93 protein-coding genes, 3 tRNA genes, 1 pseudogene and 1 riboswitch are annotated in these 99,013 nt (G+C 74.7%); of the genes and pseudogenes, 40 read left to right on the forward strand and 57 right to left on the reverse strand.

The window, feature by feature from the left end; genetic code table 11:
* Window positions 1-98 precede the first annotated feature (98 nt).
* Together ABT299_RS23300 and ABT299_RS23305 are read right to left on the reverse strand one after the other, a co-directional pair.
* Complete coding sequence (locus ABT299_RS23300; RefSeq protein ID WP_500251970.1) at window positions 99-2,990, reverse strand: helix-turn-helix transcriptional regulator; 2,892 nt, start codon at window positions 2,988-2,990, stop codon at window positions 99-101.
* Entirely contained in the window at window positions 2,987-3,625 is a 639-nt protein-coding gene (locus tag ABT299_RS23305; RefSeq protein ID WP_500251971.1) for an FMN-binding negative transcriptional regulator, read from the reverse strand. The genes ABT299_RS23300 and ABT299_RS23305 overlap by 4 nt, the downstream gene beginning before the upstream one ends.
* Window positions 3,626-3,676: 51 nt before the next feature.
* Here ABT299_RS23305 and ligD point away from each other — a divergent pair, with 51 nt between their 5' ends.
* From ligD to ABT299_RS23325, 4 genes are all read left to right on the forward strand, one after another.
* Window positions 3,677-4,633 (forward strand): non-homologous end-joining DNA ligase, encoded by a 957-nt coding sequence (ligD, locus tag ABT299_RS23310; protein ID WP_500251972.1) that lies wholly within the window; start codon window positions 3,677-3,679, stop codon window positions 4,631-4,633.
* A gap of 113 nt (window positions 4,634-4,746) precedes the next feature.
* Window positions 4,747-6,117, forward strand: coding sequence for a cytochrome ubiquinol oxidase subunit I (locus tag ABT299_RS23315; protein WP_500251973.1), 1,371 nt, complete (start codon window positions 4,747-4,749; stop codon window positions 6,115-6,117).
* A gap of 3 nt (window positions 6,118-6,120) precedes the next feature.
* Window positions 6,121-7,131, forward strand: coding sequence for a cytochrome d ubiquinol oxidase subunit II (locus tag ABT299_RS23320; protein WP_500251974.1), 1,011 nt, complete (start codon window positions 6,121-6,123; stop codon window positions 7,129-7,131).
* Window positions 7,132-7,205: 74 nt separating this feature from the next.
* Window positions 7,206-7,880: an esterase/lipase family protein gene (locus ABT299_RS23325; RefSeq protein ID WP_190868430.1), complete on the forward strand. Its 675-nt coding sequence runs from the start codon at window positions 7,206-7,208 to the stop codon at window positions 7,878-7,880.
* Between the two features lie 117 nt (window positions 7,881-7,997).
* Here the strand turns inward: ABT299_RS23325 and ABT299_RS23330 are convergent, their stop codons facing one another.
* The 10 genes from ABT299_RS23330 to ABT299_RS23375 form a co-directional block, all read right to left on the reverse strand.
* Window positions 7,998-8,852, reverse strand: coding sequence for a geranyl diphosphate 2-C-methyltransferase (locus ABT299_RS23330; RefSeq protein WP_500251975.1), 855 nt, complete (start codon window positions 8,850-8,852; stop codon window positions 7,998-8,000).
* A 46-nt stretch (window positions 8,853-8,898) separates the two neighbouring features.
* Entirely contained in the window at window positions 8,899-10,362 is a 1,464-nt protein-coding gene (locus ABT299_RS23335) for a family 2 encapsulin nanocompartment cargo protein terpene cyclase (protein WP_500251976.1), read from the reverse strand.
* Window positions 10,363-10,547: 185 nt separating this feature from the next.
* A complete protein-coding gene (locus tag ABT299_RS23340; RefSeq protein WP_500251977.1) occupies window positions 10,548-11,438 on the reverse strand; it encodes a TauD/TfdA dioxygenase family protein in 891 nt (296 codons plus the stop codon).
* Window positions 11,439-11,452: 14 nt separating this feature from the next.
* Window positions 11,453-12,289, reverse strand: coding sequence for an ABC transporter permease (locus ABT299_RS23345; RefSeq protein ID WP_190868427.1), 837 nt, complete (start codon window positions 12,287-12,289; stop codon window positions 11,453-11,455).
* Complete coding sequence (locus tag ABT299_RS23350; protein WP_190868426.1) at window positions 12,286-13,092, reverse strand: ABC transporter ATP-binding protein; 807 nt, start codon at window positions 13,090-13,092, stop codon at window positions 12,286-12,288. Before ABT299_RS23350 ends, ABT299_RS23345 begins: the two co-directional genes overlap by 4 nt.
* Window positions 13,089-14,132, reverse strand: a complete 1,044-nt coding sequence (locus tag ABT299_RS23355) for an ABC transporter substrate-binding protein (protein WP_500251978.1) — start codon at window positions 14,130-14,132, stop codon at window positions 13,089-13,091. The genes ABT299_RS23350 and ABT299_RS23355 overlap by 4 nt, the downstream gene beginning before the upstream one ends.
* 108 nt (window positions 14,133-14,240) lie before the next feature.
* Window positions 14,241-14,318, reverse strand: a complete 78-nt coding sequence (locus tag ABT299_RS23360; protein WP_372442534.1) for a putative leader peptide — start codon at window positions 14,316-14,318, stop codon at window positions 14,241-14,243.
* Between the two features lie 122 nt (window positions 14,319-14,440).
* A complete protein-coding gene (locus ABT299_RS23365) occupies window positions 14,441-14,725 on the reverse strand; it encodes a DUF6295 family protein (RefSeq protein ID WP_190868424.1) in 285 nt (94 codons plus the stop codon).
* 14 nt (window positions 14,726-14,739) lie between these two features.
* Window positions 14,740-15,483, reverse strand: coding sequence for a dienelactone hydrolase family protein (locus tag ABT299_RS23370; RefSeq protein ID WP_500251979.1), 744 nt, complete (start codon window positions 15,481-15,483; stop codon window positions 14,740-14,742).
* A gap of 155 nt (window positions 15,484-15,638) precedes the next feature.
* The gene (locus tag ABT299_RS23375; RefSeq protein ID WP_190868422.1) at window positions 15,639-16,475 is read right to left on the reverse strand and encodes an undecaprenyl-diphosphate phosphatase; all 837 of its coding nucleotides are present in this window, start codon (window positions 16,473-16,475) and stop codon (window positions 15,639-15,641) included.
* 276 nt (window positions 16,476-16,751) lie between these two features.
* Between ABT299_RS23375 and ABT299_RS23380 the strand changes: the two genes are divergently transcribed.
* The 3 genes from ABT299_RS23380 (at window position 16,752) to ABT299_RS23390 (ending at window position 20,598) form a co-directional block, all read left to right on the forward strand.
* Window positions 16,752-19,265 carry a DUF4118 domain-containing protein gene (locus ABT299_RS23380; RefSeq protein WP_500251980.1) on the forward strand — a complete coding sequence of 838 codons (2,514 nt, stop codon included), beginning with the start codon at window positions 16,752-16,754 and terminating at the stop codon, window positions 19,263-19,265.
* Window positions 19,262-19,939, forward strand: a complete 678-nt coding sequence (locus ABT299_RS23385; RefSeq protein ID WP_387027127.1) for a response regulator — start codon at window positions 19,262-19,264, stop codon at window positions 19,937-19,939. The genes ABT299_RS23380 and ABT299_RS23385 overlap by 4 nt, the downstream gene beginning before the upstream one ends.
* 113 nt (window positions 19,940-20,052) lie before the next feature.
* Window positions 20,053-20,598, forward strand: a complete 546-nt coding sequence (locus tag ABT299_RS23390) for an HU family DNA-binding protein (protein WP_500251981.1) — start codon at window positions 20,053-20,055, stop codon at window positions 20,596-20,598.
* Between the two features lie 11 nt (window positions 20,599-20,609).
* On the opposite strand, the gene ABT299_RS23395 is transcribed toward ABT299_RS23390, so the two are convergent.
* A complete protein-coding gene (locus ABT299_RS23395; protein WP_500251982.1) occupies window positions 20,610-21,125 on the reverse strand; it encodes a cupin domain-containing protein in 516 nt (171 codons plus the stop codon).
* A gap of 129 nt (window positions 21,126-21,254) precedes the next feature.
* Between ABT299_RS23395 and ABT299_RS23400 the strand changes: the two genes are divergently transcribed.
* From ABT299_RS23400 to ABT299_RS23415, 4 genes are all read left to right on the forward strand, one after another.
* Window positions 21,255-21,758 carry a SigE family RNA polymerase sigma factor gene (locus ABT299_RS23400; RefSeq protein ID WP_190868417.1) on the forward strand — a complete coding sequence of 168 codons (504 nt, stop codon included), beginning with the start codon at window positions 21,255-21,257 and terminating at the stop codon, window positions 21,756-21,758.
* 1 nt (window position 21,759) lies between these two features.
* Window positions 21,760-22,794 (forward strand): hypothetical protein, encoded by a 1,035-nt coding sequence (locus ABT299_RS23405; RefSeq protein WP_500251983.1) that lies wholly within the window; start codon window positions 21,760-21,762, stop codon window positions 22,792-22,794.
* A 155-nt stretch (window positions 22,795-22,949) separates the two neighbouring features.
* Window positions 22,950-24,440, forward strand: coding sequence for an alkaline phosphatase family protein (locus tag ABT299_RS23410; RefSeq protein ID WP_500251984.1), 1,491 nt, complete (start codon window positions 22,950-22,952; stop codon window positions 24,438-24,440).
* A gap of 28 nt (window positions 24,441-24,468) precedes the next feature.
* On the forward strand, window positions 24,469-25,698 hold the full coding sequence (locus ABT299_RS23415) for a YncE family protein (protein WP_500251985.1): 1,230 nt from the start codon (window positions 24,469-24,471) through the stop codon (window positions 25,696-25,698).
* A 19-nt stretch (window positions 25,699-25,717) separates the two neighbouring features.
* Here the strand turns inward: ABT299_RS23415 and nhaA are convergent, their stop codons facing one another.
* The 12 genes from nhaA to ABT299_RS23475 form a co-directional block, all read right to left on the reverse strand.
* Window positions 25,718-27,607: a Na+/H+ antiporter NhaA gene (nhaA, locus tag ABT299_RS23420; protein ID WP_500251986.1), complete on the reverse strand. Its 1,890-nt coding sequence runs from the start codon at window positions 27,605-27,607 to the stop codon at window positions 25,718-25,720.
* A gap of 173 nt (window positions 27,608-27,780) precedes the next feature.
* Window positions 27,781-28,377 carry an Rv1733c family protein gene (locus tag ABT299_RS23425; protein ID WP_500251987.1) on the reverse strand — a complete coding sequence of 199 codons (597 nt, stop codon included), beginning with the start codon at window positions 28,375-28,377 and terminating at the stop codon, window positions 27,781-27,783.
* A 27-nt stretch (window positions 28,378-28,404) separates the two neighbouring features.
* A complete protein-coding gene (locus ABT299_RS23430) occupies window positions 28,405-29,034 on the reverse strand; it encodes a CBS domain-containing protein (protein ID WP_206700286.1) in 630 nt (209 codons plus the stop codon).
* Between the two features lie 72 nt (window positions 29,035-29,106).
* Window positions 29,107-30,729 carry an ArnT family glycosyltransferase gene (locus ABT299_RS23435; protein ID WP_500251988.1) on the reverse strand — a complete coding sequence of 541 codons (1,623 nt, stop codon included), beginning with the start codon at window positions 30,727-30,729 and terminating at the stop codon, window positions 29,107-29,109.
* Window positions 30,730-30,760: 31 nt separating this feature from the next.
* Complete coding sequence (locus ABT299_RS23440) at window positions 30,761-32,542, reverse strand: alkaline phosphatase family protein (RefSeq protein ID WP_500251989.1); 1,782 nt, start codon at window positions 32,540-32,542, stop codon at window positions 30,761-30,763.
* A 215-nt stretch (window positions 32,543-32,757) separates the two neighbouring features.
* Window positions 32,758-33,906, reverse strand: a complete 1,149-nt coding sequence (locus ABT299_RS23445; protein WP_151545285.1) for an NDMA-dependent alcohol dehydrogenase — start codon at window positions 33,904-33,906, stop codon at window positions 32,758-32,760.
* 203 nt (window positions 33,907-34,109) lie between these two features.
* Window positions 34,110-34,748 (reverse strand): DsbA family oxidoreductase, encoded by a 639-nt coding sequence (locus ABT299_RS23450; protein WP_500251990.1) that lies wholly within the window; start codon window positions 34,746-34,748, stop codon window positions 34,110-34,112.
* Between the two features lie 63 nt (window positions 34,749-34,811).
* A complete protein-coding gene (locus tag ABT299_RS23455) occupies window positions 34,812-35,876 on the reverse strand; it encodes an alcohol dehydrogenase catalytic domain-containing protein (RefSeq protein ID WP_500251991.1) in 1,065 nt (354 codons plus the stop codon).
* The gene (phnE, locus tag ABT299_RS23460) at window positions 35,873-36,706 is read right to left on the reverse strand and encodes a phosphonate ABC transporter, permease protein PhnE (RefSeq protein WP_500251992.1); all 834 of its coding nucleotides are present in this window, start codon (window positions 36,704-36,706) and stop codon (window positions 35,873-35,875) included. Before phnE ends, ABT299_RS23455 begins: the two co-directional genes overlap by 4 nt.
* Complete coding sequence (locus ABT299_RS23465; protein ID WP_500251993.1) at window positions 36,703-37,464, reverse strand: phosphonate ABC transporter ATP-binding protein; 762 nt, start codon at window positions 37,462-37,464, stop codon at window positions 36,703-36,705. Before ABT299_RS23465 ends, phnE begins: the two co-directional genes overlap by 4 nt.
* A 4-nt stretch (window positions 37,465-37,468) precedes the next feature.
* Window positions 37,469-38,377 carry a phosphate/phosphite/phosphonate ABC transporter substrate-binding protein gene (locus tag ABT299_RS23470; RefSeq protein WP_500251994.1) on the reverse strand — a complete coding sequence of 303 codons (909 nt, stop codon included), beginning with the start codon at window positions 38,375-38,377 and terminating at the stop codon, window positions 37,469-37,471.
* A 26-nt stretch (window positions 38,378-38,403) separates the two neighbouring features.
* Window positions 38,404-39,522 (reverse strand): TIGR03364 family FAD-dependent oxidoreductase, encoded by a 1,119-nt coding sequence (locus tag ABT299_RS23475; protein ID WP_500251995.1) that lies wholly within the window; start codon window positions 39,520-39,522, stop codon window positions 38,404-38,406.
* A gap of 144 nt (window positions 39,523-39,666) precedes the next feature.
* Between ABT299_RS23475 and ABT299_RS23480 the strand changes: the two genes are divergently transcribed.
* Entirely contained in the window at window positions 39,667-40,428 is a 762-nt protein-coding gene (locus tag ABT299_RS23480; RefSeq protein WP_433152366.1) for a GntR family transcriptional regulator, read from the forward strand.
* Window positions 40,425-41,108, forward strand: coding sequence for a phosphonatase-like hydrolase (locus tag ABT299_RS23485; RefSeq protein WP_500251996.1), 684 nt, complete (start codon window positions 40,425-40,427; stop codon window positions 41,106-41,108). Before ABT299_RS23480 ends, ABT299_RS23485 begins: the two co-directional genes overlap by 4 nt.
* A gap of 24 nt (window positions 41,109-41,132) precedes the next feature.
* Here the strand turns inward: ABT299_RS23485 and ABT299_RS23490 are convergent, their stop codons facing one another.
* Window positions 41,133-41,450, reverse strand: coding sequence for an SMR family transporter (locus ABT299_RS23490; protein WP_190866408.1), 318 nt, complete (start codon window positions 41,448-41,450; stop codon window positions 41,133-41,135).
* Window positions 41,451-41,589: 139 nt separating this feature from the next.
* Here ABT299_RS23490 and ABT299_RS23495 point away from each other — a divergent pair, with 139 nt between their 5' ends.
* Window positions 41,590-43,347 (forward strand): serine/threonine-protein kinase, encoded by a 1,758-nt coding sequence (locus ABT299_RS23495; protein WP_500251997.1) that lies wholly within the window; start codon window positions 41,590-41,592, stop codon window positions 43,345-43,347.
* Between the two features lie 100 nt (window positions 43,348-43,447).
* Here the strand turns inward: ABT299_RS23495 and ABT299_RS23500 are convergent.
* From ABT299_RS23500 to ABT299_RS23520, 5 genes are all read right to left on the reverse strand, one after another.
* Window positions 43,448-43,519, reverse strand: a tRNA-Val gene (locus ABT299_RS23500).
* A 27-nt stretch (window positions 43,520-43,546) separates the two neighbouring features.
* Window positions 43,547-43,617 (reverse strand) — tRNA-Cys (locus tag ABT299_RS23505).
* A 26-nt stretch (window positions 43,618-43,643) separates the two neighbouring features.
* Window positions 43,644-43,716, reverse strand: a tRNA-Gly gene (locus tag ABT299_RS23510).
* Between the two features lie 40 nt (window positions 43,717-43,756).
* On the reverse strand, window positions 43,757-44,767 hold the full coding sequence (locus ABT299_RS23515; protein WP_500251998.1) for a CHAP domain-containing protein: 1,011 nt from the start codon (window positions 44,765-44,767) through the stop codon (window positions 43,757-43,759).
* Between the two features lie 184 nt (window positions 44,768-44,951).
* Window positions 44,952-45,755 (reverse strand): universal stress protein, encoded by an 804-nt coding sequence (locus ABT299_RS23520; RefSeq protein ID WP_190866414.1) that lies wholly within the window; start codon window positions 45,753-45,755, stop codon window positions 44,952-44,954.
* A gap of 102 nt (window positions 45,756-45,857) precedes the next feature.
* On the opposite strand from ABT299_RS23520, the gene ABT299_RS23525 reads away from it, so the two are divergent.
* The gene (locus ABT299_RS23525) at window positions 45,858-46,424 is read left to right on the forward strand and encodes a YceI family protein (protein ID WP_190866416.1); all 567 of its coding nucleotides are present in this window, start codon (window positions 45,858-45,860) and stop codon (window positions 46,422-46,424) included.
* Window positions 46,425-46,438: 14 nt separating this feature from the next.
* Here ABT299_RS23525 and ABT299_RS23530 read toward each other — a convergent pair whose 3' ends face one another.
* From ABT299_RS23530 to ABT299_RS23545, 4 genes are all read right to left on the reverse strand, one after another.
* Complete coding sequence (locus ABT299_RS23530; RefSeq protein WP_190866418.1) at window positions 46,439-47,347, reverse strand: DMT family transporter; 909 nt, start codon at window positions 47,345-47,347, stop codon at window positions 46,439-46,441.
* A gap of 172 nt (window positions 47,348-47,519) precedes the next feature.
* Window positions 47,520-48,740, reverse strand: a complete 1,221-nt coding sequence (locus ABT299_RS23535; RefSeq protein WP_500251999.1) for a M20 metallopeptidase family protein — start codon at window positions 48,738-48,740, stop codon at window positions 47,520-47,522.
* 85 nt (window positions 48,741-48,825) lie between these two features.
* The gene (locus tag ABT299_RS23540; protein ID WP_500252000.1) at window positions 48,826-49,560 is read right to left on the reverse strand and encodes a hypothetical protein; all 735 of its coding nucleotides are present in this window, start codon (window positions 49,558-49,560) and stop codon (window positions 48,826-48,828) included.
* Between the two features lie 16 nt (window positions 49,561-49,576).
* Window positions 49,577-50,347 (reverse strand): maleylpyruvate isomerase family mycothiol-dependent enzyme, encoded by a 771-nt coding sequence (locus ABT299_RS23545; protein ID WP_500252001.1) that lies wholly within the window; start codon window positions 50,345-50,347, stop codon window positions 49,577-49,579.
* A 64-nt stretch (window positions 50,348-50,411) separates the two neighbouring features.
* On the opposite strand from ABT299_RS23545, the gene ABT299_RS23550 reads away from it, so the two are divergent.
* The 6 genes from ABT299_RS23550 (at window position 50,412) to ABT299_RS23575 (ending at window position 56,106) form a co-directional block, all read left to right on the forward strand.
* Window positions 50,412-51,335, forward strand: a complete 924-nt coding sequence (locus ABT299_RS23550; protein WP_500252002.1) for a MerR family transcriptional regulator — start codon at window positions 50,412-50,414, stop codon at window positions 51,333-51,335.
* Window positions 51,336-51,416: 81 nt separating this feature from the next.
* Complete coding sequence (locus tag ABT299_RS23555; protein WP_500252003.1) at window positions 51,417-52,511, forward strand: LLM class flavin-dependent oxidoreductase; 1,095 nt, start codon at window positions 51,417-51,419, stop codon at window positions 52,509-52,511.
* Window positions 52,508-53,101 carry a CE1759 family FMN reductase gene (locus ABT299_RS23560; protein ID WP_500252004.1) on the forward strand — a complete coding sequence of 198 codons (594 nt, stop codon included), beginning with the start codon at window positions 52,508-52,510 and terminating at the stop codon, window positions 53,099-53,101. The genes ABT299_RS23555 and ABT299_RS23560 overlap by 4 nt, the downstream gene beginning before the upstream one ends.
* A 71-nt stretch (window positions 53,102-53,172) precedes the next feature.
* Window positions 53,173-53,514 carry a metalloregulator ArsR/SmtB family transcription factor gene (locus ABT299_RS23565; RefSeq protein WP_190866430.1) on the forward strand — a complete coding sequence of 114 codons (342 nt, stop codon included), beginning with the start codon at window positions 53,173-53,175 and terminating at the stop codon, window positions 53,512-53,514.
* On the forward strand, window positions 53,511-54,143 hold the full coding sequence (locus tag ABT299_RS23570) for an SRPBCC family protein (protein WP_500252005.1): 633 nt from the start codon (window positions 53,511-53,513) through the stop codon (window positions 54,141-54,143). The genes ABT299_RS23565 and ABT299_RS23570 overlap by 4 nt, the downstream gene beginning before the upstream one ends.
* Window positions 54,144-54,153: 10 nt before the next feature.
* Window positions 54,154-56,106 (forward strand): hypothetical protein, encoded by a 1,953-nt coding sequence (locus ABT299_RS23575; protein WP_500252006.1) that lies wholly within the window; start codon window positions 54,154-54,156, stop codon window positions 56,104-56,106.
* Between the two features lie 49 nt (window positions 56,107-56,155).
* Here the strand turns inward: ABT299_RS23575 and cobN are convergent, their stop codons facing one another.
* Window positions 56,156-59,716 (reverse strand): cobaltochelatase subunit CobN, encoded by a 3,561-nt coding sequence (gene cobN, locus ABT299_RS23580; RefSeq protein ID WP_500252007.1) that lies wholly within the window; start codon window positions 59,714-59,716, stop codon window positions 56,156-56,158.
* A 96-nt stretch (window positions 59,717-59,812) separates the two neighbouring features.
* Window positions 59,813-59,983, reverse strand: a riboswitch (cobalamin riboswitch).
* Window positions 59,984-60,037: 54 nt separating this feature from the next.
* Between cobN and ABT299_RS23585 the strand changes: the two genes are divergently transcribed.
* The 4 genes from ABT299_RS23585 (at window position 60,038) to cobJ (ending at window position 64,452) form a co-directional block, all read left to right on the forward strand.
* The gene (locus tag ABT299_RS23585; RefSeq protein ID WP_500252008.1) at window positions 60,038-61,123 is read left to right on the forward strand and encodes a WD40 repeat domain-containing protein; all 1,086 of its coding nucleotides are present in this window, start codon (window positions 60,038-60,040) and stop codon (window positions 61,121-61,123) included.
* Between the two features lie 61 nt (window positions 61,124-61,184).
* Complete coding sequence (locus tag ABT299_RS23590; RefSeq protein WP_387027072.1) at window positions 61,185-62,333, forward strand: ferredoxin-like domain-containing protein; 1,149 nt, start codon at window positions 61,185-61,187, stop codon at window positions 62,331-62,333.
* Entirely contained in the window at window positions 62,330-62,950 is a 621-nt protein-coding gene (locus ABT299_RS23595; RefSeq protein ID WP_190866442.1) for a precorrin-8X methylmutase, read from the forward strand. The genes ABT299_RS23590 and ABT299_RS23595 overlap by 4 nt, the downstream gene beginning before the upstream one ends.
* On the forward strand, window positions 62,950-64,452 hold the full coding sequence (cobJ, locus tag ABT299_RS23600) for a precorrin-3B C(17)-methyltransferase (RefSeq protein WP_433249094.1): 1,503 nt from the start codon (window positions 62,950-62,952) through the stop codon (window positions 64,450-64,452). The genes ABT299_RS23595 and cobJ overlap by 1 nt, the downstream gene beginning before the upstream one ends.
* Here cobJ and ABT299_RS23605 read toward each other — a convergent pair.
* Window positions 64,440-65,228 (reverse strand): cobalt-precorrin-6A reductase, encoded by a 789-nt coding sequence (locus ABT299_RS23605; RefSeq protein ID WP_500252009.1) that lies wholly within the window; start codon window positions 65,226-65,228, stop codon window positions 64,440-64,442. The genes cobJ and ABT299_RS23605 overlap by 13 nt on opposite strands.
* Window positions 65,229-65,245: 17 nt before the next feature.
* On the opposite strand from ABT299_RS23605, the gene ABT299_RS23610 reads away from it, so the two are divergent.
* Window positions 65,246-66,283: a cobalt-precorrin-5B (C(1))-methyltransferase gene (locus ABT299_RS23610; protein WP_500252010.1), complete on the forward strand. Its 1,038-nt coding sequence runs from the start codon at window positions 65,246-65,248 to the stop codon at window positions 66,281-66,283.
* A gap of 38 nt (window positions 66,284-66,321) precedes the next feature.
* Here the strand turns inward: ABT299_RS23610 and cobM are convergent, their stop codons facing one another.
* The 4 genes from cobM to ABT299_RS23630 all read right to left on the reverse strand — a co-directional run bounded on the left by cobM (window position 66,322) and on the right by ABT299_RS23630 (window position 69,492).
* Window positions 66,322-67,062, reverse strand: coding sequence for a precorrin-4 C(11)-methyltransferase (gene cobM / locus ABT299_RS23615; protein WP_190866446.1), 741 nt, complete (start codon window positions 67,060-67,062; stop codon window positions 66,322-66,324).
* Complete coding sequence (cbiE, locus tag ABT299_RS23620) at window positions 67,059-68,315, reverse strand: precorrin-6y C5,15-methyltransferase (decarboxylating) subunit CbiE (protein ID WP_500252011.1); 1,257 nt, start codon at window positions 68,313-68,315, stop codon at window positions 67,059-67,061. The genes cobM and cbiE overlap by 4 nt, the downstream gene beginning before the upstream one ends.
* A complete protein-coding gene (locus ABT299_RS23625) occupies window positions 68,308-68,718 on the reverse strand; it encodes a pyridoxamine 5'-phosphate oxidase family protein (RefSeq protein WP_190866451.1) in 411 nt (136 codons plus the stop codon). The genes cbiE and ABT299_RS23625 overlap by 8 nt, the downstream gene beginning before the upstream one ends.
* A gap of 66 nt (window positions 68,719-68,784) precedes the next feature.
* Window positions 68,785-69,492: an SIR2 family NAD-dependent protein deacylase gene (locus ABT299_RS23630; RefSeq protein ID WP_500252012.1), complete on the reverse strand. Its 708-nt coding sequence runs from the start codon at window positions 69,490-69,492 to the stop codon at window positions 68,785-68,787.
* Between the two features lie 114 nt (window positions 69,493-69,606).
* Here ABT299_RS23630 and ABT299_RS23635 point away from each other — a divergent pair, with 114 nt between their 5' ends.
* Window positions 69,607-71,319, forward strand: a complete 1,713-nt coding sequence (locus ABT299_RS23635; protein WP_500252013.1) for an MFS transporter — start codon at window positions 69,607-69,609, stop codon at window positions 71,317-71,319.
* A 125-nt stretch (window positions 71,320-71,444) separates the two neighbouring features.
* On the opposite strand, the gene ABT299_RS23640 is transcribed toward ABT299_RS23635, so the two are convergent.
* Together ABT299_RS23640 and ABT299_RS23645 are read right to left on the reverse strand one after the other, a co-directional pair.
* A complete protein-coding gene (locus ABT299_RS23640) occupies window positions 71,445-72,428 on the reverse strand; it encodes a hypothetical protein (RefSeq protein WP_500252014.1) in 984 nt (327 codons plus the stop codon).
* A gap of 190 nt (window positions 72,429-72,618) precedes the next feature.
* A complete protein-coding gene (locus tag ABT299_RS23645; protein ID WP_387027058.1) occupies window positions 72,619-73,719 on the reverse strand; it encodes a DUF2637 domain-containing protein in 1,101 nt (366 codons plus the stop codon).
* A gap of 307 nt (window positions 73,720-74,026) precedes the next feature.
* Here ABT299_RS23645 and ABT299_RS23650 point away from each other — a divergent pair, with 307 nt between their 5' ends.
* The 6 genes and pseudogenes from ABT299_RS23650 to ABT299_RS23675 all read left to right on the forward strand — a co-directional run bounded on the left by ABT299_RS23650 (window position 74,027) and on the right by ABT299_RS23675 (window position 78,356).
* Window positions 74,027-74,530, forward strand: a complete 504-nt coding sequence (locus tag ABT299_RS23650; protein WP_500252015.1) for a helix-turn-helix domain-containing protein — start codon at window positions 74,027-74,029, stop codon at window positions 74,528-74,530.
* Between the two features lie 152 nt (window positions 74,531-74,682).
* Window positions 74,683-75,987: an erythromycin esterase family protein gene (locus tag ABT299_RS23655; protein ID WP_387027056.1), complete on the forward strand. Its 1,305-nt coding sequence runs from the start codon at window positions 74,683-74,685 to the stop codon at window positions 75,985-75,987.
* A 72-nt stretch (window positions 75,988-76,059) separates the two neighbouring features.
* Window positions 76,060-76,845 carry a DUF427 domain-containing protein gene (locus ABT299_RS23660; RefSeq protein ID WP_190867106.1) on the forward strand — a complete coding sequence of 262 codons (786 nt, stop codon included), beginning with the start codon at window positions 76,060-76,062 and terminating at the stop codon, window positions 76,843-76,845.
* Between the two features lie 26 nt (window positions 76,846-76,871).
* Window positions 76,872-77,150 (forward strand): annotated as a pseudogene (locus ABT299_RS23665) (PfkB family carbohydrate kinase); the annotation flags it as partial.
* Between the two features lie 62 nt (window positions 77,151-77,212).
* Window positions 77,213-77,515 carry a PfkB family carbohydrate kinase gene (locus ABT299_RS23670; RefSeq protein ID WP_500252016.1) on the forward strand — a complete coding sequence of 101 codons (303 nt, stop codon included), beginning with the start codon at window positions 77,213-77,215 and terminating at the stop codon, window positions 77,513-77,515.
* A 115-nt stretch (window positions 77,516-77,630) separates the two neighbouring features.
* Window positions 77,631-78,356, forward strand: coding sequence for a Crp/Fnr family transcriptional regulator (locus tag ABT299_RS23675; protein ID WP_500252017.1), 726 nt, complete (start codon window positions 77,631-77,633; stop codon window positions 78,354-78,356).
* Here the strand turns inward: ABT299_RS23675 and ABT299_RS23680 are convergent.
* Window positions 78,353-78,769, reverse strand: coding sequence for a DUF3291 domain-containing protein (locus tag ABT299_RS23680; RefSeq protein WP_190867110.1), 417 nt, complete (start codon window positions 78,767-78,769; stop codon window positions 78,353-78,355). The two genes, ABT299_RS23675 and ABT299_RS23680, sit on opposite strands and share 4 nt — an antisense overlap.
* 90 nt (window positions 78,770-78,859) lie before the next feature.
* Between ABT299_RS23680 and ABT299_RS23685 the strand changes: the two genes are divergently transcribed.
* Window positions 78,860-79,438, forward strand: a complete 579-nt coding sequence (locus tag ABT299_RS23685; RefSeq protein WP_190867112.1) for a TetR/AcrR family transcriptional regulator — start codon at window positions 78,860-78,862, stop codon at window positions 79,436-79,438.
* Here the strand turns inward: ABT299_RS23685 and ABT299_RS23690 are convergent.
* The 4 genes from ABT299_RS23690 to ABT299_RS23705 form a co-directional block, all read right to left on the reverse strand.
* Window positions 79,435-80,943: an MFS transporter gene (locus ABT299_RS23690; protein WP_500252018.1), complete on the reverse strand. Its 1,509-nt coding sequence runs from the start codon at window positions 80,941-80,943 to the stop codon at window positions 79,435-79,437. The genes ABT299_RS23685 and ABT299_RS23690 overlap by 4 nt on opposite strands.
* A gap of 37 nt (window positions 80,944-80,980) precedes the next feature.
* Window positions 80,981-82,021, reverse strand: a complete 1,041-nt coding sequence (locus ABT299_RS23695; RefSeq protein WP_500252019.1) for a sigma-70 family RNA polymerase sigma factor — start codon at window positions 82,019-82,021, stop codon at window positions 80,981-80,983.
* Window positions 82,022-82,099: 78 nt separating this feature from the next.
* Window positions 82,100-83,776, reverse strand: coding sequence for a cytochrome bc1 complex cytochrome b subunit (qcrB, locus tag ABT299_RS23700; RefSeq protein WP_500252020.1), 1,677 nt, complete (start codon window positions 83,774-83,776; stop codon window positions 82,100-82,102).
* 120 nt (window positions 83,777-83,896) lie between these two features.
* Complete coding sequence (locus ABT299_RS23705; protein ID WP_387027049.1) at window positions 83,897-84,535, reverse strand: hypothetical protein; 639 nt, start codon at window positions 84,533-84,535, stop codon at window positions 83,897-83,899.
* A gap of 303 nt (window positions 84,536-84,838) precedes the next feature.
* Between ABT299_RS23705 and ABT299_RS23710 the strand changes: the two genes are divergently transcribed.
* Window positions 84,839-85,582, forward strand: a complete 744-nt coding sequence (locus ABT299_RS23710; RefSeq protein ID WP_190867120.1) for a DUF4261 domain-containing protein — start codon at window positions 84,839-84,841, stop codon at window positions 85,580-85,582.
* Window positions 85,583-85,646: 64 nt separating this feature from the next.
* Here ABT299_RS23710 and ABT299_RS23715 read toward each other — a convergent pair whose 3' ends face one another.
* Window positions 85,647-86,915, reverse strand: a complete 1,269-nt coding sequence (locus tag ABT299_RS23715; RefSeq protein ID WP_500252021.1) for a hypothetical protein — start codon at window positions 86,913-86,915, stop codon at window positions 85,647-85,649.
* 170 nt (window positions 86,916-87,085) lie between these two features.
* Between ABT299_RS23715 and ABT299_RS23720 the strand changes: the two genes are divergently transcribed.
* Both ABT299_RS23720 and ABT299_RS23725 read left to right on the forward strand, forming a co-directional pair.
* Window positions 87,086-87,844 carry a TetR/AcrR family transcriptional regulator gene (locus tag ABT299_RS23720; RefSeq protein ID WP_387027047.1) on the forward strand — a complete coding sequence of 253 codons (759 nt, stop codon included), beginning with the start codon at window positions 87,086-87,088 and terminating at the stop codon, window positions 87,842-87,844.
* A 29-nt stretch (window positions 87,845-87,873) separates the two neighbouring features.
* Window positions 87,874-88,737 carry an NAD(+)/NADH kinase gene (locus tag ABT299_RS23725; RefSeq protein ID WP_190867126.1) on the forward strand — a complete coding sequence of 288 codons (864 nt, stop codon included), beginning with the start codon at window positions 87,874-87,876 and terminating at the stop codon, window positions 88,735-88,737.
* A gap of 38 nt (window positions 88,738-88,775) precedes the next feature.
* On the opposite strand, the gene ABT299_RS23730 is transcribed toward ABT299_RS23725, so the two are convergent.
* The 4 genes from ABT299_RS23730 to ABT299_RS23745 are packed head-to-tail and all read right to left on the reverse strand — an operon-like array spanning window position 88,776 to window position 91,683.
* Entirely contained in the window at window positions 88,776-89,384 is a 609-nt protein-coding gene (locus tag ABT299_RS23730; protein WP_387027046.1) for a response regulator transcription factor, read from the reverse strand.
* On the reverse strand, window positions 89,381-90,529 hold the full coding sequence (locus tag ABT299_RS23735; RefSeq protein ID WP_500252022.1) for a sensor histidine kinase: 1,149 nt from the start codon (window positions 90,527-90,529) through the stop codon (window positions 89,381-89,383). Before ABT299_RS23735 ends, ABT299_RS23730 begins: the two co-directional genes overlap by 4 nt.
* A gap of 39 nt (window positions 90,530-90,568) precedes the next feature.
* Complete coding sequence (locus ABT299_RS23740) at window positions 90,569-91,000, reverse strand: hypothetical protein (protein WP_500252023.1); 432 nt, start codon at window positions 90,998-91,000, stop codon at window positions 90,569-90,571.
* Between the two features lie 50 nt (window positions 91,001-91,050).
* Complete coding sequence (locus tag ABT299_RS23745) at window positions 91,051-91,683, reverse strand: TetR family transcriptional regulator (RefSeq protein WP_190867134.1); 633 nt, start codon at window positions 91,681-91,683, stop codon at window positions 91,051-91,053.
* Between the two features lie 272 nt (window positions 91,684-91,955).
* On the opposite strand from ABT299_RS23745, the gene ABT299_RS23750 reads away from it, so the two are divergent.
* Together ABT299_RS23750 and ABT299_RS23755 are read left to right on the forward strand one after the other, a co-directional pair.
* The gene (locus tag ABT299_RS23750; protein ID WP_387027043.1) at window positions 91,956-92,975 is read left to right on the forward strand and encodes an enoyl-CoA hydratase/isomerase family protein; all 1,020 of its coding nucleotides are present in this window, start codon (window positions 91,956-91,958) and stop codon (window positions 92,973-92,975) included.
* A gap of 45 nt (window positions 92,976-93,020) precedes the next feature.
* Entirely contained in the window at window positions 93,021-93,851 is an 831-nt protein-coding gene (locus tag ABT299_RS23755) for an acyl-CoA thioesterase (RefSeq protein ID WP_347257088.1), read from the forward strand.
* An 84-nt stretch (window positions 93,852-93,935) separates the two neighbouring features.
* On the opposite strand, the gene ABT299_RS23760 is transcribed toward ABT299_RS23755, so the two are convergent.
* From ABT299_RS23760 to ABT299_RS23770, 3 genes are all read right to left on the reverse strand, one after another.
* Window positions 93,936-95,501 carry an alpha-amylase gene (locus ABT299_RS23760; protein WP_500252024.1) on the reverse strand — a complete coding sequence of 522 codons (1,566 nt, stop codon included), beginning with the start codon at window positions 95,499-95,501 and terminating at the stop codon, window positions 93,936-93,938.
* Between the two features lie 145 nt (window positions 95,502-95,646).
* On the reverse strand, window positions 95,647-96,690 hold the full coding sequence (gene nrfD / locus ABT299_RS23765) for an NrfD/PsrC family molybdoenzyme membrane anchor subunit (protein WP_500252025.1): 1,044 nt from the start codon (window positions 96,688-96,690) through the stop codon (window positions 95,647-95,649).
* The gene (locus ABT299_RS23770; protein WP_206700325.1) at window positions 96,687-97,466 is read right to left on the reverse strand and encodes a 4Fe-4S dicluster domain-containing protein; all 780 of its coding nucleotides are present in this window, start codon (window positions 97,464-97,466) and stop codon (window positions 96,687-96,689) included. Before ABT299_RS23770 ends, nrfD begins: the two co-directional genes overlap by 4 nt.
* A 250-nt stretch (window positions 97,467-97,716) precedes the next feature.
* Here ABT299_RS23770 and ABT299_RS23775 point away from each other — a divergent pair, with 250 nt between their 5' ends.
* A complete protein-coding gene (locus ABT299_RS23775; protein WP_387027040.1) occupies window positions 97,717-98,163 on the forward strand; it encodes a PaaI family thioesterase in 447 nt (148 codons plus the stop codon).
* Window positions 98,164-98,201: 38 nt separating this feature from the next.
* On the opposite strand, the gene ABT299_RS23780 is transcribed toward ABT299_RS23775, so the two are convergent.
* Window positions 98,202-99,013, reverse strand: an 812-nt coding sequence (locus ABT299_RS23780; RefSeq protein WP_500252026.1) for a PaaX family transcriptional regulator, incomplete at its 5' end; no start/stop codon positions are given.

Here is a 99,013-nt window from a genome sequence, read left to right on the forward strand (position 1 = left end):
CGCGCCCCCGACCGCCCCACCCCCCGACCGCACGCCCGACCCCCCGCCCGCGCCCCCCCGGCGGCCGGCCGCGCCGCCCGGCCGCGCCGCCCGGCCGGCTAGTCGAACAGCCGGAGCCGGTGGGCGGCCGCGGCGGCCTCGCCGCGGCCGGCGACGCCGAGCTTGCCGAGGATGTGGGACACGTGCACGCTGGCGGTCTTCACCGAGATGAACAGCGCCTCGGCGATCTCCCGGTTGCTGCGCCCGGCGGCGACGAGCCGCAGTACCTCCGTCTCGCGCGGGGTGAGGCCGAGCCGGGGGGAGCGCCGGTCGCCGCCGAGCGGGGCCCCGGCGCGGCGCGCGAGGTCGGCGGCGCGCTCCCGCAGCGGACCGGCGCGCAGGCCGCCCGCCAGCTCGGCGGCCCGCCGCAGCGCCGAGCCCGCGCGGTCCCGGTCCCCGGCCGCGAGCGCGGCCTCCCCGGCCCTGACCAGCGCGCACGCCGTCCCGTACGGCTGGTGCAGCGCGTCCCACGCCGCGGCCGCCGCGTCCCACGCCGCCTGGTCCAGGACGCCCTCGGCGCGCGCGGCCTCCGCCTCGAACGTCAGCCGGTGCGCCTCCTGCACCGGCCCGTGGACGCGCAGCCCCTCCACGCGGGACCGCACCTTCGCCAGCGCGCCCGTGTCGCCCAGCTCCGCGCAGGCGGCGGCCGCGACCACCAGCCCCGGCAGCGCGTACCGGGACTCGTCGGGCAGGCCGACGTCGGTGAGGATCGGGTCGAGCGCGTCCAGGGCCTCGGCCGGGCGGTCCCGCGCGAGCGCGATCAGCGCGCTCAGCCGGGCCACCGGGAACAGGTTCTGCGCGCGGCGCGCCGCGCCCCGCGCGATCAGCCCGGGCGGCTCCGCCGCGTGCCGCTCGGCGGCGGCGAGGTCGCCCCGGGCCAGCTCGACCGCCCCCGCCAGGTGGTGCAGCCCCGCCCGGATGACGCCCGCCGACGTCCGCGGGAGCGTCCGCCCGATCACGTCGAGCGCCTCGTCCCAGCGGCCGAGCGACACCAGCGGCTCCGCCACGTTGATGGACAGGAACGCGCCGGCCGACCGGGCCAGCCCGTACTCCTCCGCCCGGGCGACGCCCGCGGCGGCCACCTCGGCGGCCTCCGCGTGCCGCCCGTACATCTCCAGCACGTCGGAGTGGTTGGTGAACGCGCGCAGCAGCGGCTCGAACGCGCGGACCTGCGACGCCCGCGCCGCGACCCGCCCGATCCGGGCGAAGAACGCCTCGGGGTCGTCCTGGTCGAACAGGTCGAGCCAGGCCAGGTTCAGCTCGACCGACAGCTCGGACTCGGTGTCCCCGACCGCCCGCGCGACCTCCAGCGCCTCGCGCGCCGCGTCCAGGGCCTCCGCGCGGGTGCCGTGCAGGCCGATGATCTTCGTGGCGAGCGTCGCGAGCACCCGCGCCCGCTCGGCCGACGGCGGGTCGGCCGGCACCAGCCGGGCCGCCTCCCGCAGGTCCGCGGGCGCCTTGTCGCTGCCCGCCCGCAGCCGCAGCATGCCGCGCAGCTCGTACAGCCGCGCCTCCCGCATCGGGTCGCCGGCCGCCTCGCCCGCGCGCAGCGCCTCGGTCGCCAGCCGGATCCCGACGTCCGGCTCGCCCGCGAGGTCGGCCAGCGTGACGGCCTCCTCCATCACCTGGACGTGCGGGACGCCGACGCGCTCCGCCGCGTCCGGCACCCGGTCCCACAGCCCGAGCACCCGCGACGCCATCCGCAGCGCCTCCGCGTAGGCGAGCGCCCGCCGGGTCTCCCCGACGGCCCGCCACGCCGCGGTCAGCGCCCGGACGACGTCGTGCGCCGCGTGCCAGTGGTGGGCCAGCGTCACCGCCCGCGCCCGGTCCGGCATCAGCTCCGGGTGCTCCTCCAGCACCCGCGCGTACCGGACGTGCAGCCGCGTCCGCTCGCCGGGCAGCAGGTCGTCGTGCACCGCCTCGCGGATCAGCGCGTGCCGGAACGCGTAGCCGTCGCCGTCCACCACCAGCGTGTTGGCCGCCACGGCGGGCCGCAGCCCGCGGGTCAGCTCCCGCTCGTCCAGCCCGGCGACCGCCGCGAGCAGCTCGTGCTCGATCCGCGCGCCGCCGCCCGCCGCCACCCGCAGGATCTCCTGGGTGTCCTCCGGCAGCCGCTGGACGGCGCCGAGCAGCAGGTCGCGCAGCGACTCCGGCAGGTCCCGGCCGGCGCCCGACCCGACCAGCGCCTCGACGAACAGCGGGTTGCCCTCGCTGCGCTCGAACACGTCTGCGAGCGTGCCGGCCGGCGGGCCCGCGCCGAGGATGCCGCGCACCAGCTCGCCGACCTCGTCCCGGCCGAGCCGCCCGACCTCGACGCGGGCGACGTGCTCGACGCGCTCCAGCTCGATGAGGACCGGGCGCAGCGGATGCGCGCGGTGCAGCTCGTCGGTCCGGTACGTGACGACGATCAGCAGCGCGTCCCCGGCGCCCAGGTTGCGGACGAGGAACGTCAGCAGGTCGCGGGTCGAGGCGTCCGCCCAGTGCGCGTCCTCGACGACCAGCACCACCGGCCCGGACGCCGCGAGCCGCTCCAGCAGCGTCAGCACCAGCTCGAACAGCCGGGCCCGGGACTCGCCGGTGAACGCGCCCGCGTCGGCGTCGCCGAAGTCGGGCAGCAGCCGGCCCAGCCCGTCGCCCGCGCCCGCGGGCAGCAGGCCGCGCACCCCGTCCACGCCGACGTCGCGGACGAGCCCGCGCAGCGCCGCGGTGAACGGCGCGAACGGCAGCCCCTCGGTGCCGAGCTCCAGGCAGCCGCCGACCAGGACCCGCGCACCTTCCGCGCGGGCGCGCGCGCCGAACTCGCCGACCAGCCGGGTCTTGCCGACCCCGGCCTCCCCGCCGAGCAGCACCGCCGACGGCGTCCCGGCGCGGGCGTCGCGGAAGGCGGCGTCGAGCGCGGCGGACTCGCGCTCGCGGCCGACGAGCACCGGGCTGACCGTACGGGCGTTCACCGCTCCGGCGCGTCCGGCCTCGCGGCCGCGCGCACGGCCTCGGCCATGGCCGGGTCGCCCTCGGCGAGGGACCCGGCGGCGACGCCGTCCCGGTCGGCCGCCGGCCGGTTCTGGCTCAGCTTCGCCTTCGCCTCGATCCGGGTGATGACGAGCTCCAGCCCGACGATCGCGCGCAGCTGCCCGGCGATGTACTCCGGCGGCGCGTCGTCCACCGACCAAGGGGCGGGACGGCCCGCCTCGTGCCTGTCGGTGAGCCGCCGCACCAGCGACTCCAGCCACGCCGGGTCGTCGTGGACGACCAGCCGCCCGTACACGTGCGCGGTGAGGTAGTTCCACGTCGGCACGACCCGCCCGTGCTCGGCCTTGGACGCGTACCACGACGGCGTCACGTACGCGTCGGGACCGTGCACGATGAACAGCGACTCGCCCTGCGCGGGCGCGCTCCACTGGTCGTTGTTGCGGGCGACGTGCGCGAGCAGCGCGCCGTGCTCGCCGACGTCCGGGTCGTACAGGACGGGAAGGAACGTGGCGACGAGGCCGCGCGGCGTGCTCGTGACGAGGTCGGCCGCGCCGCAGCCGTCGAGCAGCGCCCGGACCTCGGCGTCACCGGCCGAGAAATGTGCGGGTATGTACACGCTCCGACGCTACCCGAACGGCCTGTCGGAGGCGCGTGCGAAGGTGGAGGCGTGAGCACGGAAGAGGAGCGCGACGGGGTCCGGCTGACCAACCTCGACCAGCCGCTGTTCGACGGCGCCGACGCGACCAAGCGCGATCTGGTCGACTACCTCGACGCCGTCGCCGGGCGGCTCGTCCCGAAGCTGGAGGGCCGCCCGCTGTCCGTCATCCGCGTGCTGCGCGGCCAGAAGCCGTTCATGCAGAAGAATCTCCCCAAGTACACGCCGCCCTGGGTGCGCCGGGTCACGGTGTGGGCCGAGACGTCGCGGCGGGAGGTGTCCTACGCGCTCTGCGACGACCGCCGGACCCTCCTGTGGTTCGCCAACCAGCGCGCGGTGGAGTACCACCCGCCGCTCGCCACCGCCGCCGACCCCGGTCGCCCCACCCACCTGGTGATGGACATCGACCCGCCGGACGGCGGCCCGTTCTCCGCCGCGGTCGGCGCCGCGCGCCTGGTGCGGCGCGCGCTCGCCGACTGCGGGCTCGACGGCGCCGTGAAGACCAGCGGGTCCAAGGGCGTGCACGTGTTCGTCCCGCTCGACGGCCGCACCGCCGCCGACGACGCCGCGGCGGCGACCCGCGCGCTCGCCGCCCGCGCCGAACGCCTCGACCCCGCCCTCGCCACCACGGCGTTCATCCGCGAGGACCGCGCCGGCAAGGTGTTCCTCGACTCGACCAGAGCGGGCGGCGCGACCGTCGCCGCCGCCTACAGCCCCCGGATCAGGCCCGGCACGACGGTGTCCTTCCCCGTCCCGTGGGACGAGCTCGACGCCGCCGACCCGCGCGCCTTCACGATCCGGACGGCGGCGGAGCTGCTCGCCGACCGCGACCCCTGGTTGGAGCTGATGCCTGCCGCGCGCCCCCTGCCCGCCGACCTCGTCGAGGAGGGCCACACCATCCCCATCGCCCGCGTCCAGGCGATGCACGAGGGCAAGCGCCGCGCCCGCGCCCGCCGCGACCAGGGCTGACACCCGGAATGGTCAACGGCCGCCCATGATCGTCCCGGCCGCCGCGTCGCTCCGCGGCGCCCGGGTACGACCCCGCCGGACACCGCGCGAACGGCATCCGAGGGGAGCGGCACGTGACCGTGACGGGGCAGCTGGCGGCCGCCGCGACACCGGGCGACCTCGTCGCCGCGCGGACCCAGATGGCCGTCTCGCTCGGCTGGCACATCGTGCTCGCCTGCCTCGGCGTCGGCATGCCCGCCATCACCTTGATCGCCGAGTGGCGCGGCCACCGCACCGGCGACGCGAACTACCGGCTGCTCGCGCGCCGGTGGGGCCGCGCGATGGGCGTGCTGTTCGCCGTCGGCGCGGTGTCCGGGACGATCCTGTCGTTCGAGATGGGCCTGCTGTGGCCCGGCATGATGGGCGTCTACGGGCAGGTCATCGGGCTGCCGTTCTCGCTGGAGGGCATCGCGTTCTTCATCGAGGCGATCTTCCTCGGCGTGTACCTGTACGCGTGGGACCGGCTGAGCCCGGTGAAGCACCTGCTGTCCGGCGTGCCGATCGTCGTCGCCGGCGTGCTCAGCGCGTTCTTCGTGGTGACCGCGAACGCGTGGATGCAGGCGCCCGTCGGGTTCCGCACGGAGAACGGCCGCGTCGTGGAGGTGCGTCCCTGGCGGGCGATGTTCAACCCGTCGTTCCCGTCGCAGACCGTCCACATGATCCTCGCCGCGTTCATGGTCGCCGGGTTCGGCATGGCGTCGGTGTACGCGGTGGCGATGCTGCGCGGGCGCCGCGACCGCTACCACCGCCTCGGCCTGCTGCTGCCCTTCACCGTCGCCGCCGCCGTCGCGCTGCCGCAGATCGTCGTGGGCGACTGGTCGGCGCGGTTCGTCGCCGACCACCAGCCGATCAAGCTGGCCGCGATGGAGGGCGTGTTCGAGACCGCGCGCGGCGTCCCGCTGCACATCGCCGGCGTCGCGGTCGACGGCGAGCTGCGCTACGGGATCGGGATCCCGCGCGGGCTGTCGCTGCTGGCGCACGCCGACCCGGACGCCGAGATCGTCGGCCTGAACTCGGTGCCGCCCGCGGACCGCCCGCCCGTGAACATCGTGCACTGGGGCTTCGAGGTGATGGTCGGCCTCGGTTCCGCGATGCTGCTGCTGGCGCTCTGGCTCGCCCTGTACTGGTGGCGCCGCCGCGACATGCCCCGCACCCGCTGGTTCCTGGTCGCCACCTCGGTGTCGGGCGTCGCCGCCGTCGGCGCCCTCGAAGCCGGGTGGACGGTCACGGAGGTCGGACGGCAGCCGTGGAGCGTGTACGGGGTCCTGCGCACGGCCGACGCCGTCAACCCGGCGCCCGGCCTGGTCTGGGGCGCCGCCCTGGTCGGCGCCGTCTACGCCGTGCTCACGGTCGCGTCGGTGTACGTGCTGCGGCGCCTGGCCCGGGACGCGCCCGTGCCGATCGCGCCGCAGGAGCAGGACGTCACCGGGTTCACGGTGGTCTGACCCGTGGCGGCCGAGATCCTCCTCGCCGTGCTGTGGATCGGCCTCAGCGCCTACGTGCTGTTCGCCGGCGCCGACTTCGGCGGCGGCGTCTGGGACCTGATCGCCGGCGGCAGCGAGCGCGGCCGGCCGCAGCGGTCCCTGATCGAGCACTCCATCGGCCCGGTCTGGGAGACCAACCACGTGTGGCTGATCTTCGTCCTGGTCGTCACCTGGACGGGCCTGCCGTCGGTGTTCGCGGCGCTCGCCTCCACCCTCTACATCCCGCTGACGCTCGCCGCGCTCGGCATCATCGCGCGCGGCGCCGCGTTCGCGTTCCGCAAGGCCAGCACGGCGCTGTGGCAGCAGCGGCTGTTCGGCGCCACGTTCGCGTTCTCCTCGCTCGTCACGCCGTTCTTCCTCGGCACGGTGGCCGGCGCGATCGCCTCCTTCCGCGTCCCGCCGGGGCTGGCGAAGGGCGGCCTCGTGACCAGCTGGGTCAACCCGACCTCGCTGATCACCGGCGGCCTCGCGGTCGGCGTCGCCGCCTACCTCGCCGCCGTCTACCTCACCCGGGACGCCGAGCGCGGCGGGCACCCCGAGCTGTCCGAGCGGTTCCGGCGGCGGGCGCTGGCCGCCGGCGCGGTGGTCGGCGCCCTGTCGGGCGGCGGCCTCGCCGTCCTGCACGCCGACGCGCCGCGGCTGTTCACCGGGCTGACCTCCGGGCGCGGGCTGCCGCTGCTCGTGGTGTCGATCGCGTCCGGGCTCGCGTCGATGGTCCTGCTGTGGCGGCGCGCGTACGTCGCCGTCCGCGCCACCGCCGCGCTCGCCGTCGTCGGCCTGCTGTGGGGGTGGGGCGTCGGCCAGTACCCGCACCTGCTGCCCGGCGTCGACCTGGACGAGGCCGCGGCCACCGGTTCCGTCCTCGTCGCGAGCCTCGCCTCCCTCGGCGTCGGCGCGCTGCTGCTCCTGCCGTCGCTCTGGTGGCTCTACTCGACGTTCCAGCGCGAGCAGGCGCCGGACGCGCGAGACCGGTGATTTCGCCGATGCGGTGACCGGCGACGGCACCGACACTCGGTGACGAAACACCCCCACCCCCCGAGGAGGAGCAGATGCGCCGGATTCTCGGCACTCTCCTGACCGCGGCGGTCACCGTGCTCGGTGCCGTCGTCGGCGTGAGCGCGCCCGCGCACGCGGCCGGGCACACGCCCGTGGTGTTCGTCCACGGCTACACCGGAAACGCGTCCAACTGGGTCACCGCGGAGGCGGTGTTCGCCGCGGCCGGCTACAGCAGCAACGAGATGTTCGCGTTCAACTACAACTCCTACGGCGACAACAAGACCAACGCCGCGAGCCTGGCCTCCTACGTGAACCAGGTGCGGGCGCAGACCGGCTCGTCGCAGGTCGACATCGTGAACCACTCGATGGGCGGGCTCGTCAGCTGGTGGTACATCAAGGAGCTCGGGGGGCAGCAGTACGTCAGGCACCTCGCCTCCCTCGCGGGCGCCAACCACGGCACCACGGCCGCCTACGCCTGCCTGATCTACACGACCTGCCAGCAGATGTCGCCCGGCTCGTCGTTCATCCAGACGCTGGCCTCCGGTGACGAGACGCCCGGCGACACCAAGTACGCCACCTGGTACTCGCCGTGCGACGGCGTCATCAACCCCTACACCAGCACCATGCTCAGCGGCGCCACCAACAACTACGTGGCGTGCGAGAACCACCTCACCTACCTCACCGACACGGTGGTGCTGAACTCCGTCCGCACCTTCCTGGCGAGCTGACGCCCGCCGGACCGTCTCGAACAGGACCCCGCGGCCCGCCGGTGCCTCCCACCGGCGGGCCGCGGCACGCTCTTCCCACACCCGGTCGCCCGGCCCCGGCCGCCGGAGCCGGGCCGCCTAGACCCGGTCGGCGGCGATCAGCAGGTACTGGAAGCTGCCGCCCTTGTAGGCGTCCAGGAACGCCTGCTCGATGCCGGTCGCCAGCGTCGACTTCGCGCGCAGCTCCCAGTACGGGATCGTCGCCGAGGTGAGGTCGACGACGCTCACCGGGACGAGCCGGTTCGCCGCCATCTCCCGGAAGTAGGTGCTGCGCGGGTGGATGTCGCAGATGTAGTGCGCGTTGATCTCGCTGACGGCCCGCGACGGCAGCCCGTAGGCGTCGTTGTAGCAGCCGGTGATGGTCACGTACCGGCCGCCGCGCCTCAGCAGCCGGGCGTGCTCGGCGAACAGCAGGCCCAGCTCCACGTACATGGTGCTCTCGTTGTTCCAGATCGCCTGGAACGCCCCGGTCTCGAAGCCCGTGTCGAGCATGTTCTTGAAGTGGAAGCGGACCTTGCCGGCGACGCCGTGCCGCTCGGCCTGGTCGTTGGCGAACGCGACCTGCGACTCCGAGATCGACACCCCGTCGACCCGGCAGCCGAACCGCTCGTGGGCCACCAGGCTCGACCCGCCGCGCCCGGACCCGGCGTCCATCAGCCGGTCGGCCGGCTTGATCGGGCCGAGGTGGCTCATGAGCAGGTCGGCCTGGGCGCACTCCAGCCGGTGCAGCTCGGCGATGGTCCGCTGCTCGCGGGTCTCGGCCGGGCCGTCGAGGACCGTCCAGTCGACCGGGCCGATGCCGTAGTGGTGGTGGTAGATCCCGTCCACCTCGCCGAGCCGGAGGTTGACCGGGTTGCGCTCGGCGTTCCAGTACTCGGCGACGGAGTGCTGGTAAAGGCTGCCGAGGACCGGGGAGTCCTGGGTTGCGGTCATGTCCGGTGATCCTTTCGTGGGGTTCGGGTCATCGGGGTGGGGGTCGTCACTTGTAGCGGTCGGACGCGCCGTGCCACTCCAGGCAGCCGGCCATCCAGCTCTGCACGCCGAGCAGGAACCGCTGCAGCTCGGCGGACGGGACCGAGGCCAGCTCCCGCTGGCTGTCCTCGAACCCGCGGACGAAGTCGTTGTGCATCGCCACCGCCGTCCGGACCGCCTCCTCGACGGAGCAGCCCTCCTCCTCGGCGATCAGCAGCACCACGTTGCAGTCGGGCAGGTCGTCGGCGGCCTCCCGCTCCACCGAGTGCAGGTCGTTGACGATGACCGAGGCGGTGCCCGCCTGCATCACCGCGCGGTGCACGCGGGGCTCGTAGAACAGGTTCGAGTCCAGCTGGTAGCCGCCGACGATGTCGATCAGCGTCATGGACGTGTAGAAGCTGTCGTGCTGGCGCGCGGCGAGGTACCGCCACACCGGGGGCAACTGGCCGAGATGCCGCCACGCCGCGTACGCCGTCCAGCTGACGTACATCTGGAACGTGGTGTTGAGGACGCGCATGAGCTGCGACGGCCCGGCGTGGCGCTTGAGGTGGCCGGTGGCGGAGCGCAGCGCGACGAGGACGGGGTCGGACCGCACGGCCTCCTCGACCTGGTCGGTGTACTTGCCCGCGTCCGGCGGCGGGTCCATCGCCGACATCACCAGCGCCAGCCGCGGCGGCAGCTCGGTGGGGATGGCGCCGAGGTCGCTCTCGTCGGCGTAGTAGTCGTCGCACGCCCACCACGCGGCGTTCATCTTGGCGGCGAGCAGCAGCGGGTCGACGTCGTCGGTCTCGGGATGGGCGAGGACCGCGAGCCGCCCGAACCCCGTGTCGCGGAACTTGCCGAGCTGGTCGGCGTAGATCCCGACCTCGTCGGCCCACTCGACGAGCCGGTCGTTGACCACGAGCGCCAGGTCGTCGTCGATCCGGGCCGTCAGCGGGCAGTACAGCGGCGGGAACGAGCCGTCGCCCCACGCGCGTTCGGCGTAGCCCGGCGAGAAGTGGCCGCCCTTGCGCGTCGGGCTCGGCAGGAGCGTCGGCAGGACCGGGAGGGCGGTCTCCGGCACGCCCGGGTCCAGTGCGCCCGGGTCCAGTGCGCCCGGGTCCAGTGCGCCCGGGTCCAGTGCGCCCGGGTCCAGTGCGCCCGGGTCCAGTGCGCCCGGGTCCAGGGTGTTCGTGTCGGGCGCGGCCGGGGCCGGGGCGACTTCCACGGGCGTGTCCAGGGGAGGCGCGTCCGGAGAGGGCGCGTCCGTCGCGGGCGGGACGGTGCGGAGTGCGTCCAGGATGCGCGCCGCCGACGTGCCGAGGCCGCTCGGCCCGGACAGCAGCCGGCTCACCCGCTCGGCCGCCGCGCGCTCGGCCCCGGCCACGGGCGCGGCGTCGGGCGCGGTGTCGGGCCCGGCCTCCGCCCCTGCCTCGGGCGCCGGCCCGCCCGTCCCGCGGCCGGGTCGGCGGGCAACGCTGCAGTCGTCCATCGTCGTTCCCCTCGCTGGATCATGGCGTGGTCGGCCGTGACCAGTTACTCACAGCTTCAGGGCGACTACAACAGGCAGCGACCTTCCCTCGGGGTAACAGCATGTAACCGAGCGCGTACAAGTGGCCTTACGGAAAAGGCCCGGCGGTCCCGTCCGGGACCGCCGGGCCTGTCCGGCCGGGAGCGCTACGCCGCGGCGGCCTCCGCGGCCGGGGTGTAGTGCCCGGCGTCGTCGCCTTCGATGATGCGGCTGGACCCGCCGTCCACGCCCACGGGCACGTCGCCCGCGACGGTGACGCGGTGCAGCACGCGCGGCAGGTCGCCGTAGTCGTCGGGCGCGTAGTGCTGGGTGATGCGGTTGTCGAACAGCACGAGGTCGCCGGGGTTCCACGCCACCCGCACGATGTTCTCCGGACGGGTCACGTACCGCTGCAGCAGCCGCAGGATGTCGCGCGACTCGGTGCCGGACAGCCCCACGATCTCCTGCGCGAACCCGCCGATGAACAGGCCGCGTTCGCCCGTCTCCGGGTGCACCCGCACCACCGGGTGGGCGGTCCGGTAGCGGCGTGCGGTGAACACCTTCCGGTACTCCAGCGCCTTCTCGGTGTTGCTGCGCGGCGCCGCGTAGTCGTAGTCGTTGGTGTGCACGGCCCAAAGCCGGTCGGCGAAGTCCCGCAGCTGGTCCGGCAGGTCGCGGTAGGCGGCGGCGGAGTTGGCGATGAGCGTGTTGCCGCCGTACGGCGGGACGACCAGGGCGCGCAGCGTGCTGAGCTTCGGCGGCGTCCGGACGAAGGTGACGTCGGTGTGCCAGTTGTTGGACCGGATGCCCTCCTCGCCGTTCACCGGGAGGATGTCGGGCTGCCCGTCCACGGACGGGACGGTCGGGTGCGCCCTGGTCAGCTCCCCGAACCGGGAGGCGAAGCGGAGCTGGCCCTCGTCGTCGAGGCCGGCGCCGCGGAACACCAGCACCTTGTGCGCGAGCAGCGCGTCGTTGACCTCCTCGAAGGGCAGGTCGTTCGGGTCGGCCCCGGTGTACTCGGCGCCGATGCGGCCGCCGATGCGACGGAATTCGGTCATGATGCGGGCCCTTTCTAGCGGCGGACGGTGGGGTCGGCGAGCCGCAGCAGCAGCCGCAGCAGGCCGTCGAAGGCGAAGCCGAGCACGGCGATCTCGGCGATCCCGCTGAAGATCAGCGGCGTCTGGAGGTAGTTGCCGGCCTGCAGGATGAGGTAGCCGACGCCGCCGGTGGCGGCGATCATCTCGGCGGCGATGATGGCGGTCCACGCGCCGCCCATCGCGATCCGCATCCCGGTGATGACGCCCGGTACGGCGGCGCGCAGCCGCACGTGCAGCATGGTGTGCAGCTGCGAGGCGCCGAGGCTGCGGCTGGCGTTCAGCAGGTCGGGCGGGACGGCGTCGAGCGCGCCGAGCGTCGCGACCGTCACGATCGGCAGCACCCCGAAGAAGATCAGCGCGATCTTCGAGGTCTCGCCGATCCCGAACCAGACCACCAGCAGCGGGATGAAGGCGATCGGCGGCAGCGGGCGCATGATCGCGATGAGCGGGTCGGCCAGCTCGCGGATCACCCGGACCCCGGCCATGGACGCGCCGAGCACCAGCCCGGCGGCCGTGCCGAGCAGGAACCCGGCGAGGATCCGCCCGGTGCTGATCAGCGCGTCCGCGACCAGCGTCTTGCCCTGCACCTCCGGGTACGGCTTGCGGAGGTACTCGGCGAGCGTCCGGGCGGTCTCGGTGACGGTCGGCAGCGTCACGGAGTCGCCGATGACCAGCGCGGCGACCTCCCAGACCAGCAGCGCGAGGGCGATCGCGCCGGCGCCGGTCCACAGCCGCCGCCACGACCGCGACGGTCCGGGCGCGGCGCCCGCCGCGGCGGCGGCCGCCGCCGGTGCCTCGGTCGTCGTCGTCATCGCTCCAGCACCTCCCTGATGCGCCGCTTGGCGTTCACGAACGCGAGCGTCTCGGTGTCCTCGTAGGCGCGGGGGCGCGGCAGCTCGATGTCGATGACGTCCTTGGTGCCGCCGGGCGGCGCCGACAGCACGCAGACCCGGTCGCCGAGCAGGGCCGCCTCCTCGACGTCGTGCGTGACGAAGACGATCGTGGTGCGGTGCCGCTGCCACAGCTCCAGCAGGAAGCGCTGCATGGCGGCGCGGGTGATGGCGTCCAGCGCGCCGAACGGCTCGTCCATCAGCAGCACGCCGGGCCGGTTGACCAGCACCCGGGCGAACGCGGCCCGGTGCCGCATGCCGCCGGACAGCTCGTGCGGGTAGGCGTCGCGGGCGTCGGCGAGCCCGACGGTCTCCAGCAGCCGCTCGGCGTCCTCGCGGACCCGCGGGGTCAGCGCGCCGCGCGCCTTCGGCCCGTACAGGACGTTCTGCCAGGTCGTCAGCCACGGGAAGAGGTTCGGCGTCTGGAACAGCACGCCCCGGTCGTGGCCGGGGCCGGTGACGGGCCGGCCGCCGACCAGCACCTCGCCGGAGTCGGCGGCGGTGAACCCGGCGAGGATGTTCAGCAGCGTCGACTTCCCGCAGCCGGACGGCCCGAGCAGGCACAGGAACTCGCCCGGCCGCACGTCGAGGGTCACGCCGTCCAGCGCGGGACGGCCGGGGCGGCGGCGCCGGCTGAACGTCTTGCGGACGTCGCGCAGCCGCACCCCGGTCGGCTCGTCGGCGGCGGGCTCGGCGACCGCCGCCTCGGTCTCGGTCGTGCTCATTTGCACCCTCCCGACTGGGCCTTGTCCCAGAAGGCCGGATCGATGTGCCGGGCGATCTCCGCGGTGTCCGGGACGCTCTTCGCCCGGCCCTGCGTCACGAGGAAGTCCGCGGTGAGCTTGAAGTTCTGGGCGAGCCTGCCGCTCGCGGACGTCCCGTCCGGCCCCTTGAGCCACCCGGTCTCCTCCGACGTGGGGATGTAGGGGTAGCTCTTGGTCGCGGCGATGGCGTCCGCCGGTGCGACGCCGATGAACTTCGACGCCGGGGTGATGTACTTGTCGGCCTGCGGGCCCTTCACCAGCGTCTCCGCCTTGGAGATCTGGCAGACGAGCGCCTGCACCACGTCGGCGTGCTGCTTGGCGTAGGCCGAGGACACCGCGAGCATGTTGACGGCCGCGAAGCCGAGCTTGGCGATGTCGGCGGAGCCGACCAGGACGCGGGCCTTGTGCTTCTGCAGCTCCAGCAGGAACGACCGGCTGATGTAGACCGAGTCGATCTTCCCGGCCTTCCAGGCGGCGGCCTCGGCGGCCTCGCTGGCGAAGCTCGCGATCTGCACCTTCGAGGTCAGGCCCTGCGACTTCAGCCAGCCGCGCAGCTGGAAGTCCAGCGTGGAGCCGACGAGCACGCCGACCTTCCGCAGGTCGCCCGGCGCCTTGATCTTGTCGTTGACGGCCAGGCCGGAGGCGTCGATGCTCTCGACGTAGACGGCCTTCACGTCGGTCCCGCTGGCGAAGGCGCCGGTGAACGGCGGGTTCCCGACGCCGGAGACGAACGGGAACGCGCCGGCGCGCAGCTGCGCCATCCCGGCGACGCCGCTGTCGATCGGCTGCAGCCGGATCTTGGCGGGCACCTTGCCGGCCAGGTCGCCGTTCGCGGCGACGATCGCCTCGGGGCCGGCGACCGCGCCCTGGAAGTAGCCGATCTTGACGGTGCCGGTGTCGCCGCGCGCGGACGTCCCGCACCCCGCCGCGGCGAGCGCGAGGCCGGCCGCGGCGGCGGTGATCCGGACGAGGGGTCTTCCGGGCAGGAGTTCTCTGAGCATGGGAAAGGTGTGTTCCTCGGGCGAGCGGCCGGCTCGTGCCCTGGGGTGGGCGCCGGACCTGGGGGACGGGACGGGCGGGCTCCGCGGGGCGGAGCCGCGGGCGGGTCGTCAGGCCGGACAGCCCGCGGCCGTGACGCGGAGCAGGTCCACGTGGCGGCGGCGGACGAGGCGGGGCCGGAGGCGCATGCCGGTATGAGAACACGCCGGGGCGGCACTATGCAACTATTCCTACTGGTTTAACCTGAAATAGCCGGGCCTGGCCGCCCCCGAGCCGGGTGGGCGCCCGCCCGGGGGGACCCGGGGCGGGTTCAGGCGGTGCGCCGCCCGGCGGCGGAGGCCATGCCGGGCGGGGCGGAGGCGAGGGCCTTCTGGATGGCCTCGACGAGCGCGAGCGCCGCCTCCTCGGTCAGCTCCACCGCGACCCGCGCGGACGGCCCCTCGGACGGGTTCGTGAAGTCGATGTTCAGCGTGTGCTCGTTCGTCGAGTGGAACGGGTGGTCGACGTAGACCGCCCCGTCCGTCAGCGTGAACCAGCCGGACGCGCCCTTGGCGGCCCCGGCCAGCTCGACCTTATGGGTCTGGTAGGTGCACATGCGGGTGTCCTCCCTCAGGACGCGAGGTGCCGGCCGAAGAAGTCGAAGATGCGCTTCCAGCCGTCGACGGCGGCCTCGGGCCGGTAGGAGGTCCGCTCGACGGAGAAGAACGCGTGCCCGGCGCCCGGGTAGCTGTGGAACTCGTGCTCCTTGCCGAGCCGCGTCAGCTCCGCGTCCAGCTCGGCGACCTCGTCCGGCGCAGGGAACTGGTCGTCCTCGCCGAACAGCCCGAGCAGCGGGCAGGACAGGTCGGCGGCCCGCGAGATCAGCGGAGCGGCCTTCAGCGGGAAGTCCGCCGGCGGCTCCTTCACCACGAACGCGCCGTAGCAGTCCACGGCGGCGTCGAGGTCCAGCGACACCGCCGCGAGGAACGACTGCCGCCCGCCCGAGCAGTACCCGATCACGCCGACCCTGCCGTTGGCGCCCTCCAGGCCGTTGAGGTGCGCGGCGGCGCCGGCGACGTCCCCGACGAGCTGCTCGTCGGGCACGCCGCCCTTCGCGCGGGCGGCGGCGGCCTGGTCGTCGGGCGCGACGTCCCTGCCCTCCCGCGAGTACAGGTTCGGGCAGATCGCCGCGTAGCCCCGCGCGGCGAAGGTGCGGGTGATCTGCTTGGTGCCCTCGTCGTAGCCGGGCAGGTGGTGGATCACGACCACGCCGCCGCGCGGCCGGTCGCCGAGCGGGCGGGCCAGGTACGCCTCGAGCTCGGCGCCCTCGTGGCCGGTGATCGCGACGGTCCCGGCCTGCATCTGGTCTGTCATGGGTGCGCAACGCTCCGTATGCGGATGGGGACACGGTCGGTCGCGCGGTCCGCGAGCCGGCCGTGCGGACCGTGCCAGTCTGCCCCATGGCCCCGCCGGGGCGGCGGGCGCCCCGCCGCGGTCCCGGAACGTCCCCGCGGGCGCCGGTCAGCCGGTCAGCCGTTCAGCGTGCCGGCCCCGAGCAGCCCGAACAGCAGCAGGCCGACCGCGACCCGGTACACCACGAACGCGGTGAACGTGTGCCGCGCGACGAACCGCAGCAGCCAGGCGATCGAGGCGTAGGCGACGACGAACGACACGGCGGTGCCGATCGCGAGCGGCAGCGCGCTCTCCCCGGACCCGAGGGCGCCGGGCAGCTCGTACAGGCCGGCGCCGGTCAGCGCGGGGATGCCCATGAAGAACGACAGGCGGGTGGCGGCGAGGCGGTCGAGGTTCAGCAGCAGGCCCGTCGAGATCGTCGCGCCGGACCGCGAGAAGCCGGGGAACAGCAGCGCGAGGATCTGCGAGGAGCCGACGAGCATCGCGTCCCAGAAGCCGGTGTCGTCCTCGCCGCGCTTGTTGCGGCCGTACCGGTCGGCGAGCCACATCACGACGCTGCCGACGATCAGCGAGCCGGCCACCACCCACAGCGAGGCGAGCGGCCCCTCGATGAGCGGCTTGGCGGCGACCCCGACGATGACGACGGGGATGGTGGCGAAGATGACCCACCACGCGAACTTGTAGTCGTGGTGGTACCGCTCCTCCTTGTTCGCCAGGCCCTTGAACCAGGCCCCGACGATCCGGACGATGTCGGAGAAGAAGTAGACCAGGACGGCGGCGATGGCGCCGACCTGGATGACGGCGGTGAACCCGACGACGCCCTTGTCGTCCACCGGGACGTCCATGAGCCCTTCGGCGATCTTCAGGTGCCCGGTGGAGGACACCGGCAGGAACTCGGTGAGGCCCTCGACGACGCCGAGGACGATGGACTGGCCGACGTTGATCACGCTCACTGGACGGTTCCCTCACGCCTCGTCACCGGCTCGGTGCCGCGAGCCTACCCCTCGCGGGGGCCGCGCGCGGCGCGCCTGGCCGGAGCCGGGCGCGGCGGCGTGTCGAACGCGTGAAGATCGGGGGCGGCGGCGTAGGGAACGCGTCAAGACGCCGTTCCCGTCCGAATACCGCTGTGCCGTCCGAATACCGTGGTGGCAGGGCCGGCCGCGCCGCCGCCGGCGCGCGGCCGCGCGACGATGCGGCCACGGTCCGGGCTGAGAAGGGGAGGCAAGGCCATGGGCAGGGGGCGGCTCCGCGTCTACCTCGGGGCGGCTCCCGGCGTGGGCAAGACCTACGCGATGCTCTGCGAGGGCAGGCGGCGGCTGGAGCGCGGCACCGACGTCGTCGTGGGCTACGTCGAGACGCACGGCCGGCCGCGCACCGCCGCGCTGCTGGACGGCCTGGAGATCGTCCCGCGCCGCACCCTGACCCATCGCGGCGCGGGCTTCACCGAGCTGGACGCGCAGGCCGTGATCGACCGGGCCCCGGCGGTCGCGCTGATCGACGAGCTGGCGCACACCAACGTCCCGGGCAGCCGCGACGCCAAGCGGTGGCAGGACGTCGAGCGGATCCTCGACGCCGGCATCGACGTGATCACCACGGTCAACGTCCAGCACCTGGAGTCGGTCAACGACGTCGTCGAGGAGATCACCGGGGTGGCGCAGCGCGAGACGCTCCCCGACGAGGTGGTCCGCCGCGCCGACCAGGTGGAGCTGGTCGACATGGCGCCGGAGGCGCTGCGCCGCCGGATGGCGCACGGCAACGTCTACGCGCCCGAGAAGGTCGACGCGGCGCTGTCGAACTACTTCCGCGTCGGCAACCTCACCGCGCTGCGCGAGCTGGCGCTGCTCTGGCTGGCGGGCAAGGTCGACGAGCAGCTCGACCGGTACCGCGCCGACCACGGCATCGACCGGACGTGGGAGGCCCGCGAACGCGTCGTCGTCGCGCTCACCGGCGGGCCCGAGGGCGACACCCTCATCCGCCGCGCCGCCCGCATCGCCGACCGCACCAAGGGCGCCGACCTGCTCGCCGTCCACGTCACCCGCGGCGACGGCCTCGCCGGCGCGGGACCGGCGCTGCTCGCCCGCCAGCGCGACCTCGTCGAGGGCCTCGGCGGCACCTACCACCAGGTCGTCGGCGACGACGTGCCGCGCGCGCTCCTGGAGTTCGCGAGCGCGGTGAACGCCACGCAGCTCGTCATGGGCGTGTCGCGGCGCAGCCGCCTGTCGCGGGCGCTGCTGCCCGGCGTCGGCGTCACCACCACCGCGCTGTCCGGCCCGATCGACGTGCACATGGTCACCCACGAGCAGGCGCACCGGAGCCTGCGCCGGCCGAAGGACGGCGGCCCGAACCTGCCGCTGCGGCGCCGCCTCGCCGGCTACGCGCTCGCCGTCCTCGGCCTGCCGCTGCTCACCTTCACGCTCACGGAGCTCCGCGGCTCGTTCTCGCTGCCCTCCCAGATCATGTTCTTCCTCGCGGCGGTCGTCGCGGTCGCGCTCGCCGGCGGGCTGTGGCCCGCGCTGCTGGCCGCCGTGGCGGGCTCCCTGCTGCTGAACTTCTACTTCACGCCGCCGCTGCACACCCTCACCATCGCCCAGCACGAGAACCTGATCGCGCTCGCGGTGTTCCTGCTGGTCGCGGCGGCCGTCAGCGGGGTGGTGGACACCGCCGCGCGGCGCTCCCGGGACGCCGCCCGGTTCGGCGCCGACGCCGAGGTGCTGTCCACCCTCGCCGGGAACGTGCTGCGCGGCGAGCACGAGCTCGACGTCCTGCTCGGCCGGCTCCGCGAGACGTTCGGGCTCGACTCGGTGGCGCTGCTGGAGCGCACCGGCGACCCGCCGCGCTGGCAGGTCGCCGCGACCGCGGGCGGGCGGCCCTGCACCGCCCCCGAGGAGGGCGACACCGAGATCCCCGTCGGCGACGACCTCGCGCTCGCGCTGCGCGGCCGCCCGCTGCCCGCCGGGGACCGGCGCGTCCTGGAGGCGTTCGCCGCGCAGGCCGCCGCCGCGCTGCGGCGCCGCCGGCTGGAGGCCGAGGCCGAGCGCGCCCGCCCGCTGGAGGCCGTCGACCGGATGCGCACCGCCCTGCTCAGCGCGGTCAGCCACGACCTGCGCACCCCGCTGTCGTCCGCCAAGGCCGCCGTCGAGAGCCTGCGCAACACCGAGATCGACTGGACCGGAGAGGAGCGCGCCGAACTCGCCGACACCGCGGGGGAGTCCCTCGACCGGCTGGACCGGCTCGTCGCCAACCTCCTCGACATGAGCCGGCTGCAGGCGGGCGTCCTCGGCATGGCCGCCCGCCCGCTCGCGCTCGACGAGGTCGTCCCGCGCGCCCTGGACGAGATCGGCGCCGCCGCCGAGCACGTCCGCGTCGCGATCCCCGGCGACCTGCCCGAGGCCGAGGCGGACCCGGCGCTGCTGGAGCGGGTGCTGGTCAACCTGATCTCCAACGCGCTGCGCTACCACCCGCCGGGCCCGCCCGTCCTCATCACGGCGGGGGCGCTGCGCGACCGCGTCGAGCTGCGGATCGCCGACCGCGGCCCCGGCATCCCGGCCGCCGACCGGGACCGCGTCTTCCGGCCGTTCCAGCGGCTGGACGACCGCGACAACCACGCCGGCGTCGGGCTCGGCCTCGCCCTCGCGCGCGGCCTCACCGAGGCGATGGGCGGGGAGCTGATCCCCGAGGACACCCCCGGCGGCGGGCTGACGATGATCGTCGTCCTGCCCGTCCGGGAGAAGGGAACGCCATGACGCGCGTGCTGGTGGTCGACGACGAACCGCAGATCCTGCGGGCGCTGCGCATCAACCTGCGCGCCCGCCGCTACGAGGTGGAGACCGCCGCGGACGGCACCACCGCGCTGCGCCGCGCCGCCGACTGGCACCCCGACCTGATCGTCCTGGACCTCGGGCTCCCCGACATCGAGGGCCTGGAGGTGATCCACGGGCTGCGCGGCTGGACCCGCACCCCGATCATCGTGCTGTCCGGCCGCGCGGGCAGCCGGGACAAGGTCGAGGCGCTGGAGGCGGGCGCCGACGACTACGTCACCAAGCCGTTCACCATCGAGGAGCTGATCGCCCGGATCCGCGCCGTCGGCCGCCGCGCCGCGCCCGGCGAGGACGCGCCCGTCGCCGCCGTCGGCGCGCACACCGTCGACCTCGCCGCCAAGACCATCACCGCGGCCGACGGCGCCGCCGTCCGGCTCACCCCGACCGAATGGCACCTGCTGGAGATCCTGCTGCGCAACCCCGGCAGGCTCATCAGCCAGGGCCAGCTGCTCACCGAGGTGTGGGGCCCGTCGTACACCCGCGAGACGCACTACCTGCGGCAGTACATGGCCCAGCTGCGCCGCAAGCTGGAGCCCGATCCGACCCGTCCCCGCCACCTGCTCACCGAACCCGGCATGGGGTACCGCTACCAACCGTGACCCGCCGCCGCGTCCGGCCGTCCCCGGGCCCGGAAATCCCGCCGTATCCAGGGATTTCGGCGGTCACGCTGGGCTAGCCTGAGCGCACGAAAGCCGCAATGGAGGCAGGGCGCATGAATCGCAGCGAGTTGGTCAAGGCCGTGGCGGAGCGGGCGGGCGGCGAGGAGGCGGTCGCGCGCCGGCACGTCGACGCCCTGTTCGAGGCGGTGATGGAGGCGGTGTCCGCCGGGGAGCGCGTCGTCGTCACCGGTTTCGGGGCGTTCGACCGCTCCTCCCGCCCGGCGCGCAGCGCCCGCAACCCGCGCACCGGGGCGCCCGTGGAGGTGCCCGCCGCGCTCGTCCCGACGTTCCGGTTCGGGCAGACCTTCCGCAACCGCGTCGCCCAGAGCGCCGACGCCGCGCCGGCCGAGGCCGTGCTCACCGAGGCCGTGTCCACCGAGGCCGTGCTCACCGAGGTCGTGCCGGTCGACGCGGTGCCCGCCGACGGCGCCGCCGCCCGGACGAAGAAGCCCAAGAAGGGCAAGAAGGCCGCCGCCAAGAAGACCCCGGACAAGGCGCCGGAGAAGGCGCCGAAGAAGGGCAAGAAGGCGGTCGCGGCCGACTCCGCGCCGAAGAAGAAGAGCGGAAAGGCCAAGGCGAGGGCCAAGAGCGGGAAGTAGGCGCCCTCCCGTCACACCATGTACTGGTCGTGGCGGTTGTAGAGCTCCGTCCATTCCTCGTCGCTGAGCCGGCGGCCGGTCGCGGCGATCTCCGCGAGTTCCTCGAAGTACCCCTCGCGCGGCGCGCCCGGCGTGAACAGCAGGAGCATCGAGGCCGGCTCGCCCGACTCGTTGCGGAAGCCGTGCACGCCGCCTTCGGGGACGAACAGGAAATCGCCCGGCGCGGTGTCCCGCCAGCCCGTCCCGTCGTGCAGCCGGACGGTCCCGGACAGGATGTAGAACGACTCGGTCATCGTGCGGTGGAAGTGCGGGTCCGGCCCCGACGGCCGGGGACCCATCTCCCACCGGTACAGCCCGAACGCCCCGCCGGTGGAACCGCCGGTGCCGAGGTAGTGCACCCGCGTCCCGGTGGGGACGCCCTGCGCGTCGAGCGGCCCCATGCGGAGGTCCGGCGGGGCGTCGCCCGCCCGCAGCGTCGCGCTGACCTCACCGGCGTCGCCGAAATAGCGGGGCTCGGGGTAGGACATCGGCGCTCCTGTTCCTCGCGCGGTGGACGGCGTGCCACGACCCTAGCCGAAAAGGATCATGGTCCGGCCGGGCAACCATCGCGGCGGGCCGGCCGGTAGATGTCGGAGGAGGATCTACCGGGAGGTCGGATGCGGGAGCGACCGGACTACGCGGCGTACGTGACGGAGCGGTCGCCGCGGCTGCTCAGGACGGCCTATCTGCTGTGCCGCGACTGGGCGCAGGCGGAGGACCTGCTGCAGACGGCCCTGGTCAAGGCGTGGCGGGCGTGGCGGCGGATCGGGGACAACCCCGATCCGTACGTGTACCGGATCCTCGTCAACACGCACGCGTCGTGGGCGAAGCGGCGCTGGCGCGGCGAGCGGCCCACGGAGCGGCCGCCGGACGGGCCCGACCCGGCCGACGGCATCGGCGCCGCCGAGGACAAGGCTGTGCTCTGGGCCGCGCTCGGCCGGCTTCCGCAGCGGCAGCGCGCCACGGTGGTGCTGCGCTTCTTCGAGGACCTGTCCGAGCCGCAAGTCGCCGCGATCCTCGGCTGCTCGGTCGGGACCGTGAAGAGCCAGACCAGCAAGGCCCTCGCCAAGCTCCGCATCGATCCGGGCATCCTGGCCGCCGCGCCGCGGGGAGGGGAGTGACATGGCCTACGAACTGAAGGACCTGACGGAGGTCATGGAGGCCGAGAGCGCCGGCGGCGCCCCCTCGCCGGACCTGCTGGACGGCGTCCGCCGCCGCGTCCGGCGCGGCGACCGGCGCCGCGCCGCCGCCGGGGCCCTCGGCGTGCTGCTGGTGGCCGGGGCGGTCTTCGGGGTCGTCCAGCGGCAGGACGGCCCCGGCGCGCACGAGCGGCAGGTGCTGGCGCCGGCGATGGAGGGCGTGACCAACGGCGCCTTCCCGAAGAGCCGCTCGGTGGAGGGGCTGAAGCCGGTGAAGGAGGTGCGGTTCTCCGAGTTCGGGCGGATGGCGCGGGTCACCTTCACTCCGACCGGCCCCTTCACCATGTACACGGCCCGCTGCGAGCGCGACGCCACGTGGTACGACGTGACGCGCGCGGAGACGGCGAGCAGCGCCTGCGGCGGCGAGATCTACCTGTCCACCAAGCCGGGCGTCCCGGTCACCGTCGAGACGACGGCCCTGCCGGTGCCGGTGGTGAAGGAGTTGGGCGACGCACCCACGCCCGGCTCTCTCGCCCGGTTCCTGGCCGCGCACGACCCGGTGCCGGGCGCCTGGAGCCTGCGGGCTTACAGCGGGCCGTGCGCGTCCGACACCTGCAGGATGATGAAGGACCCGTCCTCCGCCTCCCCTCCCGCGCAGCCGCCTCTGACGGGGCTGAAGGAACTGGGCCGGGCGGCCGGCATCGCCGATGGCATCAGCCGTACGGTGCCGCTCACGGAACGCGGCAAGACGCTGCGGCTGCGGGTGACGTGCCTGGACGGCGCGGCGACCGCCGTGTTGCGGATCGCCGGGCGGGTGAAGGCCGTCGACTGCGAGATCGGCGAGTCCCAGGGCGTCGTCTGGGACCAGGACGCGGGGACCGGCACGGACGGGATCGGGATCGCCGTGCTGCCGGCGGCGGCGGGCGCGGCGAGCGGCATCGGCGACGCGACGCCGGCGGCGGCGATGAAGGGCGTGGAACCGGCCGGGAGATGGACGCTGGAGGTCTACGCCCGCTGAGCGCGGGACCGGCGGGCTGAGGCGCCGGGGAGGGCCGCCGGGGAGGGCCGCCGGGGAGGGCCGCCGGGGAGGGCCGCCGGGCGCGCCGGTCCGGCGGCTCGCCGAGTGCCGGGCGGATCCGTGGAGGCCCTGGTCACGCGGGTTACGCTCGCGAAGTGATCTTGACTGGTGAGCGGCGCGGGGACCGCCGCCCGGCCGGCCCGGACGTGCCCCTGACGCGGCGGCGGCTGCTGTCGGCGGCGGGCGCCGCCACCGCCGCCGCGTTCGCCGCCGAGTTCCTGCCGCCGAACGTGCGCCGCGCGCTGGCCGCCCGGCCAGCGCGCGGGCCGGGGCGGCTGAAGGACGTCAAGCACGTGGTGATCCTGATGCAGGAGAACCGCAGCTTCGACCACTACTTCGGGACGCTGCCCGGGGTGGCCGGGTTCTCCGATCCTGCCGCGATCACGCTGAGCACCGGACGGTCGGTGTTCTACCAGCCCGACGACGTCAACGAGGCCGGCTACGTGCTGCCCTTCCACCTCGACACGGCGAGGAGCAGCGCGCAGGCCATCCCGTCCACCAGCCACGCGTGGAGCGTCCAGCACGCGGCGTGGAACAACGGGCGGATGGACGGGTGGCTGGCCGCGCACCGCGCCGCCGACGGCGACAACGCCCCGTACGTCATGGGCTACTACACGCGTGAGGACATCCCGTTCCACTACGCGCTCGCCGAGCAGTTCACCGTCTGCGACCGCTACCACTGCTCCGTGCTCGGCCCGACCTGGCCCAACCGGCTGTACCTGATGAGCGCGAGCATCGACCCCGACGGCGACGACGGCGGCCCGATCACCGGCAACGCCGCCCCGGAGCCCTACACCTGGGACACGTACCCGGAGGCGCTGACCGACGCGGGCGTGACGTGGAGGGTGTACCAGGAGGCGGACAACTACGGCTGCAACATCCTGGAGCCGTTCGCCGCCTACCAGGACGCGCCGACGAGCTCCCCGCTGTACCGGAACGGGATGCGGACGTACTCGGCGGGCCGGTTCGAGTACGACGCGGCGAACGACCGGCTACCGACGGTGTCGTGGATCATCCCGACGAGCTACCAGTCCGAGCACCCGGACTACACGCCCGCCGCGGGCGCCGACTACGTCGCGTCCAAGATCGACGCGATCGCGTCCAACCCGGACGTGTGGGCCAAGACCGTCTTCATCCTGAACTACGACGAGAACGACGGGCTGTTCGACCACGTCCCGCCGCCGACCCCGCCGCCCGGCACCGATGGCGAGTTCGTCGACGGCGTGCCGATCGGCGCGGGGTTCCGCGTGCCGTGCGTCATCGTGTCGCCGTGGACGCGCGGCGGCTGGATCGCCAGCGAGCCGTTCGACCACACCTCCCCGCTGCGGTTCCTGGAGCGGCTCACCGGCGTGGAGATCCCGAACATCAGCGACTGGCGGCGCGCCGCGTTCGGCGACCTGACGTCCGCGTTCGACTTCGGGAGGCGGCCCGGCGGGCCGGGCGCGCCCCCGGACCTGCCCGGCACCAAGAAGCCCCTCGCCGACGCGGTCACCGCCGTCACGTCCCTCCCGCCGCCCGCGCTGCCCGGCGCGGACCAGACCCCGCCCGTCCAGGAGCACGGCCCGCGGCCCCGCCCGCGGCGCTGAACCGCACCGACAGCGACAGGAGACCGACATGGTGCGAGGACTGCGAGGGCTCGGCCTCGCCGCCGCCTGCGCCGCCGCGGGCATGGCGCTGATCGCGCCGCCCGCCGCGCCGCCGTCGGCGGCGTCCACCGCGGCGTCCAGCGCGGCGGCCGTGCCGGACGGCCCGGACCCGGGCGCCGGGCCGTCCGGCGAGCAGGGCGTCCAGCCCGGCGCCCCGTCCTGGGCGGCGTTCGTCCCGCCCGCGCCGGCGCGGCCGGGGGCTCCGCCGTCCCGTCCGGTCCGGAAGGGCGTCCCGTACGCGCCGTCGCCGTGGGTGCGCGGCCGCCCCGCGGAGGTCGGCTGCACCGCCTACATCGCGCTGGCCGGCAGCGGACGGGTCGCCCGGGTGGACGTCGCCTCCCACACCGTCACCTCGACCGCGATCCGCGCCGACACCGCCGAGGGCGTCGCCGTCACCCCGGACGCCCGGACGGTGTACGTCGCCGCAGCCGGCCAGTACCAGGTGATCGCGGTGGACGCGGCCACGCTGCGCGCGACCCCGATCGTGGTGGGCGCCTACCCGCAGGACGTCGCCGTCTCACCGGACGGCTCGCAGGCGTACGCGGCCGTCACCGGCGGCGACACCGGCCCGGGCGGGTCCAGCGCGGTCGCGGTCATCGACACCCGCACCGACACCGTCATCCGGCGCGTCGACGTCGGCGCGGCGCCGCGCCGGATCGCGTTCGCGCCGGACGGGAAGGACGCCTACGTCACGACGGCGCGCGGCCTCGCCATCATCGACACGGCGAAGGGCGAGGTCGCCGGGGAGGTCCCCGGCATCCCGGACGCGCAGGGCGTCGCCGTGAGCGCCGACGGCTCCCGCGTGTACGCGACGCGGCCGGACGCGGACCTGCTGTACGTGGTGGACGCGGCGCACCGCACGGTGACCCGCCGGGTGAAGGCGGGCGCGGAGCCGTGGGCGGTCGCCGCAGCCCCGGACGGGCGGAAGGTCTACGTCGCGGACATGAACTCCGACTCGGCCGGCGTCTACGACGCGACGGGACGCAGGCACCTCGCGGAAGTGCCGGTGGGGCGGCGTCCCGCGTCCATCGCGGCGACGCCCGACGGTTCGGAGGTCTGGGTCGGCAACGGCATGACGGGCACGGTCTCCGTCATCGACACCTCCTCCGACGAGGTCGTCACGACGATCCGCGGCGGCCCTCCGGGCGCGACCCTGGGCGCCAGCCCGCTCGACATCGCCTTCGTCCGCGACCCCTGACGGCCACGCGCCGGCCGCGCTAGGCGCGGATGGCGGCGAGCTTGCGGGCGATGCGGACGGCGTGCTGGAGGCTCTCCAGGTCGTAGGCGCCGTGGTGTCGGCGCCCGTTGACGAAGAACGTCGGGGTGCCGGAGACGCCGCTGAGGTCGGCGGAGTCGACGTCCTCGGCGATCCGGGCCGAGCCCGCGGACCGGCGCAGGTCGTCGCGGAACCGCGCCACGTCCAGCCCGAGCTCGCCCGCGTACCGGACGAGGTCCTTGGCCTGGAGCGCGTCCTGGTGCCGGAACAGCAGGTCGTGCATCTCCCAGAACGCGTCCTGCGCGGCGGCGGCCTCGGCGGCCTGCGCCGCGAGATGCGCCTGCGGGTGGACGTCGGTGAGCGGCAGGTGCCGCCACACGTACCGGACGTCGCCCTGCCCCGCGAGCAGCTCCCGGATCACCGGCTCGGCCTGACCGCAGTACGGGCATTCGAAGTCGCCGTATTCGACCACGGTGACCGGCGCGCGCTCCGGGCCGCGCACGTGGTCGCGGTCCGGGTCGACCGGCGCGGCCAGGTCGATCACGGTCTGCGCCGTGCCGAGCAGCGCGACCACCCGCGGCCGGGCCGGCAGCAGCGCCGTCACCCGGACGACCAGCCAGGTCAGCACCGACGCCAGCAGCGCCGCCGACAGGATGCCGACCTTCGCCTCGGCGAGCCGGTCGCCGGTGAACGCCAGCGTCGCGATCAGCAGCGCGGCGGTGAAGCCGATCCCGGCGATGGCGCCGCCGCCCCCGACCGCCGCCCACCCGACCGGCGGCCGCAGCCGGCCCCGGCTCACCACCGTCACCAGCCAGGACAGCCCGAGGATGCCGACCGGCTTGCCGACCACGTAGCCGACCAGGATGCCCAGCGTCACCGGGGAGGTGAAGGCGTGCCGCAGGAACCCGGCGCTCACCGGGATCCCCGCGTTGGCGAGCGCGAACAGCGGGACGATCACGTAGCTGGTCCAGGGGTGGTACAGCTGCTGGAGCCGCTCGTTCGGCGAGATCGCCGCGGCGACGCCCGTCCGCGCCGACCGGGCCAGCTCCGGCGTGGGCTGCTCGCGGAACAGCCGGAACACCTCGCTGGCCCGCTCCAGGTCGGTGCGGGCGGCCGGGTAGGCGTAGGTGAGCAGGCCCATCGCCAGGCCGACGACGATCGGCTCGACGCCGGAGGCGTTCAGCGCCAGCCACGCCGCGAGGCCGAGCACCGCGTACACCGGCATCCGCGCCACGCCCGCCGCGCGGACCAGCAGGGTCACGCCGAGCAGGCCGGCCGCGATCAGCAGCGGCTCGGCCGAGACGTCCTCGCTGTAGACGGTCCCGATCACCAGCAGCGCGACCAGGTCGTCGACCACGGTGACGGTGAGCAGGTAGGCGTGCAGCCGGCCGGGGAACCGCTTGCCGACGAGCGTCAGCACGCCGAGCGCGAACGCCGTGTCCGTCGACATCGCGGTGCCCCACCCGTGCAGGGCCGGGCCGCCCGCGTTGATCGCGAGGTAGATCCCCACCGGGACGACCATGCCGCCGATCCCGGCGGCGAGCGGCAGCGCGAGCCGGCGGCGCTCGCGCAGCTCGCCCATGTCGAACTCGCGGCGCGCCTCCAGCCCGACGACGAAGAAGAACAGCGTCATCAGCCCGCTGTTGATCCAGGTCCGCAGGTCCATCGACAGGGCGTGGCGGCCGGCGCGCAGGGACGCCTCCGTCCCCCAGAACGTCTCGTAGGACGAGACGGAGACGTTCGCCCATATCAGCGCCGCGATGGTCGCGACCAGCAGCACGATGGCGCCACCGGTCTCGGTGCGCAGGAACTCCCGCAGCGGCGTCTGCAGGCTGCGGGCCCATGCCGTCCGGTCCGACAGCGGCCCGGATCCCTCCTCGCCCTCCGTCATCGCGGCCGTTTCATCGCGGCATCGTCATGGCAGCATCGTCACCCGATCGTCCCGGCAGGCGCGGGCCCGCCGACCGGGCCCAGGTGTGCGCATACCCCATGATCGTCGAGCCGGAACCGGCGGGCGCGCACCGGTCCGCCGGGCGCGCGCGGCCCCGGCGAGCGGGCGCCGGGTCAGCCGATGTGCGGACGGTCCAGCCGGGCCCACGCGGCGTCCCACATCTCCTCGCGGTCGCGGTCGCAGCGGCGGCGGACGAGCAGGTAGACCGCCAGGGGCGGCAGCGCCGCGGCGCCGGCGGCGCCCGCGCCGGCGAAGACGGCGCCCGCCACGGTGTCGGTGCGGTTCTGCGGCCGGCGCGATATCTCGCCCCGCGCGTCCACCCAGATCCGCAGCGCCGCCCCGAGCCGCGCCGTCCGCCCGGCGGCGATCACCGCCGAGTGCTCCCGGCCGTCCGGGGCGGTCCAGGCGAGCCGGGCGTAGGTGTAGCGCTGCTCGCCGTCGTCCTGCTTCTGGATGCCCGACACGCGGGCCGTGATCCGGTGGTGCCCCGCCGCCTCCGCGCGCTCCGCCCGGACCCCGGACGCGTAGGCGACGGACGCCACGGCCGCGGACGCGGGCGCCGCCACCACGGCGAACACCGCCACCGCGCCGATCCCGACCGCGCGCTGCCGCCGGTCGACGCCGCGCCGCAGCGCGTTGCGCTCGAAGCCGAGCCGGCGGCGCAGGCGCAGCAGGGCCGCCCGGGCGCGGCGCGCACGAAGGCTGATCATGGCTCCCTCCCCGACGGGTCCATCGTCTCAGCCGGTCCCGCCGGGCGCCCCGCCGGGTTCGGGGGTGCGCACCGACACGCGGGTGACGCCGGGCACCGTCCGGGCCAGCACGTCCGCGACGCGCCGCGCCGCCTCGTCGGCCGGGCCGGTGAGCACCACCACGCCGTCGCGCACGGACACCTCCCAGGCGTGCCCGCCGGGACCGTACTCGTTGATCGCGGCGAGGACGTCGTCCCTGATCCGGGCGTCGCCGCGGGCGAGCAGCGCGATCAGGTCGCGGCGGCTGACGATGCCGGCGAGCACGGCGCCGTCCAGCACCGGGACGCTCTTGTGCCGGGTCCGCATCATCGCCTCGGCGAGCTCGGCGACGTCGGTGGTGGGCCGCGCGGTCTCCACGTCCCGCGTCATGACCTCCTCGACGAGCCGCGGCGGCGGCCCGGCCGGGGTGGCGACGGGACGCGAGAACGCCCGCGGGTCGGCCTCGAACGCGCCGCGCAGCAGGTCCATCTCGCTGACGATCCCGACGAGCCGCCCGTTGCCGTCGACGACGGGCAGCGCGGTGATGTCGTGCTCGTGCAGGACGCGGACGGCCTGGCGGACGGTGGCCGTCCGCGGGATCGTCACGACGGGCGAGGTCATCGCCTCTCGGACCAGCATGGCGCCCTCTCCTTCAGCGTGTCGTCCTGTCTACATCTCCAGCACCGCGCGGCGCATGCGCCGCGCGGGCGCCTACCGAGTCCCGGCCGCGGGCCTCTGGTAGATGGTGATGGAGTGGCCCACCTCGTCGATCGGCTCGCTCGTTCTGATGAGGGCGAGTATGCGGGGATCGGCCTTGTCGATCCAGCTGTCGGACACCGCGAGGACGCCGCGGACCCGGTCCGGGGGGACGGCGAGCGGGTCGGCGGCGCTGATGCCGTAGCTCGCCGGGACGCCGCTGCCCTTGTAAGCGAGCCAGACCGGCCGCCCGGCGTACCGGTCGCGGAGCCGGTCGGCGAGGCGTCCGAGGTCCTGGCCCCAGTCCACGTTGGAGTCGTGCAGGCGCAGGTGCGTCCTGGACGGCCCGCCGAACGCCTCGTTCGAGTACGGCAGGTAGTACGGGAACGTCCGGACGGAGCTGACCGCGACGAACAGTGCCAAGGCGGCCGCGGGCGCGGGCGTCCATCGCCACGGGAGCGCGACGGCGCAGCCCGCCGCGACCGCCAGGAAGAGCGGGACGAAGATGGCGTACCGGACGCCCAGGTCGCGGGACCCGGCCATCGCGGCGGCCAGCAGCACCGCGGCCGGGAGGAGCACGTACGGGGCGGCCGGGCGCAGCCGCCGCACCGACACCATGGCCGCCGCGCCCGCGAGCCACAGCGCGAGCATCCCCAGCGGCGTCTTCACCAGCAGCGCCGCCGGCAGGTAGTACCAGAGCGAGCCCCGGTAGTGGCGGCCGAACAGGAACCCGGTCCAGGTCGCGTCCTCGAACCCGAACTGGAGGCGCATCCCGTCGCGGTACGGCCGGGGGAAGGGCGCCGCGCCGGCGAGGACGCCCCGGAGGCCGCCGATCGACGGCAGGCCGGGCGGCGCCGTCCACCGCAGCCGCGGGTCGACGGCCAGGTAGGCCGCCCACACCACCGCGACCGCGATCGCCGCGACCCCGGCCGCCGCGGCGGCGGCGCGCAGCACCGCCCTCCCGGCCGTCCCGCCCTCACCTCGCCGGGACGCCGACCAGACCGGCACGGCCGCGAGGGCCAGCAGCACCGGGACGGCCGCGAGCGTGCTCATCTTGGTGGCGAGCGCCGCCCCCAGCGCGGTCCCGGCGAGCGGCAGGTACGGCAGGGGCCGGCCGCGCGCCCGCCACAGCAGCCACGCGGCCGTGAGGACGAACCCGGCCGCCGCCACGTCCAGCGTGGCCAGCGACCCGTGCGCGATGACGTCCGGCGAGAACGCGTACAGGCCGAGCGCGAGCAGCCCGGCCGCCGTGCCCGCGAGGTCGCGCGCGAAGGCGAGGACGACCAGCCCGAACAGCAGCGTCAGCGCGATCATCGGGAGCCGGGCGGCGAGCATCACCCGTCCCGGGTCGTTGCCCGAGGCGTACAGCAGGTGCCGCCCGACCGCCTCCTGCGGGCCGGTGTAGGACCGGTCGAGGCGGACGCCCGCCGCCTCCGTCCCGATCCCGATGATCAGCTTGCCGAGCGGCGGATGCTCCGGGTTGTCGCGCAGGTCGTGCTCGCGCAGGTACAGCGCGGACGCCCCGACGTACACCGGCTCGTCGATCGTCGGCGTCTGCTGCACGGCGGTCGTGACCATCGCCGCGGCCATCGCGGTCAGCAGCGCGGCCACGGCGAGCGCCACCGCCGCCGCCCTCATCTCCCCAACCTCCCACCCCGGGGGCCCGGCGTCACCTGTGCGACGCCGCCGGCGGGGGAGAGGCGGAGGGCGTGGAGCCGAACGCGGTCAGGAAGCGGTCGCGGAACGTGCTCATCGGCCAGACCGGCGAGGTCCGCGCGGGGCGCAGCCCGTCCTGCCAGCCCCAGCCGGAGATCCGGTCCAGCACGGCCGGGTCGCGGGCCACGATCGTGACCGGGACGTCCCGGCTCGCGTTCCGCCCCGCGATCGTCGGCGCGGGCTGGTGGTCGCCGAGGAAGACCAGCACGGTGTTCTTCGTCCCGTAGGCCAGCATGTAGGAGACGAGGGTGTTCAGCGTGTACTCGATCGACTTGCGGTACTCGCCGCGGATCCGCCCGGACGACGGCCACGCCGCGTTCTCGCCCTTGCCCATCCCGTTGAAGACCGATCCGTCGCCGACCGCGTTCCAGGGCACCGGGCTCGGGATCGACGCCCACGGCGCGTGGCTCGACACCAGCGCCAGCTCCGCCATCACCGGCCGGCGCCCGGACGCGGCGAGCTCGTCGCGCTGCAGCGTGTTCAGCGTGTACTGGTCGGGCATGGTCGCGTAGCTGAACCGGGGCCCCTTGTAGCCGAGGTTCCGGTCGTCGTAGACCTTGTCGTAGCCGTAGAACGACGCCTCCGGCCACGCCCGGGTGATCGCCGGCTGGACGGTGAGCGTCCGCCAGCCCGCCTCGCCGAACGCGCGGGTGAGCGTGAACCGGCTGCTCGACGTCAGCGTCCGGTACCGCTGCTGGTTGTCGATCCACAGGCCGGACAGCAGCGTCGAGTGCGCGAGCCAGCTGCCGCCGCCCGCCGTCGAGGAGGTGAGGTAGCCGCTGCGGGCGCCGAACCCGGCCGCCTTCAGCCGCCGGGTGCCCGCGTCGAGCACCGCGTCCACCTGGGGGGCGTACTCCGGGTGCTCGACCGCCGAACGCCCGTAGCTCTCCACGAACGCCAGGACGACGTCCTTGCCGCGCAGGCCCGTCAGCATCTGGTTCGCGGGCGTGTTCCGGAAGGCGTCCACGGCGGCCTGCTTGGCGAACACTCCGCGGTCCTTCAGGCCCGTCCGCACCTGCCGGGCGTGGTCGTAGGCGAGCCGGGCGGCGCCGCCCGACGCCAGCGGCACGCCGGGGACGGCCTGCGCGCCCAGCGCGGCGGACGCGACCCACGCCGTCCCGAGGACGGCGACGCTCCGGCCCGTCCACATCCGGTGCCGTACGGCCAGCCGGGTCAGCCGCAGCACCGCGAGCGCCGTCAGCACCGGCACGGCGACGACCAGCAGCACGATGAGCGCGGTGAGGGCGATCGCGGCCGGGCGGCCCACGGAGGTGTCGATGAACTCGAACCCCGGCCGCAGGAAGCTCCAGTCGAACACGGGGTTGAACGGCCGCACCAGGACCGCGTCGAAGCCCATGTCCAGGACCTTGAGGATGACCAGGACCCCCAGGACCGCGCCCACCGGCGCCGCGACCCACCGCCGCGCCCGCGCCGGGAGCACCAGCACCAGCGCCGCGACGACAAGCGCCTCCACCGGGATCCGGACGAACTGCCCGGCCGACAGCCGGTCGAGCCGGTCCGGCGCGTCCAGGGCGAACAGCACGAGCAGGCACGCCAGCGCCGTCGTCGCCCATCCGGCGGCGCGCCGTACCCGCCCCTGCGGAGGCGCGCCGCCAGCACCCGGCGCGTCACCCCCGCCCGGCGCGGCTCCGTCCTCCCGCGCGGTTCCGTCCTCCCGCGCGTCCCCGCCGTCGCGTTGCCCGCCCGCCGAACGGAACGCATGAAACACCGACATGTCGGTTCTCCCCAGCCTGGCCCGTGACCGCCGTGCCCCCGCCCCGGCGTCGATCGCGCGCGGTGGGCACACCCGGTTGTACGGTTCGCGGCGTTCGCCGGTTCAGCCGGAGATGCCGCCCGAGGGGCCGCGGGCGCACGACGAAGGCCGCCGCCGGGACGGTGCGCGTCCCTCGCGGCGGCCTCTCCCGTTCCGGGGCGCCGTGCGGCGGCCGGTCAGTACTTGATCAGGCCGCGGATGTTCTTGCCGTCCCGCATGTCCTGGTAGCCCTGGTTGACCTCGTCCAGGGTGTAGGTCTTGGTGACCAGCTCGTCCAGCTTGAGCTTGCCCTCCTCGTACAGGCGCAGGAGGCGGGTGACGTCGCGGCGCGGGTTGGCGTTGCCGAAGATGCAGCCGACCAGCTCCTTGCGCTGCATCGCCAGGTCGAACAGGTTGAGCTTGACGTCCTCCTGCATGACCGGCGCGACGGCCGTGACGACGCCGCGGCCGCCCTTGGTGACCATGCCCATCATCGGGCCGATGAGGTCGCCGGTGGCGGTCCCCACGGTGAGGATGACCTTGTCGGCGTTGGCGCCCCAGGTCATCTCCGCGACCATCGCCTGGGCCTCCTCGATGGAGGCGGCGCTGTGCGTGGCGCCGAAGACGCTGGTGGCCTTCTCCCGCTTCCACTCGACCGGGTCGACCGCGATGACGTGCCGGGCGCCGGCCATCGCCGCGCCCTGCACCGCGTTCATGCCGATGCCGCCGATCCCGATCACCACGACGGTGTCGCCGGCCCGCACCCCGGCGGCGTTGACCGCCGAGCCCCATCCGGTGGTGACGCCGCAGCCGACCAGTGCGGCCTTGTCGAGCGGGATCCAGTCGTCGATCTTGATGACGGACGACTCGTTGACCACCGTGTACGGCTCGAACGTGCCGGTGCAGCACATCGTGCCGAGGTCCTCGCCGTTCTTGGAGTGGTGCCGGGAGGTCATGTCGCTGATCTGCCGGCCCGACAGCAGGAAGGCGCCGAGGTCGCAGATGTGCTGGCGGCCCTGCGCGCAGGACGGGCAGCGGCCGCACGCCGGGATGAAGGACAGGACGACGTGGTCGCCCTCCTTCACCGAGGTGACGCCCGGGCCGACCTCGACGATCTCGCCCGCGCCCTCGTGCCCGCCGATCACCGGGAACTGCTTCCAGCCCATCAGGTCGGCGATCTCCTTGTCGATCACCATGTCGCCGGTGACCATGTGCTCGTCGGAGTGGCACAGGCCGGACGCCGCGAGCTTGACCTTGACCTCACCCGCCTTGGGGTCGTCGAGTTCGATGTCCTCGACGCTCCATTCGGTGTTCTTGTCCCACAGGATCGCCGCTCGAGTCTGCACGGGGCCCCCTCGCTGGTTCGGGCTGAAGATTCGTCAAAAATAGACGTTTCCGGCCCCGCGTGTCGACATCCGAATCAGATTATGTTTATGCGCTCGCGCCCCGTTCCGGCCGGGCGTCCGGCGGTCCGTCCGCCCCGGCCCGCAGCGCGATGACCACGCGCGTTCCGTGTTCGCGGGGTGACGGAACGGGGACGCGCGGCCTGTTAGCGAGGCTCGTTCCAAGCGCGGTCGAGGGCCTGCGCGAACGCCTCCGCGGGCTGCGCACCGGACACGCCGTAGCGCCGGTCGATGACGAAGAAGGGCACGCCCGTGGCACCGAGCTGTTGCGCCTCGCGCTGGTCGGCCTCCACCTCGGCTGCGAACCTCCCGGAGGCGAGCGCGTCGCGGGCCGCGGCCGCGTCCAGCCCGGCCTCGGCGGCGACCTCGACCAGCGAGTCGCGGTCGAACACCGAGCGCCGGTCGGTGAAGTGGGCCTTGTAGAGGGCCTCGACGACGTCGCCCTGCACGCCCTGCTCGCCCGCCAGGTGCACGAGCCGGTGGGCGTCGGCGGTGTTGCCGACCCGCCCGCCGTCCAGGTGGTATTCGAGGCCGACTCCGGCCGCGCGCTCCTCCATCTGCCGGTTCATCTGGACGGCCTGGTCGCGTGCCATGCCGAACTTCGCGGCCAGCATGTCCGCCACGTCCTCGGTCTTCCCGGCCGGGTAGGACGGGTCGAGCTGGAACGCCCGGTAGGCGATCTCGACCTGGTCGCGGTGCTCGAAACCGCCGAGCGCCCGCTCGAACTGGCGCTTCCCGATGTAGCACCAGGGGCAGATGACGTCGGACCAGATCTCGACACGCATGGGACACCTTTCTCAGGGACGGTCGCCCCACTGCAACACCCGGCGGCCCGCATCGATTTCCGCTCACGCGCGCGGGGCGACCCCCACCCGGATCGAGGCCGACCGCGCCGCCTCCGCGAGCGCGGCGTCCAGGTCGTCCAGCGGGTGGACGGTGCCGAGCAGCGCCTCGACGGGCAGGCGGGCGGCGGCGGACTCGGTCCAGGCGGCGGCCTCCGCGAGGTCCGCGGGCGCGTAGTTGTGGACGCCCCGCACCGTGAGCAGCCCCCGCACCAGGTCCTGCGCCTCCCAGTCCAGCGGCGCGCCGGGCGAGACGGTCCCGGCGAGCACGATGGTCCCGCCCGTCGCGGTGCGGGCCACCGCGGACCGGGCGGCGGCGGGCGCCCCGGACAGCTCGATGTAGAGATCGGCGGGCGGCGGCTCATCGGCGGGACCGACCGCGTTCGCGGCGCCCATCAGCATCGCGGTCGCGCGGCGTCCGGGATCGGGGTCGACGGCCGTGACCGCCGCGTCCCGCCCGGCGAGCATCGCGGTCGCCAGCAGGCCGAGCAGGCCCGCGCCGCAGACCGTGGCGTTCAGCCCGGCCACGCCGGCGCCGCCCGCCGAGACGGCCGCGACCGCCGTCGCCGTCGCGCAGCCGAGCGGCGCCGCCAGCGCGGCCGGGAGATCCGGGGGCACCACCGCGAACGGCGTCCCGGGGCGGACGAGCACGTGGCTGGCGTAGCCGCCCGACAGCGGCCCGGCCTCCGCGAGCGGCGCGTGACCGTACTTGAACAGCCGCTCGCACTTCTGCGGCAGGCCGCGGCGGCAGCGCGGGCACCCGCCGCACGCCGCGTAGATCCCCACCGCGACCCGGTCCCCGACCGCGATGTCCCGTCCCCGGACGTCGCGCGGCGCAGGGCCGTCCCCGAGCCGGACGACCCGCCCCACGGTCTCGTGGCCGAGCACCCCGGGCGCGGGCCCGGGGCGGCGGCCGGAGACCGTGTGCAGGTCCGAGCCGCAGATCGTCGCGAGCTCCACCTCGACCAGCGCCTCGCCCGGCGCCGGGCGAGGCGGATCCACCGCGGCCGCCCGGTGGCGCCCGCCCACGCCCGGCCACACCATGGCGACCGGGCCCCGGCGCGCGGTCACGGCGCGAGCCTGCGCCGGACGAACGAGCTGAGCAGGTCCACCGCCACGACCAGCACGAGCACCATCAGGATGTAGGTGAGCATCTGGTCGAACCGGAACTCCTGGATGGACTGGTTGATGAGGAACCCGATGCCCCCGGCGCCGACCAGGCCGAGCACCAGCGACGCCCGCACGTTGACGTCCAGCCGGTACAGCACCAGCCCGACCAGCTGCGGCACGCACGCCGGCAGCACCGCGTGCGCGACCAGCTGCGCGCGGCTCGCGCCGGCGATCCGCAGCGCCTGCGCGGGGCCGTCGTCGACCTCCTCCATCGCCTCCGACCACAGCTTGCCCATCACGCCGGTGTTGTTGCAGACCAGCGCGAGGACCCCGGCGAACGGGCCGAGCCCGACCGCGGTCACGAAGATCAGTGCGAACACCACGTCCGGGACGGCGCGCAGGAACGACATGACGCCCCGCGCCGCCTGGTAGACGGCGGCGTTGCCGTTGACGGCGCGCGACCCGAGCGCGCACAGCACGATCGTGAACGGGATGGACAGCGTCGTCCCGAGCAGCCCGATCCACAGCGTCACCAGGCAGGCGTGCAGGCCGTCCTTGACGACGGGGTCCCAGGCGAGGTCCGGCGGGAAGGCCTCGGAGACGAAGCGGACCATGCCGTGCCAGCCGTCGACCAGCATCCCGAGGTCCATGCCGGTGCCGATCCAGGCGGCGACGTGCAGTCCCACGAGGACGGCGACGACGGCGCCGCCGATCGCCAGCGTGCGGGGGCTGCGCCGCCTGCGCGGCACGGGCAGCCGGTCGGGGGCGCGCTCGGTCATGAGAACGCTCATGCGTGGACCTCCTCGTCCGCGGCGTAAAGGGCGGACACCTGCTCCTGGGACACCTCCGCGGCCGGGCCGGCGAACGCGATCCGGCCGCCGCGCAGCCCGACCAGCCGGTCGGCGTGGCGGCGGGCCAGCTCCGGCTGGTGCAGCACCGCCGCGACCGCGATCGACTCCGACAGGGCGAGGTCCGTCATCACGGCCATGACGTTCTCGGCCGCCGACGGGTCCAGCGCGGAGACCGGCTCGTCGGCCAGCAGCACCTCCGCGCGCTGGCACAGGGCCCGCGCGAGCGCGACCCGCTGCTGCTGCCCGCCGGACAGCGCGGCGACCCGCTCGTGCGCCCGGTCGGCCAGGCCGACCCGGTGCAGGCACGCCATCGCCTCCTCGCGCAGCTCGCGCGGGAAGGCGGCGGGGGCCCAGGACCGGCGCAGCGGCAGCCGGCCGAGCGCGCCCGCGCAGACGTTGTCCAGCGCCGTCCTGCGCCGTACCAGATGGATCTGCTGGAACACCATGGCGACGCGGGTGCGGGCGCGGTCGGCCGCCCGCGACCCGTCGAGCAGGTCGGTGCCGAACACCCCGGCCCGCCCCGCGTCCGGGCGGACGAGCCCGACCACGCACTTCAGCGCGGTCGACTTGCCCGACCCGTTGGCCCCGAGGAGCGCGACCACCTCCCCGGGGGCCACGTCGAGGTCGAAGCCGGACAGCACCGTGCGGCCGCCGAAGGACTTGCGCAGGCCGCGGACCGTGAGCGCGTTGGCGGTCATGGCGCTACAGGTTCTTCTCGGTGAGGCCGAGCGTCCGAGCCAGGTCGAACAGCGGCTGGTAGGTCTGCTTCGTCACCGGGACGAGCGGGCCCGGCTCGACGTCGAGGAACGCGCCCGCCTTCGCCACGTCCTGCGGGGACAGCGAGGTCAGCGCGGAGACGAGCTTGGTCCTGAACGCCGGGGCGAGGCCCTTGGCGACGGTGATCGGGTCGTTCGGGATCGGGTCGGACGCCCAGATCTGCTTGTACTTGGCGGCGTCGAACTGGTGCTCGGACGTCGAGGTCGCCTGCTGCTGGGTGTTGATCTCCGCGGCGTCGACCTTGCCGTAGGTCAGCGCGAGCAGCGACTGCGGGTGGCCGCCGGCGTACTGGAGCTTGACGTCGGACTCCGACAGCCCGGCCTTCCGGATGGCGTAGCGGGGCAGCGCGTCGCCCGACGTCGACCCGGCGTCCGAGAGCGCGAGCGTGCGGCCCTTGAGGTCGGCGACGGTCGCGACCGGGCTGTCCTTCTTCACCCAGATGCCGGCCTTGTAGGTCGACACGGACTTGTCCGGGTTGCCGAAGGACACGACGGGCTCGGCGCCGGTGCGCTGCGACGCGAACACGAACCCGAGCGGGCCGAACTGCGCCACGTCGAGCTTCTTGTTCTGCAGCGCGAGGACCTCGGCGGAGTAGCCCTGCACGATCTGCACCTCGACGGGGCAGCCGAGCTTGGCCTCCAGGGCCTTGCCGAGCGTCTTGTACGCGGGCGTGAGCTTGGCGGCGTCCTCGAACGGCTCGACGCCGAAGCGGACCTTGCCGCCGGGGCAGGACCCCTTCGCGGCGCCGGACGAGCCGTCGCCGCAGCCGGTCAGGGCGAGGGCGGCCGCGGGGACGAGCGCGGCGAGCGCGAGGGAGAGCCGGAAACGGCGCATGGAAGGGCCTTTCATCGAGTCAGGGGTCAGAAGAGGGAGTCCAGGACGGCCGGGGCCAGCCCGTGGGCGATCGTCATTCCGATGCCGGAGGTGACGGACACGGCGCGGACGCCGCTCGCCACCTCGACGTCCAGCACGTCGGTCCGCGCCGACGAGGCGTACTGGCCCCGCCAGCGGCGCAGGACGCGCAGCGACGGGGCGCCGAGCAGCCGCGCGCCCTCGCGCAGCAGCATCTCCGCCGTGCCCTCGTCGTCGAACGGGGCGTGGGTGGCGGAGTAGTGGTGGGTGTCGCCGAGCACGATCGCGCCGTCCGGACGCTGCGTGAACATCAGGTTCACGCCGGCGTCCAGCAGCTCGGGCGCCTCCGCGGCGACGGCCTCGCGCAGCGCCGCGGCCGCCGGCCGCGCCGTGAACCCGCCGTAGCGCAGCAGGGACAGCCCGGTCAGCACGCCCGGCGCGACCCGGACGCCGCCCGGCGGGGCGACCTCCAGCATCCGCAGCAGGCAGCGGGTCATCCCGGCCGCGTCGGCGACGTCCGGCAGCAGCCGGTCCAGGTCGTGGCCGACCGCGAGGACCGTCCGGGCGGCCCGGACGTCGCCGCGCGACGTGCGGACCAGGCCCGGCTCCACCGCCAGCACGCTGGTGCGCCGCGCGATCGGCACGCCCCGCGCCTCCAGCCAGCCGGCCAGCGCGGGGATCGCGGTGGGGGAGTCGAGCCGCAGGTCGAGCGGCAGGTGCGCGCCGCCGAGCGCCTCGGCGCCGGGCAGCCGCCGCGCGACGCCGGCCGCGTCCAGCAGCCGCACGTGGTCGCCGCCCCGCACGGCGGCGAACTCCTCCAGCACGGCCATCTCCTCCGGCCGCCGCGCGACGACCAGCGTGCCGGCCTCGGCCACGTCGAAGCCCGCCTCGGCGCCCAGCCGGAGCCAGCGCTCGCGCCCGGCCAGCGCGTACCGGAGCGCGTCGCCGTCCTGGGCCGTCACGCAGACGTGGCCGAAGTTGCGGACGGAGGCGCCCGCCGCGAAGGCGTCGCGGTCGACGACGGCGACCGTCAGCCCGCGCAGGTGCGCCTCGGCGGCGTGCGCGAGCCCGACGACGCCGGCGCCGACCACGAGCAGGTCGACGGGGGTGGCAGGAAGGGGGGTCATGGCCCCGAGACTCGGGGCGCGCCCCGCCGCCCGTCAACCCGCCGAAGCGACTTGTACAAACAAGTTAACCGGCTGTTCACCTGGGGAAACATGGGCGTTCCCGCACGTTGACAGGACGGATGCCGGTCCTTGTATGGTCAGGCCATGACGTCGGGATCACTGCACGCCAGGCTCGCCGACGCGCTGCGGGAGCGGATCGTCTCCGGCGCCCTCGCCGTGGGGGAGCCGCTGCCGTCGGAGGCCCGGCTCGTCGAGGAGTTCGGGACCTCCCGGGGCACCGTCCGGCAGGCGCTGTCCACGCTGCGCAACGAGGGCCTCATCGAGGGCGGCCAGGGCCGCCGCCCCATCGTCCGGCGGCGGCCGATGGGCCAGCCGTTCGAGACGTTCCTGTCCTTCTCCGCGTGGGTCGAGCGGTCCGGGCACCGGCCCGGCCAGCGCACCATCGAGCTGGCCCGGCGCGGCGCCGACCCGATCGCCGCCGAGGCGCTCCGACTGGAGCCGGGCGAGCCGGTCATCGACGTGCTGCGGCTCCGGCTGCTCGACGGCGAGCCGGTCATGCTGGAGCGCAGCACGTTCGCGCTCGACATCGGCCTGCTGCTGTTCGACTTCGACACCGACGCCGGCTCCATCTACGCGGGCCTGCTGGCCCGCGGCGTGGAGATCGTCGCCGCCACCCACACCATCGACGCGATCGCCGCCCCGGCCGACGACGCCCGCCTGCTCGGCGTCCCGAAGGGCGGCCCGCTGCTGCGCGAGCGCCGCACCGCGCGGACCACCGACGGACGTCCCGTCGAGTACGCCGACGACCGCTACCGCCCCGACCGCGCCACCTTCACCATCGCCAACGAGCGGGCGCACCACCTCGCGCTCGTCCGCACCGTCCCCGAGACAGGAGAGGCCCTGTGACCTTCGAACTCGCCGCGCTCGACATGGCCGGCACCACCGTCCAGGAGGGTGGCGCCGTCTACGCCGCGCTCGAGCGGGCCGTCGCGGCGCACCTCGGGCGCCCCGTCCCCGCCGACGTCCTGCACCGCTGGACCGGCACCAGCAAGCACGAGGCCGTCGCCGGCCTGCTGACCGAACTGACCGGCGCGGCCCCCGCGGGCGACGTCGAGACCGTGTACGCCGACTTCACCGCCCGCCTCACCAAGTCCTACGCCGACGTCCCCCCGAAGGCCCTCCCCGGCGTCACCGAGGCGATCGCGGACCTGCGCGCCGCGGGCGTCAAGGTCGTCCTGCAGACCGGCTACTCCCGCGACATCGCCCTGTCGATCCTGGACGCGCTGGACTGGACCGTCCCCGGCACCGTCGACGGCCTGGTCACCGCCGACGACGTCACCGCGAGCCGCCCCGCCCCCTACATGATCTTCCGGGCGATGGAACTGGCGGGCGTGCGGAGCGTGGACCGCGCCCTCGCCGCCGGCGACACCCCCAACGACCTCGCCGCCGGCCGCAACGCGGGCGTCCGCTACGTCGTCGCGGTGACCACGGGCGCCACCCCCGCCGCCGAGCTGGGCCGGCACCGCCACACCCACCTGCTGGAGTCCGTCGCCGGCCTGCCCGGGCTCCTCCGGCCGGGCGGCTGACCGGACGGCCGGTCGGGAGGCCGGTCAGGCGGCGACGAAGCGCAGCCCGACGACCCCGGCGACGATCAGCAGCAGGCACACGATCCGGGCGAACGTCACCGGATCGTGCAGGACCGCCATCCCGTACACCGCCGCGCCGACCGCGCCGATCCCCGTCCACACCGCGTACGCGGTCCCGAGCGGCAGCGACTGGAGCGCGTGCCCGAGCCCCACCATGCTCAACGCGAGCGCCACCAGGAACAGGACGGTCGGCCCCACCCTGGAGAACTGGTGGGAGGCCTCCAGCGCCGCCGCCCACACCGTCTCCATCAGCCCGGCGCCGATGAGGATCAGCCAGACCACGCCCGCGCCCCCTCCGTCATGATCATGAAAGGTGCCTCCCCCGGCAGGGGGCCCGGAAACGCCGCGCGCTCCGACGGTCACCCAGTACATTCGGCCGTGCACGGAACGTGTCATTTCCCCCCGGCCGAGAGGAGCGCCCGTGCGCGAGGGAGACGTGGTCGCCGACCGCTACCGGCTCGTCCGGACGCTCGTCGGGGGAGCGACGGGCGAGGTGTGGCTCGCCAGGGACGCCGTCCTCGGCCGGGACGTGGTCGTCAAACGGCCCGGCCCGAAGTACGCGGGCAGGGCCGGCGCCGCCCTGCTGCGCGCCGAGGCCCGCGCGCTGGCGAAGTTCGAGCACCCGCACGTGGTCACCCTGTACGACGCGGTCTTCACGGGCCCGGCGGAGGATCCCGAGTCCTGGCTGGTCATGGCCTATGTGCCGGGCGGCGGCCTGGCGGGCGGGACGCCGCTTCCGCCCTGGGAGGCGGCGCGCCTCTGCGTCCAGGTCGCCGGCGCGCTGGAGGCGCTGCACGCGAAGGGGATCGTCCACTGCGACATCAAGCCAGGGAACATCCTCCTCGACCACGACGGCACCGCGAAGCTGGCCGACTTCGGCGCCGCGTACCGCCTGCACGGCAGCGGAACGATCACCCCGAACGGCCCCCTCTTCTACACGCCCGGCTACGCCGCCCCCGAGGTCCTTCTCGGGGCGCCCGAACCGGCGTCGGACGTCTACTCCCTGGGCGTCACCCTGCACGCCCTCATCACCGGCCGCTCCCCGGGGCGCGGCGGCGCCGTGCGCCGCAGTGGCGCCCTGGCCAGGGAGACCGGGCCGCTCCGCGCCCTGGTCAAGCGGATGCTGCACCCGAACCCGGCCGAGCGGCCGAGCCTGGCGGAGGTGCGCACGGGGCTGGAACCGCCGTGCGAGACCAGGATCGACGCCGGCCCGGTACGGCGGCGCGGCCGCAGGGCTCTCACCCTGGTGGCGGTCGCGCCCGTACCGGTGCTCGCGCTGGCGGCGGTCATCTTCCTCTGGCAGCCCGGCATCCTCTGGGAGCCCGGGGGCACGCCGCGCGCGTCCATAGGGGATCAGCGGTCGGCCGATCCCTGCGCGCTCGCCGATCCCGGCGTCGTGACGCGGTTCGGCACGACGAAGCTGGACCCCTACTACGGCGACTTCGACCGGTGCGATGTCACCGTCCAGCCGCCGAACCAGGAGCAGGTGGACGTGGAGCTGCAACTCCTCGGCGTGGCGGACGACGCGCCCGCCGGGCCGGTCCGCGATCTCCACGGGTTCCGGGTCGTCGCCGAGGCGCAGGAGGGCCAGGAGTGCCATCGCGAGATCCGGCTGCCCGCCACTGGTGGCGGCGGCACCGTCGACGTCTCGGTGACACAGAGGCCGCCGCGCGCGCCGCTGTGCGCCATCGCGGACGCGGCCGTCGAGCACGCGACGGGAGTGCTCCGTCGCGGCCCGCTCGCCCGGCGCCGGCTGCGGCGCCCGGGGGACTCGCTGATCCACCGGGACGCCTGCACGCTGCTCGGCGCCTCCGTCCTGCGGACCTCGCTCGGGTCCGCTCCCACTCCGAAGCCGCGTTTCGGGCACTGGGGCTGCGACTGGTCGGGCGCGGGGCGGCTGGGGGTGAGGCTGCTGTTCGACCAGGGCGACCCGCAGGACGGCCGTGGCGGCCGCCCGATCCGCCTGGCGGGCCGGCCCGCGTTCGTGTGGCCGGACGAAGGGGACGGGTGCGAGACGGACGTCGTCCACCGGACCTTCTGGGTGCACGGGAACCAGAAGGTGGAGTCGCTGAACCTGACCGTGACGGGAGACGTGCCCGGCGCCGAGCGCTGCGCGCGGTCCGAACGCCTGGCCGAGGCCGCCGCCAAGGCGGTCCAGGCCCAGCGACCGCGCGGCTGACCGGCGGGCCGGGCAAGGGCCTCACGCCGGAGACGGCGCCACTACGACGAAGGAGTGGCGGCCCGCGTTCTCCGCGGACCCGCCACTCCTGATTCGTGCGTGGGCGATACTGGGATTGAACCAGTGACCTCTACCGTGTCAAGGTAGCGCTCTCCCACTGAGCTAATCGCCCTTGCATTACTGCTCTGCGTGTACTGCGAGGTGGAGACGGGATTTGAACCCGTGTACACGGCTTTGCAGGCCGTTGCCTCGCCTCTCGGCCACTCCACCAGAGCGAGGCCTCACGGACCTCTCAGAGCGGACGACGGGATTCGAACCCGCGACCCTCACCTTGGCAAGGTGATGCTCTACCAACTGAGCCACGTCCGCTTGTCGGCTCCGGGGTTTCCCCCGGCGCGCATGAATAACTCTAGCGGAATCCGGGAGTGGTTGCGTACTCGTCGGCCGCGGAGCCGGCCTCGGAACCGGCCGGGGAGCCGGCCGCGGACTCGGTGGCCTCCGCGTGCAGCGAGTTCCAGAACGCGAGCTCCTTGTCCTCCTCGAGGTGGGCGATGCGGCCCCAGAACTCGCGGTCCTCGGCCTCGTGGGCGGCGGCGAGGGACAGGGCGGGCATGACGGTGGTGCCGGCGTCCGCGGCGTCCAGGTCGGCGGGGGTGACGTCGGCCGGGAGGGCGACGGGCGTCGCGGGACGGTGGTGCTTGCCGCGCTTGCGGACCCGGATGGGCGGCGTGGTGGGGGCCTTCGCGGCGGCGGCGCGTCCGGCGGCGAGGGCGACGGTGCCGCAGAGGACGAAGGCGAGGATGCCGCCGAGGACGACGTCCTGCGCGGGGAGCTGCTGCCCGCCGGAGCCGCTGTGCTGCTCCTCGTGGGTGTGCGTCGTGGCGGCGGGGGCGCCGACCTTGTCGACGGTGGTGACGGGGGCGGCGTGCTTGGGGGCGTACTTGGCCTCGGTGACCTGGATCTTGCCCGGGTAGCCGAACCCGACGACGTCGTCCATGCTGCGGGTCTTGCGCATGAGCTTGTAGCCGTCGGCGTTGCCCTCGATGGTGTGGAGGGTGTGCCCGTCGACCTTCTCGACGATGCCGACGTGGTCGATCTGGTCGATGTCGCCGGAGCCGGACCAGTCGTAGAAGACGAGGGCGCCGGGCTCGGGGGTGTGGCCCCAGGCGCCGTGCTCCTTGAACCACTTCGCGTGGTCGACGGTGGAGGCGAACTGCCCGGCCTGCTCGGCGACCCCGGCCTTGTCGGCGGCCCAGGCGAGGAACATGTCGCACCACGGGGCCGTCTTGAAGTACGAGTCGTGGTCGCCGTCGATGTGCTGGGCGTACCAGTCGCCGAACTTGGTGTAGCCGCTGCCGTGCTCGGTGTATCCGAGCTGCTTCTGGGCAACGTCGAGCAGCTTCTTGCCGATCGGGTCCATCTCGCTCCCTGCCGACTCGCCGACTCGGGCAGGGGGCGCCCGACCGGTGATCCGGTCCGTGCCTCGTGCCAAGGTCACGTTCCGGTCTCGCTGGAATGTAGTCGAGGTAAACGGGGGGCGGCAAGCCGTTCCAGGAAAGCGGTCATAACGGGCTACTCGGGGGTAGCCCGTCGGAAGTGGCCCGTCAGAAGTAGCCTCTCGGCAGGACGGTCACCGGGCAGGGGGCGGCGCGCAGCACCTTGACGGCCACCTCGCCGAGGAAGACGCGGTGGGCGGCGGCGTCCTCGCTGGACGCGCAGACGAGCAGCTCGCCGTCGGGCCAGTCGAGGTCGTCGAGGGCGTCGGCGACGTCGTCGCCCTCGGCCAGGTCGGCGCTGACGTCCTCGGGGGGCAGTTCGGCGGACTCGACGGCCAGGCGGATGGCGAGCGCGAGGTCGTCGCGGAGCCGCTCGGCGTCGACGTCGCCGATGGCGAGGGTGACCAGGCGGAGCGGGACGTCGAGCCGGTCGGCGGCCTGGGCGGCGCGGATCACGGCCTCGTCGCACTGGGGGCGGCGGACGTACATGACGGTGATGCGGCCGAGCTCGTCGGGCGGCGTGTAGCCGGCGGGGGCGAGCATGACGGCCTCGGTCGCGGAGTGCAGCAGGTGGTCGGCGGCGGCGCCGACGCCGATCCGGCCCCGCGCGCCGCCCTCCGGGGAGCCGACGACGATCAGGTCCGCGCCGATCCGGCCGGCGACCGAGGTAAGGCCGCGGCCGACGCTGCGGCTCTCCTGGACGAGCAGCTCGGCCGGCTGCTCGCCGAGCAGCTCGGCGGCCTGTTCCAGCAGGGCGTGGGCCTCGCCGGCGGCGCCCGCGCGGCCCGGCGGGTGGACGGTGGCGACGCTCAGCTCGCCGCCGGTGAGGGCGACGATGGCGCGCGCCAGGTCCAGGGCCTCCCGGCCGCCCGCGTCGTGGACGTATCCGGCCAGCACGTGTTCGCCGATCATCTGGGAAGCATTCCCCCTGATCGCGCCGTCACAACGATCATGGACTGGTTTGCGGTAACTTTTCGTGTTTGAACCTGATTGCGCTCTTTAGGGGGATTTGTCATGGGGGACGAGGTGGGGGGCCTCGCGCCGGGCCGCTGGTCCATCGACCCGGTCCACTCCGAGATCACCTTCACGATCCGGCACCTGATGACCACCGTCCGCGGCTCGTTCCCCGACTTCGGCGGCGAGGTCGTGATCGGTGACGACCCGATGGACTCCACCGCGCGGGCGGAGATCAGGATGGGCTCGATCGACACCCGCAGCCCCGAGCGCGACGAGCATGTCCGCTCGGCCGACTTCCTCGACGTCCAGCGCCATCCGGTCATGACGTTCCGGGGGACCGGGGTGGAACGCGCCACGATCGGCCGCCGGGCCAAGCGCCCCCGCTACCACCTGGACGGGGAACTGACGGTCAAGGACGTCACGCGGCCGGTGCGGCTGCTGACCGAGTTCCACGGCATCGGGTCCGACCCGTGGGGCGGCACCCGCGCGGGCTTCACCGCGACCGCGTCCATCAGCCGCCGCGACTTCGGCATCGAGTTCAACGTGCCGCTGCAGGGCGACAAGGTCATGCTCGGCGACACGATCGCGATCGCCCTGGAGATCCAGGCCGTCCACGAGGGCTGACCGCCGGGCGCCCCTCAGCCCCCGACGCTCTCGGCCGGTTCGGGCTCGCGGACGCCGGGGACGTGCGGGTTGCCATACCAGGCGACCGCCACCGCGCCGGCGACGGCCAGCACGAACCCGACGGCCGCCGGGACCGCCATGCCGTCGCGCGAGGCGTCCCCGAGCCACAGCACCCCGATGATCCCCGGGACGACCGTCTCGCCCGCGACCAGCGCCGCCGTCGCGCCGTTGATCGACCCGATCTGCAGCGCGAGCGTGTGGAAGTACATCCCGCCGAGGCCCGCGATCGCGATCGCGTACAGCGCGGGGTCGCCGAGCAGGTCCCGCCAGGCGAGCGGGTCGGTGCCGTTGAGGATCCGGACGCCGACGCCGACCGCGCCGAAGCACAGCCCCGACAGCAGGCCGGCGGGGATCGCGGCGCGCGAGCCCATCAGCCGGACGATCGGCAGCGCCGCGGCGACGAGCAGCACCGACACCCCGAGCAGCCCCCAGTGCCAGCCGATCGCGACGCGCCCGGCGCCCTCGTGCCCGGCGGTGCCGGCGAGCAGCACCAGCGCGGCGCACACCACCCCGATCGAGATCCACTCCGGCCGGACGAGCCGGATCCCGAGCACCCAGATGCCGAGCACCGCGGTGATCACCAGGTTCGCGCTGATCACCGTCTGGGACAGGAACAGCGGCACCAGCTTCGCCGACAGCGCGCCGAGCGCGAACCCGGCCGTGTCCAGCACCGTCCCGACGATGAACTCCCACGTCACCACGGCCTTGGCGGTGGCGGACAGGCTCGGCCCGCCGTACTCGGTGGACCCGGCGCCCGCGGCGGTCTCGCGCGCCGCGGACCGCCTGGCGCCGAGCGCCTGCAGGACCGATCCCGTCCCGTAGCAGGCCGACGCGCCCACCGCCGTCAGCAGCCCGATGAACACCGGCGCCCTCCGATCCGCCGCGGGGGACCGCCGGTCCCGCCCCGTCCCGTTTCCATGCCGTGCGCCGGGCGGGTCCGCCCCGCCCCCCAGTCTGACGACCGGGCGGGCCGGAATGTTTCGGCTGCTCCGCACCGGTCGCGCGTCGGCTCCCCGTGGTGGTTCCCCGTGCCGGTCAGTTCTCCCGCGCCAGCCGCCGGGCGGCCAGCTCGGCGTAGAGCGCGGCGCCGTCCGCGAGCACGGCGTCGTCGTAGCGGGCGTCGGCGGAGTGGTTCACGGCCGCCTTGCCCGGGTCGGCGCCGGACGGGCACGCGCCCATCACGACGAACGCCGACGGTACCTCGTCGCACACGAACGAGAAGTCCTCCGATGCGGGGAACGGCTGCGGCGAGTCGAAGTAGCGGTCCTCCCCGTACACCTCCCGGATGGTGTCCGCCGTGAACGCGGCCTCGGCGCCGTCGTTGACCGTCACCGGGTAGTCCTGGACGTAACTGACGTCGACGTCGAGGCCGTGCGCCTTCGCGAGGCCCCGCACCAGCTCGACCGTCCGCTCCTTCAGCTTCTCGTGCGACGCCGGGGAGAACGACCGGACGGTGCCGGAGAAGCTCGCCTCGTCCGGGATCACGTTGTCCATCGTGCCGGAGTGGAACGACCCGATCGTCAGCACCACCGGGTCGAACGGGTCGAACGCGCGGGTCACCATCGTCTGCAGCGCGGTGACCATCTCGCAGGCGGCCGGCAGCGGGTCCTTCGCCAGGTGCGGCATGGACCCGTGCCCGCCCACGCCCCGGACGGTGACCCGCAGCCGGTCCGCGGCCGCCATGATCGGCCCGCCCCGGGTCACGAACATCCCCTGCGGCAGGGCCGCGGAGAACACGTGCAGCGCGTACGCGGCGACGGGGCGCTCGCCGGACGCCTCCAGCACGCCCTCCTCGATCATGATCCGCGCGCCGCCGAGGCCCTCCTCGCCGGGCTGGAACATGAACACGACGTTCCCCGCGAGGTCGTCGCGCCGGGCCGCGAGCAGGCGCGCCGCGCCCGCCAGCATCGTGGTGTGCAGGTCGTGGCCGCAGGCGTGCATCACCCCGTCGACCCGGGAGACCACGGCGGCGTCGCCGCGCTCGGTCACGGGGAGCGCGTCCATGTCGCCGCGCAGCAGCACCGTCGGGCCCGGGCGGGCGCCGCGCAGCACCGCCGTCACCGAGGTCAGCCGCTCGCCGGTGGTGATCTCCAGCGGGAGCCCGTCGAGGGCCGCGAGCACCTTCTCCTGGGTCCGCGGCAGGTCCAGGCCGAGCTCGGGCTCGCGGTGCAGCGCGCCGCGGAGCCGCGCGAGGTCGTCCTGCAGGGCGGCGGCGTCGTCGCGCAGGGACCCGGGGACGGTCGAAGGCTGGCTCAACGGTTCCTCCTCAGGGGTCTCCGGTGGCCGCGGGGGCTTTCCGGGCGGCCCGTTCCGGCGCCGCCCCTGCACCGTATCGCCGCGGTCACCCGAAATGCCGCAATCGGCGGGCACGAAGATCCTTGATGAGGAGGTGCGCGTCGCCGAGCCGCGCCGGGTCCTTCAGCGACCGGTAGACGCCCCACTTGGGGGAGACGCCCGCCGCGCCGGGGCGCAGGTCGAGCCCGCCGCGCTCGACGTCGACGACCGCGTCCCCGGCGCCGCCCGGCCCGGCGGCCGTGATCGTCCAGCGGACGCGCCCGTGCGGGGCCGCGGCGAACCGCGCCTCGATCCCGACGCCGATCCACCGGCCGCGGAGCGGGCCGAGGTCGGCGGCGCCGACGACCACGCCCGACCGGATCGCGTTCAGCTCCAGCAGGTCGCGGCCGCCGCGCCGCCGCAGCGACGTCACCAGCACCGGTCCGCCGCCCGGCCCGCCGCCGGGGACCGAGGCGAAGAACTGCTGGACGTGCGTGAATGCCGCCGTCGCCCGCAGCGCCCCCGTCAGGTACCAGGACCAGGCGAACCGCCATGTCTCACCCTCGGCGACGCGGCGCTCCCGCCCGTCCGGCCCCCGCATGCCTCGCACCTCTTGGCGCTGCCGGTCGGGATGGATGTCCACGTCGCCCGGGTGGTGGATGTCGAACCGGTACACCGTCCCCAGGGCCCGGACATGGCGGACGCCGGGATGCGATCCGGCGCGGTCGTCCTCGACCGCCGCGAACGCGGCCAGGCCGTCCCGGCGGGGGTCGGCCTGCCACTCGTCCCGCTCGTCCCCCATCGCCCCAGTGTGGAGGTCAGAACGCCGTGCGGGCGAGCCAGTGGTCCAGCAGCGCCCGGTCGCCGGCCACCTTCGCCTCCGCGCCGTCCGGCGGGAGGCGCCGCGCGAACACCAGCAGGAGGTCCCGGACGGGCCCGGCGATGGTCATGTCGCCGTCCCGGTCGGCGCGCTCCCAGCGGATCGCGTCCGGCGCGCGGGTGATCACCCATCCGGGCACGGACGGCTCGGACGGGCGCAGGCTCAGCGTCTCGCCCCGCCCGCGCAGCTCGGCGAGCCGCGGCTGGAGCTCCGCGGCGGCGGGCTCGGACAGCAGCCCCAGCCACTCGGTGATCCCGTCGGCGGCGACATCGGCCGCCACCTCGTACCGGACGCCGGCGGTGAGGGCGGCGTCGGCGTGGTGGACGACCGTGTCGTGCAGCATCCGCCGCAGCCACATCGCGGCCGGGCGCGGGCCCATGAGCGGGTGCGCGACGGTGCGGTCCGGGTCCGCCTCGAAGACCCGGACGAGGTCGTCCGCGCCGGCGCGCAGCCAGCCGGGCCAGTCCTCCGGCGCGCCCGGCGCGGTCCGGGGCAGCTCCGTGACCAGGTCGGTCTCGCCGGCCCGGAAGAACCCCGCGGCCCACCGGTGCGCCTGGCCGATATGACCGACGAGATCGCGCAGGGTCCAGTCCGGGCAGGTCGGCACCGCGGTGTCCGGGTCCGCGCCGGCGACGGCCCCCGCCATCCCTCCGGTGTGCTCGCGCAGCGCCTCGGCGATGCGGTGGGCGCCGAGCACCGTGTCGTCCATGTTCGCTCCCTCCTCGTGGACGTCGTGCCCGTACCGTAGGAACTCCAGCCCGGTGGAGGTTCAAGTGACTGTGACTGGCGCCACAGGACCGGGGTCCCTCGGCATCGGTGATCTGGCGGCGCTGACCGGCGTGCCCGTCCGCACGATCCGGTTCTACTGCGACGAGGGGATCCTCGAACCGGCGCGCAGCGCCGGCGGGCACCGCCGGTTCGACGCGGCGGCCGCCGACCGGCTGCGGCTCGTCCGGCGGCTGCGCGGCCTCGGGCTCGGCCTGCCCGCCATCGCGGCCGTCCTGACGGGGGAGCGGTCGCTCGGCGAGGCGGTGGCCGCCGAGCGGGCCGCGCTGGAGGCGGAGATGTCGGCGCTGGCCTGGCGTCGCGCCGCGCTGGGCGCGGTGGAGGCGGCGCCGGCGGACCGGCGGGCGGCGCGGCTGGACCTGCTCGCGGCCGCCGAGGACGGCCGTGCCGCGCGCGCCGCGCTGGTGGAGTTCTGGCTGCGCCGGATCATGGCGCCGCTGCCGGACGAGCGGGTCGAGGCGTTCCTGGAGCGGGTGGTCCCGCCGCCGCCCGCCGACCCGTCCCCGGCGCAGGTGGTCGCGTACGCCGAGATGGTCGTCCTGACCGGGGACCGGTCGCTGAACCGCAGGCTGCTGGAGCAGGCGCGGTCGAACGTGCGGGCCGTGGGCGACGAGGAGTCGCTGCTGGCCGGAATGAGCGAGGCGATGGAGCTGGCGGCGCCGCTGGTCCTGGCGGGGGCGGCGCCGGGCCCCGGCGCGGCGCTGGACCGGTTCGTCGACGCCCACGCCGCTGGGAGGAGCGCCAGGGACACGCCGGGGTTCCGGCGCGTGATCCTGCGCGACTCCGAGGTGGAGCGCGATCCCCGCGTCGCCCGGTACTGGGAGCTGTTCCGCCTGGTCACGGGGGAGCCGGCGACCCTCGGCGCGCTGCACTTCTGGCTGCTGGAGGCGCTCGAGCGGTCCGTGCCGTAGCGGGGGGCCGAGGACCGGAATAGCGGGGCGGGGGCCGGGGTTCGGTAGGGTAATTGAAACTTCTACTACTTGGAGGCCGGTATGCAGTTCGGGATCTTCACGGTCGGCGACGTCACCACCGACCCGACCACCGGCCGGACCCCGTCCGAGGCCGAGCGGATCAAGGCGATGGTCGCGATCGCGCTCAAGGCCGAGGAGGCGGGGCTCGACGTCTTCGCCACCGGCGAGCACCACAACCCGCCGTTCGTGCCGTCCTCCCCGACGACGATGCTCGGCTACATCGCGGCGCGCACCGAGCGGCTGATCCTGTCCACCTCGACCACGCTGATCACCACGAACGACCCGGTGAAGATCGCCGAGGACTTCGCGATGCTCCAGCACCTCGCGGAGGGGCGGGTGGACCTGATGATGGGGCGCGGCAACACCGGGCCCGTCTACCCCTGGTTCGGCAAGGACATCCGCGACGGCATCCCGCTCGCCATCGAGAACTACCACCTGCTGCACCGGCTCTGGCGCGAGGACGTCGTCGACTGGGAGGGCAAGTACCGCACGCCGCTCCAGTCGTTCACCTCGACGCCGCGCCCGCTGGACGGCGCGCCCCCGTTCGTGTGGCACGGCTCGATCCGCAGCCCGGAGATCGCCGAGCAGGCCGCCTACTACGGCGACGGGTTCTTCGCGAACCACATCTTCTGGCCCACCGACCACTTCCAGCGGCTGATCGGCCTGTACCGGCGCCGCTACGAGCACTACGGGCACGGGTCCGCCGACCAGGCGATCGTCGGCCTCGGCGGCCAGGTGTTCATGCGGAAGAACTCCCAGGACGCCGTCCGCGAGTTCCGGCCCTACTTCGACAACGCGCCCGTCTACGGGCACGGCCCGTCGCTGGAGGACTTCACCCGCGAGACGCCGCTGACCGTCGGCAGCCCGCAGCAGGTCATCGACCGGACGCTGACGTTCCGCGACCACTTCGGCGACTACCAGCGGCAGCTGTTCCTGATGGACCACGCGGGACTGCCGCTGAAGACCGTCCTGGAGCAGATCGACATGCTGGGCGAGGAGGTCGTCCCGGTGCTGCGCAAGGAGTTCGAGGCGCTGCGGCCCGCGCACGTCCCGGCGACCGCGCCGACGCACGCCGCGCTGGTCGCGGCCAAGGAGAACGCGGAGGTGGCCCGATGACGACGCTCGCCGTGGTCTCGGCGGGGCTCGGGCAGCCGTCGTCCACGCGGCTGCTCGCCGACCGCCTCGCCGAGTCGGCCGCGAAGGCGCTCGGCGGCGACGTCGCCGTGGAGACCGTCGAGCTGCGCGACCACGCCCACGCGATGGTCGACGCGAACCTGACCGGTTTCCCGTCGGGGGAGTTCCGCACCGCCGTCCAGGCGGTGACCGGCGCGGACGGGGTGATCGCGGTGACGCCGGTCTTCAACGCGTCCTACAGCGGCCTGTTCAAGACGTTCTTCGACGTGATCGAGCGCGGTGACCTGGAGGGCAGGCCGGTGCTGCTCGGCGCGACCGGCGGCACCGCCCGGCACTCCCTGGCCATCGACTTCGCGATGCGCCCGCTGTTCGCCTACCTGCGCGCGAACGCCATGCCGACGGCGGTGTTCGCGGCGTCGGAGGACTGGGGGAGCGCCGAGAGCGGGCTGCCCGACCGCATCGCCCGCGCGGGCGCCGAGCTCGCCGCCGCGATCGCCGGGTGTCCCGCCGCCGCGAAGGCCGACCCGTACGACGAACCCGTCCCGTTCGAGGACCTCCTCGCCGGACGCTGACCTGCGGACCCGTGCCCGCCCTCATTGTTTAAGGCTTGGCTTATATAAGCCGAGGCCATATATTGAGGGCCGTGCACGCCTTCGATGTGCTGGGCGACCCGGTCCGGCGCCGCATCCTCGAACTGCTCGCCGACGGCGAGCGGTCCTCGGGCGCGGTGTCGTCGGTCGTCCGGGAGGAGTTCGGCATCTCGCAGCCCGCCGTATCGCAGCACCTCAGGGTGCTGCGGGAGGCGGGCTTCGCGGTCGTCCGGCCGGACGGGACACGGCGCCTCTACAGCGTCGGCACCGCGCCGCTCCAGGAGATCGACGCCTGGCTCGACCGCTTCCGCCGCTACTGGACGCCGCATCTGGACGCCCTGGCCACCGAGATCGCCAGGGGCCGGCGCGCACGCCGGACCGAGGAGGAACCATGATCGAAGTGACCGGGCAGATCAACGCCGTGCGCCGCCGCGTCGGCGAGCGCGAGATGGAGGCCGGCACCGCCCGCGCCGTCGTCATCAGCCAGACCTACGCCGCCCCCGTCGAGGACGTGTGGGACGCCGTCACCAACGTCGAGCGGATCCCGCGCTGGTTCCTGCCCGTCTCGGGCGACCTGCGCCCCGGCGGCCGGTACCAGCTCGAAGGCAACGCCGGCGGCACCGTCGAGCGCTGCGACCCGCCCAAGAGCTTCTTCGCCACCTGGGAGTTCGCCGGGCAGACCAGCTGGATCGAGGTGCGGCTGACGCCCGAGGACGGCGACCGGACCCGGTTCGAGCTGGAGCACATCACCCACGTCGACGACCACTGGGAGCAGTTCGGCCCGGGGGCCGTCGGCGTCGGCTGGGACATGGGCCTGCTCGGCCTCTCCCTGCACCTGTCGACCGGGAAGGACGTCCCGGCGGACCTCGGTCCGGAGTGGCAGGCGTCCGACGAGGCCCGCGACTTCATGACCGGCTGCGCGGAGGGCTGGTACGCCGCGGACGCCGCCTCCGGGACCGCCGAGGCCGACGCCCGCGCCCGCGCGGACCGCACCATCGCCGCCTACACCGGTTCCGTGGAATGATCTCCGTTCTGTGACGCTTCTCCGGGGTCTGGACGAGATCGACTGGTCCGCTCTGCGGCACGCCTACGGCTCCGCCGAAGACGTCCCCGGCCTCCTGCGCGCCGCCGCGGAGAACGTCGAAGCGGTGGACGGCCTCGACAGCCGGCTCTACCACCAGGGCGGATTCGTCTGCGACGCCGCCGTCGCCGCCCTGCCGTACCTGGTCGAGCTGGTCTCATCGCCGGACACGGCCTACCGGATCGGCCTCCTGGAACTGCTCGGACGGCTCGTCCACGAGGCGAACACGATCCCGCGCGTCGACGCCGGTTGGCCGGACGCCTGGGCCGCCGCGCTGCCACGGCTCCTCGCCCTGCTGGGCGATCCCGACGTCGCCGTCCGGCGGGAACTGACGAGCACCCTGTCGGCCGCCGTGAGCGACGCGGACGCGGTCGTCCCGGCGCTGCGCGCCAGGTGGGACGGCGAGGACGACGCGGCGGCGCGGCTCGGGCTCGCCCTCGCCGCGGGCGACCTGGCGCCCGGCTGCACGGTGGGCGTGCTGCCCGAGACGCTCCTCTGGCTCCGCGACCTGCGCACATCGGACGACCCGCAGCTCCGGCTCGCCGCCGAGACGGCGCTCTCGGCGGCGGTCGGAGCGCAGCGCCCGGACCTCGCCGTGGCCGTCGAGGCGCTCCGCGGCGACATCGCGGTCTGGCGGGACGTCCCGTGGGTCGGAGGGTCGAGCCCCGACCTCGTCTCGTACTTCGGCGGCGGCGCGGCCCGCCTGCTCGGCTGGATCGCGGGGCGGATCGAGGATGACCCGTCCGCGCGCCTCGACCTGTGCGCCGCCTTCCTCGGCGACGCCGATGCCGACCTCAGGATCGGCGCGGTACGCCTCGCCGCGCACCTGCTCAGCGAGCTGCGGTCGCCGGTGGAGCGCCTGCTGCCCGGCGTGTCCGCCCTCTGCGCCGACGCGTCTCCGGCGGCGCGCTCCTACGCCGTCCTCCTGACCGCGGGACTGGACGAGGGCGACCCCGACCTGCTCGCCGACCGGCTCGGCGACGGCGCGCCGCTGTCCCGGTACGGCGACGAGCGGGTCTCCGACCTCGCCGCATGGGGCCTCGCCTGGCGCAAGGACCCGCGCTGCGTCCCCTACCTGGTGGAACGGCTCGCGGGGACGCCGCCGATGGTCGACGCGTTCACGGGCTCGGTGCTGACCACCTCGCCGCCGTCCATCCTCCATTCGCTCGCCCCGCTGGGCGGGCACGCGGACGACCTCCTCCCCGCGATCCGGGCGCGGATGGACGGCGTCGACTCCGGCCGCACCCTCGCGCGGGTGCTGCAGGAGTGGGGGCCGCCGGCGGCGCCGGCGATGCCCGAACTCGTCCGGCTGCTCGACACCGAGGCGGCCGCGCAGGCCGCGATCGCGATCGGCGCGATCGGGCCAGCCGCCGCCGATGCGGCGGACGCGCTGTCCCAGCGCGGGGAGCACCGCGACGAGCGGATCGCGGGGCAGCGGAGGTTCGCGCTCCCCTGGGCGTTCTTCAAGGTCACGGGTGATCCGGCGCCGCTGCTCGAGGTCGCGGACGCCCTGCTCGACCAGCGGTACCCGGGCCGGGATCTGCGGTTCCTCGCCGATCTCGGTGCGCACGGCGCCGCTTACGCCGACCACTTCCGGATGCTCATGAAGTCCAGTGACGACTGGGCGCGAACGGAGGCGGCCAACGCCTACCACGGGGTCACCGGCGACGTGGACACCGCCGCGGACGTTCTGTGCGGCGCGGCGTACGACCTGGCGCGGGGCCAGTACCTGCCGTTCCGGTGGGCGGCGATGCGGTACCTGGCCGACATGGGGGGCGCCGTGCCCGGCGGCTGGGCGGTGCGCGAGATCCTCGACTCCGACCGGCGGCACCGCAACAACGGCGGGTGGCGGGGCTTCGCCGAGGACAGGGAACTGCGCGCGCTCGCCGCACGCCTCCTCGACTGACCCGCCCTGACTGCGCCGGCCGCCGCCACGGGACCCGGGCCGGCACCGCTCAGTCGGAATCCTCCAGGTCGCCTTCGACCTCCAGGTAGAGGCGCTTCAGGGCGTCCAGGGTGTCCTGTTCCGGGTGCTCCCACATGCCGCGGTCGGCCGCTTCGAGGAGCCGTTCGGAGATGCCGTGCAGCGCCCACGGGTTCGACTCGTTGAAGAACGCCTGGTTCTCGGCGTCGAGCGCGTACGTCCGCGCGAGCTTCTCGTACATCCAGTCGGCGACGACCCCGGCGGTCGCGTCGTAGCCGAACAGGTAGTCGACCGTCGCCGCCAGCTCGAACGCGCCCTTGTAGCCGTGCCGCCGCATCGCCGCGAGCCAGCGCGGGTTGACGACGCGCGCGCGGAACACGCGGGACGTCTCCTCGTCCAGCGTGCGGGTGCGGACGGCGTCCGGGCGGGTGCTGTCGCCGATGTAGGCCCTCGGCGCCTTCCCGGTCAGCGCCCGCACCGTCGCGATCATGCCGCCGTGGTACTGGAAGTAGTCGTCGGAGTCGGCGATGTCGTGCTCGCGGGTGTCGGTGTTCTTGGCCGCGACGCTGATCCGCCGGTAGGCGTTCTCCATGTCGCCGCGCGCCGGGACGCCGTCGAGGCCGCGCCCGTAGGCGTAGCCGCCCCACACCGCGTACACCTCGGCGAGGTCGGAGTCGTCGCGCCAGTTGCGGCTGTCGATCAGCGGCAGGATGCCCGCCCCGTACGCGCCCGGCCGCGACCCGAACACCCGCAGCGTCGCCCGCCGCTCGTCGCCGCCCTCGGCGAGGTCCGCCCGCACGTGCGCGCGGACGAAGTTCATGTCGTCGGGCTCGTCCTGGTCCGCCGCGATCCGCACGGCGTCGTCCAGCATCGCGACGGCGTGCGGGAACGCGTCGCGGAAGAACCCGCTGATCCGGATCGTCACGTCGATGCGCGGGCGGCCCAGCTCGTCCAGCGGCACCGCCTCGAGGCCGGTGACGCGGCGGGACGCCTCGTCCCACACCGGCCGGACGCCGAGCAGCGCGAGGACCTCGGCGATGTCGTCGCCGGACGTGCGCATCGCGCTGGTGCCCCACACCGACAGCCCGACCGACCGCGGCCACTCGCCGGTGTCCTCCCGGTACCGGTCCAGCAGCGAGTCCGCCATCGCGCGCCCGGTGTCGTAGGCGAGCCGGGACGGGACGGCCTTCGGGTCGACGGAGTAGAAGTTGCGGCCGGTCGGCAGCACGTTGATGAGGCCGCGCAGCGGGGACCCGCTCGGCCCGGCCGGCACGTACCCGCCGTCGAGGGCGTGCAGCACCATGCCGATCTCGTCGCGGGTCCGCTCCAGCCGCGGGACGATCTCCGTCGCGGCGAACCGCAGGATGTCCGCGACCCGCCCGTCCGCGACCCCTTCCGCGACCTGGGACGCGGCGGCCGGGTCCCAGCCGCGCTCCTCCATCGCGGCGACCAGTGCCCGCGCCCGCTCTTCCACGGCGTCGACCTCGGTCCGGGCGGCGCCGTCCTTCAAACCGAGCGCCTCGCGCAGGCCGGGCAGCGTCACCGACCCGCCCCACATCTGCCGTGCCCGCAGCATCGCCAGCACCAGGTCGACGCGCGTCTCCCCGGCCGGGGCGGCGCCGAGGACGTGCAGGCCGTCGCGGATCTGGACGTCCTTCACCTCGCACAGCCAGCCGTCCACGTGCAGCAGGAAGTCGTCGAACTCGGCGTCGTGCGGCCGGTCGTCCAGGCCGAGGTCGTGGTCGAGGCGGGCGGCCTGGATCAGCGTCCAGATCTGCGCGCGGATCGCGGGCAGCTTCGCCGGGTCGAGCGCCGCGATGTTCGCGTGCTCGTCGAGGAGCTGCTCCAGCCGCGCGATGTCGCCATAGCTCTCCGCCCGGGCCATCGGCGGGATCAGGTGGTCGACGAGCGTGGCGTGCGCGCGCCGCTTGGCCTGCGTGCCCTCGCCCGGGTCGTTCACCAGGAACGGGTAGACCAGCGGCAGGTCGCCGACCGCCGCGTCCGGCCCGCAGGACGCCGACATCCCGGCGGACTTGCCGGGCAGCCACTCCAGGTTCCCGTGCTTGCCGACGTGGACGACGGCGTCCGCGCCGAACCCGTCCGCGATCCACCGGTACGCCGCCAGGTAGTGGTGGCTCGGCGGGAGGTCGGGGTCGTGGTAGATCGCGACGGGGTTCTCGCCGAACCCGCGCGGCGGCTGCACCATCACGACGACGTTCCCGGACCGCAGCCCGGCGAGCACGATCTCGCCGTCCGGGTCGCGCGAGTCGTCCACGAACAGCTCGCCCGGCGGCGGCCCCCAGTGCCGCTCGATGCCGTCGCGCAGGTCCTGCGGGAGCGTCGCGCACCAGGCCCGGTAGCGCGCCGCCGGGATGCGGACGGGGTTGCCGGTGAGCTGCGCCTCGGTCAGCCAGTCGGGGTCCTGGCCGCCCGCCGCGATGAGCGCGTGCATGAGCGCGTCGCCCTCGCCCGGCAGCGCGTCACCGACGTCGTAGCCGCGCTCGCGCATCTCGGCGAGCAGCCTCACCACGCTGGCGGGGGTGTCGAGCCCGACCGCGTTCCCGATCCGCGCGTGCTTGGTCGGGTACGCCGACAGCATCAGCGCGACCCGCTTGTCCCGCGCCGGGACGTGCCGCAGCCGCCCGTGCCGCACGGCGATCCCCGCGACCCGCGCGGCCCGCTCCGGGTCGGCGACGTAGACGCTGAGGCCGTCCTCGTCGGTCTCCTTGAACGAGAACGGCACCGTGATGATCCGGCCGTCGAACTCCGGCACGGCGACCTGCGTCGCGGTGTCCAGCGGGGACAGCCCGTCGTCGTTGGCCTCCCACGCCGCGCGCTCGCTGGTCAGGCAGAGGCCCTGCAGGATCGGGACGTCCAGTTCGGCGAGCGCGCCGACGTCCCACGCCTCGTCGTCGCCGCCCGCGCCCGCGAACGCCGGCTTCGTGCCGCCCGCCGCCAGCACGGTGACGACCAGCGCGTCCGCCCGCCGGAGCGTGTCCAGCAGCTCCTTCTCGGCGGTGCGCAGCGACGCGCAGAACACCGGGAGCGCCCGCCCGCCCTTCGCCTCGATCGCCGCGCACAGCGCCTCGACGAACGCGGTGTTCCCGGCGAGGTGATGGGCGCGGTAGTACAGGACTCCGACGACCGGTCCCTCGTCCGACGTGCGCTCCCGCTCCAGCACGCCCCACGTCGGGGTGGGGGCCGGGGGAGCGAAGCCGAACCCGGTGAGCAGCACCGTGTCGGACAGGAAGGCGAACAGCTCGGCGAGGTTGCCGGGACCGCCGTGCGCCAGGTAGGCGTGCGCCTCGGCGCTCACCCCGGCGGGAACGGTCGACAGCTCCATCAGCTCGGCGTCCGGCGCCTGCTCGCCGCTGAGCACCACCACCGGGCGCGGGCCCGCGAGCAGCGCGTCGAGGCCCTCCTCCCACGCGCGCCTCCCGCCCAGCAGCCGCACCACCACCAGGTCGGTGCCGTCCACCAGCGCGGGCAGGTCGTCGACGGACGTGCGGGCCGGGTTGGCGAGCCGGAAGTCGGCGCCGCTCGCGCGCGCACTGAGCAGGTCGGTGTCCGAGGTGGACAGCAGCAGGATCACGCGGATCGCGTCCTCACCCGGGGTCCTCGCCCCGAATCGCAGGTCAGACAGTGCCTCCGCTGGGGGGCGGACCCCCAGACCCTCGGGCTTGCGCCGCAAAGGGGCGGAGTGGCGGCACGGAGTCTCCTGGCTCCCGGATCGGCGCTCGCCCCGGCCTTCCCGCTCGCACGGTGGCCTTCGGTGGGGTCCGCTCCCCGGTGACAGTGGCGGGACCGCGCCGGATTCGCACCGGCTTCCTCCTTTGTCGCCGCCCACACCCTAACCCGATTCCCGCCGCCCCGGCGCGCCCGGGGGCGCCGCCCGCCATGGGACGATCTTCCGATGCAGCGAGAGAGCGAGCCGGTCTCGTGGCGGATCCGGCGCTGGGCGGCGCCCGCCGCGCTGGCGGTCCTGGTCGGCGCCGCCATCGCCGCGGTCGGCGCGACCGTCGGCGGGGAGACCCCGCGGGAGGCGGCGGGCTTCCCGTACCGGACGCCGCGCTTCCTGCTCGCCGCGGGACGCCAGGGGACGTGGCTCGACGTGCGCACGATGCCCCGGACGGGCGCGCCCGAGCGACCGGTCGACGCGGTACGGCCGCCGGACTCCGCCGGCGCGGTGCAGGAGATCCTCGCCGGCCCGGACGGCAGGTTCGTGGTCGCCGCCTCGCGGAGCGACCCGTGCGAGACACGCCTCTTCCGGTTCCGGCTGACCGGTGACGGCCACGTGACCGGGCTCGCGCCGATGCCCGGCGGTACCACCCCCGCGCTGGTCGCGGGCCTCGCGATGAACCGCCGAGGCGACCGGCTCGCCTACACGACCGCGCCCTGCGCGCCGGAGCCGCCGCACACGCCGGGGTCCGCGGACCCGCCGCGCGCACTGGCGCCCGCGAGCCCGGCGCGCGCCGCGCTGACCGTGCTCGACACCGCGACGGGGAACCGCCGCACGTGGAGCGCGGCCGGGCCCTCGGTCGTCGGCGAGATCGTCTGGGCCCGCGACGGCCGGACGCTCGGCTACACCCTCGGCGACCTCGTTCCCGCGGCCGGGCAGGACGCCGCCGTCCAGAACGTCACCGTCCGCGCGACCGACACCCGCGACGGCGGATCGGGCCTGCGCGAGGGGCGGGTCCTGTTCCGCGCGCCGGGCGGCGTCTCGTCCGTCACCATGAGTCCGGACGGACGTTCCGGCTACGGGATGATGCGGAGGCCGGACGCCACCGTCCTGTTCTCCTTCACCGAGGGGAGGCCGATGCGGGTCACCCGCACGATCCCGCAGACGCCGGGCACGGGTGTCGGCTTCGTCCTCGTCTCGAGCGGGGAACCGCGTTATGCCTGCTTGAACGGCCTGGACGCATTCGGCAGGGCCATCGACGGGACGGTCCGGACGACCTTCTCGGGGCTCGGGCACTGCGACTCGGCGATGGCCTCCTGACCCGGCCCGCCGCCCGAGATCGCGTCGCCGGGGCCCTCGGAGCGGGCCTTAGGATCCTCGCGTGTCGACTTCGCGTTCCGGCCCGGACCGGTGTCCGGGGGCTCTGCGGGTGCACGCCGCCGCCGACGGGGGGCTGGCGCGCGTCCGGCTGCCCGGCGGCGCGCTGACGCGGCCGCGGCTCGACGCCCTCGCCGCCGCCTCGCGGGAGCTGGGCGACGGGTTCCTCGAACTGACGTCGCGAGCGAACGTGCAGATCAGAGGGCTCGCGGACGGGGCGGAGAGCGAGCTGAGCGAGCGGCTGCACGCGGCCGGGCTGCTGCCGTCCGCCGCGCACGAGCGCGTCCGCAACATCCTCGGCAGCGTGCTGACCGGGCGCGACGGCTCGGGGCTGCTGGACGCCCGGCCCGTCGTGGCGGCGCTGGACGCGGGCCTGTGCGCCGACCCGGACCTCTCCGGCCTGCCCGGCCGGTTCCTGTTCGCGGTCGACGACGGGCGCGGCGACGTCATCGCGCTGCGCGCCGACGTCGGCCTGTACGCGGTGGCGCCGGACGCGTTCGCCCTGGTCCTCGCCGGGACGGACAGCGGCCTGCGGGCGGCCCCGGAGGACGCCGCCGCCCTCGCGCTGGACGCCGCGCGCGCCTTCCTGCGCGTCCGGACGAGCGAGTGGCGGCTCGCCGAACTCGGCCGCGACCTCCCGCTGCCGGGGAGCAGGAGCGCACCCGTCCCGGTCCCGGCGGTCCCGTACCGGACGCCGCTCGGCGAGATCCCGCAGCGGGACGGGCGGACGGCGTTCTCCGGGCTGGTCCCGCTCGGCCGCCTCGACCCGGCCGGGCTGGGCGCCGCCGGGGAGATCATTGTCACTCCGTGGCGGGGCGTCGTCATTCCCGGCATCGCGGACATGTCACACTTCCCTGGCCTGGTCACCGGACCCGACTGGGCGGGGCTGACGTCCTGCGCGGGCCGTCCCGGCTGCGCGAAGTCGCGCACGGACGTGCGCGCGGACGCGGCGCGGGCCCGCCGGGCCGGAGGCGGCCTGCCGGTGCACTGGTCGGGCTGCGAGCGCCAGTGCGGGCGCCCCGCCGACCGGCACGTCGCGGTCGTGGCCGTCCCGGGCGGCTACGAGGTGCGGCTCGGCGACGAGGTCCGCGCCCGGTCCCACGACCTGACGGCGACGGCGGCGGCCGCCGCCACGACACGGAGGAGCGAGTGATCGACTACGTCCGCGACGGCGCGGAGATCTACCGGCGGTCGTTCGCGACCATCAGGGCGGAGGCGGACCTCGCGGGGCTGCCGGACGACGTCGCCCGGGTCGCCGTCCGCATGATCCACTCGTGCGGGATGACCGACCTGGTGCGCGACCTGGACCACGCGCCCGGCGTCGTCGCGGCCGCCCGCGAAGCGCTGCTGGCGGGCCGGCCGATCCTGTGCGACGCGCGGATGGTCGCGGCGGGCGTCACCCGCGGGCGGCTCCCCGCGGACAACGACGTGGTCTGCACGCTCGGCGACCCGCGCGTGCCCGCGCTCGCCGCGGAGCTCGGCACCACCCGCAGCGCCGCCGCGCTGGAGCTGTGGCGCGACCGCCTCGGCGGCTCCGTCGTCGCGATCGGCAACGCGCCGACCGCGCTGTTCCGGCTGCTGGAGATGGTCGCGGACGGCGCGCCCCGGCCCGCCGCCGTGCTCGGCATCCCGGTCGGGTTCATCGGCGCCGCCGAGTCCAAGGACGCGCTCGCCGCGTCCGGCCTGCCGTACCTGGTGGTGCGCGGGCGGCGCGGCGGCAGCGCGATGACCGCCGCCGCGATCAACGCCATCGCCAGCGAGGAAGAGTGATGACCGGACACCTGTACGGGGTGGGGCTCGGCCCCGGCGACCCCGAGCTGATCACCGTGAAGGCGGCCCGGCTCGTGGAGGGCGCGGACGTGGTCGTGCACCACGCGGCGCGGCACGGGCGCAGCATCGCCCGCCGCATCGCCGCCCCCCACCTGCGCGAAGGGCAGATCGAGGAAGCCCTGATCTACCCGGTCACCACCGAGCGGACCGACGACTACCGGGCCGTGCTGGAGGAGTTCTACGAGCGGTGCGCGGCGCGGCTCGCCGAGCATCTCGACGCCGGGCGCGACGTCGTGGTGCTGTGCGAGGGCGACCCGTTCTTCTACGGCTCCTACATGCACCTGCACAAGCGGCTCTCCGGCCGGTACCCGACGACGGTGGTGCCGGGCGTGACGTCGGTGAGCGCCGCGTCCGCCGAGCTGGGCCGCCCGCTGGTCGAGCGCGACGAGGTGCTGACCGTCCTGCCCGGCACGCTGCCGCCCGGCGACCTGGCGCGCCGCCTCGCCGCCACCGACTCGGCCGCCGTGCTGAAGCTCGGCCGGACGTTCGGCGGCGTCCGCGCGGCCCTGGACGAGGCGGGCCGCCTGGACGACGCCTGGTACGTCGAGCGCGCCACCACCGACGGGCAGCGGGCGCTGCCGCTGGCCGAGGTCGACCCGGAGACCGTCCCGTACTTCTCGGTCGCGATCCTGCCGAGCCGCGTGCACGAGCGGACGCGCCGCGAGCTGCCGGAACCCGCCGCGCCGGGGGAGGGGCGGGGCGAGGTCGCGATCGTCGGGCTCGGCCCGGCGGGCCGCGAATGGCTCACCCCCGAGGCGCAGGACGCCCTCGCCACCGCCGACGACCTCGTCGGATACGCCCCCTACCTGGCGCGGGTGCCCGCGAACCCCCGGCAGGAGCGGCACGCGTCCGACAACCGGGTCGAGTCGGAGCGGGCGGAGTTCGCGCTCGCGCTCGCCGAGCGGGGACGCCGCGTGGCGGTGGTGTCGTCGGGCGACCCGGGCGTGTTCGCGATGGCCGCGGCGGTGCTGGAGGTCGCCGCCGAGGACCGCTGGAAGGACGTCCCGGTGCGGGTCCTGCCGGGGCTGACCGCCGCGAACGCCGTCGCGTCCCGGATCGGCGCGCCGCTCGGGCACGACTACTGCGTGCTCTCGCTGTCGGACCGGCTGAAGCCCTGGGACGTCATCGCGTCCCGCCTCGCCGCCGCGGCGGCCGCCGACCTGGTCATCGCGATCTACAACCCGGCGTCGAGGACCCGGAAGGAGCAGGTCGCCAAGGCCCGCGACGTGCTGCTGGAGCACCGCTCGCCGGACACGCCGGTCGTCATCGGGCGCGACGTCGGCGGCCCCGAGGAGAGCGTCCGGGTGGTCCGGCTCGCCGACCTCGACGCGGACGGCGTCGACATGCGCACGCTGCTGCTGGTCGGCTCGTCGCAGACGACGGTCGCCGAGCGCGGCGACGGCCGCACGACCGTCTTCACACCGCGCCGCTACCCCTCATGAGCGGGCCGGTGCCGGTCGAGCCACGCGGCCGCCTCCTCGACCGTCGCGGCGATCGGGACGCCGTCCGGGGCGGGCGGCCGGTCGACCATGACCACCGGGATCCGCAGCGTCCGGGCCGCGGCGAGCTTGGCGGACGTCATCGCGCTGCCGCTGTCCTTGGTGACCAGCGCGTCGATCGCGTGCTCGCGCATCAGCGCCAGCTCCTCGCCGACGGTGAACGGGCCGCGCGCGAGGACCGTCTCCATCCGCGGCGGCAGCGGCGGCTCCGGCGGGTCGACGGACCGGACGAGGAACCAGCGGCGCGCGTCGCCCGCGAACGCGGCGAGGTTCTTGCGGCCGGTGGTCAGGAAGACCCGCTCGCCGGGCAGGTCCGCGGCGGCGGCCTCCAGCGATGGGACGCGCCGCCAGTCGTCGCCGGGGCCCTCCGTCCAGCCGGGGCGGCGCAGCACCAGCAGCGGGACGCCGGTCCGCTCCGCCGCGAGCACGGCGGACTCGGTCATGAGCGCGGCGAACGGATGCGTCGCGTCGACGACCGCGCCGATCCGCTCGTCGCGCAGCCAGGCCGCGAGCCCGTCCGGGCCGCCGAACCCGCCGATGCGGGTGCGGCCCGGCGGCAGGTCGGGGTCGGCCGTCCGGCCCGCCAGCGAGCTGATCACGTCGTAGCGGGGATCGCCGGCGAGGCGCCCGGCCAGCCGCCGCGCCTCGCCGGTGCCGCCGAGCAGCAGCACGCGCAGGGGCTCTTCCACGCGCGGGGTCTCTTCCACGGGCAGGGTCACGCCACCAGGGTATTGCCGTGAGCGATCTCCGTTACGGCTGGACGACCGGGGCGTGCGCGACGGCCGCGACCAAGGCGGCGCACGCCGCGCTGCTCACCGGCGAGTTCCCCGACCCCGTCGAGATCACGCTGCCGAAGGGGCAGACGCCCGCGTTCGCGCTGGCCGTCGAGGAGCTCGGCGACGGGTTCGCGACGGCCGGGATCGTCAAGGACGCGGGCGACGACCCCGACGTCACGCACGGCGCGCTCGTCCGCTCGACCGTCCGGCCGGGCCCGCCCGGCGGCGGGGTGGTGTTCCGCGCGGGACCGGGCGTCGGCACCGTCACGCGCCCCGGCCTGCCGCTGGAGGTCGGCGAACCGGCGATCAACCCGGTGCCGCGCCGGATGATGCGCGAGGTGCTCGGCGGCGCCGACGTCATCGTGGAGATCTCCGTCGACGGCGGCGAGGAGCTGGCGCGCCGCACGTGGAACCCGCGCCTCGGCATCCTCGGCGGGCTGTCGATCCTCGGCACGACCGGCGTCGTCGTCCCGTACTCGTGCTCGGCGTGGATCGACAGCATCCGGCGCGGCGTGGACGTCGCCCGGGCCATGGGACGCGAGCACGTCGCGGGCGCGACCGGCAGCACGTCCGAAAGGGTGGCCGCCGACCTGTACGGCCTCCCGGAGGACGCGCTGCTCGACATGGGCGACTTCGCCGGGGCCGTGCTGAAGTACCTGCGCCGCCACCCGGTGCCGAGGCTGACGATCGCGGGCGGCGTCGGCAAGCTCGCCAAGCTCGCCGCCGGCCACCTCGACCTGCACTCCAAGCGGTCCCAGGTCGACTTCGAGGTCCTCGCCGGAATGGTCGGAGACCCGGAGACCGCCGAGCGGGTGCGGGGCGCGAACACCGCGCTGGACGCGCTCCAGATCTGCCAGCGTGCCGGCGTCCCGCTGGGCGACCTGGTGGCGGCCCGCGCCCGCGAGACCGCGCTGACCACCCTGCGCGGCGCGCCCGTGGCCGTCGACGTCGTCGTCATCGACCGCGCTGGCACGATCGTCGGCCGCGCCGGCCCCTGACCCCGCTCAGCTTCTGATCCGCGCCGCGGTGAACGCGCTCAGCGGCGGCGGGCGGCGGAGTAGAGGTGGCTGTCGGTGAAGTTCTCGGCGGTCAGGACCCGGCCGACGATGATCACCGCGGTCCGCTCGATGCCCGCCTCGCGGACCTTCGCGGCGATGTCGGCCAGCGTGCCCCGGACGACCACCTCGTCCGGCCGGGACGCGTAGGCGACCACGGCGACCGGGCAGTCCGCGCCGTAGTTCGGGACCAGCTCGTCCACCACCGGCCCGATCCGCTGGACGGCCAGGTGCAGCACCATCGTCGCGCCGCTCCGGCCGAGCGTCGCGAGGTCCTCGCCCGGCGGCATCGGCGTCGCCCGCGCCGACGTGCGGGTCAGCACCACGGTCTGCGCCACCTCGGGGACGGTCAGCTCCCGGCCCAGCGAGGCCGCCGCCGCCGCGAACGCGGGCACGCCCGGCGTCACGTCGTACGGCACGCCCGCCGCGTCCAGCCGCCGCATCTGCTCGGCCATCGCGCTGAACACCGACGGGTCGCCCGAGTGCAGCCGCGCCACGTCCTGCCCGCGCCCGTGCGCCGCGACGAGCTCGGCGACGATGTCGTCCAGGACCATGCCCGCCGTGTTCACCAGGCGCGCGCCCTCCGGGCACCACCCCAGCACCTCCGGCGGGACGAGGCTCCCCGCGTACAGGCACACCGGCGACGCCGCGACCAGGTCGCGGCCGCGGACGGTCATCAGGTCGGCGGCGCCCGGCCCGGCGCCGATGAAGTGCACGGTCACCGGCCGTCCCCCCGCGTCGCGGCCCACTGCGTCACCGGCATCATCGGCCGCCAGCCGGTGAACCCGCCGACCGCCCCGGCGCGCCCGATCTCGATCCTGGTCAGGTCGCCGCCGAGCCGCTCGCGCGCCTGCGTCACCACCCGCTCCGACTCGATCGTGACCGCGTTGACGACCAGCCGGCCGCCCGGCCGCAGCGCCTCCCAGCACGCGTCCACCATTCCGGGCGCGGTGACGCCGCCGCCGATGAACACCGCGTCCGGCGCGCCGAGGCCCGCCAGCGCGGCGGGCGCCTCCCCGACGACGACCCGGATCCCCGGCACGCCGAGGGCCCGCGCGTTCGCCTCGATCCGCGCGGCGCGCAGCGGCCGCTCCTCGATCGCGATCGCCCGGCACGAGCGGTGCGCGCGCATCCACTCGATCCCGATGCTGCCGGCGCCCGCCCCGACGTCCCACAGCAGCTCGCCCGGCACCGGCCCCAGCCGCGCCAGGGTGATCGCGCGGACCTCCCGCTTGGTGATCTGCCCGTCGTGGTCGTAGGAGTCGTCCGGCAGCCCCGGCACGACCGGCGTCCCGGGCCCCTCGCAGCGGATCGCCACGACGTTCAGCGCGCCCGGATCGTCCGGGACGGGGCCGACGCGCTCGTCCTCCGCGCCCAGCCGCTCCAGGACGGTCACCTCGCTGCCGCCGTAGCCGCGCTCGTCCAGCAGCGCCGCGACCTCGGCGGGCGTGTCCGCGTCCGCGCTCAGCACCAGCACCCGCCGGCCCGGCGCCAGCACCGCGCCCAGCACCGACAGCGGCCGCCCGACCGTGCTCACGACCTCGGTGTCCTCGACCGGCCAGCCGAGCCGCGCGCACGCCAGCGACAGCGACGACGCGTGCGGCACCACCCGCACCCGGTCCGCGCCCAGCAGCCGGACCAGCGTCGTCCCGACCCCGTAGAACATCGGGTCGCCGCTCGCCGCGACCGCGATCCGGCGGCCCCGGTGCGCCTCGAACAGCGTCGGCAGCCCCGGCAGCATCGGCGACGGCCACAGCGCCCGCTCGGCGTCCAGCGCCGGCAGCAGCCCGAGCTGCCGCGGCCCGCCCATGATCACTTCCGCCTTGCGGAATGCGTCCCGGGCGGGCTCGGTGAGGCCCTCCCAGCCGTCCGCGCCCATCCCGACGACCCAGACGTCCGGCGCCGCCGGCGCCTCCTCCGGGACGTCCTCACGCAGGTCCGCCCGCAGGTCCGGCCGGGTGATCCCGTCAGACATTGCCCAGCACCCGCCCGACCGCGATCTCGATCACGACCCGCCGCGGGTTGGCGCGCGGCGGCTTGTACCGCTCGGCGTAGCGGCGCTCGGCGTCGGCGACGGAGGCGGCGTCCGTCCTGAGGACGGCCCGGCCCTCGACCGTGATCCAGTGCCGGCCGTCCACCTGGCTCACCGCGGCCGGCAGCCCCGCCGCGCCCGCGGCCCGCACGTGCCGCGCCTTCGCCGAGTCCGCCGAGGTGATCACGCGCACCAGCCCGGCGTCGGCGTCCAGCGTCGCGCCCACCGGCACGGCGTGCGGCGTGCCGTCCGGCCGGACGGTGACCAGCGTGCACACCCGCCGCTCCCGCCAGAACTCCCGCACCCGCTCGTCGTCCAGGCTCAGCCGGTGTCGTGTCCCCTGCATCTCGTCCTCTCGTCCGGGTGAGCAGCAGGATCCCAGAAACCGGCGGCGGTTCGCGCGCCGGGCGGGTCAGGCGGCCGCCAGCCGCGCGCACAGCGCCGGGACGGCCTCGCCGATCGGCTCCCGGACGACCTCGTCGGCGAGGTCGTCGTAGGGCGTCGGATCCCGGTTGACGATGATCAGCCGGGCTCCGCACTCGGCCGCGACGGCGCACAGCCGCGCCGCCGGGTCCACGGTCAGCGAGCTGCCGATGGCCACGAACACCTCCGAGGCGCGGGCGATGTTCCCGGCCAGCGACAGCACGTCCGCGTCGAGGTACTGGCCGAACAGCACGACCGACGGCTGCAGCACGCCGCCGCAGGCCGGGCAGGACGGATCGTCCTCGCCGCGCGCCAGGACGTCGGCGGTCGCGTACCCGGCATGGCAGCGCAGGCACGACGTGGTGGCCATGCTGCCGTGCAGCTCCAGCACCTTGCGGGGCGTCGAGCCGGCCTTCTGGTGCAGTCCGTCGACGTTCTGGGTGAGGATCCGCACGGCCGCGGCCTTCTCCAGGCCGGCCAGCGCGCGGTGCGCGGCGTTGGGGCGGGCGCCCGCGTGCAGGTCGAGCGTCCGCCAGAAGCGGCGCCTGGCCTCGGCGTCGTTGACGAAGTGCTTGCGGGTGAAGAGGCGGGCCAGCTCGGGGTCCCGGGTCCACACCCCGGACGGGCCCCGGTAGTCCGGAATGCCTGAGTCCGTGGAGATTCCTGCGCCGGTCAGCACGGCGATGCGCTCGGCCATGGGGGAGAACGTACGGGCCGGATGGTGACAGGGTCGACCCGTTTTCCGCGCTGGCGGACATATGCCGTCATATGATTAGTTAGCGCAAGAAACTATCTCTGGGGAGGGGAGCGCGTGCCGACCAAGCACTATCCGTGGATCGCGCTGAGCAACACGACGCTGGGCATGCTGCTCGCGACGGTCAACTCCTCGATCGTGATCATCTCGCTGCCGGCCATCTTCCGCGGGATCCATCTGAACCCGCTGGAACCGGGCAACGTCAGCTACCTGCTGTGGATCCTGATGGGCTACATGCTCGTCTCCGCGGTCCTGGTGGTGACGCTCGGCCGGCTCGGCGACATGTTCGGCCGCGTCCGGATGTACAACGCCGGCTTCGCGGTCTTCACGGTCGGGACGATCGTGCTCGGGCTGGACCCGCTGCACGGCGGCGCCGGGGCCGTCTGGCTCATCGCCTGGCGCGTCTTCCAGGGCATCGGCGGCGCCATGCTGATGGCCAACTCCGCCGCGATCCTCACCGACGCGTTCCCGGCCGGCCGGCGCGGCATGGCGATGGGCGTCAACCAGGTCGCCGGCATCGCGGGCAGCTTCCTCGGCCTCGTCGCCGGCGGCCTGCTCAGCGAGGTCGACTGGCGGCTGGTGTTCTTCGCCTCCGCCCCGATCGGGCTGATCGGGACCGTCTGGGCCTACCGCAGCCTCGTCGAGACCGCCACCCGCGCCGTCCGCGCGCGGATCGACTGGATCGGGAACGCGACCTTCGCGGTCGGGCTGACCGCGCTGCTGGCCGCGATCACCTACGGCATCCAGCCGTACGGCGGGCACGACATGGGCTGGACGAACCCGTGGGTGCTGGCGGGCGTCATCGGCGGCGTCGTGGTCCTCGCGGTCTTCTGCTACATCGAGACCAAGGTCGACGAGCCGATGTTCCACCTCGACCTGTTCAGGATCCGCGCGTTCGCGGCCGGGAACGCGGCCGGGCTGCTCGCCGCGGTCTCCCGCGGCGGCATGCAGTTCATGCTGATCATCTGGCTGCAGGGCATCTGGCTGCCGCTGCACGGCTACGACTACGAGGACACCCCGCTGTGGGCCGGCATCTACCTGCTGCCGCTCACCCTCGGGTTCCTGGTCGCCGGGCCGATCTCGGGCCACCTGTCCGACCGCCACGGGGCCCGCGCGTTCGCCTCCGGCGGACTCATGCTGTCCGCGCTGGCCTTCCTCGGCCTGCTGCTGATCCCGACCGACTTCGACTACCGGGTCTTCGCCCTGCTGATCTTCCTCAACGGGGTCGGCTCCGGGCTGTTCGCCGCGCCCAACACCACCGCGATCATGAACTCGGTGCCGGCCGGGCAGCGCGGCGCCGCGTCCGGCATGCGCGCCACCTTCATGAACGCCGGCATGGTGCTGTCGATCGGCGTGTTCTTCTCGCTGATGATCGCCGGGCTGTCGAACTCGCTGCCGAGGACGCTGACCGGCGGGCTGACCTCGCACGGCGTCTCGCCCGACGTCGCCGCGCAGGTCGGCCGGACGCCGCCGGTCGGCACGCTGTTCGCCGCGTTCCTCGGCTACAACCCGATCCAGAACCTGCTGGAGCCCTTCCACGCGCTGGCGCGGCTGGCGCCGCACGACGCCGCCACGCTGACCGGCCGGTCGTACTTCCCGCACCTGATCGCCGACCCGTTCCACCACGGCCTGGTGATCGTGTTCAGCATGGCGATCGCGATGTCGCTGATCGCGGCGCTGGCCTCGCTGCTGCGCGGCCGCCGCTACGTCCACGACGACACGGCGGCGGACGCCCCGGAGCCGGTGAAGGCCGGTAAGGACGCCTCGTGAGCCGCGGAGTCCGCGGAGAGGACCGTCCTCCGCCCGGCGGCCGCTGACACGGCCGCCCCGCACAGCCCCGCCCCGGAACCCCCCGGCCGCCTCCCGCGGCCGGGGGGTTCCGCCGTGCAGGCTGGTTACCCCTTCGCGGGGTCGGTGCAGGAGCCGGTGGCGGTGGGGCTCGGTGCGGGCGCCGGGTCCCGCTCGGGGAGGCCCGGACCCGTGCGGCGCAGGTTGTGCGTCCTCATCACCGACTGCAGGTCGGGGTTGCCGTCGCGGCCGTCGGCGTCGGCGAGCGCGGGGCACGCCCAGGCGTCCTGGCGGCCCCACGAGTAGCTGATGTCGAACGCGGGCCTCGGGACGAGCCGGTCCCACCGGGTGAGGATCGCCTTCATCTCGCCCGCGGCCGGCAGCCGCCAGTTCTTCTCCCCGTCGCTGCAGGACTGCCCGAACGTCTGGAACACCGGCACGATCATCTTCCGGGTGAACCCGGCCCGGGTCGCCTGGCCCACCATCGTGTCGATCGCCTTCAGGTCGCACCCGTCGTGCCCGGAGCGGCACGGGTAGGGGTCGAGGCCGATCAGGTCGAGGTGGGTCTCCGACGGCTTCAGCGGGGCCATCGGCCAGTCCGTCAGCGACGCGAACGCCTTCTGGCCGGGCGCGTACCGGTGCACGATGTCGGCGCGCCGCCGCAGCTCGCCGGCGATGCCGGGGCACTGGTCGGGGTTCGGCTCGTCCGACAGGTACCAGCCGTACACGCGGTCGTTCCCGGCGAACCGCTTCACCGTGTCGGCGAACGCCGACGTGCTGTTCTGCTGGAAGTCGCCGCAGGTGGTGTTGCCGACCCACAGCAGCGCCCGGCCGCCCTTCGGCAGCGAGGCGATCTCTCCGGCGTCGGGGTCCACGTCGAACAGGTCGTAGCCGAGCGCCGCGGCCTTCGCGCGGTCGCCCGCCGGCATGTTCAGCGCGGCGTGCAGGGTCCCGGTGGCCAGGGCTCCGGCGGCCCGGGACGCGGCGGCCGGGCGGGCGGCGGCGTCGCCGGCCGACGGGGCGAGGAGGTAGCCGGTGGCGGCGCCGCCGAGGGCGGCCGCGGCGGCCACCGCGAGGAGTCGCGTCTTCATGAGGTCTCCCGGCATCGCTGATGCGGCATGGGCATGAGATGCGCGTCCAGCGTCGCACGGGAACGGCGCAGATCACCGGGAAACCGTCCGCGGGCCGCGATGACCCCGGAAACGGACGGGACCGGCCGCCTTTACGGACGGCCGGTCCCTGGACGAGCGGTGCGCTCGCGGTGCCGGTGGTGCGGGAGGGTCAGACGCGCCAGGAGCGGACGAGCTCGTCCAGCGCCGCCTGGTCGTAGACGATCCCCTGGTCGCCCAGCTCCTTGGCGACCAGCTCGCCGTCACCGTGGTGCTTGGCCAGCAGCCGGTACACCGCGTAGGGGAACCAGTGGTTGTCGCTGATCCGCCGGATCTCGGCCTCGTCGCAGCTGTAGCCCTCGGCGCGCACCTCGGCCAGCGTCGCGGCGATGTCGCCGTGCCGGCGTTCGAGGACGTCGATGACGATCGTGCGCAGGTTCTCCGGGTCGGGGGCCGGGCCGGTCTCCTCGTGCGGGACGCCGACCGCGCTGCGGCCGTTGAGGCTCCCGCGCGCGGCGGCGCTGACCACGGCCATCTCCGGGTCGGGCGCGGGCTCGGGCTCGCGCGGCGCGGCCGGGGAGGCCGCGGTGGAGGACGGCGCCGGGGCGGCCGCGGGCTCGGCCTCGCGGGTCGCGGCGGCGGAGCCGTTCGCCGAGCCGTTCGCCGTGCCCGACTCGATCGCCTTGCCGGAGTGTCCGGGCACCTGGATCTGCGGGAACGGCCCGGTGTTGCGCAGCGGCATCAGCGTGATCTGCTGCAGCGTGACGGGGCCGGCGATGGCGCGCGGCGCGGGCTCGGCGGCCTTCGGCTCCTCCTCCTCGTCGGATTGGCGCGAGACGTACCGGTGGAGTGTTCGCAGCAGGACGAACAGGCCGAGCATCGACACGATCGGCGGGACCGCGGCGGTCGCCTGGTAGGAGAACGACCGGTGCCCGACGTGCCCGACGTTGAAGATGAGGCTGGCCGTCCAGCCCGCGAGGGCGATGGCGAGCGGCAGGAAGAAGTCCAGCCAGCTCATCATGTCGCGGCGGCGCAGCACGAAGGCGTCGACGGCGAGCAGGAAGAGGCCGAGTTCGCCCACGATGATGAAGAGGTCGACCAGCAGCGGGAACGAGTCGGCCTTCCATCCGCGCAGGCCGTGTTCCAGTGCCCAGTGGTAGAGACCGGCGTAGGACTGGGCGAAGCCTCCCGCGGTCGCGGTCATGACCGCGATCGCCATGAAGGCGATGGCCCCCCACCGTGTGATGACCTGTACCCGGTTGGCAGCGCTCATGCGGCAGGTGCTCCAGATTGTCTTACTTAACCAAATGTGATCGGTGGGAGACTATCCATTCCCTGCGCGTTTCGTGGGGGATTCCAGTTACGTCTGTGTACCGGTCGGTCCCCGCCGGACCCGCGGGACGGATCCGGACCGCGCCCTTCGCCCGCCCGTGACCGTACCGCCGGACGGCGCCGCCGTTGGCGCCGACTGCCCAAAGAACGGCGCCGATGTCGTGCTGACTCGCTCATTGACCTTCCTGACCGACCGTAGAAGCCTTGCGAGTGCGTCCGGGGTCCCGCACCCAGCGAGAAGGAGCGTCATGTCCGCGCTCGTCAGCACCTCGGACCACCCTGCACGCGACCGTGCCGGCCTCGGGCGGCACGCGATCCGCGAGGCCCCCGGCCCGTTCCGCGTCCGGCCCGCCCGCTCGGACGGGCTCACCGCCCGGTCCCAGGGCCGCGGTCCCGGCCCGGAGGAGGCCGCGGCGGTCCGGGCGATCAAGGAGTGGATCGAGGCGCACCTGCGGGACCCGGACCTCACCCCGGCCGCGATCGCGGGCGCTCACCACATCTCCGTCCGGCAGCTGTACCGGGTGTTCGAGCCGTCCGGCACGACGGTGGCCCGGTACGTACGGGACCTCCGGCTGGAGCGGTGCCGCCGGGAGCTGTCCGACCCGTCGCTGGCGGGCCTGCGGATCGGCGCGATCGCGAGCCGCTGGGGGCTGCCGGACGCGGCGGGGTTCAGCCGGGCGTTCCGGGCCGCCTACGGACTGTCGCCCTCCGCATACCGTGAGCGTGCGGCCGGTCCCCATCGGCGCGGCTGAGCGGGGTCGCGAGCCCCGGACCCGGGGGCAGGGGCCCGAATCGGTCCGGCGGCGTGCATCGATCCGGGGATCCGGGGAACGGCGACAGCAACGAGCGATTTGAGTGGAATGTCGAAATCCGTCGCGGGAGAACCCTGGGGGAGGGGGACACGATGAGCGACGTGGACGACGTGCTGGGGGCCGCGCTGCCGCTGGAGTACGCCGAGGACCTGGACCCGCTGCTCGACCGCATCGGGGACGCCTCGTGCGTCCTGATCGGCGAGGCCAGCCACGGCACCCACGAGTACTACGCGTGGCGGGCCGCGATCACCCGCCGGCTGATCGCCGAACGCGGCTTCTCCTTCGTGGCCGTCGAGGGCGACTGGCCGGACTGCCGCGAGGTCGGGCGGTCGGTCACGCTGGCGCCCGGCGGCGCGGAGGACCCGCGCACCGCCCTGGACGGCTTCGGGCGCTGGCCCACCTGGATGTGGGCCAACGAGGAGACCGTCCGGTTCTGCCGGTGGCTGCGCGAGCACAACGCCGGCCTGCCGCCCGACGAGAGGGCCGGCTTCTACGGCCTCGACGTCTACAGCCTGTGGGAGTCGCTGCGGGCCGTCGTCGACCACCTGGCCGAGCACCGCCCCGAGTACCTGGCGACGGCGCTGGAGGCCTACCGCTGCTTCGAGCCGCACGGCGAGGACCCGCGGTCCTACGGCTGGAACACCTCGCTGGTCCCGGACGGGTGCGCCGAGGAGGTCATGGCGCTGCTGACGCGGCTGCGCCGCCCGGTCTCGCACGGCGACTCCCGGGACCCCGACGAGGAGCTGGACGTCCGGCAGAACGCCGAGATCGCGGCGGGCGCCGAGCGGTACTACCGCACCATGATCGCCGGCGGGCCGGAGTCGTGGAACGTCCGCGACGTGCACATGGCCGACACGCTCGACCGGCTGACGGACTTCCACACCCACGGCGGCCAGACCGGCAAGGGGGTCGTGTGGGCGCACAACACCCACGTCGGCGACGCGCGCGCCACCGACATGGCGGACGCGGGCATGGTGAACCTCGGGCAGCTGGCCCGCGAGCGGCGCGGCCGCGACCGGGTCGTCATCGTGGGGTTCGCGGGCGGTCCCGGCGAGGTGGTCGCCGCGCCGAGCTGGGGCGACCCGATGGAGGTCATGACCGTCCCGCCGCCGGCGCACGGGTCGCTGGAGGAGGTGCTCGCGCGGTCGGAGCTGCACCGCGGCATGTTCGTGGTGCCGCCCGAACGGGACATGCCCGGCTTCCTCACCGGGACGCTCGGGCAGCGGGCGATCGGCGTCGTCTACGACCCCGACCGCGATCCGCGCCAGTACGTCCCGTCGCGGCTCGCCGAGCGGTACGACGCGCTGTGCTGGTTCCGGATCACCTCCGCGCTCGCTCCGCTGCACCTGGAGGCGGCGCGCCGCGGCGAGCTGGAGACCATGCCGTCGGGCGTGTGAGCGCGGTCCCGGTTGGGCACGCCGACTCCGTGGACGGGCCGGCCGCGCGAGCCGGCCCGCAGGGAGATGAGCATGTCGCTGACCTTCGCCCCAGGACCCCTCGCCGGATCGCCCGGCGACGTCAACTACGGCATCGACGGGCCGAAGCACCGGCTGCTGATGCACGAGTTCCCGCGCCGGGTGCACGCCCGCTTCGGCGGTGAGGTCGTGCTCGACACCGAACGCGGCAGGCTGCTGCACGAGACGGGGCTGCTGCCCGCCCTGTACGTCCCGGAGGACGACGTGCGGACCGATCTGCTGGAGCGGACCGACCACAGCACGCACTGCCCGTTCAAGGGCGACGCCGCGTACTGGACGATCCGCGTCGGCGACCGGGTCGCGGAGAACGCGGTGTGGGGGTACCCGGAGCCGCTGCCGGAGTCGTCCTGGCTGCGCGGCTACATGGCCTTCTACTGGGCCCCGATGGACGCCTGGTACGACGAGGACGAGCGGGTCCACGGCCACCTGCGGGACCCGTTCCACCGGGTGGACGCCCGCGCCTCGTCGCGGCACGTCCGGGTGCTGCTGGACGGGGAGCTCATCGCCGAGACCGAGCACCCGAAGGTGCTGTCGGAGACGGGGCTGCCCAACCGGATCTACATCCCGGCCGTCGACGTGCGCCGCGAGCTGCTGACCCGCAGCGAGAAGCGGACCGTGTGCCCCTACAAGGGCGAGGCGACGTACTGGTCGCTGGACGGCGCGGAGGACGCGGCGTGGTCCTATGAGGACCCGCTGGAGAACGCGCTCAAGGTCGCCGGGCACTTCAGCTTCGACCACCGGGCGCTGACCGTCGAGGCCGAGCCGCCGCGGCGCGCGTGAGCGGCGGCGGGCCGGACGTCTGCGTCGTGGGGCAGATCGCCCGCGACCTGGTGCTCGTCGTCGGCGAGGTGCCGGGGCCGGGCGGCTCGGCGCGGGTGCGGCGCCGCCGGGAGATGCTCGGCGGGAAGGGCGCCAACCAGGCGGTCGGGCTGGCGCAGCTCGGCATGCGGCCCGCGCTGGCCGGCGTCGTCGGCGACGACGACGCCGGTCGCGACGCGCTCGGCCAAGCGGTCCGCGACGGCATCGACGTGTCCGCCGTGGTGCGCCGCGAGGGCGCGCGGACCGGCCTGATCGTGGACCTCGTGGACGGTGACGGCCGCTGGCGCTACCTGGAGGACCTCCCGCCGCCTGTCCGGCGGACGAGGCGGTGCGGCTCGGCGCCGACCTCGTCCGGCGCGGCCCGGTGCTGGTCGCGCTGGCCGTGGAGGACGCGAACGTCTTCGTCTGGGAGGGCGGCCGCGCCGTCGTGCCGCTGGACGAGACGCCCGTCGCCGACACCACCGGTGCCGGTGACGCGCTCACCGCCGCGCTGATCGCCGCGCTCGCGCGCGGGGAGCCGCCGGAGCGCGCCGCCCGGTTCTCGGTCGCGGCGGCCGGCGCCACCGTCGGCCATCCCGGAGGGCGCCCCGCCCTGAGCTTCGAGGGCGTGGGGGCGCGGGCCGGTCTCTGACGCACTCGCGTCCATGACGGGCGCGGCTCTCCGACGAACTCGTGCCAGGGCGGTTTACCGAACAGGTGACAGCGGGCATGTCAAGGTACCCGGCGACCGGTAAGGAGGACGACTTTTGGCGACCCCCTCCTCACCGCCCTCCCCGTCCGTCCCCCGCCCCGGCTTCTGGGCCGCGCTCGACACCGCGCAGCGGACCGCGCTGCGCGCCGCCGCGCGGCCCCGCCAGTTCGCGGTCAAGGCGCCGCTGGTCTACCAGGGCGACGAGTCCGACCACGTGATCATCATCGAGCGGGGCTGGGCCAAGGTGACCTCGTCCACCGAGGACGGCCACGACGTGGTGCTGGCCGTGCGCGGGCCGGGCGACCTGCTCGCCGAGAGCGCGGTGCTCGGCGGCCGCACCCGCTCGGCGACGGTGACGGCGCTGTCCCCGGTGCGGGCGCTGGTGGTCCCGGCCGGCCGGTTCACCGGGTTCCTGGACGAGCACCCGGACGTGTGGATGCTCGTCACCGGCACGTTCGTGCAGCGCATCGACGACTCCGACCGGCGGCTGCGCGCGCACGTGACCAGCCGCGGCACGCAGCGGCTCGCGCGGCTGCTGGCCGACCTCGCCGAGCGCTCGGCGCAGCACGTCCCGCCCGCGCCGGACGGGTCGATCGTGATCGGGCCGCCGCTGTCGCAGGAGGAGCTCGGCAGCTGGATGGACGCCTCGCGCGAGACGGTCGCGCGGGCCATGACGGGGCTGCGCGCGGCGGGCCTGATCCGCACCGGCTGGCGCAGGATCACCGTCATCGACCTGCCCGGCCTGCGCGCGTTCGCCGATGACGCCGAGCCGCCCGGCTAGCCGCGGCCCGGCCGCTCGCCGGGGCTTCGGCTCTCCGCGATGCGCCGCCGCGCCTCCTCCCAGGTGACGGGCAGGTCGGCGGCCTTCGCCTGCCAGAAGACGAACGTGGAGTCGCGCATCACCGCGCGCTTGGCCCGCATCGTCGACCGGTGCGGCTCCGCCGCGGCGTAGGCCCGGATCGCCTTCTCGTCGCGCCAGGCGGACAGCGTCCAGAACGTCCGTTCGAGCAGCTGGGCCTTCAGGGCGACGCCGTGCGCGCCGTCGGACCGGCGGGCCTGGCGCCGCAGGGACAGCGACGCGAGGAGGAACCCCGGCACGTGGCGCAGCGAGCGCACCTCGAGCCGGGACGCCATGACGGTGACCTCGGCGCCGGGGCCGGGGGCGTGGACGGGGGTCCAGGGCAGGGTCGGCATGGGACGGTCCTTCGCTCGGATGCAATCTTGTCAATGGCCAGATTGCCTCCGCGGCCGTGAACTTGTCAATGGCAAGATAGGATCGGCGGCATGAGTGACGACGCCTACCACCACGGTGATCTGCGGCGCGCCATCATGGCGGCGGCCGTGGGCGCGATCGCCGAGTCGGGACCGGCCACCTGGAGCCTGCGCGAGCTGGCCCGCCGCGCGGGCGTCTCGCACGCCGCCCCCGCCCACCACTTCGGCGACAAGGCCGGGCTGCTCACCGCCGTCGCCGCCGAGGGCTATGGGCTGTTCGCCGACGCGCTCGAGGGCGCGGGCGACGACTTCCACGACGTCGGGCTCGCCTACATCCGCTTCGCCATCGACCACCGCGCGCACTTCGAGGTCATGTTCCGGCCCGAGCTGTACCGTGCCGACGATCCCGAGGTCGTCGCCGCACGCGCGCGCGCCGACGGCGTGCTCGTGCGCGGCGCCCGGAGCGTCGCCCCGGGCCGCCCCCGCGGCGACCTGACCGCCCCGATCGCCGCCTGGTCGATCGTGCACGGCTTCGCCGAGCTGTGGCTCCGCGGCGCCCTGCCCGCGGAGCTCGGCGACGACCCCGAGGCCGCCGCCGAACCCGTCATCCGCCTGCTGTTCGAGAAGCCCGCCCGGACCGCCGGGTCCTAGGACCGGGACGCGGCGGAACGCGGCCCCGCCGAGGCCGCCGAATCCGCCGGGACGGCGCGGGCCTTCGCCGGGACGCACAGCGCCGCGACCACTCCCGCGGCGGCCACCGCCGACGCGACCCACAGGGCGGGCTTGAACCCGTCGATGAACGAGGCGGGCGTCTCGTAGCCGCCGCTGTGCGCGAACACCGCGGCGAGGATCGCGATGCCGAAGACGGCGCCGAGCTCGCGCAGCGCCGTGTTGGTGCCGGCCGCCACGCCCGCGTCGCCCGCGGGCACCGCGGCGGTCGCCGCCCCGGCCGTCGTCGCGAAGACCATGCCGGTGCCGGCGCCCGCGACCACCAGCGGCGCGACGAGCGTCCCGTACGATACGTCCGGCGCCGTCACGGCCGCCAGCCAGCCGAGCCCGGCCGCCTGCAGCACCATCCCGCCCGCCATCAGCGGCCGCGGCCCGATCCGGTCGGCGAGCGCGCCCGCGAGCGGCGCGGCGACCATCGGCATGCCCGTCCAGACCAGCAGCCGCAGCCCCGTCTGCAGCGGGGAGTCGCCCAGCCCGACCTGGAACAGCTGGGTCATCATGAACAGCGCGCCGAGCAGCGACACCGCCAGCAGGAAGATCACCGCGTTCGCGGACGCGAAGCCGCGCAGCCGGAAGTACGCCAGCGGCAGCATCGGATGCGCGGCCCGGCGCTCCCACAGCAGGAACGCCGCCACGAGCACGGCCCCGGCCGCCAGCGACCCCGCCACCTCGGGCGAGTCCCAGCCGGCCGACGGCGCCCGCACCGGCGCCCACGTCAGCGCGAACATCCCGAGCCCCGCGAGGAGCTGGCCCGGCACGTCCAGGTGCGGGCGCGGTCCGCGGCTCTCCCGCAGCAGCGTCGCCGACAGCGGGATCATCACGAGCCCGACCGGCACGTTGATCCAGAAGATCCACTGCCACGCCAGGCCGTCGGTGATCGCGCCGCCCAGCACCGGCCCGCCGGCCACGCCGAGGCCGGTGATCCCGCCCCACAGCCCGATGGCGGCGCCGCGCTTCTCCACCGGGAACACGTCGCTGATCAGCGTCAGCGTCAGCGGCAGCAGCAGCGCCGCGCCGGCGCCCTCGACCACCCGGGCCGCGACGAGCGCGCCCGCGCCGCCCTCGACCACCCGGGCCGCGACGAGCGCGCCCGCGCCGCCCGCGAGCGCGCACGCGGCGGACGCCGCGGTGAACACCGCCAGGCCCGTCACGTAGATCCGGCGCCGGCCGAACCGGTCGCCGAGCGCCGACCCCGTCAGCATCAGGCAGGCGAAGGCGAGGTTGTAGGCGTTGATCGTCCATTCGAGGTCGGACAGGCTCGCGCCCAGGTGGGTGCGCAGCACCGGCAGCGCGGTCGCCACCACCACCACGTCCAGGGAGCACAGGAACGCCCCCAGCCCCGCCAGCACCAGCGTCCAGACCCGCCGCGCCGCCGGGACGGCGTCCGCCTCGGACGCCTCCCGGCCGGTCGCGGTCTTGCTCGTCATCTCCGGCATCCCGGTCCCTTCCCTTGGAGCGGATCGCTCACCGGGTACAGACCGCCGCCGATCCGGAAGGAACCGGTCCGCCGGGCACCGCCGCGGACGGCGGCTCGTACGGCAGCTCGGCGGGCAGCCCGAACCGGGGGAACAGGCCCGGATCGAGGAACGCCACGATCCCCGCGACGCGGCCGTCCGCGACCGTCAGCACCTGGACGCAGTGCGCGCGGTGCACGCCGTCCGGGTCGCGCATGTACGACGCGGCGGCGGGCCGGCCGTTCGCCGAGACGGGGAACAGCCGCAGGTCGCCGGGCGCGCCGAGGATGTGCGCGGCGGCGAACCGCGCCACGTGGTCGCGGCCGGCGAACCACGCCGCGAACGGCGGCATCTCCAGCGTCGCGTCCCGCGTCAGCAGGTCCGCGAGCGCCGCCGCGTCGGCGTTCTCGAAGGCCGCCGCGTACCGGTCCAGCAGCGCGCGGACGCCCGGGTCGTCCGGCTCTGCGACGCCGTCCTCCTCCGGGGCCAGCCGCTCGATCTGCTCGCGCGCCCGCTGCAGCATGCTCTTCACCGCGATCGTGGACGTGCCGAGCGTCTCGGCGACCTCGGCCGCCCGCCAGCCCAGCACGTCCCGCAGGATCAGCACCGCCCGCTGCCGCGCGGGCAGGTGCTGCAGCGCCGCGATCAGCGCCAGCCGGACCCCCGCGCGGGACGCGACGACCGCCGCCGGGTCGCCGCCGTCCGCCGCGTCCGCCCACCGGCCCGGAAGCGGCTGCAGCCACTCGACCTCCGTCCGGGCCGGCCCGACCGGGCCCTCCGGATCGGAGCCCGGGGCGCCGAGCCCCGACGGCAGCGGCCGCCGGCGCCGGGCGCCGAGCCCGGTCAGGCACACGTTCGTCGCGATCCGGTGCAGCCAGGTGCGCAGCGACGCGCGCCCCTCGAACCGGTCGAACGACCGCCACGCCCGCAGGTACACCTCCTGGACGAGGTCCTCCGCCTCGTCCAGGGACCCGAGCATCCGGTAGCAGTGCACCAGCAGCTCGGACCGGTACGGATCGGTCAGCCGCGCGAACTCCCCGTCATCGGCCATCGGCACTTCCCTCCACCGCTCTCACACCTGTACGGACCCGTGCGGAGCGGAAAAGGGACCGGGTTCCGGCCCGCGGATTCAGCGGGACGCCCGCGCGGCCGCCGAGCCGGCGCCCTCCCCGTGCGCGCCGCCGTCCTCGATCGCGGGGGCGTCCGGCGCGGTGTCCGGGACGACGGCCAGGTCCGCGCGGAACCGGCGGTTGAGGGCCGCGCGCATCCGCGCCGTCCGGCTCCGGGCCCGCGGGCTCTCGACCCCGCCGGTCTCGGGCGGGAGGTCCAGCGGCACCGCCGGCGCGGGGCGCGGATCGGTGATCGCGGCCGTCCGCTCCGCCGGAAGGCGCCGCTCCACCTCGCTGTACCGGCCCTCCGGCGACCGCCGGATGACGCCGGTCTCCAGGCCGTGCTCGACGAGCGCGAGGTCGCGGTGCTGCAGGCCGACGCAGATCCGGTAGGTGACGGCGTAGGCCAGCACGGGCCCGAGGATCACCAGGCCCCGGAAGAACCAGGTCGTCCAGAACAGCGGGACGTCGAACCGGTCGGCGATGACGTCGTTGCCGCCCGCCGCCCACAGGCCGCCGAAGAACACCACGCCGGCCATGCCGATCCCGGTCCGCGCCGGGACGTCGCGGGGCCGGTCGAGCAGGTGGTGGATCTGGCGGTCGCCGGTGACCCAGCGTTCCAGGAACGGGTAGAGGGCGAGTCCGGTGAACAGCACCCCGGGCACCACCAGCGCCGGGACGACCACGCTCAGCGTGACCGTGTGCCCCCACGCGGTGACCTCCCAGGCCGGCATGATCCGCAGCGCGCCCTCCAGCCAGCCCATGTACCAGTCCGGCTGGGAGCCGGAGCTGATCGCGCCCGGGTCGTACGGGCCGAACAGCCAGATCGGGTTGATCTGGATGAACGCGGCCATCAGCGTGGTGACGCCCAGCACCCACAGGAACAGCGACGTGGTCTTGCCGATGAACACCGGGAAGAACGGGTAGCCGCGCACGGTGGTGTTGCTGCTGCCCTTGCCGGGGAACTGGGTGTGGGTCTGCCGCCAGGTCAGCACGACCGCGTGCAGCGGGACGAGTGCCGCCAGGAGCCCGGGGATCAGCAGCACGTGGATGACGTACAGCCGCGGGATGATGTCGTTGCCGGGGAACTCCCCGCCGAACAGGAACATCACCAGGTACGTCCCCACCACGGGGATGGCCGCGGTGACGCCCTCGAGGATCCGGATGCCGGTGCCCGACAGCAGGTCGTCCGGCAGCGAGTAGCCGAACAGCCCGTTGAGCATCGCCAGGATGAGCATGACGACGCCGATGATCCAGTTCAGCTCGCGCGGCTTGCGGAACGAGCCGGTGAAGAAGTGCCGCAGCGTGTGCACCAGGATCGAGGCCAGGAAGATCAGCGTGGCCCAGTGGTGGAGCTGCCGGACGAGCAGCCCGCCCCGCACGTCGAAGCTGATCTTCAGTGCGGAGGCGTACGCCTCGCTCATCCGCACGCCCTGCAACTGCGTGTACGAGCCGTGGTAGGTGACCTCGTTCATGCTCGGCTTGAAGAACAGGGTGAGGTACACCCCGGTGAGCAGGATGACCACGAACGAGTACATCGCGATCTCCCCGACCAGGAAGCTCCAGTGGTCCGGGAAGGCCTTGCGCAGCGCCTTGCGCGCGAAGCCGGTGGTGCCGAGCCGCTCGTCGAGGGCGTGCGCCGCGGCGTCGACGCCCCGCGCCGCACCCGTCCCCGTGCTCGGCATCGTGTCCGCCATCGACGCCGTCCTTTCGTCGGTCTGGACCGGTTCTGCGCATAAGACCGATCCAGACCGGCGAAACGTGACACAAGGCGATGTAACGCCCGTCACATGGCGGCGCTCAGACCATGGCGGCGCTCAGACGGCGGGCGCCGCCCACCTCTCCCGGCGCCGGTAGCGCGGCAGCCAGCGCGCCCGGTATAGCATCCGGAACGGCGGCGGCAGCAGCCGCAGCACCGCCCGGGACGTGGCGTCGGGAGCCCCGTCCAGCAGCCACGGCACGAACGATCCCAGCCCCCGCATGCCCAGCTCGCGGCGCATCTCGACGTCGAAGGTGCCCCACTCGAACGGGGTCAGCGCGCGGTGGATGAGCGGCAGCATCTCCGCCTCCTTGTAGTCCAGGAGGTCGTTCACCGCCGCCGGCAGCGCCCGCGCGTACTGGCGCAGGGCGCGCCGGTCGCCGTGCTCCAGCGCCGCGTCGACCCCGTCCAGCAGCGGGACGACCCGGAACGCGCGCGTCTCCAGCGCGTCGAACACGGCGGGACGCTCCCGGCCGCGCATCACCGCCCACAACGCGCGCTGCTCGGCGGCCTGCTGGGCCAGCCAGTGCCGGCGGAACATCGCCCATCCCCGGGCGACCCGCCCGGGGTCCGGCGCGGCGTCCGCGTCCGCGGCGGCCGACATCCGGGCCATGTCCCGTCGGAACGCGTCATAGGCGGCGTTCAGCATGGTCAGGTTGAACCGCCGTGGCGTGCTGCTCTCCGGTATGGCGCCCATGCCCCCTCCAAACCCTCCGTGCGACCCGTCACAGAGAAGATGGATCAGTGCCGCCGAACGTGACGCGATCGGGCCCGGTCCGGCTGTGACCTGCCCCACATCGCGCTCGTCCGGACGGCGTCATAAGTCCATGCAATCACCCTTCCCCGCCGCGTCCCGCTGATGCGGCCCCGTCTCCCGGAGGTGCTTCCCGCCCGCCGGCACGGGCCGCACCGCGCGTCCCGCGGCAGCCCCCGCGGCGGCGGCCCGCTGATCACGGCGAACCTCTGCCATGACCACGATCTTCGCGTAGCCTGCCGCCTGATGATTGATGAGCACACGTCGGTGGGTTCCCGGCATGTCCTGTGCGTCCTCGGCGCCGGGCTCGACCTCGCCGAGGTCGAGGCGATCGCCGAGCCGGAGGGCTTCGAGCTCGACTGGGAGTACTCCGGGCACGCGCCGGACCCGCGGATGCCGGCCGCGTTCGAGGCGTGCGGCGCCGCCGCCTCGTTCACCGCTCTGGACTGGGAGGCGGTGCGCGGCCACGACACCGTCGCCTACCTGCTGTCGCCGGCCGCCCGCCCCGGCGTCGCGTTCACCGTCGCGCGCCGCACCCTCGCGCTGACCGCCCGGCTGCTGCGCTCCGGCGCGACCGCGGTGAAGAACGAGAGCAACGGGCTCGCGCACGGCCGCGACCGGTGGCTCGACCTCGCCTACAAGGCGTACGCGGGCCAGGAGGCGGCCGTCCCGCTGTACCAGGCGTGCGTCAAGCGGCCGATCACGACCGGCGCGCTGTACTTCAGCTGCGGCATGCACCTGCTCGGCGCCCCGGACGTCGAGCTGGACCATCCGGGCGCCCCGCACCCCGAGGACGTCCTCGACCTGATCGACGGGCTGGCGCTCTACCTGCTGATGGAGCAGCGGACGCGGGAGCTGCACGACGGCGAGACGTTCGCCCTGGAGGACGGCGCCGACCAGTGGGTGCTGCGGCACGGCCCGTGCGAGCGGTTCGCGGAGGACGACTTCTTCCACAACCCGCACGGCTACTGGCGGCTCACCCCCGCTTGAGCGACCCGGCGGATCCCGCCGCGTCCCGCCGCGTCCCGTGCCGGGACGCGGCGGGCCGGCGCGGTCAGGTCACCGGGTTGTCGACCAGGTAGACGGTGGGGGTGGGGGCGCCGCACGTCGCCGAGGCCGTGGACCCGCCGTTGAACGACAGGTCGGCGGCGGCCGACCCGAGCGCGACGGACGTGCTCGTCGCCGACGACGACGGCGTGAACGGTCCCGCGGTCAGCGTGCCGTCGCCCGGCAGCGGCACCGTGATCTGCTCGTCGCGCGCCAGCGGCGTGTTCGGGATCGCGATGCCGCCGGACGGGATGACGTTCTGCGTCGCGGGCGTGCCGCCCTCGACCGCCAGGTTCAGCGCCGTGACCTTGCCGGATGCCGACGTGTAGCCCTTGTCGATCAGCTTGTTCACGGTGCCCGCCGGGATCACCAGCGCGCCGCTGGCCTGGGTGAAGGAGAACGAACTCCCGCGCTTGGCGACGAGCGGGATGTGCGCGCCGACCGCGATCCCGACCTCCAGGGCGTCGGCGCCGACCTTGCACGTGTACGGCGCGTTGATGATGCCGACCAGCTCGTTCGACGCGGGCTCGGGGAAGTTCAGCGGCGCGCCGGTGATCTTCGCCGGCGGCTGCCCGGCCGCGCCGCCGACCGCGATCGTCAGCAGCGCGTTGCCCGCCGACGGCTTGCAGTCCGCGGTGATCGGCAGGCTGAACCCGGCCGACGACTTCAGGTCCACCTCGGCGAGCGCGTGCTCGAACGCGAGCGTGACCTTGCCGCCGTCCGGCGCGGTGTACGGGCCGACGTCGAACGTCCCGGTCAGCGGCAGCCCCACCTTGAGCGGCCGCCCGGCATTGATCGCGATGTCGTCGATCTCGAACGGGCCGCCCGCCGCGATGTTGATGCTGGACGGCGTCGAGCCGCTCGCTCCGATGCTCAGATCGGTGATCTTCGCGTCCGCCCTGTCGATGCCGAGGATCGGCGCCAGCGAGGTCAGCCAGGACGGGAACGTGATGCTGCCCGATCCCTGCGAGAGGTAGAACCGCTGGCCCGGCCCGAGCTGGACCGGTGCGACGCCCTGCACGTCCACGTCGGTCGGCAGGTAGAACACCGGCAGCCCGCCGAGGCTGATCGTGCAGCCGATCGGCAGCTTGAACCGGCCGGTGTCGACCCCGACGGCGGGCACGTCCTGGGGTGGGAGCGCGTGCGCGGGCGGCGCCTGGACGAACGCGAGCACCGTGAGCGCGAGCAGCGCGAGGGCGGCGCCCGCGCGGGCGGCGAGGGAGCGCCGCAGCGGGCCGCGCCCGGCCGTCGCGGCGCCCGCCTGTCCGACTCTCATGAGGACTCCTCTCAGAAGTACGCATGCGTACCTGTGGGTCCCGGACATGGTGGACCCCGGCCGATGGGGCGGGATACGGACGGTGATGCGGAAACGCCGCGGACCGGTTAGCAACCGCCCATAGAAAGGCCGCTCACGGCGGCACGGCCGCCGGGCGTCCGCCCACTACAATGCGCTGCATCGAACGACAGCGGCCCCCCGACGACGGCGCCTCCCCCGGCGGCCCGCGGTCCGGCGATCGGCGACCCGGCGGCCCCCGGCTGGCCGAGGTCTACGACCCGGCGCGTCCCGGCCTGCCCCGCGGGCGCAGCAGCCTGCCCGCGCCGGTCGTCCGCAAGGCGCAGCGGAAGCGGCTGCTCGCCGCGGTGATCTCCGCCGTCGCCGAGCACGGCTACCCCCGCACCACCGTCGCGATGGTCGTCGCCCGCGCCCGCGTGTCCCGCAAGGCGTTCTACGACCACTTCACCGGCCTGGAGGACTGCTTCCTTACCGCGCTCGCCGACGCCCAGAAGGTGATACTGCGGGAGCTGATGAACGCGCCGAAGAGCCTCGGCGCGAAGCCGTCTCCGCGGGCCGTCCTCCAGGCGGGCCTGCGCTCGTACCTGACCCTGTGCGCGCGCGAGCCGGAGTACGCGCGCTGCATCCTGATCGAGCTGCCCGCCGTCGGCCCGCGCGCGCTAAAGGGCCGCAACAAGGCGTACGGGGCGGTCGCCGACGTGCTGCGGCTCTGGCGCGAGCACGCCGCGAAACGCCACCCCGAGTGGCCGCCCGTCGAAGAGGCCGCCTACCGCGCCGCGGTCGGCGCCATCGCCGAGCTGATCACCGCGCACGTCTGCGCCGGGGACGCGGCGGGCCTGCCCGCCCTGCACGGCCCGCTCACCGAGATCCTGCTGCGGATCCTCGCCGCGCCGCTCCCGGACGACCGCTGAACCGCCCCTCGGGGCCGTACGGTTCTGTCATGGGCATGGTGCACACGGTGGGGCTCGTCCTGCATCCCGAACGCGACTCGAAGGCGGCCGTCGACACGATCGTCGGATGGGCGGGCCGGCGCGGCGGCGCGGTGCTGGGGCTGCCCGACGAGATCGGCCGGATCGACTGCAGCGCCGTGGCGGTGGAGGCCGCCGCGCTCGCCGAGCGCGCGGACCTGCTCGTCAGCCTCGGCGGCGACGGGACGATGCTGCGCAGCATGCGGCTGGCGGCGGGCGCGGCGACGCCGGTCCTCGGCGTCAACCTCGGGCGCCTCGGGTTCCTCGCCGAGATCGACGTGGACGGGCTGGCGGACGCGCTGACCAGCATCGACGCGCACCGGTACGAGGTTGAGCCGCGGATGGCGGTGTGCATGCGGCTGCCCGATGGCGAAGTCGTGTCCGCGTTCAACGACATCGCGCTGGTGCGGATGCCGGGCGACGGCCTCGCCGCGGTGGAGGTGTCGGTGCAGGGCCACCCGTTCGTCCGGTACGCGGGCGACGCGGTGATCGTGGCGACCTCGACCGGCTCGACCGCCTACAGCTACTCCGCCGGCGGGCCGATCGTCTCGCCCGCCGTCGAGGGCTTCCTGGTGGTGCCGGCGGCGGCGCACTCGACGTTCAACCGCGCCGTCATGCTGTCGGCGGACGAGGACGTCGAGCTGACGCTGCTGCCGACGTCGGGGACGCTGGCGGTGGAGGTGGACGGCGGGATCGCCGCGCAGCTCGAGGCGGGGGACCGGTTGCGGGTCACCGCCGCCCGCGGCGCCGCCCGCGTCGTCCGGCTGGGCGGGACGACCTTCTACGAGCGCGCCCGCCGCAAGCTGCGCGTCAGCGGCAGCGCCGAGGCGGACTAGAGGAGGGCCGGAGGAGGGCGGGCGCCGGGCCGGGACGGTCAGAGCCAGCCGCGCTCGTCGGCGACGCGCAGCGCCTCCATCCGGTTGTGGGTCCCGGTCTTGGCGATCGCCGCGGACAGGTAGTTGCGGACGGTCCCCTCCGACAGGTACAGGTTCCCGGCGATCTCCGCGACGGTCGCGCCCGAGCGCGCCGCGTTGAGCACGTCGACCTCGCGGGGGGTCAGCGGCGAGTCCCCGGCCGCCAGCGTCGCCGCCGCCAGCGCCGGGTCGACGACCCGCTCGCCGGCCATCACCCGGCGGACCGCGTCCGCGAGCGCCTCGGCCCGCGCGTCCTTGACCACGAACCCGACGGCGCCCGCGCCCATCGCGCGGCGCAGGTAGCCGGCGCGGCCGAACGTCGTCAGGATCACGACCCGGCAGTCCGGCGCCTTCTCGGCGAGCACCGCCGCCGCGGCCAGCCCGTCCACGCCGGGCATCTCGATGTCGAGCAGCGCCACGTCCGGCCGGTGCTCCAGGACGGCGCCGACCACCTCGTCGCCGCGGCCCACGGCGGCGACGACCTCGAAGTCGTCCTCCAGGTCGAGCAGCGTCGCCAGCGCCGTGCGGATGAGCTCCTGGTCGTCGGCGAGCAGCAGCCGGATCGTCATGTGCGCGCACCCTCCGCGGTCCCGACCGTCACCTTCAGCCGCCAGCCGCGCGGCCGGACCGGGCCGGCCTCCACGCCGCCGCCGGCCGCCTCGACCCGCTCCCGCAGCCCGGTGAGCCCGTTCCCGCAGGACGCGGCGGCGCCCACCCCGTCGTCCAGGATCTCCACGCCCGCGGGCGACAGCGTCACCGTGCAGCGGGTCGCGCGCGCGTGCCGGACCACGTTCGTCAGGCCCTCGCGCACCACCCAGCCGAACAGCTCCTGGTGGGCGGGGTCGACCATCTCCGTCGCCGCCGGCAGGTCGGCGGCGACGCCCGCGGCGCGCAGCACCTCCCGGCCCCGCGCCAGCTCGCCCGCGAGGGACACCTGCCGGTACCCCGACACCGCGGCGCGCACGTCCGTCAGCGCCTGCCGCGCCAGCTCCTCCACCGCGGTGATCTCCTCCACCGAGCGGGCGGAGCCGCTCTCGGCGAGCCGCCGGGCGAGCCCGCTCTTGACCGTGATGACGGTCAGCGAGTGGCCGAGCAGGTCGTGCAGGTCGCGGGCGATCCGGGCGCGCTCGGCCTCCGACGCCAGCCGGGCCACCTCGGCGCGCGCCTCCAGCAGCTCCGCGTTGGCGCCGGCCATCTCGGCGTACGCGTAGACGGTCATGGTGGTGAACACGACCATCAGCGCGGTGAGCAGGTCGGGACCGGTGTGCCACGGCCGCACCGCCCACGGGACGATCAGCGGGGGCAGCGCCCCGGCCAGCACGATCAGCGCGATGCGCCGGCGCAGCATCAGGGCGGTGAGGGCGGTGATGACCGCCCACAGGTAGAAGGCCAGGTTCCGGGCGAACGGCAGCTCCGCGAGGAACAGCACGACCATGACGCCGTGGAAGAGCCAGAGCCGCCCGCGGTCCCGGCGCACGACCGCCCCGCCCGCGAGGACGTAGGTGACCGCGAACGCCCCGGCGATCGCGAACCCGGCCGCGGCGGCGGCCCCCGAGGAGTACTGCGCCACCCCGAGCGCCGTCACCGACGGGTACACCAGCATTCCCGTCGCCAGCGCCGTCCGGCGCCAGCCGCGCGCCCACCGGTGCGGGTCGGCGCCGCGCTGCTTCGGGGGCGGGCCGCCGTCCGGCGGCCGCTCCACGGCGTCCTGCATGCCCGGCACGTTACCGGCCTCCCGTCGCCTCGTCCGCGTTCACTTGGCGGCGAACAGTGCCCGCATGCGGCCGCGGGCGGTGATGAGGACGACGCCCAGCAGCAGCACTCCGCAGACGGCCTGCTCGATCCGCATCCACGGGGGGAGGAAGCCGGGCAGCGAGACGATCACGACGATGGCGGCGGTCATCACCGCCGACAGGATCCGCAGCCGCCGGAACGCGCCCCGGGAGCCGCGGGCGGCGCGGTGGGCGAGCGCGAACGACAGCACGGAGGCGAGGGCGACGATGCCGCCCCGCACCCAGACGTTGTCGTTCACCATCGAGCGGTGGTCGCGGAGGAGGAAGGCGGCTCCCATCGTGAGCCAGCTGAGCGCGAGGTAGCCGCCGGTGAGCAGCTTCAGGTCGCGGAAGGCCCGCAGGTTCTGCGGGTGGCGGAGGTCCTGGGCGGTGCCGTTCTCGTTCTCGTTCATACCGGAAATGGTCCGCGCGGGGGCCGGGTCACCGGCAGTGAGACGGCGCATCACCCGCCCATGACATTCGTCATGGGACGGCCGTTCGCGCTGCGGACGCCGAGCGCCCGGAACAGGAACGCGGTGAGCTGGGCGGCGGCCGCGGACGCGCTCTCCCGCGCCGTCCCGGTGAGCTGGTGCTCGAACGCCCGGCCGAGCGCGGCCCGGATCGACCGCGCGTCCGGCTCGGGGTCGGCCCACGGCAGCGACCCGTCCGCCAGGCCCGCCGCGAGGATCTCGGCGATCAGCGCCTCCTGCTCGGCCACCGCGCGGGCGCGCTCCTCGGTGCAGCCGCGGGCCCGCACCGCCTCGCCCGAGGCGAGCGCCAGCGCGCGGCGGCGGCGCCGGTCGTCGGCGGTGATCCGGAGCATGCCGTCGACCACCGCGCGCAGCGCCTCGGGCGGACCCGCGGCGGACGCCGCCCACGAGCGCATCTCCGCCGTCATCAGCGCGCCGTCGCGCCGGAACATCGCCAGCAGCAGCGCGTCCTTGGACGCGAAGTGCCGGGCGAACGCCTCGCCCGGCAGCCCCGCCTCCGCGATCACGTCGCCGACGGTCACCGGCACGCCGTTCGCCGCCAGCAGGCAGCGGTACGCGGCATCGATGATGCGGACCCTCTCGGCGGCCTCTGCCGGTGCCGTCACGGCCCCTCCCCGCACGCCATCGTCCGGACGTCCCGGACGCCCCACCGGGCTCCGGGAGCCTCCAGCCTAACCCGCCGCCCGGCCGCCCGTCCGCCTCCACGAAGGCCACGCTGAGGTGGCCGCGTGGCACGGTCCACCTCGCTCACCTGCGCGGACTCGCGGGCACCGGCGCCGCGTCCGGGACCCGGTCCGGCGCTACACTCGCGTCCCGGTAGAGATCATCGCGCGGATCCGCCGTCCCGCCGGAGGGTCCCCGGGCGAGAGGGACCGGCGTGCACATCTCGATAGCGGACCTCGCGGACGGCGCGGCGGACGCGCCTCCGCTCGACGGCGACGGCGCGGTCCGCGCCCCCCTCGCCGTCGTGGACCTCGCGCCCGCCGACGCCGCGGTCGTGGAGCGCGCCGCGCGCCGCGCCCGGGACTGCGACCGCGTCCTCGTCGGCGTCGGCTCCGGCGACCCCGCGCTGGTCCGCGCCCTCGACGTCACGCTCACCGGGGCGGCGGACGCCGGGCCGGAGTGCGTCGCCGCCGCGGACCCGGCGGAGCGCGCCGCGGCGCTGCGGGACGCGGCGGAGCGCAACCCGCAGGCGGCGCTGGTGCTGCGCGACGTGCTGCGCACCACCGCCGGGATGGACGTCCCGGCGGCGCTGGACGTGGAGTCCTACGCGTACTCGGCGCTGCTCGGCGGGGCGGAGTTCGCGCGGTGGCTGGCCTCGCGCGGGCCGCGGCTGCTGCCGTCCGACGTCCCCGACCCGGTCCTGCTGGCCCGGGACGGGGACGTGCTGTCGATCACGCTGAACCGGCCGCAGCGCCGCAACGCCTACGGGCGCCAGCTGCGGGACGCGCTCGTCGACGCCCTCCGGCTCGCGCTGCTCGACGACGGGATCGCCCGGGTCGTCCTGGACGGCGCGGGCCCGGTGTTCTGCTCCGGCGGCGACCTGGACGAGTTCGGCACCGCGCCCGACCTGGCGACGGCGCACTTCGTGCGGACCCGCGCGGGCGCGGCCCGGCCGATCCACCGGCTCGGGACGCGCATCGAGGTCCGCGTGCAGGGCGCCTGCGTGGGCGCCGGCGTGGAGCTGCCCGCCTTCGCGGGCCGCGTCGTCGCGGCGGCGGACGCGACGTTCCGGCTCCCGGAGGTGGCGATGGGCCTGATCCCCGGCGCGGGCGGGACGGTGTCGCTGCCGCGCCGGATCGGCCGCTGGCGCACCCTGTACCTCGCGCTCACCGGTGAGCCGGTCGACGCGCGCACCGCGCTCGCCTGGGGACTGGTCGACGACGTCCGGCCGTGAGGGCGGCCGGAACCGCGCCGGACCGCGTCGGATAACGTCTCGACCGTGCGACCCACCATCTCCGAGCAACCCGAACCGCGCCTGGAAGAGCGGCACTCCGTCCTGGAGCTCCTGGACCTGGAGGAGCTCGACCGGGACCTGTACCGCGGCGCCCTGGTGTTCGACGACCCGTACCCGCTCTACGGCGGGCAGGTCGCGGCGCAGGCGCTGCGCGCGGCGGGCGGCACCGTCCCGGAGGGCCGGCTGCCGCACTCGCTGCACGGCTACTTCCTGCGCGGCGGCGACGCCGCCCGGCCCACGATCTTCCGGGTCGACCGGGACCGCGACGGCCGCTCGTTCTCCGCGCGGCGCGTGGTCGCCCTGCAGGGCGGCGAGGTCATCTTCAACATGTCGGTGTCGTTCCAGCGGCCCGCCGAGGACGAGGACCGCCAGGTGCATCCCGCCCCCGACGCGCCCGCCCCCGAGACGCTGCCCGACGCGGAGATGCCGCGGCTGTTCTCGATGGACAGCCGCGTCCCGCCGCAGCCGTACCCGGCGTCGGACTTCCCGACCCGGCTCTGGTCGCGCTGCGACGAGCCGCTGCCGGACGACGACCTGCTGCACGCGTGCGTGCTGACGTACCTGTCCGACATCTCCTCCGGGCTGTCGGCGCTGCACGACGGGACGGCCCGGTCCGGGTCCAGCCTCGACCACGCGGTCTGGTTCCACCGGCCCGTCCGGATGGACGACTGGGTGCTGATGGACCTCGTCCCGCTGACCGTCGCGTCGGGGCGCGGCCTGTATTCGGGAACGATCCACACCCGCGGCGGCTCCCTCGTCGCGAGCCTCACCCAGGAGTGCCTGTTCCGCACGCCGCGCGACCGCCCCGCCTCCTGAGCGGGCTACGCCGCCGCGGCTGGTCGGCGCGGGGCGGATGACCGCGCGGCGTGCCGCCTCGCCGAGGCGGCACGCCGCGGGTGCTCAGCGCCAGGTGTCGTTCGCGGTGTGCGGAGAGGCGCCGGTGGTGCCGGTCGTGGCGTCCACGTCGATGGCGACCGCGCCGCCCGCCGGGATCGTGACGGTGGCGGTGCCGCCCGACACCGTCACGGCCGTGCCGTTGCAGCCGCCCGTCCTGGCGCCGCCGGTGATGACGTCGCAGTACACGCCGTCCGGCAGGCCGGTGGTGTAGGCGGCGGTGGACGCGCTGGACGAGGCGTTCAGCCCGATCCAGCCCTTCCCGCCCCGGCCGAACCCGATGACGTTGCCGGCCGTGGCCGTGAAGTTCGAGACGGTCGTGGCGGACGCGGTGGCGTTGTGCCAGCCGACCATGCCCTTGACGCCGGTCGACTGGGTGATGCACTGCCAGCCGTCCGAGCAGTTCGCGTCCTTGACGAAACCGCCGGCGTCGGCGGGCGGCGACTGCCCGGCCGCCGACCAGGTGAACCCGTCGAACACCGACGGCCTGCCGTACGGGTAGGCGAGCAGGAAGTAGTTCGCCAGCGTGTACGCGGTGCCGCTCTTGTAGCTGAGCGTGCTGCCGTTGCGCTCGGTGTCGTGGTTGGCGACCATCGCGAACGTCTGGCCGCCGGCGGCGTCCAGCGACCAGGACGGGATGCCCGACAGGTTGGACAGCGTGCCGGCGGAGAACTGCGCCTTCAGCCCGTCGGCGTAGGAGAAGCCGATGACGTCGCCGTTCGCGGTGAACGCGGACGGTTTGAGGGCGTCGGCCGTCGATCCCGGCATGACCTCCTGCGCGATGTAGGGGGCCTTCCCCTCCGCTGTCGTGGGGTGCAGCGCGCTCTTGATGGCGGCGAAGTCGGCCTGCGGGATGTGCTTGGCCGCGTCGACGCGGAACCCGTCGACGCCGAGCCCGATGAGGTCGTTGAGGTATGCGGCGATCTCGCCCCGGACGTAGCCGGTCTGCGTCTGCAGGTCGGAGAGGTGGTCCAGCTCGCAGTTCTGGACCTCGGCGGTGTCGTTCCAGTCGTCAATGACGCCGTCGTCGTCGTTGCAGTACCCGTCGCCGGGATGGTGGAAGTCGCCGTACCCGTACGGGACGGCGGGGTAGGCGTAGCCGGACGGGTCGAACGTCGAGCCGCCGTAGGTGGTGGTGGTCGTGTTGTTCGCGCCCGCCATGTGGTTGACGACCGCGTCGGCGTAGACCCGGACGCCCGCGCCGTGGCACGCGGTGACCATCTCGGCGAACTGGGCGCGCGTGCCGAGCCGGCTGGTCAGGTTGTACGAGACGGGCTGGTAGACCTCCCACCAGGGGTGGGCGCCGTCGCCGCTGGAGGCGAGGCTGACGGACTCGGCGGGCGGAGCGACCTGGACCGCGCCGTACCCGGCGGGCCCGAGCTGGTCGGTGCACGCCCGCGCGACGGAGTTCCAGTTCCATTCCCACAGGTTGGCGGTGACGTCACCGGCATTGAGATCCGCGGCGGCGAGCGGGGCTTCGGCGCGGGCCGTCCCGGTGAGGGACGGCGCGGCGGCGCCGATCAGGAGGGTGGCGGCGGTGATCAGGGAGCGTGCGGAGGTTCCACGGTGCATGTCGGCGAACTCCTGTCACAGGGCACATGGCGCGTGCCTGAGGGGGTGGGGGACGGCCGTCCGCGAGCACCGTGAGAATGCTCTCCTCTTGCAGCCGGGTCAAGGGATTGCGCAAGATTTCATGCTTCTTGCAGAAACCGGACGGTCATGCGCCTTCGGTCTTCGCCGTGTCCCGCGCGTTCGCGCGCTCCCGCTGCGGCATCACCGTGTACTTCGGGTCCTCCGCCGACCGCATGCCGGCGTAGAACACTCCGAACCGCGTGCACGCCGAGCCCGCCAGCAGCGCCGCGCCGCTGATCGCCGCCGCGATCCGGCTGCGCCCGCCGAGCACCGCGCCTCCGGCCGCGCCCGCGGCCGACAGGATCCGCGCCGCCCGCATGAGCCCGCCGCCCTTGCCCTGCCGGTACGGCTCCGCGACCATCCCGAGCCGGCGCTCCATCAGCTTCACCGCGGCCAGGTCGAGCCCCGCGCCGAGGACGGCGGCGCTGCGCATCGGCGCCGTCTCGGTGACGGGCGCGGCGAGCAGCGCCATCCCGGACGCGGCGGCGGTGGCCGAGCCGACGAACACCAGCGGCATCTCCCGGTAGCCCTCGTGCCAGGCCGGCACCGCCGTGTCGGCGATGAGGACGGCGGTGTAGGTCGCGACCACCGGCCCCAGGGCCGCGGCGCCCACCGTCGCGGCCCTGCCCAGCGGCTTGAAGAGCCCGGTCGCGTCCAGCACGGCGGCGGCGCCGGCCGCCGGCCCGTAGGCCGCCAGCACCCACGAGCCCATGCTCATCGGCGAGGTCGGCTTCATCACCCGCAGCATGTTGACGAACCGCGCGGGACGTCCGAGGTCGTGGATCAGCGCGGCCGCCGATCCCGCGATGGCGGCCAGCGAGGAGATCTTCAGCGCCCGCGCGGCGACCGGGCGCCCGGTCAGCTCCGCGCCCGCCGCCAGCACCGACCCGGCGCCCGCCAGCCCGCCGAGGAACAGGTAGGCGGCGACGTCGGACGCCGCCCACACCGGCGCGTTCAGCACGGGCTTGCCGTAGTAGGACGTGAACTCGGCCTCGGGCACCATCGCCCGCTCGCCGCGCCCGCCACGGCGCCTCCGGCGCCCGCCCTTGCCGGTCCCCTGGCCGATCAGGGCGTCCCGGCCGGGTCGGCGCCCCTCGATCCCGCCCTTGGTGACGTCGGACGTGCTCATCGCCCGCCTCCCCGCCGGCCGTGGACGGCGAACAGCGCGGCGGCCCCCGCGGCGAGCGCGGCGGCGGCGGCGCCCGCGTGCTTCCACATGGCGGGCAGGTCCCGCGTGGTGACGACCGGGTCCGGCGGCAGCCCGTACACCTCGGGCTCGTCCAGCAGCAGGAAGAACGCGCCGTCGCCGCCGACGCCGTCCTCCGGGTCGTGCCCGTACAGCCGGGCGTCGTCCACGCCGATGTCGTGCAGCTGGTCGACCCGGGCGGCGGCGCGTTCGCGCAGCTCGTCCAGCGGGCCGAACTGGATGGAGTCGGTGGGGCACGCCTTGGCGCAGGCCGGTTCGAGGCCGTCGCCGATCCGGTCGTAGCACAGGGTGCACTTCCAGACGCGGCCGTCCTCCTTGCGCTGGTCGATGACGCCATAGGGGCAGGCGGGCACGCAGTAGCCGCAGCCGTTGCAGACGTCCTCCTGGACGACCACGGTCCCGAACTCGGTGCGGAACAGCGACCCGGTCGGGCACACGTCGAGGCAGGCGGCGTGCGTGCAGTGCTTGCAGACGTCCGACGCCATCAGCCAGCGGACGCCGGAGTCGGCGTTGCCCATGGGCTTGTCCTGCTCGATGAACGCGACGTGCCGCCAGGTGTCCGCGCCGAGCCCCTGGGTGTTGTCGTAGGACATCCCGGTGAACTCCAGGCCGTCCTCGGGGACGGCGTTCCACTCCTTGCAGGCGACCTCGCAGGCCTTGCAGCCGATGCACACGGAGGTGTCGGTGAAGAAGCCCATGCGCGGCGGGGCGTCGGGGTACCCGGCGTCCTTCGCGACGTCGGGCTCGGCGCCTGCCAGCAGGTTCCGTCCGACCAGCCCGCTCACCGCGGTCACCTCCAGCCCGTGGACAAGGCGGTGCGACCCTTCCCGCCAGGCGGCCTCCTACACCTGGAGGCGCGGGCGGGCCGGCACCACGATGCGACGTAACGGTGCATTGACGACCTTTCGGACGGCTGGATAGCGTCGGAAGATCGTCGAGGAGGCTGCGATGGCGGTGGAACCGGCCGGCTACGCCGGCCCGCTGGACCGCACGCTCGGCCTGGTGGTGACCGCGGCGTCCGACCGGGAGGTCGTCGCCGAGATCGAGGTGACCGGCAGGCTCATGCAGGCGTACGGGATCGTCCACGGCGGCGTCTACTGCGCCGTCAACGAGACCGTCTGCAGCATGGGCGCGGCGCTCACCGTCGGGCTGGAGCACCAGGTCGTCGGCGTCAGCAACCACACGCGCTTCATCCGCGCCGTCCGGGAGGGCCGGCTGACCGCCCGCGCCCGCCCCGTCGACCGGGTCGGCGACCACGTCACCTGGCAGGCGACCATCACCGACGACCGGGACCGCGTCGTCGCCGAGGGCACCGTCAACCTGCTGCGGCTCACTCCGCGGGACGCGCCGGAGCCCGCGACCGGACGGGCGGCGGGGTCATCGGCGGCGGGTTAGCCGGCGGCCGGCCGGCGAGCGGCGGGCCCGCGGGCCGGTCAGTCGGCGGTCAGGGCCTTCCAGTGGCGGTCGGCGACCGGCCGCCACGCGCCGTGCCGCTCGTGGAAGAGCGCGAACGCCTGCGAGCCGCTCCAGTCGTCCGGCAGCAGCTCGGCGGGCAGCGCCGGATCGAGGAACGGGAACCGCCGCCATTCCTGGACGAGCCGGGCGTGCGCGGCGAACGTCCCGGGGTCGTCGGCGGGACGCAGCGCGCGGACCGCGTCGAGGAAGTCCTCGTAGGCGAGCTCGATCTCGTCCAGGTTCCACGCCTGCCGGGCCACGCGGCGCGCCTCGCCGAGGTCGCCGAGGCTCCCGACGAACAGCGTCGAGGTGTCCGCGACGCCGATCTCGGCGAGCACCTCGCGCACCTCGGGCTCGCGCTCGGGATGCGGGCTGACCCACACGCCGGGGGACAGGTTCCCGAGGCCGTTCCAGGACAGCCGGGTCCGCAGCAGGTGCCGCAGCTTCCGGTTCGTCTCCGGGACGGTGGCGAGGACCAGCAGCCACCGCCCGTCCCAGTCGCCGCCGGGCCGGCCGAAGCCGTAGATGCGGTCCGTGCCGTCGGTGAGCAGCCGCCGCCCGGCCGGGGTGAGATGCCAGGCGGTGCGGCGGCCGTGCCGCTCGCCGGAGAGCCAGCCCTCGGTCGCGCTGCGGGCGAGCGCCTGCCGGACGGCCTTCTCCTCCACCCCGACCAGCCCGAGCGCCTCCAGGAACGCGGCCGTCCAGACGGGCTCGCCCGCGGGCAGGACGAACTCGCCGAGGACCGTCAGCAGCAGCGAGCGCGCGCGCGCCGCGCCAACCACCCGCCGGC

The sequence above is a fragment of the Spirillospora sp. NPDC000708 genome, from assembly GCF_040299565.1.
Taxonomy (GTDB): domain Bacteria; phylum Actinomycetota; class Actinomycetes; order Streptosporangiales; family Streptosporangiaceae; genus Spirillospora.

Coding starts and splice junctions, on each gene's coding strand:
- ABT299_RS23325 (WP_190868430.1), top strand. CDS start 7,206: ATGCGCCGGATTCTCGGCACTCTCCTGACCGCGGCGGTCACCGTGCTC.
- ABT299_RS23330 (WP_500251975.1), bottom strand. CDS start 8,852: ATGACCGCAACCCAGGACTCCCCGGTCCTCGGCAGCCTTTACCAGCAC.
- ABT299_RS23335 (WP_500251976.1), bottom strand. CDS start 10,362: ATGGACGACTGCAGCGTTGCCCGCCGACCCGGCCGCGGGACGGGCGGG.
- ABT299_RS23340 (WP_500251977.1), bottom strand. CDS start 11,438: ATGACCGAATTCCGTCGCATCGGCGGCCGCATCGGCGCCGAGTACACC.
- ABT299_RS23345 (WP_190868427.1), bottom strand. CDS start 12,289: ATGACGACGACGACCGAGGCACCGGCGGCGGCCGCCGCCGCGGCGGGC.
- ABT299_RS23350 (WP_190868426.1), bottom strand. CDS start 13,092: ATGAGCACGACCGAGACCGAGGCGGCGGTCGCCGAGCCCGCCGCCGAC.
- ABT299_RS23355 (WP_500251978.1), bottom strand. CDS start 14,132: ATGCTCAGAGAACTCCTGCCCGGAAGACCCCTCGTCCGGATCACCGCC.
- ABT299_RS23360 (WP_372442534.1), bottom strand. CDS start 14,318: ATGCGCCTCCGGCCCCGCCTCGTCCGCCGCCGCCACGTGGACCTGCTC.
- ABT299_RS23365 (WP_190868424.1), bottom strand. CDS start 14,725: ATGTGCACCTACCAGACCCATAAGGTCGAGCTGGCCGGGGCCGCCAAG.
- ABT299_RS23370 (WP_500251979.1), bottom strand. CDS start 15,483: ATGACAGACCAGATGCAGGCCGGGACCGTCGCGATCACCGGCCACGAG.
- ABT299_RS23380 (WP_500251980.1), top strand. CDS start 16,752: ATGGGCAGGGGGCGGCTCCGCGTCTACCTCGGGGCGGCTCCCGGCGTG.
- ABT299_RS23385 (WP_387027127.1), top strand. CDS start 19,262: ATGACGCGCGTGCTGGTGGTCGACGACGAACCGCAGATCCTGCGGGCG.
- ABT299_RS23390 (WP_500251981.1), top strand. CDS start 20,053: ATGAATCGCAGCGAGTTGGTCAAGGCCGTGGCGGAGCGGGCGGGCGGC.
- ABT299_RS23395 (WP_500251982.1), bottom strand. CDS start 21,125: ATGTCCTACCCCGAGCCCCGCTATTTCGGCGACGCCGGTGAGGTCAGC.
- ABT299_RS23400 (WP_190868417.1), top strand. CDS start 21,255: ATGCGGGAGCGACCGGACTACGCGGCGTACGTGACGGAGCGGTCGCCG.
- ABT299_RS23405 (WP_500251983.1), top strand. CDS start 21,760: ATGGCCTACGAACTGAAGGACCTGACGGAGGTCATGGAGGCCGAGAGC.
- ABT299_RS23415 (WP_500251985.1), top strand. CDS start 24,469: ATGGTGCGAGGACTGCGAGGGCTCGGCCTCGCCGCCGCCTGCGCCGCC.
- nhaA (WP_500251986.1), bottom strand. CDS start 27,607: ATGACGGAGGGCGAGGAGGGATCCGGGCCGCTGTCGGACCGGACGGCA.
- ABT299_RS23425 (WP_500251987.1), bottom strand. CDS start 28,377: ATGATCAGCCTTCGTGCGCGCCGCGCCCGGGCGGCCCTGCTGCGCCTG.
- ABT299_RS23430 (WP_206700286.1), bottom strand. CDS start 29,034: ATGCTGGTCCGAGAGGCGATGACCTCGCCCGTCGTGACGATCCCGCGG.
- ABT299_RS23435 (WP_500251988.1), bottom strand. CDS start 30,729: ATGAGGGCGGCGGCGGTGGCGCTCGCCGTGGCCGCGCTGCTGACCGCG.
- ABT299_RS23440 (WP_500251989.1), bottom strand. CDS start 32,542: ATGTCGGTGTTTCATGCGTTCCGTTCGGCGGGCGGGCAACGCGACGGC.
- ABT299_RS23450 (WP_500251990.1), bottom strand. CDS start 34,748: ATGCGTGTCGAGATCTGGTCCGACGTCATCTGCCCCTGGTGCTACATC.
- phnE (WP_500251992.1), bottom strand. CDS start 36,706: ATGAGCGTTCTCATGACCGAGCGCGCCCCCGACCGGCTGCCCGTGCCG.
- ABT299_RS23465 (WP_500251993.1), bottom strand. CDS start 37,464: ATGACCGCCAACGCGCTCACGGTCCGCGGCCTGCGCAAGTCCTTCGGC.
- ABT299_RS23470 (WP_500251994.1), bottom strand. CDS start 38,377: ATGCGCCGTTTCCGGCTCTCCCTCGCGCTCGCCGCGCTCGTCCCCGCG.
- ABT299_RS23475 (WP_500251995.1), bottom strand. CDS start 39,522: ATGACCCCCCTTCCTGCCACCCCCGTCGACCTGCTCGTGGTCGGCGCC.
- ABT299_RS23480 (WP_433152366.1), top strand. CDS start 39,667: ATGACGTCGGGATCACTGCACGCCAGGCTCGCCGACGCGCTGCGGGAG.
- ABT299_RS23515 (WP_500251998.1), bottom strand. CDS start 44,767: ATGGACCCGATCGGCAAGAAGCTGCTCGACGTTGCCCAGAAGCAGCTC.
- ABT299_RS23520 (WP_190866414.1), bottom strand. CDS start 45,755: ATGATCGGCGAACACGTGCTGGCCGGATACGTCCACGACGCGGGCGGC.
- ABT299_RS23525 (WP_190866416.1), top strand. CDS start 45,858: ATGGGGGACGAGGTGGGGGGCCTCGCGCCGGGCCGCTGGTCCATCGAC.
- ABT299_RS23540 (WP_500252000.1), bottom strand. CDS start 49,560: ATGGGGGACGAGCGGGACGAGTGGCAGGCCGACCCCCGCCGGGACGGC.
- ABT299_RS23545 (WP_500252001.1), bottom strand. CDS start 50,347: ATGGACGACACGGTGCTCGGCGCCCACCGCATCGCCGAGGCGCTGCGC.
- ABT299_RS23555 (WP_500252003.1), top strand. CDS start 51,417: ATGCAGTTCGGGATCTTCACGGTCGGCGACGTCACCACCGACCCGACC.
- ABT299_RS23560 (WP_500252004.1), top strand. CDS start 52,508: ATGACGACGCTCGCCGTGGTCTCGGCGGGGCTCGGGCAGCCGTCGTCC.
- ABT299_RS23570 (WP_500252005.1), top strand. CDS start 53,511: ATGATCGAAGTGACCGGGCAGATCAACGCCGTGCGCCGCCGCGTCGGC.
- ABT299_RS23585 (WP_500252008.1), top strand. CDS start 60,038: ATGCAGCGAGAGAGCGAGCCGGTCTCGTGGCGGATCCGGCGCTGGGCG.
- cobJ (WP_433249094.1), top strand. CDS start 62,950: ATGACCGGACACCTGTACGGGGTGGGGCTCGGCCCCGGCGACCCCGAG.
- cbiE (WP_500252011.1), bottom strand. CDS start 68,315: ATGTCTGACGGGATCACCCGGCCGGACCTGCGGGCGGACCTGCGTGAG.
- ABT299_RS23625 (WP_190866451.1), bottom strand. CDS start 68,718: ATGCAGGGGACACGACACCGGCTGAGCCTGGACGACGAGCGGGTGCGG.
- ABT299_RS23630 (WP_500252012.1), bottom strand. CDS start 69,492: ATGGCCGAGCGCATCGCCGTGCTGACCGGCGCAGGAATCTCCACGGAC.
- ABT299_RS23640 (WP_500252014.1), bottom strand. CDS start 72,428: ATGAAGACGCGACTCCTCGCGGTGGCCGCCGCGGCCGCCCTCGGCGGC.
- ABT299_RS23645 (WP_387027058.1), bottom strand. CDS start 73,719: ATGAGCGCTGCCAACCGGGTACAGGTCATCACACGGTGGGGGGCCATC.
- ABT299_RS23650 (WP_500252015.1), top strand. CDS start 74,027: ATGTCCGCGCTCGTCAGCACCTCGGACCACCCTGCACGCGACCGTGCC.
- ABT299_RS23655 (WP_387027056.1), top strand. CDS start 74,683: ATGAGCGACGTGGACGACGTGCTGGGGGCCGCGCTGCCGCTGGAGTAC.
- ABT299_RS23660 (WP_190867106.1), top strand. CDS start 76,060: ATGTCGCTGACCTTCGCCCCAGGACCCCTCGCCGGATCGCCCGGCGAC.
- ABT299_RS23680 (WP_190867110.1), bottom strand. CDS start 78,769: ATGCCGACCCTGCCCTGGACCCCCGTCCACGCCCCCGGCCCCGGCGCC.
- ABT299_RS23685 (WP_190867112.1), top strand. CDS start 78,860: ATGAGTGACGACGCCTACCACCACGGTGATCTGCGGCGCGCCATCATG.
- ABT299_RS23690 (WP_500252018.1), bottom strand. CDS start 80,943: ATGACGAGCAAGACCGCGACCGGCCGGGAGGCGTCCGAGGCGGACGCC.
- ABT299_RS23695 (WP_500252019.1), bottom strand. CDS start 82,021: ATGGCCGATGACGGGGAGTTCGCGCGGCTGACCGATCCGTACCGGTCC.
- qcrB (WP_500252020.1), bottom strand. CDS start 83,776: ATGGCGGACACGATGCCGAGCACGGGGACGGGTGCGGCGCGGGGCGTC.
- ABT299_RS23705 (WP_387027049.1), bottom strand. CDS start 84,535: ATGGGCGCCATACCGGAGAGCAGCACGCCACGGCGGTTCAACCTGACC.
- ABT299_RS23710 (WP_190867120.1), top strand. CDS start 84,839: ATGATTGATGAGCACACGTCGGTGGGTTCCCGGCATGTCCTGTGCGTC.
- ABT299_RS23715 (WP_500252021.1), bottom strand. CDS start 86,915: ATGAGAGTCGGACAGGCGGGCGCCGCGACGGCCGGGCGCGGCCCGCTG.
- ABT299_RS23720 (WP_387027047.1), top strand. CDS start 87,086: ATGCGCTGCATCGAACGACAGCGGCCCCCCGACGACGGCGCCTCCCCC.
- ABT299_RS23725 (WP_190867126.1), top strand. CDS start 87,874: ATGGGCATGGTGCACACGGTGGGGCTCGTCCTGCATCCCGAACGCGAC.
- ABT299_RS23730 (WP_387027046.1), bottom strand. CDS start 89,384: ATGACGATCCGGCTGCTGCTCGCCGACGACCAGGAGCTCATCCGCACG.
- ABT299_RS23735 (WP_500252022.1), bottom strand. CDS start 90,529: ATGCAGGACGCCGTGGAGCGGCCGCCGGACGGCGGCCCGCCCCCGAAG.
- ABT299_RS23740 (WP_500252023.1), bottom strand. CDS start 91,000: ATGAACGAGAACGAGAACGGCACCGCCCAGGACCTCCGCCACCCGCAG.
- ABT299_RS23760 (WP_500252024.1), bottom strand. CDS start 95,501: ATGCACCGTGGAACCTCCGCACGCTCCCTGATCACCGCCGCCACCCTC.
- nrfD (WP_500252025.1), bottom strand. CDS start 96,690: ATGAGCACGTCCGACGTCACCAAGGGCGGGATCGAGGGGCGCCGACCC.
- ABT299_RS23770 (WP_206700325.1), bottom strand. CDS start 97,466: ATGGGCTTCTTCACCGACACCTCCGTGTGCATCGGCTGCAAGGCCTGC.
- ABT299_RS23775 (WP_387027040.1), top strand. CDS start 97,717: ATGGCGGTGGAACCGGCCGGCTACGCCGGCCCGCTGGACCGCACGCTC.